The organism is Rhizobium sp. H4, assembly GCF_003013335.1.
In the GTDB taxonomy this organism is placed as follows: domain Bacteria; phylum Pseudomonadota; class Alphaproteobacteria; order Rhizobiales; family Rhizobiaceae; genus Rhizobium; species Rhizobium sophoriradicis.
The window spans coordinates 1-115,343 of the sequence record NZ_PSOW01000014.1; the positions used below are offsets into that span (position 1 = coordinate 1).

General features: G+C 61.7%; 99 protein-coding genes, 1 tRNA gene, 1 pseudogene and 1 riboswitch (1 of these 102 running past the window's edge). Of the genes and pseudogenes, 66 read left to right on the forward strand and 35 right to left on the reverse strand.

Going from position 1 to position 115,343, the window contains the following annotated elements; genetic code table 11:
- Positions 1 to 170: 170 nt before the first annotated feature.
- From C4N04_RS21185 to C4N04_RS21210, 6 genes are all read right to left on the reverse strand, one after another.
- Entirely contained in the window at positions 171 to 758 is a 588-nt protein-coding gene (locus tag C4N04_RS21185) for a DUF2585 domain-containing protein (RefSeq protein WP_106796961.1), read from the reverse strand.
- A complete protein-coding gene (locus tag C4N04_RS21190) occupies positions 755 to 1,399 on the reverse strand; it encodes a septation protein A (protein ID WP_106796962.1) in 645 nt (214 codons plus the stop codon). Before C4N04_RS21190 ends, C4N04_RS21185 begins: the two co-directional genes overlap by 4 nt.
- Before the next feature lie 78 nt (positions 1,400 to 1,477).
- The gene (gene ftsY, locus C4N04_RS21195; protein ID WP_106796963.1) at positions 1,478 to 3,055 is read right to left on the reverse strand and encodes a signal recognition particle-docking protein FtsY; all 1,578 of its coding nucleotides are present in this window, start codon (positions 3,053 to 3,055) and stop codon (positions 1,478 to 1,480) included.
- Between the two features lie 16 nt (positions 3,056 to 3,071).
- Positions 3,072 to 4,343 (reverse strand): tRNA (N(6)-L-threonylcarbamoyladenosine(37)-C(2))-methylthiotransferase MtaB, encoded by a 1,272-nt coding sequence (gene mtaB, locus C4N04_RS21200; protein ID WP_106796964.1) that lies wholly within the window; start codon positions 4,341 to 4,343, stop codon positions 3,072 to 3,074.
- Positions 4,340 to 5,245: a diaminopimelate epimerase gene (gene dapF, locus C4N04_RS21205; RefSeq protein ID WP_039622703.1), complete on the reverse strand. Its 906-nt coding sequence runs from the start codon at positions 5,243 to 5,245 to the stop codon at positions 4,340 to 4,342. Before dapF ends, mtaB begins: the two co-directional genes overlap by 4 nt.
- Positions 5,246 to 5,358: 113 nt before the next feature.
- Positions 5,359 to 5,562, reverse strand: coding sequence for a hypothetical protein (locus tag C4N04_RS21210; protein ID WP_009986234.1), 204 nt, complete (start codon positions 5,560 to 5,562; stop codon positions 5,359 to 5,361).
- Between the two features lie 420 nt (positions 5,563 to 5,982).
- On the opposite strand from C4N04_RS21210, the gene ffh reads away from it, so the two are divergent.
- The 9 genes from ffh to leuC all read left to right on the forward strand — a co-directional run bounded on the left by ffh (position 5,983) and on the right by leuC (position 13,880).
- Positions 5,983 to 7,566, forward strand: a complete 1,584-nt coding sequence (ffh, locus tag C4N04_RS21220; protein ID WP_106796965.1) for a signal recognition particle protein — start codon at positions 5,983 to 5,985, stop codon at positions 7,564 to 7,566.
- Between the two features lie 16 nt (positions 7,567 to 7,582).
- Positions 7,583 to 7,903 carry a chorismate mutase gene (locus tag C4N04_RS21225; RefSeq protein WP_106796966.1) on the forward strand — a complete coding sequence of 107 codons (321 nt, stop codon included), beginning with the start codon at positions 7,583 to 7,585 and terminating at the stop codon, positions 7,901 to 7,903.
- A 48-nt stretch (positions 7,904 to 7,951) separates the two neighbouring features.
- Complete coding sequence (rpsP, locus tag C4N04_RS21230) at positions 7,952 to 8,323, forward strand: 30S ribosomal protein S16 (protein WP_009994363.1); 372 nt, start codon at positions 7,952 to 7,954, stop codon at positions 8,321 to 8,323.
- Positions 8,324 to 8,438: 115 nt separating this feature from the next.
- On the forward strand, positions 8,439 to 9,008 hold the full coding sequence (rimM, locus tag C4N04_RS21235) for a ribosome maturation factor RimM (protein WP_096769813.1): 570 nt from the start codon (positions 8,439 to 8,441) through the stop codon (positions 9,006 to 9,008).
- Positions 9,008 to 9,709: a tRNA (guanosine(37)-N1)-methyltransferase TrmD gene (gene trmD / locus C4N04_RS21240; protein ID WP_106796967.1), complete on the forward strand. Its 702-nt coding sequence runs from the start codon at positions 9,008 to 9,010 to the stop codon at positions 9,707 to 9,709. Before rimM ends, trmD begins: the two co-directional genes overlap by 1 nt.
- Before the next feature lie 212 nt (positions 9,710 to 9,921).
- Complete coding sequence (rplS, locus tag C4N04_RS21245; protein WP_038691862.1) at positions 9,922 to 10,458, forward strand: 50S ribosomal protein L19; 537 nt, start codon at positions 9,922 to 9,924, stop codon at positions 10,456 to 10,458.
- A gap of 138 nt (positions 10,459 to 10,596) precedes the next feature.
- The gene (locus C4N04_RS21250) at positions 10,597 to 11,394 is read left to right on the forward strand and encodes a transporter substrate-binding domain-containing protein (RefSeq protein WP_038691865.1); all 798 of its coding nucleotides are present in this window, start codon (positions 10,597 to 10,599) and stop codon (positions 11,392 to 11,394) included.
- Between the two features lie 16 nt (positions 11,395 to 11,410).
- On the forward strand, positions 11,411 to 12,226 hold the full coding sequence (locus C4N04_RS21255) for an amino acid ABC transporter permease (protein WP_106796968.1): 816 nt from the start codon (positions 11,411 to 11,413) through the stop codon (positions 12,224 to 12,226).
- 244 nt (positions 12,227 to 12,470) lie between these two features.
- A complete protein-coding gene (gene leuC / locus C4N04_RS21265; protein ID WP_096762063.1) occupies positions 12,471 to 13,880 on the forward strand; it encodes a 3-isopropylmalate dehydratase large subunit in 1,410 nt (469 codons plus the stop codon).
- A gap of 105 nt (positions 13,881 to 13,985) precedes the next feature.
- Here leuC and C4N04_RS21270 read toward each other — a convergent pair whose 3' ends face one another.
- Positions 13,986 to 14,816, reverse strand: a complete 831-nt coding sequence (locus C4N04_RS21270) for an aldo/keto reductase (RefSeq protein ID WP_096762064.1) — start codon at positions 14,814 to 14,816, stop codon at positions 13,986 to 13,988.
- Between the two features lie 142 nt (positions 14,817 to 14,958).
- Positions 14,959 to 15,507 (reverse strand): L,D-transpeptidase family protein, encoded by a 549-nt coding sequence (locus tag C4N04_RS21275; protein WP_096762065.1) that lies wholly within the window; start codon positions 15,505 to 15,507, stop codon positions 14,959 to 14,961.
- A 140-nt stretch (positions 15,508 to 15,647) separates the two neighbouring features.
- On the opposite strand from C4N04_RS21275, the gene C4N04_RS21280 reads away from it, so the two are divergent.
- A complete protein-coding gene (locus tag C4N04_RS21280; RefSeq protein ID WP_011427159.1) occupies positions 15,648 to 16,331 on the forward strand; it encodes a response regulator transcription factor in 684 nt (227 codons plus the stop codon).
- Positions 16,332 to 16,557: 226 nt separating this feature from the next.
- Entirely contained in the window at positions 16,558 to 17,013 is a 456-nt protein-coding gene (locus C4N04_RS21285; protein WP_039622722.1) for a cyclic nucleotide-binding domain-containing protein, read from the forward strand.
- 4 nt (positions 17,014 to 17,017) lie between these two features.
- Here C4N04_RS21285 and C4N04_RS21290 read toward each other — a convergent pair whose 3' ends face one another.
- The 6 genes from C4N04_RS21290 to tesB form a co-directional block, all read right to left on the reverse strand.
- Positions 17,018 to 17,821 (reverse strand): exodeoxyribonuclease III, encoded by an 804-nt coding sequence (locus C4N04_RS21290; RefSeq protein ID WP_106796969.1) that lies wholly within the window; start codon positions 17,819 to 17,821, stop codon positions 17,018 to 17,020.
- Between the two features lie 232 nt (positions 17,822 to 18,053).
- Entirely contained in the window at positions 18,054 to 18,722 is a 669-nt protein-coding gene (locus C4N04_RS21295; RefSeq protein WP_106796970.1) for an outer membrane lipoprotein carrier protein LolA, read from the reverse strand.
- Positions 18,723 to 18,862: 140 nt separating this feature from the next.
- Positions 18,863 to 21,547 carry a DNA translocase FtsK gene (locus C4N04_RS21300; RefSeq protein WP_106796971.1) on the reverse strand — a complete coding sequence of 895 codons (2,685 nt, stop codon included), beginning with the start codon at positions 21,545 to 21,547 and terminating at the stop codon, positions 18,863 to 18,865.
- A gap of 250 nt (positions 21,548 to 21,797) precedes the next feature.
- A complete protein-coding gene (locus C4N04_RS21305) occupies positions 21,798 to 23,231 on the reverse strand; it encodes an ammonium transporter (RefSeq protein WP_077992238.1) in 1,434 nt (477 codons plus the stop codon).
- 25 nt (positions 23,232 to 23,256) lie between these two features.
- Positions 23,257 to 23,607: a P-II family nitrogen regulator gene (locus tag C4N04_RS21310; protein WP_003543684.1), complete on the reverse strand. Its 351-nt coding sequence runs from the start codon at positions 23,605 to 23,607 to the stop codon at positions 23,257 to 23,259.
- A gap of 210 nt (positions 23,608 to 23,817) precedes the next feature.
- On the reverse strand, positions 23,818 to 24,702 hold the full coding sequence (gene tesB / locus C4N04_RS21315; protein WP_096762067.1) for an acyl-CoA thioesterase II: 885 nt from the start codon (positions 24,700 to 24,702) through the stop codon (positions 23,818 to 23,820).
- 84 nt (positions 24,703 to 24,786) lie between these two features.
- Between tesB and C4N04_RS21320 the strand changes: the two genes are divergently transcribed.
- Positions 24,787 to 26,001, forward strand: a complete 1,215-nt coding sequence (locus C4N04_RS21320; RefSeq protein ID WP_106796972.1) for a ubiquinone biosynthesis hydroxylase — start codon at positions 24,787 to 24,789, stop codon at positions 25,999 to 26,001.
- A gap of 18 nt (positions 26,002 to 26,019) precedes the next feature.
- Here the strand turns inward: C4N04_RS21320 and C4N04_RS21325 are convergent, their stop codons facing one another.
- The 4 genes from C4N04_RS21325 to C4N04_RS21340 all read right to left on the reverse strand — a co-directional run bounded on the left by C4N04_RS21325 (position 26,020) and on the right by C4N04_RS21340 (position 28,519).
- Positions 26,020 to 26,208: a Trm112 family protein gene (locus C4N04_RS21325; protein WP_009993761.1), complete on the reverse strand. Its 189-nt coding sequence runs from the start codon at positions 26,206 to 26,208 to the stop codon at positions 26,020 to 26,022.
- Between the two features lie 9 nt (positions 26,209 to 26,217).
- Positions 26,218 to 26,904 (reverse strand): LON peptidase substrate-binding domain-containing protein, encoded by a 687-nt coding sequence (locus C4N04_RS21330; RefSeq protein ID WP_009993760.1) that lies wholly within the window; start codon positions 26,902 to 26,904, stop codon positions 26,218 to 26,220.
- Between the two features lie 76 nt (positions 26,905 to 26,980).
- Positions 26,981 to 27,955 (reverse strand): thioredoxin, encoded by a 975-nt coding sequence (trxA, locus tag C4N04_RS21335; protein WP_077992244.1) that lies wholly within the window; start codon positions 27,953 to 27,955, stop codon positions 26,981 to 26,983.
- 54 nt (positions 27,956 to 28,009) lie between these two features.
- The gene (locus tag C4N04_RS21340) at positions 28,010 to 28,519 is read right to left on the reverse strand and encodes a prolyl-tRNA synthetase associated domain-containing protein (RefSeq protein ID WP_106796973.1); all 510 of its coding nucleotides are present in this window, start codon (positions 28,517 to 28,519) and stop codon (positions 28,010 to 28,012) included.
- A gap of 254 nt (positions 28,520 to 28,773) precedes the next feature.
- Here C4N04_RS21340 and C4N04_RS21345 point away from each other — a divergent pair.
- Positions 28,774 to 28,848 (forward strand) — tRNA-Gly (locus tag C4N04_RS21345).
- A gap of 172 nt (positions 28,849 to 29,020) precedes the next feature.
- Here the strand turns inward: C4N04_RS21345 and C4N04_RS21350 are convergent.
- Positions 29,021 to 30,442, reverse strand: a complete 1,422-nt coding sequence (locus C4N04_RS21350) for a DUF6880 family protein (protein ID WP_077992251.1) — start codon at positions 30,440 to 30,442, stop codon at positions 29,021 to 29,023.
- Between the two features lie 238 nt (positions 30,443 to 30,680).
- On the opposite strand from C4N04_RS21350, the gene C4N04_RS21355 reads away from it, so the two are divergent.
- Complete coding sequence (locus C4N04_RS21355) at positions 30,681 to 30,932, forward strand: DUF2934 domain-containing protein (RefSeq protein WP_096762071.1); 252 nt, start codon at positions 30,681 to 30,683, stop codon at positions 30,930 to 30,932.
- Between the two features lie 82 nt (positions 30,933 to 31,014).
- Here C4N04_RS21355 and C4N04_RS21360 read toward each other — a convergent pair whose 3' ends face one another.
- Positions 31,015 to 31,659, reverse strand: coding sequence for a ThuA domain-containing protein (locus tag C4N04_RS21360; RefSeq protein WP_096762072.1), 645 nt, complete (start codon positions 31,657 to 31,659; stop codon positions 31,015 to 31,017).
- A 234-nt stretch (positions 31,660 to 31,893) separates the two neighbouring features.
- Here C4N04_RS21360 and galE point away from each other — a divergent pair, with 234 nt between their 5' ends.
- Together galE and C4N04_RS21370 are read left to right on the forward strand one after the other, a co-directional pair.
- On the forward strand, positions 31,894 to 32,877 hold the full coding sequence (galE, locus tag C4N04_RS21365) for a UDP-glucose 4-epimerase GalE (RefSeq protein WP_096762073.1): 984 nt from the start codon (positions 31,894 to 31,896) through the stop codon (positions 32,875 to 32,877).
- Entirely contained in the window at positions 32,855 to 34,399 is a 1,545-nt protein-coding gene (locus C4N04_RS21370; RefSeq protein WP_106796974.1) for an alkaline phosphatase family protein, read from the forward strand. The genes galE and C4N04_RS21370 overlap by 23 nt, the downstream gene beginning before the upstream one ends.
- A gap of 6 nt (positions 34,400 to 34,405) precedes the next feature.
- Here the strand turns inward: C4N04_RS21370 and C4N04_RS21375 are convergent, their stop codons facing one another.
- Complete coding sequence (locus tag C4N04_RS21375) at positions 34,406 to 34,903, reverse strand: DUF1993 domain-containing protein (RefSeq protein WP_106796975.1); 498 nt, start codon at positions 34,901 to 34,903, stop codon at positions 34,406 to 34,408.
- Between the two features lie 372 nt (positions 34,904 to 35,275).
- On the opposite strand from C4N04_RS21375, the gene C4N04_RS21380 reads away from it, so the two are divergent.
- From C4N04_RS21380 to opgC, 13 genes are all read left to right on the forward strand, one after another.
- Positions 35,276 to 36,205 carry a sugar ABC transporter substrate-binding protein gene (locus C4N04_RS21380; RefSeq protein WP_106796976.1) on the forward strand — a complete coding sequence of 310 codons (930 nt, stop codon included), beginning with the start codon at positions 35,276 to 35,278 and terminating at the stop codon, positions 36,203 to 36,205.
- Positions 36,206 to 36,274: 69 nt separating this feature from the next.
- Positions 36,275 to 37,816: a sugar ABC transporter ATP-binding protein gene (locus C4N04_RS21385; RefSeq protein WP_106796977.1), complete on the forward strand. Its 1,542-nt coding sequence runs from the start codon at positions 36,275 to 36,277 to the stop codon at positions 37,814 to 37,816.
- 34 nt (positions 37,817 to 37,850) lie between these two features.
- Positions 37,851 to 38,876, forward strand: coding sequence for an ABC transporter permease (locus tag C4N04_RS21390; protein ID WP_038691903.1), 1,026 nt, complete (start codon positions 37,851 to 37,853; stop codon positions 38,874 to 38,876).
- A 257-nt stretch (positions 38,877 to 39,133) separates the two neighbouring features.
- On the forward strand, positions 39,134 to 40,192 hold the full coding sequence (locus tag C4N04_RS21395) for a dipeptidase (protein WP_038691905.1): 1,059 nt from the start codon (positions 39,134 to 39,136) through the stop codon (positions 40,190 to 40,192).
- Positions 40,193 to 40,291: 99 nt separating this feature from the next.
- Positions 40,292 to 41,935, forward strand: a complete 1,644-nt coding sequence (locus C4N04_RS21400) for an ABC transporter substrate-binding protein (protein ID WP_106796978.1) — start codon at positions 40,292 to 40,294, stop codon at positions 41,933 to 41,935.
- A gap of 18 nt (positions 41,936 to 41,953) precedes the next feature.
- Positions 41,954 to 43,024, forward strand: coding sequence for an ABC transporter permease (locus tag C4N04_RS21405; RefSeq protein WP_199852494.1), 1,071 nt, complete (start codon positions 41,954 to 41,956; stop codon positions 43,022 to 43,024).
- Positions 43,021 to 43,956, forward strand: coding sequence for an ABC transporter permease (locus tag C4N04_RS21410; RefSeq protein ID WP_077992281.1), 936 nt, complete (start codon positions 43,021 to 43,023; stop codon positions 43,954 to 43,956). Before C4N04_RS21405 ends, C4N04_RS21410 begins: the two co-directional genes overlap by 4 nt.
- On the forward strand, positions 43,953 to 44,786 hold the full coding sequence (locus C4N04_RS21415; RefSeq protein ID WP_077992282.1) for an ABC transporter ATP-binding protein: 834 nt from the start codon (positions 43,953 to 43,955) through the stop codon (positions 44,784 to 44,786). Before C4N04_RS21410 ends, C4N04_RS21415 begins: the two co-directional genes overlap by 4 nt.
- Positions 44,783 to 45,532 (forward strand): ABC transporter ATP-binding protein, encoded by a 750-nt coding sequence (locus C4N04_RS21420; RefSeq protein ID WP_077992283.1) that lies wholly within the window; start codon positions 44,783 to 44,785, stop codon positions 45,530 to 45,532. The genes C4N04_RS21415 and C4N04_RS21420 overlap by 4 nt, the downstream gene beginning before the upstream one ends.
- Positions 45,533 to 45,692: 160 nt before the next feature.
- Positions 45,693 to 45,878 carry a hypothetical protein gene (locus C4N04_RS21425; RefSeq protein WP_009993386.1) on the forward strand — a complete coding sequence of 62 codons (186 nt, stop codon included), beginning with the start codon at positions 45,693 to 45,695 and terminating at the stop codon, positions 45,876 to 45,878.
- 124 nt (positions 45,879 to 46,002) lie between these two features.
- On the forward strand, positions 46,003 to 46,167 hold the full coding sequence (locus C4N04_RS31905; RefSeq protein WP_009993387.1) for a hypothetical protein: 165 nt from the start codon (positions 46,003 to 46,005) through the stop codon (positions 46,165 to 46,167).
- Positions 46,168 to 46,659: 492 nt separating this feature from the next.
- On the forward strand, positions 46,660 to 55,179 hold the full coding sequence (locus C4N04_RS21430) for a glucoamylase family protein (RefSeq protein ID WP_106796979.1): 8,520 nt from the start codon (positions 46,660 to 46,662) through the stop codon (positions 55,177 to 55,179).
- A gap of 101 nt (positions 55,180 to 55,280) precedes the next feature.
- Positions 55,281 to 56,519 (forward strand): OpgC domain-containing protein, encoded by a 1,239-nt coding sequence (gene opgC / locus C4N04_RS21435; protein ID WP_106796980.1) that lies wholly within the window; start codon positions 55,281 to 55,283, stop codon positions 56,517 to 56,519.
- 57 nt (positions 56,520 to 56,576) lie between these two features.
- Here opgC and C4N04_RS21440 read toward each other — a convergent pair.
- Together C4N04_RS21440 and C4N04_RS21445 are read right to left on the reverse strand one after the other, a co-directional pair.
- Positions 56,577 to 56,930, reverse strand: a pseudogene (locus C4N04_RS21440) (VOC family protein).
- Positions 56,931 to 57,180: 250 nt separating this feature from the next.
- The gene (locus tag C4N04_RS21445) at positions 57,181 to 58,944 is read right to left on the reverse strand and encodes a glucan ABC transporter ATP-binding protein/ permease (RefSeq protein WP_096762081.1); all 1,764 of its coding nucleotides are present in this window, start codon (positions 58,942 to 58,944) and stop codon (positions 57,181 to 57,183) included.
- 383 nt (positions 58,945 to 59,327) lie between these two features.
- On the opposite strand from C4N04_RS21445, the gene C4N04_RS21450 reads away from it, so the two are divergent.
- The 3 genes from C4N04_RS21450 to C4N04_RS21460 all read left to right on the forward strand — a co-directional run bounded on the left by C4N04_RS21450 (position 59,328) and on the right by C4N04_RS21460 (position 64,480).
- On the forward strand, positions 59,328 to 60,083 hold the full coding sequence (locus tag C4N04_RS21450) for a LuxR family transcriptional regulator (RefSeq protein WP_077992294.1): 756 nt from the start codon (positions 59,328 to 59,330) through the stop codon (positions 60,081 to 60,083).
- A gap of 174 nt (positions 60,084 to 60,257) precedes the next feature.
- The gene (pyc, locus tag C4N04_RS21455; RefSeq protein ID WP_106796981.1) at positions 60,258 to 63,722 is read left to right on the forward strand and encodes a pyruvate carboxylase; all 3,465 of its coding nucleotides are present in this window, start codon (positions 60,258 to 60,260) and stop codon (positions 63,720 to 63,722) included.
- A 185-nt stretch (positions 63,723 to 63,907) separates the two neighbouring features.
- A complete protein-coding gene (locus tag C4N04_RS21460) occupies positions 63,908 to 64,480 on the forward strand; it encodes an NAD(P)H-dependent oxidoreductase (protein ID WP_038691928.1) in 573 nt (190 codons plus the stop codon).
- Positions 64,481 to 64,520: 40 nt separating this feature from the next.
- Here C4N04_RS21460 and C4N04_RS21465 read toward each other — a convergent pair whose 3' ends face one another.
- The 3 genes from C4N04_RS21465 to C4N04_RS21475 form a co-directional block, all read right to left on the reverse strand.
- Entirely contained in the window at positions 64,521 to 65,282 is a 762-nt protein-coding gene (locus tag C4N04_RS21465; protein WP_039622777.1) for an amino acid ABC transporter ATP-binding protein, read from the reverse strand.
- Positions 65,279 to 65,959, reverse strand: coding sequence for an amino acid ABC transporter permease (locus C4N04_RS21470; protein ID WP_038691932.1), 681 nt, complete (start codon positions 65,957 to 65,959; stop codon positions 65,279 to 65,281). Before C4N04_RS21470 ends, C4N04_RS21465 begins: the two co-directional genes overlap by 4 nt.
- Before the next feature lie 206 nt (positions 65,960 to 66,165).
- Positions 66,166 to 66,939 carry an amino acid ABC transporter substrate-binding protein gene (locus tag C4N04_RS21475; RefSeq protein ID WP_106796982.1) on the reverse strand — a complete coding sequence of 258 codons (774 nt, stop codon included), beginning with the start codon at positions 66,937 to 66,939 and terminating at the stop codon, positions 66,166 to 66,168.
- Positions 66,940 to 67,219: 280 nt separating this feature from the next.
- On the opposite strand from C4N04_RS21475, the gene C4N04_RS21480 reads away from it, so the two are divergent.
- From C4N04_RS21480 to hisC, 4 genes are all read left to right on the forward strand, one after another.
- Entirely contained in the window at positions 67,220 to 67,996 is a 777-nt protein-coding gene (locus C4N04_RS21480; RefSeq protein WP_077992301.1) for a DeoR/GlpR family DNA-binding transcription regulator, read from the forward strand.
- Between the two features lie 64 nt (positions 67,997 to 68,060).
- The gene (locus C4N04_RS21485) at positions 68,061 to 69,254 is read left to right on the forward strand and encodes an MFS transporter (protein ID WP_106796983.1); all 1,194 of its coding nucleotides are present in this window, start codon (positions 68,061 to 68,063) and stop codon (positions 69,252 to 69,254) included.
- A gap of 199 nt (positions 69,255 to 69,453) precedes the next feature.
- Positions 69,454 to 70,704, forward strand: a complete 1,251-nt coding sequence (gene ispG, locus C4N04_RS21490) for a flavodoxin-dependent (E)-4-hydroxy-3-methylbut-2-enyl-diphosphate synthase (RefSeq protein WP_106796984.1) — start codon at positions 69,454 to 69,456, stop codon at positions 70,702 to 70,704.
- A gap of 16 nt (positions 70,705 to 70,720) precedes the next feature.
- Entirely contained in the window at positions 70,721 to 71,782 is a 1,062-nt protein-coding gene (gene hisC, locus C4N04_RS21495; RefSeq protein ID WP_106796985.1) for a histidinol-phosphate transaminase, read from the forward strand.
- Between the two features lie 8 nt (positions 71,783 to 71,790).
- On the opposite strand, the gene C4N04_RS21500 is transcribed toward hisC, so the two are convergent.
- Positions 71,791 to 72,705, reverse strand: a complete 915-nt coding sequence (locus tag C4N04_RS21500; protein WP_106796986.1) for a polyprenyl synthetase family protein — start codon at positions 72,703 to 72,705, stop codon at positions 71,791 to 71,793.
- 136 nt (positions 72,706 to 72,841) lie between these two features.
- Here C4N04_RS21500 and mtgA point away from each other — a divergent pair, with 136 nt between their 5' ends.
- The 5 genes from mtgA to C4N04_RS21525 all read left to right on the forward strand — a co-directional run bounded on the left by mtgA (position 72,842) and on the right by C4N04_RS21525 (position 76,006).
- Positions 72,842 to 73,579 (forward strand): monofunctional biosynthetic peptidoglycan transglycosylase, encoded by a 738-nt coding sequence (mtgA, locus tag C4N04_RS21505; RefSeq protein WP_038691942.1) that lies wholly within the window; start codon positions 72,842 to 72,844, stop codon positions 73,577 to 73,579.
- 132 nt (positions 73,580 to 73,711) lie between these two features.
- Positions 73,712 to 74,434, forward strand: a complete 723-nt coding sequence (locus C4N04_RS21510; RefSeq protein WP_106796987.1) for a DUF1868 domain-containing protein — start codon at positions 73,712 to 73,714, stop codon at positions 74,432 to 74,434.
- Positions 74,435 to 74,447: 13 nt separating this feature from the next.
- On the forward strand, positions 74,448 to 75,095 hold the full coding sequence (locus tag C4N04_RS21515) for a glutathione S-transferase family protein (protein ID WP_038691946.1): 648 nt from the start codon (positions 74,448 to 74,450) through the stop codon (positions 75,093 to 75,095).
- Positions 75,096 to 75,250: 155 nt separating this feature from the next.
- Positions 75,251 to 75,436, forward strand: coding sequence for a 50S ribosomal protein L32 (rpmF, locus tag C4N04_RS21520; RefSeq protein ID WP_003543812.1), 186 nt, complete (start codon positions 75,251 to 75,253; stop codon positions 75,434 to 75,436).
- A gap of 162 nt (positions 75,437 to 75,598) precedes the next feature.
- The gene (locus tag C4N04_RS21525; RefSeq protein WP_038691948.1) at positions 75,599 to 76,006 is read left to right on the forward strand and encodes a hypothetical protein; all 408 of its coding nucleotides are present in this window, start codon (positions 75,599 to 75,601) and stop codon (positions 76,004 to 76,006) included.
- Here C4N04_RS21525 and phaR read toward each other — a convergent pair.
- Entirely contained in the window at positions 76,001 to 76,576 is a 576-nt protein-coding gene (phaR, locus tag C4N04_RS21530; protein ID WP_009993948.1) for a polyhydroxyalkanoate synthesis repressor PhaR, read from the reverse strand. The genes C4N04_RS21525 and phaR overlap by 6 nt on opposite strands.
- A gap of 239 nt (positions 76,577 to 76,815) precedes the next feature.
- Here phaR and C4N04_RS21535 point away from each other — a divergent pair, with 239 nt between their 5' ends.
- Both C4N04_RS21535 and C4N04_RS21540 read left to right on the forward strand, forming a co-directional pair.
- Positions 76,816 to 77,997: an acetyl-CoA C-acetyltransferase gene (locus C4N04_RS21535; RefSeq protein WP_038691950.1), complete on the forward strand. Its 1,182-nt coding sequence runs from the start codon at positions 76,816 to 76,818 to the stop codon at positions 77,995 to 77,997.
- Positions 77,998 to 78,067: 70 nt separating this feature from the next.
- Positions 78,068 to 78,793 (forward strand): beta-ketoacyl-ACP reductase, encoded by a 726-nt coding sequence (locus tag C4N04_RS21540; RefSeq protein ID WP_038691952.1) that lies wholly within the window; start codon positions 78,068 to 78,070, stop codon positions 78,791 to 78,793.
- Between the two features lie 177 nt (positions 78,794 to 78,970).
- Here C4N04_RS21540 and C4N04_RS21545 read toward each other — a convergent pair whose 3' ends face one another.
- Both C4N04_RS21545 and C4N04_RS21550 read right to left on the reverse strand, forming a co-directional pair.
- A complete protein-coding gene (locus tag C4N04_RS21545) occupies positions 78,971 to 79,231 on the reverse strand; it encodes a glycine zipper domain-containing protein (protein ID WP_009991900.1) in 261 nt (86 codons plus the stop codon).
- Between the two features lie 26 nt (positions 79,232 to 79,257).
- Positions 79,258 to 79,413 carry a DUF3309 family protein gene (locus C4N04_RS21550; RefSeq protein WP_009991901.1) on the reverse strand — a complete coding sequence of 52 codons (156 nt, stop codon included), beginning with the start codon at positions 79,411 to 79,413 and terminating at the stop codon, positions 79,258 to 79,260.
- A gap of 806 nt (positions 79,414 to 80,219) precedes the next feature.
- Between C4N04_RS21550 and C4N04_RS21555 the strand changes: the two genes are divergently transcribed.
- The 5 genes from C4N04_RS21555 (at position 80,220) to C4N04_RS21575 (ending at position 86,550) form a co-directional block, all read left to right on the forward strand.
- Positions 80,220 to 83,405: a helicase-related protein gene (locus C4N04_RS21555; protein WP_106796988.1), complete on the forward strand. Its 3,186-nt coding sequence runs from the start codon at positions 80,220 to 80,222 to the stop codon at positions 83,403 to 83,405.
- A 2-nt stretch (positions 83,406 to 83,407) separates the two neighbouring features.
- Positions 83,408 to 83,812 carry an RNA-binding S4 domain-containing protein gene (locus tag C4N04_RS21560; protein ID WP_106796989.1) on the forward strand — a complete coding sequence of 135 codons (405 nt, stop codon included), beginning with the start codon at positions 83,408 to 83,410 and terminating at the stop codon, positions 83,810 to 83,812.
- 192 nt (positions 83,813 to 84,004) lie between these two features.
- Positions 84,005 to 84,343 carry a ferredoxin FdxA gene (gene fdxA / locus C4N04_RS21565; protein WP_038692796.1) on the forward strand — a complete coding sequence of 113 codons (339 nt, stop codon included), beginning with the start codon at positions 84,005 to 84,007 and terminating at the stop codon, positions 84,341 to 84,343.
- A gap of 393 nt (positions 84,344 to 84,736) precedes the next feature.
- Positions 84,737 to 85,309, forward strand: coding sequence for a CarD family transcriptional regulator (locus C4N04_RS21570; protein WP_011427211.1), 573 nt, complete (start codon positions 84,737 to 84,739; stop codon positions 85,307 to 85,309).
- 377 nt (positions 85,310 to 85,686) lie between these two features.
- Positions 85,687 to 86,550 carry an RNA polymerase factor sigma-32 gene (locus tag C4N04_RS21575; protein ID WP_038692797.1) on the forward strand — a complete coding sequence of 288 codons (864 nt, stop codon included), beginning with the start codon at positions 85,687 to 85,689 and terminating at the stop codon, positions 86,548 to 86,550.
- A 101-nt stretch (positions 86,551 to 86,651) separates the two neighbouring features.
- Here the strand turns inward: C4N04_RS21575 and C4N04_RS21580 are convergent, their stop codons facing one another.
- Together C4N04_RS21580 and C4N04_RS21585 are read right to left on the reverse strand one after the other, a co-directional pair.
- Complete coding sequence (locus C4N04_RS21580) at positions 86,652 to 88,196, reverse strand: M48 family metalloprotease (protein ID WP_038691959.1); 1,545 nt, start codon at positions 88,194 to 88,196, stop codon at positions 86,652 to 86,654.
- A 384-nt stretch (positions 88,197 to 88,580) separates the two neighbouring features.
- Entirely contained in the window at positions 88,581 to 90,119 is a 1,539-nt protein-coding gene (locus C4N04_RS21585; RefSeq protein WP_106796990.1) for an MDR family MFS transporter, read from the reverse strand.
- Between the two features lie 115 nt (positions 90,120 to 90,234).
- On the opposite strand from C4N04_RS21585, the gene C4N04_RS21590 reads away from it, so the two are divergent.
- The 3 genes from C4N04_RS21590 to C4N04_RS21600 are packed head-to-tail and all read left to right on the forward strand — an operon-like array spanning position 90,235 to position 93,299.
- Positions 90,235 to 90,762: a MarR family winged helix-turn-helix transcriptional regulator gene (locus tag C4N04_RS21590; protein ID WP_106796991.1), complete on the forward strand. Its 528-nt coding sequence runs from the start codon at positions 90,235 to 90,237 to the stop codon at positions 90,760 to 90,762.
- A gap of 56 nt (positions 90,763 to 90,818) precedes the next feature.
- Complete coding sequence (locus tag C4N04_RS21595) at positions 90,819 to 91,475, forward strand: thiamine diphosphokinase (protein ID WP_183597839.1); 657 nt, start codon at positions 90,819 to 90,821, stop codon at positions 91,473 to 91,475.
- Between the two features lie 3 nt (positions 91,476 to 91,478).
- Positions 91,479 to 93,299, forward strand: coding sequence for an ABC-F family ATP-binding cassette domain-containing protein (locus C4N04_RS21600; protein ID WP_106796992.1), 1,821 nt, complete (start codon positions 91,479 to 91,481; stop codon positions 93,297 to 93,299).
- A 48-nt stretch (positions 93,300 to 93,347) separates the two neighbouring features.
- On the opposite strand, the gene C4N04_RS21605 is transcribed toward C4N04_RS21600, so the two are convergent.
- On the reverse strand, positions 93,348 to 95,216 hold the full coding sequence (locus tag C4N04_RS21605) for an ABC transporter ATP-binding protein/permease (RefSeq protein WP_106796993.1): 1,869 nt from the start codon (positions 95,214 to 95,216) through the stop codon (positions 93,348 to 93,350).
- Positions 95,217 to 95,371: 155 nt separating this feature from the next.
- Positions 95,372 to 95,449, forward strand: a riboswitch (SAM riboswitch).
- 48 nt (positions 95,450 to 95,497) lie between these two features.
- On the opposite strand from C4N04_RS21605, the gene metA reads away from it, so the two are divergent.
- The 6 genes from metA (at position 95,498) to C4N04_RS21635 (ending at position 101,391) form a co-directional block, all read left to right on the forward strand.
- Entirely contained in the window at positions 95,498 to 96,421 is a 924-nt protein-coding gene (metA, locus tag C4N04_RS21610; protein WP_077992325.1) for a homoserine O-succinyltransferase, read from the forward strand.
- 114 nt (positions 96,422 to 96,535) lie between these two features.
- Entirely contained in the window at positions 96,536 to 97,558 is a 1,023-nt protein-coding gene (locus C4N04_RS21615; protein ID WP_077992457.1) for an aldose epimerase family protein, read from the forward strand.
- Between the two features lie 134 nt (positions 97,559 to 97,692).
- Positions 97,693 to 98,466, forward strand: coding sequence for a GntR family transcriptional regulator (locus tag C4N04_RS21620; RefSeq protein WP_077992328.1), 774 nt, complete (start codon positions 97,693 to 97,695; stop codon positions 98,464 to 98,466).
- Positions 98,463 to 99,494, forward strand: a complete 1,032-nt coding sequence (locus C4N04_RS21625; protein WP_077992334.1) for an SIS domain-containing protein — start codon at positions 98,463 to 98,465, stop codon at positions 99,492 to 99,494. The genes C4N04_RS21620 and C4N04_RS21625 overlap by 4 nt, the downstream gene beginning before the upstream one ends.
- Positions 99,494 to 100,645 (forward strand): N-acetylglucosamine-6-phosphate deacetylase, encoded by a 1,152-nt coding sequence (gene nagA / locus C4N04_RS21630; RefSeq protein ID WP_009992956.1) that lies wholly within the window; start codon positions 99,494 to 99,496, stop codon positions 100,643 to 100,645. The genes C4N04_RS21625 and nagA overlap by 1 nt, the downstream gene beginning before the upstream one ends.
- A 17-nt stretch (positions 100,646 to 100,662) precedes the next feature.
- Complete coding sequence (locus C4N04_RS21635; protein ID WP_038691979.1) at positions 100,663 to 101,391, forward strand: SIS domain-containing protein; 729 nt, start codon at positions 100,663 to 100,665, stop codon at positions 101,389 to 101,391.
- Between the two features lie 59 nt (positions 101,392 to 101,450).
- Here C4N04_RS21635 and efp read toward each other — a convergent pair whose 3' ends face one another.
- Complete coding sequence (gene efp, locus C4N04_RS21640; protein ID WP_010031711.1) at positions 101,451 to 102,020, reverse strand: elongation factor P; 570 nt, start codon at positions 102,018 to 102,020, stop codon at positions 101,451 to 101,453.
- 148 nt (positions 102,021 to 102,168) lie between these two features.
- Here efp and epmA point away from each other — a divergent pair, with 148 nt between their 5' ends.
- The 9 genes from epmA (at position 102,169) to C4N04_RS21685 (ending at position 114,975) form a co-directional block, all read left to right on the forward strand.
- Positions 102,169 to 103,230, forward strand: a complete 1,062-nt coding sequence (gene epmA / locus C4N04_RS21645; protein WP_106796994.1) for an EF-P lysine aminoacylase EpmA — start codon at positions 102,169 to 102,171, stop codon at positions 103,228 to 103,230.
- Positions 103,227 to 104,279, forward strand: a complete 1,053-nt coding sequence (locus C4N04_RS21650; protein WP_106796995.1) for a lysine-2,3-aminomutase-like protein — start codon at positions 103,227 to 103,229, stop codon at positions 104,277 to 104,279. Before epmA ends, C4N04_RS21650 begins: the two co-directional genes overlap by 4 nt.
- Before the next feature lie 262 nt (positions 104,280 to 104,541).
- Entirely contained in the window at positions 104,542 to 104,793 is a 252-nt protein-coding gene (locus tag C4N04_RS21655) for an acyl carrier protein (protein WP_009992865.1), read from the forward strand.
- The gene (locus C4N04_RS21660; protein WP_106796996.1) at positions 104,793 to 105,974 is read left to right on the forward strand and encodes an acyl-CoA dehydrogenase family protein; all 1,182 of its coding nucleotides are present in this window, start codon (positions 104,793 to 104,795) and stop codon (positions 105,972 to 105,974) included. The genes C4N04_RS21655 and C4N04_RS21660 overlap by 1 nt, the downstream gene beginning before the upstream one ends.
- Positions 105,975 to 105,979: 5 nt before the next feature.
- Positions 105,980 to 106,888, forward strand: coding sequence for an amino acid--[acyl-carrier-protein] ligase (locus C4N04_RS21665; protein WP_009994187.1), 909 nt, complete (start codon positions 105,980 to 105,982; stop codon positions 106,886 to 106,888).
- On the forward strand, positions 106,879 to 107,859 hold the full coding sequence (locus C4N04_RS21670) for a DUF1839 family protein (protein ID WP_183738755.1): 981 nt from the start codon (positions 106,879 to 106,881) through the stop codon (positions 107,857 to 107,859). Before C4N04_RS21665 ends, C4N04_RS21670 begins: the two co-directional genes overlap by 10 nt.
- A gap of 16 nt (positions 107,860 to 107,875) precedes the next feature.
- Positions 107,876 to 110,356 carry a glycoside hydrolase family 2 protein gene (locus tag C4N04_RS21675; protein ID WP_096762097.1) on the forward strand — a complete coding sequence of 827 codons (2,481 nt, stop codon included), beginning with the start codon at positions 107,876 to 107,878 and terminating at the stop codon, positions 110,354 to 110,356.
- Positions 110,357 to 110,403: 47 nt separating this feature from the next.
- Positions 110,404 to 111,582: a glycosyltransferase family 4 protein gene (locus C4N04_RS21680; RefSeq protein WP_077992344.1), complete on the forward strand. Its 1,179-nt coding sequence runs from the start codon at positions 110,404 to 110,406 to the stop codon at positions 111,580 to 111,582.
- 81 nt (positions 111,583 to 111,663) lie between these two features.
- Positions 111,664 to 114,975, forward strand: coding sequence for an alpha/beta fold hydrolase (locus C4N04_RS21685; protein ID WP_086156398.1), 3,312 nt, complete (start codon positions 111,664 to 111,666; stop codon positions 114,973 to 114,975).
- Between the two features lie 21 nt (positions 114,976 to 114,996).
- Here C4N04_RS21685 and C4N04_RS21690 read toward each other — a convergent pair whose 3' ends face one another.
- Positions 114,997 to 115,343: the 3' end of a glycosyltransferase family 4 protein gene (locus C4N04_RS21690; protein WP_077992349.1), read on the reverse strand. Its footprint extends 832 nt past the window's final position; only the last 347 of its 1,179 coding nucleotides appear in the window; its start codon lies beyond the right edge, outside the window — the gene reads right to left on this strand; it ends in the stop codon at positions 114,997 to 114,999.

A 115,343-nucleotide genomic window follows, 5' to 3' on the forward strand; every position in this document is an offset into this window, starting at 1 on the left:
CCGCTGCCGCCTGCCTGCGGCAACAACGCATCAACAAAGCTGAATTGACCCGTCTGCTTCACCGCCATCCAAATCATCTCCGTTCAAAAACAACGGAATCATATTCTCAGCATTTTGCAACAGTCCCTTGTGGGGAGGGGTTGGGGAGGGGTTTTCTTGCCAAATGCGGATTAAACCCCACCCTGCCAGACTTTGATCGCCTCCACCGGCCAGATCAGCATCACCACGTTGAGCGTCAGATTATCGCGGATCACATAACCGGTGAAAATCTCGAAGAAGAGGGCGATCGCCACCGTCAGCGCCACCGGCGCACGCGAGGCAAAGAAGAAGCCGATGCACATGAAAACGGTATCCATCGCCGAATTCAGGATGCTGTCGCCGTAATAATCCAGCGCGATCGTCGCCGTGCGGTAGCGGTCGATGATCAGAGGCGAATTCTCCAGCAGTTCCCAGCCGGATTCAATGACAAGCGCCAGCAGCAGCTTTGCCGCCAGCGGCTTGCGGCGCAAGATCAGGTGGCTGAGCCCGTAGAACAGGAAGCCGTGGATAATATGCGACGGTGTGTACCAGTCGGACAGATGCTGTGAATTGCCGCTGGTGTTGACCCCGCCCTCCCACAGCTTGACATAACCGCAGGCGCAGATCGGCACGCGGCCCATCAGATATTCGGCGACGATCTGCGCGACCAGCACCGCAAGGCAGGCGACGAACCAGAAGCTCTGATGCCTGACACGATATTCGGCGCCTGCAGCACTCACTTCTCGCCGCCCGTTTCCAGGTTGATACTGTGTTTCAGCACCAGCGGCATTTGCGCTAGCGTGAAGATGATGGTGATCGGCATCGTGCCCCATACTTTGAAGGCGACCCAGGTATCGTCGGAAAAATTGCGCCAGACGACTTCGTTCAACACGGCGAGGAACAGAAAGAAGATGCCCCAGCGGATGGTGAGCTTGCGCCAGCCTTCGGCATCGAGCTGGAAGGCGGCGTTGAAGACGTAGCCGAGCAGCGAGCGGCCGAAGGCGAGCCCGCCGAGCAGCGCGACGCCGAAGAGCGCGTTGACGATGGTCGGCTTCATCTTGATGAAGGTCTCGTTCTGCAGCCAGATCGACAGCGAGCCGAAGATGACGACGACGATGCCTGAGACGAAGGGCATGATCGGCAGATGGCCGAGCACGACCTTGGAAACGGACAGCGAAATGACCGTCGCGGCCATGAAGAGCGCGGTTGCGACGAACAGCGGGCCGCCCAGTTCGGCCAGGGCCGGAAATTTCTCCACCAGCCACTGACCGCGCAGATTGGCGAAGAAGAAGATCATCAGCGGCCCGAGTTCCAGCGCCATTTTCAGCATCGGATGATGGCGGTCGGCCGCGCTCGGCGTGATATCGCTTTCGGTGGTCATGCGTTCTTCGAACCTGCTATTTCTGAAAATTCGTTTCCCGACCGTCCCTTGCAGGCTTTCGGCGGCTTATCTGTGGCATCATTGGGGAAGCCCGGCAATGGCATGGGCGAAATCCTCGGCCTCGAACGGCTCCAGATCGTCGACCCCCTCGCCGACGCCGATGAAATAGACCGGCAGCTTGTGCTTGGCGGAAATGGCGACGAGAATGCCGCCTCGCGCCGTGCCGTCGAGCTTGGTCATGATCAGCCCGTTGACGCCGGCGACATTGCGGAAGATCTCGACCTGGCTCAGCGCATTCTGGCCCGTCGTGGCGTCGAGCGTCTGCAGCACGGTATGCGGCGCGTCGGGATCGAGTTTGCCGAGCACGCGCACGATCTTCTCGAGCTCGGCCATCAGCTCGGCCTTGTTCTGCAGACGACCGGCAGTGTCGACGATCAGCACGTCGCATTTCTTCGCCTTCGCCTGCTCGAAGGCATCATAGGCAAGGCCGGCGGCATCGGCGCCGAGCTTGGTGCCGACGAATTCGGATTTGGTCCGCTCGGCCCAGATCTTCAACTGCTCGATCGCCGCCGCGCGGAACGTATCGCCGGCCGCCAGCATCACCTTCAGCCCGGCGCCCGAAAGCTTCGCCGCGAGCTTGCCGATCGTCGTCGTCTTGCCGGTGCCGTTGACGCCGACGACGAGAATGACATGCGGTTTGTGCGAGAGGTCGAGCTGCAGCGGCTTGGCGACCGGCTTCAGGACTTTGGCGATTTCGGACGCCATAATCCGGCTGACATCCTCACCGGTGACGTCCTTGCCGTAGCGCTCAGAAGCGAGCGTATCGGTGACGCGCAGCGCCGTCTCGACACCGAGATCGGCCTGGATCAGCAGGTCTTCGAGATCCTGCAGCGTCTCGTCGTCGAGCTTGCGCTTGGTGAAGAGCGCGGTGATCTGGTTGGTGAGCTGCGAAGAGGTGCGCGCAAGGCCGTTGCGCAGTCGCTGGAACCAGCTGAGTTTCGCCTGCGGAGCGATGGGCTGCGGTTCGACAATCTTCGGGCCGGTGGCGAATCCTTTGGGGAGGATGGGCTCAAGGACCGGCGCCGTCTCTATCGGCTCCGATGATGGCAAGGGTGTTTCGACCGATAGCTCGCGATCGGCGGCTTCCCCCCCTACCCTGCCGGGCATCCCCCCCACAGGTGGGGGGAAACTCGCGGCGATGTCTTCCGCCACATCGGTTGATTTATCCGAAGCAGCGGGCTCACTCTCCACATCTGCAGGCGCACTCTCCACATCTATTGACTGGCGAGCGGCATCCAACTGCTCAGTCCCCCCACCTGTGGGGGGGACGCCCGGCAGGGTAGGGGGGGTACCTTGCTCGGCTTCCGCCTCGGCCTCCAGCAGCGACAACGGCACGACGCCCATGTCGCCCAGATGATCGGCCGGCGGCAGAACTTCCGTTTCGGCTTCGACAGGTTCCGGCTCTACTGACGCTTCATCAATATCCGCCGCCGGTCCACCCGCCGTATCCATCTCCTCGGGAAGAACGGGATCGTTGGCGACCGGAAGATCTTCGTCGCGCGAACGCGGCTCGAGCTCTTTTTCCACGGCGTCAGGCACGGGCTCTTCAGCCGGCTTGCCGAAGGTGAAGACCTTTTTGATGAAACTGAGCGCCATGAGAATTCCGTGAAAGTCAGGCCGCGGCGGCCGTCAATTGCATGTCGAGATGCTTGCCATTGTGGCCGGTGATGGTGGCCGGCACAAGTTCGCCAGGGCGAAGGCCGGCGGCAGCGACCAGCGTGAAGTTCTCCGTATGCGCCAGGCCGTTGTTTTCGACAAGCAGCCATTGCCGGGTTCCGACCATGCCGTCGAGATGGGACTGATAGAGCTTATGTCCAGTGGCGCGCAGCCGGGCAGCGCGATCCTTGACCAGCGCCCGGTCGAGCTGCGGCATGCGGGCGGCCGGCGTGCCGGGACGCGGGCTGTAGGGGAAAACATGCAGATGCGCGATGCCGGCCTCTTCGGCGAGCCGCACGGCATTGCCGAACATCTCTTCCGTCTCCGTCGGGAAACCGGCGATCATATCGGCGCCGAAGGTCATCTCGGGGCGGACACGGCGCACATCCTCGATGAAACGCAGCGCACCGGCGCGCGAATGGCGGCGCTTCATCCGCTTCAGGATCATGTCGTCGCCATGCTGCAGCGACAGATGCAGATGCGGCATGAAACGCGGCTCGTCGGCTATGAGATCCATGAGATGGGCATCGGCCTCGATGCTGTCGATCGAGGAAAGCCTGAGACGGCGAATATCCGGGAGCTGTTTCAGCAGCGTCTTCGCCAGAAGACCGAGGGTCGGCGCGCCCGGCAGATCGCCGCCATAGCTGGTGGCGTCGACCCCGGTCAGGACGATCTCGCGATAGCCGCTGTCGGCGAGCTTGCGGGCCTGATCGACGACCGCTCCCATCGGCACGGAGCGGGAATTGCCGCGGCCATAGGGGATGATGCAGAAGGTGCAGCGGTGGTCGCAGCCGTTCTGCACCTGGATGAAGGCACGCACGTGGCCGTCGATGTGCCTGACCATCTGCGGCGCCGTCGCCTTGACGCTCATGATATCGTTGACGCGCAGCTTCTCCTGAGCCGAAACGCCGAAATCCGGCAGGCTGCGATAGGAAGCGCTCGAAAGCTTCTCCTCGTTACCCAGAACGGCATCGACCTCCGGCATGGCGGCGAAGGTCTCTTTTTCCGTCTGCGCGGCGCAGCCGGTGACGATGATGCGGGCATGCGGATTGTCGCGCCGCGCCCGGCGGATGGCCTGGCGGGCCTGGCGCACGGCCTCGCCGGTCACGGCACAGGTATTGACCAGGACGGCGTTGTTGAGCCCGGCCTTCTCGGCCTGCGCCTTCATCACTTCGGATTCATATGTGTTGAGGCGGCAGCCGAAGGTAAGGACCTCGATGCCGCTCACTGCGCCTCGGCTCCCCGGTCCGCATCGCCCGACCAGAGGCCGGTCGCAGGATCGAGCCTGCCCGACCACTCCCATTCGGCCGGACCGGTCATGATGACATGATCGTCGCGCTCGCGCCATTCGATCGAAAGCGTGCCCGGCGGCTTGGCGCTCGCCACGTTGATCATCACCCTGCGGCCGGTGCGGCCGGTGCGCGCGGCGCTGACGGCGGCGGAACAGGCGGCCGAACCGCAGGCGAGCGTCAGACCCGCGCCGCGCTCCCAGGTGCGCGTCGTCATCGATGTCGGCGAGGTCACCTGCGCCAGAGTGATGTTGGCGCGCTCGGGAAACATCGGATGGTTTTCCAGCAGCGGCCCGAAGCGGGCGAGATCATAGGACATCACGTCCTTGTCCACCCAGAAGATCGCATGCGGGTTGCCCATCGACATGGCAGACGGTGAATGCAGCACCGGATTGTCGATCGGGCCGATCTGCAGTTCGATGCGGCTGGTATCGTGGAATTCTTCGGCCAGCGGGATCCTGTCCCAATCGAACACCGGCTTGCCCATATCGACGGAGATCGTCCCGTCCTCGTGTTCGACGGCGTTGAGGATGCCCGCGACCGTCTGGAAGGTGAAGGCCTTCCGGCCGGTCTCGGCGGCAAGCGCCTGCACGACGCAGCGCGTGCCGTTACCGCAGGCCTGCGCCTTCGAGCCGTCGGAATTCAGGATATCGATGAAAGCATCGGTGCCGTCGGCCTTCGGATCATGGATTGCCATGATCTGATCGAACTCGGTCTCAGGATCAGCATTGAGCGCGACGGCCGCCGCAGGCGTCACTTTATCCGGCCGTCCGCGCATGTCGACGACCAGGATCTTGTTGCCAAGCCCGTTCATCCTCGCGAATTCGACCGTCGTGCTCATGGTATCATTCCGTCCGTGTTTCCGCTGTATATGGCGGAAATGCGAAGGAATTACCAGTGGGTGAGTGCCGGGCAGCCATTGCCGCCGGCCGCCCTGGCGAGGCAGTCCGGCTTTTACCGCTCAGCACCGTTGGAATTAAAAGACGCCGCATGTGCTTCGACGATGGCGGCGGTGATGACCTTTCTCAGCTCGTAGACCAGCGAGCGGGATCGCTTGCGATCCAGATCCTGTGCCGCCTTTGCAAGACTAAGGCCTTCGTTCAGAACAATATGATGAGCCCGCGCCAGTGCCCAGCTCTCAATATCAGGATTGATCATCGATATCTCCGCCGGATCATCCGGCATCAAGGATATTCACGAATCATTTTACAGGATGCACTTAAGTCGAAAGTAGAATCACAAGTGGAATATTTTGCAACTGAGCTCTATCGCAAATTGGGGCCGCCAGCCGGATTTTTTACTGTGACATATACGCGAAAGGGCATCCGAAACCTCCGCCAGGCGGTCATCCCATGCATTCGCCTTGACTTTCGCGCAGCTTTCCTGTTTATCGCGCCCAATCCGCGACGAGCCGCATGACTCCGAGCCGCCGACCGGGACCTGAGATCCCGGAGGTCAACACCCGACAGCGCGATGCGCCCTCGGGTGCTTTTTGGCTTTGCGTCTTGTTTTCGTCACGGAAAAGCACGACGTTTCCGGGCATATCGAACCCGCCCGAAACGTATCAAGGAAGAGCCGATGTTTGAAAACCTCCAGGACCGTCTTGGATCCATTCTGAATGGACTGACAGGCCGTGGCGCGCTTTCGGAAGCCGATGTTTCCGCAGCGCTGCGCGAGGTTCGCCGTGCGCTGCTGGAGGCCGACGTCGCACTCGACGTCGTGCGTTCCTTCACCGACCGCGTGCGTGAAAAGGCTGTCGGCGCCGAGATTCTGAAGTCGATCAAGCCCGGCCAGATGGTCGTCAAGATCGTCCATGACGAACTGATCGAGATGCTGGGCGGCGAAGGCGTCGGCATCGACCTGCATGCCGCTGCCCCGGTCGTCGTCATGATGGTCGGCCTGCAGGGATCCGGCAAGACCACGACAACAGCCAAGATCGCCCATCGCCTGTCGACGCGCGAGAAGAAGAAGGTGCTGATGGCGTCGCTCGACACGCGCCGTCCGGCAGCCCAGGAGCAGCTTCGCCAGCTCGGCGCCCAGGCCAGCATCGACACGCTGCCTGTTATATCAGGCCAGTCGCCGACCGATATCGCCGCCCGTGCGGTGCAGGCGGCCAAGCTCGGCGGCCATGATGTCGTCATCCTCGACACCGCCGGCCGCACCCATATCGACGAGCCCTTGATGGTCGAGATGGCCGACATCAAGAAGCGTTCGAACCCGCACGAAATCCTGCTGGTCGCCGACTCTTTGACCGGTCAGGACGCCGTCAACCTCGCCCGCAATTTCGACGACCGCGTCGGCATCACCGGCCTCGTACTGACCCGCATGGACGGCGACGGCCGCGGCGGTGCCGCGCTTTCGATGCGCGCCGTCACCGGCAAGCCGATCAAGCTGATCGGCGTCGGCGAGAAGATGAGCGAGCTCGAGGAATTTCATCCCCGCCGCATCGCCGACCGCATCCTTGGCATGGGCGACATCGTTTCGCTCGTCGAGCGTGCGGCCGAGAATATCGACGCCGAGAAGGCGGCCGCCATGGCCGCCAAGATGGCCAAGGGCAAGTTCGACCTCGACGATCTCGCCGATCAGCTGCGCCAGATGCAGAAGATGGGCGGCATGGGCGGCATCATGGGCATGATGCCCGGCATGGCGGGTATGAAGGACAAGATGGCCGCCGCCGGCCTCGACGACAGGCTTTTCGGCCGCCAGATCGCCATCATCCAGTCGATGACCAAGGCGGAGCGCGCCAATCCCGACCTGCTCAAGCATTCGCGCAAGAAGCGCATCGCCGCCGGCTCCGGCACCGATGCCGCCGCCATCAACAAGCTTCTGAAGATGCACCGCCAGATGGCGGACATGATGAAGATGATGGGCGGCAAGGGCAAAGGCGGCATGATGAAGCAGATGATGGGCGGCCTTGCCGGCAAGATGGGGCTTGGCGGCTTAGGCGGTATGGGCGGCGGCATGCCCGATCTCTCGAATATCGACCCGAAGCAGCTCGAGGCCCTGCAGAAGCAGGCCGAAGCGGCGGGGCTTGGAAAGCCGGGTGGGGGTATGCCCGGTTTCGGCGGTCTTCCGGGTGGTTTGCCGGGCCTCGGCGGCGCCAAGCTGCCGGGCCTTGGCGGTGGTTTCCCGGGTTTGCCCGGATTGCCGAAGAAGAAGTGAAAGGATCGCTTGCCCCATGATTGATCCAAACGTCAAAACCCAGCTCGCGAGCTATCGTCAGTCGATCGACAATATCGACGCCGCTCTCGTGCACATGCTGGCCGAACGCTTCCGCTGCACCAAAGAAGTCGGCGTGCTGAAGGCCAAATACAACCTGCCGCCGGCCGATCCGGCGCGCGAGGAATACCAGATCGAACGCCTTCGCCAGCTGGCGAAAGCGGCCAATCTGGATCCGGATTTCGCTGAGAAGTTCCTGAACTTCGTCATCAAGGAAGTCATCCGGCATCATGAGCAGATCGCTGCGGATCACGCTGAACAGAGCGCCACAGCCCGATAACCAAACCGCTTAACGAAGCGGCCAAGAAAAGCCTAAGGAGTAAAGAACATGGCACTGAAAATTCGTCTCGCCCGCGGTGGCTCCAAGAAGCGCCCGTATTACCACGTCGTTCTCGCCGATGCGCGCAGCCCGCGTGACGGCCGCTTCCTCGAAAACCTCGGTTCCTGGAACCCGATGCTCGCCAAGGACGACGAGAAGCGCGTTCAGCTGAACGCCGAGCGCATCAAGCACTGGATCGAAAACGGCGCGCAGCCGACCGACCGCGTCCTGCGCTTCCTCGATGAAGCAGGCGTTGCCAAGCGCGAAGCCAAGAACAACCCGGTCAAGGCAAAGCCCGGCAAGCGCGCCCAGGAACGCGCCGCCGAAAAGGCCCAGAAGGCCGCTGATGCAGCCGCTGCTGCTGCCGACGCCGCGGAATAATCGGGACCTTCCCTAATCGAACGGGCGGCATGGCGACATGCCGCCCGTTTTCATTTCCAATTACCCGCACTTCGTTTATGAGAAGCCTGTCTTCCGGCTTCACATGAAGGAACCCATGACAAAGCTTGAAAACCCCGTTCTGATGGCGACGATCGGCGGCGCACAGGGCCTGCGCGGTGAAGTGCGCGCCAAGGCCTATACGGCCGATCCGGCCGCGCTCGGCGACTACGGCCATCTGCACAGCATGGACGGACGCAGCTTCGAAATCCTCGAAATCCGCGAAATGAAGAACGTCGTCGTGGTCCGGTTCCGCGGCATCAACGACCGCAACGCCGCCGAGGCGCTGAACGGCCTGGAACTCTACATCGAGCGCGACAATCTGCCCGACGAGGAGCTGGAGGACGACGAGTTCTACTATGCCGATCTCGAAGGACTCGAGGCACGGGATGACCAGGGCGTCAGCTACGGCACGGTCACCGGCGTCTTCGATTTCGGCGCCGGCGATCTCCTGGAACTCAAGGGTCCAGGCAAGCGCCCGGTGCTGATCCCCTTCTCGGAAGCCTCGGTGTTGGAGATCGACCTCGAGGCCGGTACATTGCTGATCGATCCGCTGGCGGCGGGGCTGGTCGACGATCCCGAAGAACTCTCGAAATTCGTTCCCGACAAGCCGAAAAAGAAGAAGTGATGGCTTTCCGGGCAAGCGTGCTGACACTCTATCCGGAAATGTTTCCCGGACATCTGGGCTTTTCGCTTGCCGGCAAGGCGATGCAGCGCGGGCAATGGTCCCTGGACGCCGTGCAGATCCGCGATTTCGCTACCGATAAACACCGCACCGTCGACGACACGCCCGCCGGCGGCGGTGCCGGCATGGTGCTCAAGCCCGATGTGCTCGCCCGTGCCATCGACAGCACCGGTGAAGACGATACCCGCCCGCGCCTGCTGATGAGCCCGCGCGGACGGCCGCTGACACAGCAGCGCGTGCGCGAACTGGCGGCGGGCGACGGCGTCATCATCGTCTGTGGCCGCTTCGAGGGCGTCGACCAGCGGGTGATCGAAGCGCGGGGGCTGGAAGAGGTCTCGATCGGCGACTACGTGCTGTCGGGCGGTGAGCCGGCCGCACTGATCGTGCTCGATGCGATCATCCGCATCCTGCCCGGCGTCATGGGCAATAATCTTTCCGGCCTGCACGAAAGCTTCGAAGGCGGATTGCTGGAACATCCGCATTATACCAGGCCGCAGGAGTGGGAAGGCCGGGAAATTCCCTCCGTCCTGACGTCCGGCAACCACGGCGCCATCGAAAAATGGCGCCACGAGGAGGCGGTGCGGCTGACGCGGGAGCGGCGGCCGGATCTCTTCGAAAAGGTTGAACCTAAGAAAAACGGCTGATTCTCCCCTCCCCTTCACAAAAATGCCGTGCGAGGGATGACAAGCTCCGGCCTTTCGTGTATTGGCGCACGCGGAAATGGGGTTAGCCCCGTCTGCCAGCAAACAAAGAATGGCGAATCCGCTCCCGCCCCGAATGGGCAAAATCCCGAGGCTCGCCCAAGGGATCAGTGCCGAGCGCTCTGGCTGTTTCAGAAGAACCAAAGGTTAAGACGATGAACATCATTCAGCAGCTCGAGGCCGAACAGGCCGCCAAGATCGAAGCCAAGCGCACCCTTCCCGAATTCTCCCCGGGCGACACCGTCCGCGTCAACGTGAAGGTCACGGAAGGCAACCGTACCCGCGTTCAGGCCTATGAAGGCGTCTGCATCGCCCGCTCCGGCGGCGGCCTGCAGGAAAACTTCACCGTTCGCAAGATCTCCTACGGCGAAGGCGTCGAGCGCGTATTCCCGGTCTATTCGCCGCTGATCGAAAGCGTCGACGTCGTTCGCCGCGGTAAGGTCCGTCGCGCCAAGCTCTATTACCTCAGAGACCGTCGCGGCAAGTCTGCCCGTATCGTTGAAGACACCGGCGTCCGCGCCCGCAAGCTCAACGACGCCGAGCGCGCCGCCGTTGCCGAGGAAAAGGCACGCATCGAAGCTGAAAAGGTTGCAGCCGCTCAGGCGCTTGCCGCCGAGAAGGCAGCAGCAGAAGCCGCCGAAGCCAAGGCCGCTGCTGAAGCAGCAGCCGCAGCGGAAGCTGCAGCAGAATAAGATCTGCGCAAAATTCTATTTCTGAAAAGGCGGTCTTCGGATCGCCTTTTCTATTTTTTACGCGCCCGCGCAGCCGGCGGCCTTGCCTTCCGCAGGTCATCCATGACAGTTTTTGCCGTTCAATTTTGGAGCCGTCTCATGCTGTTTCGCCGCACCGTTCTTGCGGGCTTTGCCGCCCTTGCCCTACTGCCGCTGTCCGCATCGGCTGCCGAACTGCCTGATCTCGGCGGCAAGAGCGTCGTCGTCGTTACCGAGAATGCCTATCCGCCGCTGCAGTTCGTCGATCCGAAATCCGGCAAGGCGATCGGCTGGGAATATGATGCGATGAACGAGATCGCCAAGCGGCTGAACTTCAAGGTCGAATACCAGAACACCAGCTGGGACGCCATGATCCAGGCTGTTTCCGACGGCCAGTACAATATCGGCATGACCGGCATCACCATCAAGGACGACCGCAAGCAGAAGGTCGATTTCTCCGATCCCTATATGCGCTCGCAGCAATTCATGCTGGTGCGCGGCGACGAGAAGCGATTCACCGACGCCAAGAGCTTTGCCGCCTTCAACGACGGCCTGATTGGCGCCCAACCCGGCACCTCGCCTTTCTATACCGCCGTCTATGAAATCCTCGACGGCAACGAACAGAACCCGCGCATCAAGCTTTTCGAAACCTTCGGCGCCACCGTGCAGGCGCTGAAGACCGGCGACGTCGACCTCGTGCTGACCGACAGCGTCGCGGCCAAGGGCTATGTCGATTCCTCGAACGGCGGGCTGAAGGTGGTCGGCGAAGCGCTCGGCACCGAGGATTTCGGCTTCATCTTCCCGAAGGGCTCAGATCTCGTCGCTCCGGTCAATGCCGCTATCGCAGCGCTGAAGGCGGACGGCACTTTCGATGCGCTGAATAAGAAGTGGTTCCTCGACTACAAGATGGGCGAATAGTCACGAGCGATCGCAGATGGCGCCACAACCATCCCTGCGACACGAGAAGGACGACCGTCCCTGGTGGCTGGCCGTCCTTGTTCTGATCGGTCTCGTTCTCGCCGTCGTTATCATCACCAATGACATTTACGCCCAGGTCTTCCGGGCCGTGGTGAATGGCGCCGGCATCACCGTGTTCGTGACACTCGTCGCCTTCATGCTGGCGACGGTGCTTGGTCTCGGCATCGCGCTGCTCGGCCTCGCCGACAGCATCGTGCTGCGCCAGATCGCCCGCTTCTATATCGAGATCATCCGCGGCATCCCGATCCTGGTGCTGCTCTTCTACATCGCTTTCGTCGGCGCGCCGGGTCTTGTCGCGACCTATAACTTCATCATCACGCCACTGGTGAAGAGCGGCGTCGCCGAACCGATCCTCGTGCGCGACCTGTCGCTGATGTGGCGGGCCATCATCGCGCTGATGATCGGCTATTCCTCCTTCATTGCCGAAATCTTCCGCGCCGGTTTCCAGTCGGTCGATATCGGCCAGATCGAGGCGGCCAAATCGCTCGGCCTGTCGCGCTACCGCCGCTTCCGGCTCGTCGTCTTCCCGCAGGCGATCCGGGTCATCTTCCCGCCGCTCTCCAACGACTTCGTCTCGATGGTGAAGGATTCGTCTCTCGTCTCGGTTCTCGGCGTGGCCGACATTACCCAGATGGGCAAGGTCTACGCCTCCGGCTCCTTCCGCTTCTTCGAGACCTATTCGATCGTCACCTATATCTACCTGATCCTGACGATCGGCCTGTCGCTGGCGCTGCGGCGCATTGAAAAGAAGATGAAGCAGAAGCCGCGCTGAGCCACAGCACGATTCGAATTGCCGTTTCGTCCAAAAATCGCTATATGCGGGCGATGGAATCCAAGTTCAGATGCACTGGCGCGCATATTTTCGTGCTGCAGGACCATTATCGCCTGCCGGCGCGGTTCTTTGCATGCGTCTCCGGTGCGCTCAACAGCCGACTTCGTTGATCGAATGACGGCCGGCGGAGCCTGATCCGCTTTTTCCCGATTTTCCGAAAGCATCCAAAAACGGACTTACCGCCATGAGCGCACCGCGTACCCTCTACGACAAGATCTGGGACGACCACCTGGTCGACGAACAGGCCGACGGAACCTGTCTTCTCTACATCGACCGCCACCTGGTCCACGAGGTCACCTCGCCGCAGGCCTTCGAAGGCCTGCGCATGAGCGGCCGCAAGGTCCGTGCGCCGGAAAAGACGCTCGCCGTCGTCGACCACAACGTTCCGACATCGGCCGACCGCCATCTCGGCATCAAGAACGAGGAAAGCCGCATCCAGGTCGAGCAGCTCGCCAAGAATGCCGCCGAGTTCAACGTCGAATATTATTCCGAGAACGACAAGCGCCAGGGCATCGTACACATCATCGGGCCGGAACAGGGCTTCACCCTGCCGGGCATGACGATCGTCTGCGGCGACAGCCACACCTCAACCCATGGCGCCTTCGGCTCGCTCGCCCATGGTATCGGCACGTCTGAGGTCGAGCACGTTCTTGCCACCCAGACGCTGATCCAGAAGAAAGCTAAGAATATGCTGGTGCAGGTCGATGGCCAGCTGCCGGCAGGCGTCACCGCCAAGGATATCGTTCTCGCCATCATCGGCGAGATCGGCACGGCGGGCGGCACCGGCTACGTCATCGAATATGCCGGCGAAGCGATCCGTGCGCTGTCGATGGAAGGCCGCATGACGATCTGCAACATGTCGATCGAAGGCGGCGCCCGCGCCGGCCTGATCGCGCCTGATGAGATCACCTTCGAATATATCAGGGGCAAGCCGCGCGCGCCGAAGGGCGAAGCGCTGGAACAGGCGATCGCCTACTGGAAGACGCTGCAATCGGATGAAGGCGCCCATTTCGACCGCGTCGTCAAACTGAACGCCGCCGAATTGCCACCGATCGTTTCCTGGGGTTCTTCGCCTGAAGACGTCGTCTCGGTCCAGGGCATCGTACCGAACCCCGACGAAATCCAGGACGAGACGAAGCGTGCCTCCAAGTGGCGCGCGCTCGAGTACATGGGCCTGAAGCCGGGCACGCCGATGACCGACATCAGCATTGACCGGGTCTTCATCGGCTCCTGCACCAACGGCCGCATCGAAGACCTGCGCGCCGTCGCCAAGGTCGTCGAGGGCAAGACCGTTGCTTCGACCGTCAACGCCATGATCGTTCCCGGCTCCGGCCTTGTGAAGGAACAGGCGGAAGCCGAGGGGCTCGACAAGATCTTCAAGGCCGCCGGTTTCGACTGGCGCGAGCCGGGCTGCTCGATGTGTCTTGCCATGAACGACGACCGGCTGAAGCCGGGCGAACGTTGTGCCTCGACCTCGAACCGCAACTTCGAAGGCCGCCAGGGCTTCAAGGGCCGCACGCACCTCGTCTCGCCGGCCATGGCCGCCGCAGCGGCGATTGCCGGTCACTTCGTCGATATCCGCGAGTGGAACTGATCCGTCCGGCGGAATGAAAGATTAAAGCCGCCCGTTGCGCCTCAGCGCATCGGGCGGCCTTTTTTATTGCGGCTTCGAGATCGGCGGTATTGATCGCACCGGCAATCAAAAAGCCGCCGTCATCGGGTCCGGTCCCATGCGGGCGCTTGCGCTGTCGAGCCTGGCGATCGCCGCCATGTCATCGGCATCGAGCTTGAAGTCGAACACCTGGAAATTCTCCTCGATGCGCGACGGCGTCACCGACTTCGGGATGACGACGAGGCCGCTGTCGATGTGCCAGCGGATAATGACCTGAGCCGGCGTCTTCCGATGTTTCCTGGCGATCTCGCCGATGACAGGGTTCGAGATGAACTGCCCTTGGCCAAGCGGGCTCCAGGATTCAGTAGCGATGTTCAGCTTTTTATGTGCCTCCTGTGCCGCCTTCTGCTGGAAATCGGGATGCAGTTCGATCTGATTGATGACAGGAACGACGCCGGTTTCGCCGATGATCCGCTCCAGATGCTCGGGATAAAAATTCGACACACCGATCGAGCGGGCGCGCCCCTCTTCCCTTATGCGCACGAACGCCTTCCAGGTTTCGGTGTAGAGGCCGCGATGCGGCGACGGCCAGTGAACGAGGTAGAGGTCAACATAGTCGGAGCCGAGCTTCTTCAGGCTGCCATCGAACGCACGCAGCGTATTGTCGTAGCCCTGATCGGTATTCCTGAGCTTGGTGGTGACGAAGATGTCCTTGCGGTCGAGGCCGGAAGAGCGGATGCCTTCGCCGACACCCTCCTCATTATCGTAACCGGACGCCGTATCGATATGGCGATAGCCGGCGGCAATGGCAGTGCGCACCGTCGGGGCGGCAATCTCTTGCGGCGTCTGCCAGACGCCGAGCCCGACCTGCGGAATGGAATGTCCGTCATGGAAAGTGATGATGGGTTGAGCGGTCACAATATATCTCCGGGAGTTTGAAGAATTGGACGAGGCTTGATTTGCGCCCGCCTACAGCGCATGGCTGCGGGCGTCCCAGAACGCATCTCAGCCTGAGCGTTCGGTCACCGGAAGGATATAGGCAGCCGCATCCGGAAGACAATCAGACCACCCGGACAATCGTTCCCTTGCGGAGATGCGGCAGAAGGCGGCGCATGGCGCCGAGGCTCACCGCCACGCAGCCGGCCGTCGGCTCGTAACCCGGCCGGATGAGATGGAAGAAAATCGCCGACCCGCGGTTGCGCGCCCGGCAGGAGATGTTCCAGTCCATCACCAGGCAGATATCGTAGAGCCCGTCGCTGCGCCGCATCTCCTCGTGACCGGCGCCGAACGGCGCCCTGACCAGGCGGTTGTAGTTGGCATTGCCGGACTGATCGCACCAGAGCATATCGGCGCGGATCCGGCGAAGCGGAAGCGAAGTTACAAGCCGGCCGTTCCGCTCGCCGCGGCGGAAGCCTGACAGCAGCTTCATCGATGTGATCGGCGTGGCGCCGTCGCCCTCGCGTTTCAGGACGGTGCGGCCGGAGCGGCCGATCGCGGCGGGCACGATGATCGCGCCGAGGCGGACGATCGCGCGGCTCTTTTTCCCCGGTGCCGGGCGCACCACGACCGTCGACGGACTAACTCTCGGCTTTCGCCTTGCTTTTTCCATTTTTCTCGCATGTCTTGCATTGCCTGAGGCTTTGATTGAAATCATATGCAAACATGCCCGGCAACAGCCCCGCCGGCCGATCCTTGCCAAAGCTGCAATTTGGCGTAGGACTAGGAGACCTAACATGAGGACGCAACGGCATGACCGCACGCACCATTCTTCTGGTGGATGACGACGAAGACCTTCGACAGACGCTGACGGAGCAATTGTCGCTTTATGAGGAATTCACGGTTCTGCAGGAAGCCAACGCCGGCAAGGGTGTTGCAACCGCCCGTTCGACGCCGGTCGATCTGTTGATCATGGATGTCGGCCTCCCTGACATGGATGGCCGCGAAGCGGTGAAGCTCCTGCGCAAAGGCGGCTTCAAGGCGCCGATCATCATGCTCACCGGCCATGATACGGATTCCGATACGATCCTCGGCCTCGAAGCCGGCGCCAACGATTATGTCACCAAACCCTTTCGTTTCGCCGTGCTGCTCGCGCGCATCCGCGTGCAGCTGCGCCAACACGAGCAGAGCGAGGACGCAACCTTTACCGTCGGCCCTTATCTCTTTAAGCCGAGCCAGAAGCTGCTGACCACCGACAACGGCCAGAAAATCCGTCTGACGGAAAAGGAAGCGGCAATCATCCGCTATCTCTACCGCGCTGAACAGAAGGTCGTCACCCGCGACGTGCTTCTCGAAGAGGTCTGGGGCTATAATTCCGGCGTCACCACCCATACGCTGGAAACCCATGTCTACCGGCTGCGCCAGAAGATCGAGCGCGACCCCTCAAACGCGGAAATCCTGGTGACGGAAAACGGCGGCTACAAGATCATACCCTAGAACAGGATGATTTTAGGCCGGGCCGGCCTAAATCTGAATCCTGTTCTCGATTAAGAGTCAGAGCATGATGTTGCCCGAAAACCGCTCACACTTTTCGGCATCATGCTCTAGAGTATTTTGGTTTCCTCCGAATCACGGGAAATCCTCTATCTCTTTGTTTCCACGCAATTCCGCACGCAAACCGCTCCGCCGTTTTGTTGGAATTGCTCCAAGGCGAAAAGCCCGCATGGCGCTGACGGACGACATTCACCTGCTCTCGCAGCTTCCGCTGTTCAAGGACATGAGCGAGGACCAGCTGCGACTGATCGCTTTCGGCGCCGACCGGCGCATGATCGCCGCCGGCCAGATGCTGTTTCGCCAGGGCGCGCCGGCCGAGAGCGCCTATGTCGTCTTGAGCGGCAGCCTGGCACTCAGCACGATGAGCAGCGACGGCATGCAGCGGGCCGATGCCGTTGCCGGACCCGGCACGCTGATTTCCGAGCTGGCGCTGGTGACGTTGGTAGAGCGCAAGTTCACCGCGATCGCGCGTGAGGACACGAGCATCATCCGCATCACCCGCGCCCTCTTCCATCGGCTGCTCGAGGAATATCCGGACGCGGCCCGTCTGATTGAAAATCGCATCCGCGACAATCTTGCTGAACTTGCGGCCAAGGCCGCAAGCCAGTTTCACCGGTTCAGCTGACTTGTCACAGATCGAAATGCGCGGTCACCGGCACATGGTCCGAGGGCCGGTCCCAGCCGCGCGCTTCCTTCAGGATTTCGATACGCTTGAGATGCGGCCCGAGATCCGATGAGGACCAGATGTGGTCGAGCCGGCGGCCGCGATCGGCCGCTTCCCAGTCCTGGGCGCGGTAGCTCCACCAGGTGTAGAGCTTCTCGCTGGCCGGCACGTGCTGGCGCATGAGATCGAGCCAGGCACCGCGCTTCATCACCTCGAGCAGCCCGTCGGTTTCGACGGGCGTATGGCTGACGATCTTGAGCAGCTGCTTATGCGACCAGACGTCGTGTTCCAGCGGCGCGATGTTGAGGTCTCCCACCAGGATGGCCGAGGTATTGGCCTCGCCATTGGCCTTCAGCAGCTTCATTTCCTCGATGAAATCGAGTTTGTGGCCGAATTTCGGATTGATCGTCCGGTCCGGCTCGTCGCCGCCGGCCGGGACGTAAAAATTATGCAGCCGGATGCGGCGATTGCCGCGTTCGAAGATCGCCGATATGTGGCGGGCGTCGCCGACGCCGCAATAATCCTGCCGGTGATCTTCGGTCAGCGGAATGCGCGAGGCGATCGCCACGCCGTGATAACCCTTCTGACCGTGGATGATGATGTGATCATAGCCCATGGCCCGCAAGGGCGCGGCGGGAAAGAGCTCGTTCGGCACCTTGGTTTCCTGCAGGCATAGGATATCCGGCCTGTGCTTGAGAACGAGCTGCTCGACGATCGGCATGCGCAACCGTACCGAATTGATATTCCAGGTGGTAATTGAAAAGCCCATGCAGCAAGCCCTTTCCCGCACGCCGGGAAACGGCGTGCTATCATGAAAGGGCTTTAGAACAAAGGCGGACCGGAGGGAACCGGGCCGCGTGCAAAAACGTCAGGAGATCAACCGAAAAGGCTCAGAGCATGATGCCGAAAAGTGTAAGCAGTTTTCGGGCGACATCATGCTCTAACTCTTTAATTTACAACAGGATTCAGATTTTGGGCCACAAGCCTAAAATCATCCTGTTCTAGTCGCGCGATTGCGGCGTGCCGGGAATGCTCTCATAGGGAACCCGGAAGACGCGATCGTCGAACTGCACGCCGGTTTTGACGTTGAAGATCATCACCGAGGTGTCCTTGCCCTGATTGTCGGTGATCGTCCACTGACGCAGGTCATAGGTTTTCGGGTCGAACATCATGGTGATGGTCGAGTTTCCGAACACCGTATTGTTGCCGAGCGCGATCGTCGTCAGGTCTGACTCTTCCTTGACGCCCTTCACCATGCCGGCCGACAGGTCGATACGCTGCGCCAGCAGCAGGCTGAGCGGCGTCTTGGAGAGCGGATAGAGATCCCAGGTCTTGAGCTTGGTATTGCCGATGGCGACATTCTTGCCGTCGGCGATCACCCGCATCGGCGACGGGTCGTCATAGTTGAAACGCAGCTTGCCGGGGCGCTGGATGAAAAATTTGCCGCCGGTCTGCTCGCCGCGCGGGCCGAACTGCACGAATTCGCCCTGCATCGTCGTGACGCCGGAGAAATGGTCGGCAATCGCCTGCGCCGTGCCGGAGGCGGGCGCCGCCGCCTGCGCGCGAGCACCGAAGGGAATGGCGCTTGCCATCGCAGCCACGGCGAAAGCGCCGAGAAGATCGCGCCGCGTCATCGTCAGGCCGGAGAGGAAGGGATCGGAGTTACGCATCTAAATCTCCTTTATGCGATCTGCATGCTGCCGAAAGGCGGCGTCTTCAAGGCGTTGCGATCGGCCCGCGAGAGGAAACGGCTTTACTGCGATCGGGTTTCCGCAAAAGCAGGCCGTATCTGAAATATATGGCTGTTATCTCAGCGGTCGAGGATGTCGTCTTCTGTGGGAACGAGGATTTCGCGTTTGCCGGCATGGTTGGCCGGCCCGATGATGCCCTCCTTCTCCATGCGCTCGATCAGCGAGGCGGCGCGGTTATAGCCGATGCCGAGACGGCGCTGCACATAGGAGGTCGAGGCCTTGCCGTCACGGAGCACGACGGCGACGGCCTGATCATAGGGATCTTCCGAATCCGAAAGGTTCGACGTGCCGGCCGGTCCGCCGCCACCTCCATAATCGCCATCCTCGTCCTCATCGGCGGTAATCGCATCGAGATATTGCGGCGAGCCCTGCGTCTTCAGGTAGGAGACGATCTCTTCGACCTCGACATCCGAGACGAATGGGCCATGCACGCGCTGGATGCGCCCGCCGCCGGCCATGTAGAGCATGTCGCCCATGCCGAGCAGCTGCTCGGCACCCTGTTCGCCGAGGATGGTGCGGCTGTCGATCTTCGAGGTGACCTGGAAGGAGATGCGGGTCGGGAAGTTCGCCTTGATCGTGCCGGTGATGACGTCGACGGAAGGGCGCTGCGTCGCCATGATCACATGTATGCCGGCCGCACGCGCCATCTGCGCCAGGCGCTGGACGGCGCCTTCGATGTCCTTGCCGGCGACCATCATCAGGTCGGCCATCTCGTCGATGATGACGACGATATAGGGCATCGGCCTCAGGTCGAACTCTTCGGTCTCGTACATCGCCTCGCCGGTATGGCGGTCGAAGCCGGTCTGCACCGTGCGCGAGATCACCTCGCCCTTCGACAAGGCCTGTTCGACACGGGTATTGAAGCCGTCGATATTGCGCACGCCGATCTTCGACATCTTCTTGTAGCGCTCTTCCATCTCGCGGACGGTCCATTTCAGCGCGACGACGGCCTTCTTCGGATCGGTGACGACAGGCGAAAGCAGGTGCGGAATGCCGTCATAGACGGAGAGTTCGAGCATCTTCGGATCGATCATGATCAGCCGGCACTGTTCCGGCGTCATGCGGTAGAGCAGCGACAGGATCATCGTGTTGATGGCGACTGACTTGCCCGAGCCGGTGGTGCCGGCGACGAGCAGATGCGGCATCTTGGCGAGATCGGCAATGACGGCTTCGCCGCCGATCGTCTTACCGAGCGCCATGGCGAGCTTGGCCTTGCTGCCGTCGAAATCGCGGGAGGCGATCAACTCGCGCAGGAATACGGTCTCGCGCGTCTGGTTCGGCAGTTCGATGCCGATCGCATTGCGGCCAGGAACGACGGCGACGCGGGCGGCAATGGCGCTCATCGACCGGGCGATGTCGTCGGCAAGGCCGATGACCCGCGACGACTTGATGCCGGGCGCCGGCTCCAGTTCGTAAAGCGTGACGACGGGGCCGGGACGGACGTGAATGATCTCACCCTTGACGCCGAAATCTTCGAGCACGCCCTCAAGCATGCGGGCATTCTGCTCCAGCGCGTCGGCCGACAACGTCGAATCGCGGACCACGTTCCTCGGTTCGGCGAGCAGGTGCATCGAGGGCAGCTGAAAACCCTCAGGACGAATGAACGAACCCTGCGCCTCGCGCTCGATGCGAGCGCCGGGTTTTGGACGCGAGATCGCGGGCACGACGCGAGGTTCCGGCTTGCCGACGGCTTTCGCCGGCGCGCGGATCATCCAGTCGTCGTCATCGTCGTCGGGCAGGATATCGGCCGGGCGCGGCGGCATGTCGGTATCGAAGGGCGGATCGTCGTCCTCATCCTCGTCGTCGATGGAAAGCGACGGCGCGGCGACGACGCGCCGCGGCGAAGCCGCCCTCGCCCCCATCGATGGCTCCATCGACGGTTCCATGCGCTCGCCGCGCACGGCCGGCGCCTTGGCGCGCACCGGTTCGTTCAGCGTGCCGAATTCATCATCGTTGAAATCATAGGGTGATTCGAAATCGCCCTGGCGCCGCTTGCGCGGTCCCATGCCGAGGAGCCGACGCAGCCGCCCCTGGCTCATATACCAGGCATGTGTCATCGCGCCGCTGAAAGCGACCCAGCGCGACTCCTCTTCCTCATCTTCGTCTCCGACGACCCGCGCCTTGCTTGTCGTCTCGACGTAATCGTCCTCGATTTCGTCATCAGCTTCGCTGCGGCCGACGAGGCCCGATGCAAACAGCATCATCCAGGCAGTCGGTACGGCAAAGATGCAGCCGACGACCATGGCGAAGGTGCCGGTGGGATAGGCGCCGACGAAGAGCGCGGGAAAACGCAGGATCATATCGCCGACGACGCCGCCGATGCCGTTCGGGATCGGCCAAGTGAGCGGCGGCGGAAAACAGCCGATGACGGCGGAGGAAAGCACCGAACCGGCAAACCAGGCGCCGATGCGGGCGGGAATGCGGCTGAAGCTGCGGCCCGAGATCATCGTCAGCGCCCAGGCGACGATCGGCAGCATCGAAACGACGCTGGCAAGCCCGAGGAACTGCATGACGATATCGGCAAAGGCAGCGCCGCTGTAGCCGAGGATATTCGTCGGCAGGTTGGCGGTGGCATAGGAATAGCTCGGATCCGCGACGTTCCATGTCGCCAGCGCCGCGACGCAGAACGCCAGCAGCAGAAAGATCGCAAAGCCGATGAGCGCCTGGATCTGCCGCAGCATGAATGCCGAGAAGGAGAACCGATCCGGACGGCCATCCATCGCCGGCGACGTGCTTCTTGCCATGTGTCTAACCCGTCCACTGCCTGAGGGCATGCGAATCACCGAAGCTTCGCCATGCCAAAATGCGTCCGCTCTACCTAACCAGAACGGGGTTAAAGCGATATTAACCATGCATGGCTGGACGTGCATTCCGAACAGGGAAATAAAAAAGGCCCGAACCTTGAAAGGTCCGGGCCGAATGCGGTCTATGGTTAGATAGGCCGCGACGGGCCGTGAAGCGGCGCCCTTCTGCCGGGCGCCGCAAACCCTTTGATCAAGACGAGTGGTAGGCGGCTTCGCCGTGGGTCGAAAGGTCGAGACCTTCGCGCTCGGCCTCGACGCTGACGCGCAGGCCGACGACGACGTCGACGATCTTGTAAAGGATCGCCGAACCGATGCCCGACCACAGTAGCGTCGTCAGCACGCCCTTGGCCTGAGCCCAGACCTGGGTTGCCGTGCCGGCATAGGAGGCGGCGAAATCGGCTGTCGAATAATCGACGATGCCTGCACCGCCCAGCGCCGGGTTGACGAGGATACCGGTGCCGAGAGCGCCGATGATGCCGCCGACGCAATGCACGCCGAAGACATCGAGGCTGTCGTCGTAGTTGAACTTGTTCTTCACGACGTCGACGAAGAAGTAGCAGACCGGCGAAACGATCAGGCCGAGAACGATCGAGCCCATTGGGCCGGCAAAGCCGGCCGCAGGGGTGATGGCGACGAGACCGGCGACGGCACCCGAAGCACCGCCGAGCATCGAAGCCTTGCCGCGGGTGAGGCTTTCGATGATGCACCAGGACACGGCGGCGGCTGCCGTCGCAACGAAGGTGTTGATCATGGCGAGCGAGGCATAGCCATTGGCTTCGAGGTTGGAGCCGGCGTTGAAGCCGAACCAGCCGACCCAGAGCAGCGAGGCGCCGACCATGGTCAGCGTCATCGAGTGCGGAGCCATGATTTCCTTCTTATAACCGGTGCGCTTGCCGAGCATGATGGCGCCGACGAGGCCGGCAATACCCGCATTGATGTGAACGACCGTGCCGCCGGCGAAATCGATTGCGCCGTAGGAGAAGATCAGACCGGACGGCGAGGTGTAGGAGCTCGGACCGCCCCAGAACCAGACCATGTGCGCCATCGGGAAGTAGATGAAGGTAACCCAGAGCACGACGAAGAGCATGACGGCCGAGAACTTGATGCGCTCGGCGAAGGCGCCGACGATCAGGCCGGGCGTGATGCAGGCGAAGGTCATCTGGAAGACGATGAAGGTGTATTCGGGAATGGCGACACCCTTCGAGAAGGTTTCGACGAGCGACGAGGTGTTGACGCCGGCAAGGAACGCCTTTGAGAAGCCGCCGACGAAGCTGTTCAGCGAGCCGCCGTCGGTGAAGGCGAGGGAATAGCCGTAGGTCACCCAGAGCAGCGCCACGACGGCGGTGATCATGAAGACCTGCATCAGCACGGAGAGCATGTTCTTGGCGCGGACGAGACCGCCGTAGAACAGCGCCAGGCCGGGGATGGTCATCAGCAGGACGAGCGCCGAGGAGATGAGCATCCAGGCATTGTCACCCTTGTCCATGGTGAAGGCCGGGGCGGCGGCAGCGGCCGTGGTGGCGGCGGGCGCAGCCTCCTGCGCGAAAGCGACAACCGGCGCCAGAAGCGCAGCTGTTGCTGCGCAGATCAGCGCAAAGGGGGAAGAAAACTTCGAAGTCGACATTGAAAAAAGCTCCTTGATCTGCCGCTTACAGCGCTTCTGAATCGGTTTCGCCCGTACGGATGCGCACGGCATGATCGATCGAATAGACGAAAATCTTGCCGTCGCCGATCTGGCCGGTCTTGGCCGACGCCGCGATGGCTTCGACCGCCCGGTCGACGAGTTCCGATGCAACGGCGATTTCGATCTTGAGCTTCGGCAGGAAGCTGACCGCATATTCGGTGCCGCGATAGATTTCGGTATGCCCCTTCTGGCGGCCGTAACCCTTCACTTCGGTCACGGTCAGGCCCTGAATGCCGATCGCCGTAAGGGCTTCGCGGACCTCATCGAGCTTGAACGGCTTGATAATAGCCATCACAATTTTCATCTGGTTTCCCATCCTTCGTTATCCTCGGCACGGAGCCGACTCTCCTTGCCGCTGACGTTCCTGAACAGCGACCGGCGTTATACATTCAAAGGACGTGCCAGATTCGTGGCTCGATATAAGGTATTGAAATACATAGATTAAATTAAATGGCGCCAATAAACAGGCAGATGATTGAGCAATAAGCGCACAAATAATGCCCAAAATTCGAAATATGCCTATTATTTATTCATTTGCCTTTTTACGAATCAAACCTTCCTGGGCGACCGAGGCGACGAGCAGTCCCGACCGGGTAAACAGGCTCCCGCGTGTCAGCCCTCTGGCGCCGGAAGCCGATGGGCTATCCTGCGTATAGAGCAGCCAGTCGTCGAGCTTGCAGGGCCGATGGAACCACATGGAGTGATCGAGGCTCGCCACCTGCAGGCTCTGATCGAAGATCGACGTACCATGCGCATAAAGCGACGTGTCGAGCAGCGTCATGTCGGAGAGATAGGCAAGCACCGCCGCCTGGTAGCGCCGATCGTCGGGAACCGGGCCGGTGGCGCGCACCCAGACGTCCTGTTTGGGGTCGAGCTTCTTGTCGGAAAAATAGTGCGTCAGCGAGACCGGACGGATTTCGATCGGCCGCTCGCGCTGCCAGTATTTTCGGATCGCCTCCGGCGCATGCGCGAGATATTGTTCCTTGATCTGCTGCTCGCCGAGCAGCGCCTCCGGCATCTGCACCTCGGGCATGACGATCTGGTGGTCGAAGCCGAGCTCTTCCAGCTGGAAAGAGGCCGACAACGCGAAGATCGCCCTGCCGTGCTGGATCGCGACGACACGCCTGGTATTGAAGCTCGATCCGTCGCGGATGCGCTCCACCTGATAGATGATCGGCACCGAGGGATCTCCGGGCCGCATGAAATAGGCGTGCAGCGAATGGACGAAACGCTCAGCCTCGATGGTGCGCTGCGCCGCCATCAGCGCCTGGCCGATCACCTGCCCGCCGAAGACCCGCTGCCATCCCGCCTGAGGGCTGCGGCCACGGAAGATGTCGACCTCGATCGGCTCCAGATCGAGCGTCGCAAGCAGCCTCTCCATCGCCGAAGGCCCTGATGTCTCGCGCGTCATTTTGTATGCCTCCCGGCGGTAGGAAGTGAGGTTGCGATGATCTATATAGATCACATCTGAGGCACAAGGTACGGGAGCGGCGCGATGCTTGATATGCTGGTTGTGGGCGGGGGCTATGTCGGCCTTTCCGCGGCCGTCGCGGTCAAGCAGGCAGCGCCGCATCTGAAAGTCTCGGTGGTCGAGGCCGCCCCCGAACATGTCTGGAGAAACGATACGCGGGCTTCTGCCATCATCGCCGCGGCGGCGAAGATGCTTCAGGTCTTCGGCGTCTGGGACGAGATCGAGCCGGAGGCCCAGCCGATCACCAAGATGATCGTCACCGATTCCAGGACCTCGGATCCGGTGCGACCGGTGTTTCTGACCTTCGACGGTGAAGTGGCCGAAGGCCGGCCCTTCGCCCACATGATCCCCAACGTCGCCATGGTCGCGGCACTGCGCGGCGTCTGCGAACGACTCGGCATCGACATCCGCCACGGACTTGGTGCGACGGAGCTCAAAACTGGGGACAGTCATGCCACCGTCATGCTTTCGGACGGCAGCACGCTGGAATCCCGGCTGGTGGTGGCCTGCGACGGCGTGCGCTCGAAGCTGCGTGATCTCGCCGGCATCAGGACCGTCACCTGGGACTACGGCCAGTCCGGCATTGTCGCGACCGTCGAACATGAGCGGCCGCATGAGGGTTGCGCCGAGGAGCATTTCCTGCCGGCCGGCCCCTTCGCCATCCTGCCGCTCAGGAACAACCGTTCTTCGCTGGTCTGGACCGAGCGCACGCATGATGCCGATCGGCTGGTGGCCGCCGACGAGCTGGTCTTCGAGGAGGAACTGGAACGCCGCTTCGGGCACAAACTCGGGGCGCTGAAGGTCATTGGCGACAAGCGCGCCTTTCCGCTCGGCCTGACGCTGGCCCGCGCCTTCGTCGCTCCGCGTTTCGCGCTCGCCGGCGACGCCGCCCACGGCATCCATCCGATATCAGGACAAGGCTTAAACCTCGGCTTCAAGGATGTGGCGGCGCTGGCCGAAACCATCGTGGAAGCCGATCGTCTCGGCCTCGATATCGGTTCGATCAACATTCTCGAGCGCTACCAGACCTGGCGGCGCTTCGATACCTTCCGCATGGGCGTGACGACCGACGTGCTGAACCGGCTCTTCTCCAATGATGCAATGCCGATCCGCGTCGCCCGCGATGTCGGCCTCGGCATTGTCGACCGGCTGCCGCGCCTCAAATCCTTCTTCATCGGCCAGGCGGCCGGAACGACCGCGAAGGACAACCCGCGCCTGCTGACCGGCCAGACGATCTAAAGACAAGGATGAAAAGCGCTACTCGTCGAGGCGCCTCGCCTCGGACACCAGCATGATCGGGATACCGTCGCGGATCGGATAGGCAAGATGCGCCTTTTCCGAAACCAGCTCATTGTGTTCGCGATCATAGGACAGCCGGCCCTTGGAGAGCGGGCAGACCAGGAGCTCCAGCAGTTTCGGATCGACGCGGCTCAGTTTTTCGTCCATGGCCGAAGTTTACTGCAGAACCGTGTCGGAGTCACCGAAGACCCGCGCCAGCACGATTTCGGTAATGGCGATCAGCGTCTCGGCCCGCGTCTTGAGATCGGGCGCCTCCAGCAGAGCCTGTTTTTCGGCCGGTCCGAAGGGCGACATCATAGCGAGCGAATTGACCAGCGTCAGATTGCTCGCCCGCTCGACGCTCTCCCAGTCGGCCTCCAGCTTGTTGGCATCGAGATAGGCTTTGAAGGCGGTGAGCAGGGCGGTGCGATCGACCGCCTCCTCCTCGTTCTCCGCCGAGAGGTCGGCGATGAAAGGCGCGATCCGAAAGGTGCGGAACGGATTGCCGGTTACCTTCTCTTCGAGCAGCCGGAAGCGGCAGACGCCGGTCAGCGACACGATATAGCGCCCGTCGCCGGTCTCGGCGAAGGAGGTGATTCGCCCGAGGCAGCCGACGGTGGCAAGACTGGGCTCGTGCCCCTTGTCCTCATGGTCGCCGAGCGCCGGTTGCACCATGCCGATCAGCCGGTTTCCGGCAAGCGCTGCATCCAGCATCGTCAGATAACGCGGCTCGAAGATGTTGAGAGGAAGCTGTCCGGCCGGCAGGAGGAGGGCCCCGGGCAGCGGGAAGACGGCGATGGCATCGGGCAGATCGCCCGGCTTCAGGTATCTGGCATTACCGACTTGCATGAAACCGTCCCGCATTCTTGTAAACGGGCATGCCCGTTCTGACGAGAATGTGGTGCCCCCGCTTAAAAACGCAAGGGCCGATATTCTAATCTTAGGAGAACAGCATCGCCGAAAGCTTGCGGCGGGCGGCAACCGTCGCCGGATCCTTGAAACCCCAAACCTCGAAGAACTGCAGAAGCTGGCGGCGCGCGCCGTCATCGTCGAAGCTGCGGTCTTTGCGCATGATCTGAAGCAGATGTTCGGCCGCCTCGTCGCGCCGGCCTTCGACGTTGAGGATCTTGGCGAGCTTCAGCCGCGCTTCGTGATTGTCGGGATCGGCAGCCAGGTCACGTTCGAGGGCAACGGGGTCGCCGAGCTTGCGCGCCTCCTCGATCTGGTCGAGCTTCTTCAAGACAGCCTGGATGCCGGCATCTTTCGAGAGCTCCTCCGGCAGATCAGTCAGAGTTTCGCGCGCCCGCTCATGCTGGTTGGCAGCGATCATGCATTCGGCCATGCCGGCAAGCGCCTTGGCATTTTCGGGATCGGCCTGCATCACCGCGGCGTAAAGCTGAGCGGCCTCATTGATCTTGCCGGCGGCCAGCAGTTCTGCCGCTTCCACAAGCACGGCTTCGATCTCGGCGGCCTCGTCGGCGCCGGCCGGGCCGGCGATGCGGTCGATGAATTGCTGGACCTGGCTTTCCGGCACCGCCCCCATGAAGCCGTCGGCGGGACGGCCGTTGACGAAGGCGATGACGGCCGGAATCGATTGAATACCGAGCTGGCCGGCAATCGAGGGATGGTCGTCGATGTTCATTTTGACCAGCCGAACGCGGCCCTTGGCTTCGTTGACCACCTTCTCCAGGACCGGTGTCAGCTGCTTGCACGGGCCACACCAGGGCGCCCAGAAATCGACCAGCACCGGCTGTTTACGTGATTCCTCGATGACGTCCTTGCCGAAATTGGCGGTCGTCGTGTCGGTGATGTAGCTGCCGGCCGCAGCCGCGGGTGCAGGCTGAGCGCCGAAGCTTGTCGTCGCCGTCATCTGATTTCCGAAGGAACCGTTATAGGGGTTGTCGCTGCCGCTCATAGGTATCTCCCGCCGCCGATCCTGCCGGCATCATTGTAGCGCTAAAATCGTATGTCAGGACGTCACTTTCAAGACAAGCGGCTTATGTCCCGTCGCTTCCATGAAACGGACGAGGTCGCCGCTTGCAATCGATGTCGTCGCGTCGTTGGAGAGCGGATGGCAGTTAACGGTCTCCTCAGCCATCAGATCGGCATCGAGCACGAAGGTGACATTTCCTGCCGTATCGTTGATTGCGCCGAAGGCGGTGACCGCGCCGGGAATGACACCGAGATATTCCATCAGCTTCTCCGCCCTACCGAAGGAAACCCGGCCGGATCCGCCGATAAGGGTGTGAACCTGCTTAAGGTCGACCTCGGCATTCTCCTCCACGGTCAGCAGAAAATACCTGTCCTTCTTGTCCTTGATGAAGAGATTCTTGGTGTGGCCGCCGGGGATCTCGTCGCGCAGCGCAACCGATTCTGCCACGGTGAAAACAGGCGCGTGATCGACCGTCTTATGGGCGATGCCGAGCCCGTCGAGGAAGGCAAACAGATCGTCTTTCGTCTTGGGCGTGTTTTCGGGCATCGGGCAATCCGTTGGTGGCGAGGAAAAAGTAAGGCGTCCTGATTAAGTCCGTCCAGATCATTTGGCAATCTTCGCCACCGACGCCCTACCCCCACATTTGCGGCCTTTCCTCCGGGCTCATGCGACCGCACGAATTTTTCTTCGTCTCTTCGTCATTTCCCTGTTGCATTTGAAAATCCGTTAGGCCATATAGCGCCCGTCGCCACGAGGCGGCGCCCACGGTCCAACGACTACCCCGGACCGATGCGGATTGAGCGGGTGTAGCTCAGGGGTAGAGCACAACCTTGCCAAGGTTGGGGTCGAGGGTTCGAATCCCTTCGCCCGCTCCAGTTTTCCCAGCATCATATAGAAGACGCGGCAGCAGACTGTCCTTGTGACATCGATGACAACCTCGTTGCGAACGGGTCTTATGCAAACGCTTGTCGCTGCCTGCTCTCGGCATAGGTGGCGTCAGTCACCTCATAGCGATGTCCTTTCCGTTGGTGAAATCGGCTATGCGGCCTAACCCATCAAGCTCCAGAAGCCATGCTTCTTTCCATGCTGACGGATCAGTTCGTTGACATAAGCGTCGTGGGGTTGGGCCTTGCCGAAATCGTCGATATGAGGCGCAAGCGAAGCGCATTCCGCCAGATGACGCGCGGCATGCCTGTAACGGCTGGATCGGCCGCAATCGAGGGCGAAGCCGATCATCGAGCGCAGCACGATGGTTGCTGCGAGTGGGTGTTTCTCCTGCAGCATTTCAGCGGCCGGCGTCATCAGTTCATAAAGCTCGCCGTCCAGTTCCGCCTGGCGCCTGGAGACAAGTTTGGCTGCCTCGGCAGGGGCGGGCCAGGTGAGGAAGAAGGCAAGGGCTCGATGAACATCGGGAAAGCCGTGTGCGAAGGTGAATGCTTTCTCCTCGGCCTCGAGGTCGTCGAAGTCGGCGAGCTTTCGCAGGAAAGTCCGAAGGTGCTCCCCGTTCAGCGACTGCTCGAAGCATTGCCATCGATAGGCCTGCGCTTCCTCCACTCGTCCGAGCGCTTCGAGCGTTTCGGCGCGGGCTTCCTGCCATTCAAAAGGCATTTCGAACCGGTGATCGACGCCGTCCAAAATCCTCAATGCTTCCTCGGCGCGTCCAGCCAGGAGCAAGCGGTCGGAAATCGCGATCGCGACCATCGGCGCCCTTAAGGTCTCTTCCGGCTGCTGGGCGATGAAGGCATCGGCATCATCCTGGGCATCGGCAATGTCCTGCAGAGCGATGCGCGCCGCTTGTTGCCGATGCTTGGCATAGATCTCGTTCAGTCCGCTGCCGCCCCAGTCGAGAATTTTCCTGTCGGCGTCAGCAGGCTCTTCCTCCGCTTCGTTCAACCATTGCACCAGGAGGCCCTTCAAATGTTCGAGGCCGTCCTTGCCCAGCGCCGGAACCATCTCGGCGATCAGCGGGTCATATTGGCCGTAGTCGTTATCCTGCAACACCGTAAAGACCTTGTCGGCAAGGACATCGGTACCGATGCCCGCGGAGCTGGCGATGACGCCGGCATCGGCACATGCCTGATGGAACGTCTCGAGGAAGGCGATGTCGTTGCTGTTGGATCGGTGGAAAATCGAATCGGCAACGGCAAGGAATTGCCAGATGAGATCGAAGGCTTCCTTCGGATCGTCGGCGGCCACGACGGTGACGATCGCGGATCGCTGCGTTTCGAGGTCCGCATTGATGGCTTTTACTTTGTGCCATTCGATGACGCTCTGCGCTCGAGCGATGCTGCTAAGGCGCTTGCGGATCTCACGCGCGACCTCGCTGCTGCCCTGATTGCCGGCCAGTTCCATGCGAAGCCGCCGTTTATGGGCGGCGCTGCCGGTGCTGATTTCGATCAGCAGTTCGGCGAGACGTTGTGCACCGAGAGCTTCCAGGTTCTTCGCGTTGAGAGTGGTCTTTGCTGCCATGGATCACCGCTGTCGTTTCGCGCCGACCCTAACTCGGTATTCAAATCACTCCAAGTCCGAGGAGGAGGCGCAAGCGTGGTATCGCGAATTCGTATGACTTTATCGGCGGTTAGTCTCGCCGAAATCATGGCCGTTAGCCAAAAAATAACGCTGCCTCGTAACGACTCCTAAAGCCCGCTTTGGCACCTTGTCGCCCATCGATATTTTCTTCCAAAAATTGTTCGGCTGGGGTTGGTTTATGAGTCACACTAAGGACGCCTGGGTCAGCCAGCGCGCTTATTCGCTGTGGGAATCGGAAGGCCGGCCGGAGGGGCGCGAGGAAAGTCATTGGGCGCAGGCGCTCAAGGAGTTCGAGCAGCTGGAGCTGACGAAGGCTTCGCCCGACGGAAACGATCTCATCGCGAAGCTGAAGGCAGCCGGGCGGCTGATGCGGGTCTATGATGAGGCGCCTCCTGCCGAAGACGACCTGCAGCTGAAAGCGGCGCGTTAGGCGATTGCCAATTCCGCGTGTGTCAAAATGGTCAGCGGCAATCCAGGCGATGGTCGGCCTTGCCGGCAGTCGTCTTGCGACCCTACCGGCGAGCGGCCCACTTGAGGCCGCGCCGCAGGATGAGCGGCATGTAGGGGTGGTCGAATTCGGCCGCGACATGGCCGAGAGCGGAATAGAAGATGCGGCCGGCACCGAAATGGCGCTTGAACACGACCGGCATCACGACATTGCGGGCGGCCGGATCGTATGCGCCGGTGAAGGTAGTGGTTGCCAGGATTTCGACTGTGGGATCGAAGTGCAGGTAATACTGCTCCGAGCGGTAGTCGAAGTCGGGAATGCCCTCCATGACAGGATCGTCCTGGCGGGTCACGGCGACGCGGAAATCGATGATGTTGCCGGGATGGGCGACCCAGGTGACGCCTGAGACATAGCGGAAAGGCGCGCTTTCCTTGAAGGAGGTGGCGAGCGCGCCATGATGGCCGGCAAGCCCGAGCCCGCCGCGCACCGCTTCGACCAGGCCAAGGGCATGATCCTTCTCGAGCTTTTCGCCGGTGATGATCGGCACCAGCAGATCGGCTTTCGCCAGTGTCGGAGATCCGAATATGCCGAGATCGCCGGTCACCTCGACCGCAAAGCCGTCCTCGCGCAAGAGATCGGCGACGATACGGGCGCATTGCTCCGGCTCATGGCCCTGCCAGCCGCCCCAGACGACCAATGCCTTCCTCATTCACGCGCTCCCTGGCTGATTGCTGCGGACCGTTGCATCACATGAGCCCTTAAGACGGGCGGTTATGCAAATCACGCGAATAATTCACGAATCGCCGATTAGGCACAAATCGTACGGGCGTCGGGCGGTTCGGCATTTGAGCGATTGCCGTTCACGCTGTCGCAGTTCCTCCTTTTTATTGCCGTGTATCTCGTCTAGGTTTCTCCCGACTTTTAAGAACAACAAGGGTGGTGCATGGCAGGTGAAACGGTTCTTGTGGTCGGCGGCGCCGGTTATATCGGCTCGCATACGTGCCTCGACCTGGCGAACAAGGGCTACAAGCCTGTCGTCTTCGATAATTTTTCCAACGGCCACCGCGAGTTCGTCAAATGGGGGCCGGCCGAGGAAGGCGATATTCGCGATCGCGCCCGGCTGGACGAGGTGCTCGCCAAACACAAGCCGGCGGCGATCCTGCATTTCGCGGCGCTGATCGAGGTCGGCGAGTCGGTCAAGGATCCGGTTTCCTTCTATGAGAACAATGTGATCGGCACTTTGACGCTGCTTTCGGCAGCACAGGCCGCCAGCATCAACGCCTTCGTCTTCTCCTCCACCTGCGCCACCTATGGCCTGCCGCAGAGCGTGCCGCTCGACGAGACGCACCGGCAGGTGCCGATCAACCCCTATGGGCGAACGAAATATATCGTCGAACAGGCGCTTGCCGACTACGACCAGTATCAGAGCCTGCGCTCGGTGGTGCTGCGGTATTTCAACGCCGCCGGCGCCGATTTCGAAGGTCGGATCGGCGAATGGCACCAGCCGGAGACGCATGCGATCCCCTTGGCGATCGATGCCGCGCTTGGCCGCCGCCAGGGCTTCAAGGTGTTCGGCAGCGATTACGAGACGCGCGACGGCACCTGCGTGCGCGATTATATCCATGTGCTCGATCTTGCCGATGCGCATGTGCGCGCCGTCGAATATCTGTTGAAGGGCGGAGAGTCCGTCGCGCTCAACCTCGGCACCGGCACCGGCACGACGGTCAAGGAATTGCTCGGCGCTATCGAGGACGTGTCGAATCGGCCGTTCCCGGTCGAATATATCGGCCGTCGCGAGGGCGATTCGCATACGCTGGTCGCCAATAACGACAAGGCCCGCGACGTGCTCGGCTGGGTGCCGCAATATGATCTGTCCGCGATCATCCGCTCCGCCTGGAACTGGCATGCCAAAACCAACCAGCATTGAAAAGGGCGCTAGGCCGAATTTCCTGCTGATCACGGCGGACCAGTGGCGCGGCGATTGTCTGTCGGCCGCTGGTCATGCGTGTGTCAAAACGCCAAATATCGATGCGCTGGCGCGCGAAGGCACGCTGTTCCGGCAGCATTATGCCGGGACTGCCCCCTGCTCGCCGGCGCGGGCGACGCTCTATACCGGCCTCTACCAGATGAACCACCGCGTCTGCCGCAACGGCACGCCGCTCGACGCCCGTTTCGATAATCTGGCGCTGGCGGCCCGGCGGGCGGGGTACGACCCGACGCTGTTTGGCTATACCGATACGGCGCCCGATCCGCGCGGCATGGATGCCAATGATCCGCACCTGACGACCTATGAAGGTGTGCTGCCTGGCTTCACCGCCCGCCAGCTTATGCCCGAGCATGAGAGACAATGGCTCTCCTGGCTCAGATCCCGCGGCCACACCGATGCAATCAGCCGCGATATCCATATACCCGTCGGCGCAGAGCCGGGAGCAATCTCCGATGCGGCGCCGGCCTATTCCCGCGACGAAACCCAGACGGCCTTCCTGAGCGGCGAGTTCATCCGCTGGATGGGCGAACAGGACAGACCGTGGTTCGCGCATGTTTCTTTCCTGCGTCCGCACCCGCCATTCTCCGTGCCGGAACCGTTCAACCGGATGTTCGGGCCGGATGACAGACCGGCTTTTGCACGTGCGGCAAACGCCCAAGCGGAAGAGGGCAGTCACCCCTATCTCGCCTATGCCATGCCGCGCTCCGACAAAGGCAGCTTCGTCTATGGTGCAACCGGGCCGCTCAGCGGCTGGAACGCCGAGGACTTTGCGGCGATCCGGGCGATCTATTACGGCATGATAGCGGAGGTCGATGACCAGCTCGGCCGCATCTGGCAGGCGCTGAAGGATGCAGGCGCTTGGGAAAATACGCTTGTCGTCTTCACGTCCGATCACGCCGAGATGGCGGGTGATCACTGGACGCTCGGCAAGGGTGGCTTCTTCGACGGCAGCTATCATGTCCCGCTGGTCATTCGCGATCCCGCAAGCGGCGCCGCAGGGGGAAGCGTCGAACAATTCACCAGCGCTGCGGATATTTTTCCGACATTGTGCGAAAAGCTCGGTATCGAGGCGAAAAACGGACTCGACGGCCGGTCGCTCATGCCGTTCGTCAACGGCGGGAGCGAGCCGGGATGGCGGGATGCGGCATTCTGGGAGTTCGATTTCCGCGACATCGCCGCCGGCGAGGCGGAACGGCATTTCGGGCTCAGGTCCAACCAATGCAATCTCGCCGTGATCCGCGATGCGCGGTTCAAATATGTGCATTTTGCCGGCTTGCCGCCGCTGCTCTTCAATCTCAGCGACGATCCGATGGAGCTCAAAAATGTCGCGGCTGATCCGGCCTATGCGGCCACCCGGCTTGAATATGCCGAAAAGCTGCTGTCGCTGAGAGCGCGGCATCTGGATCAGACGCTTGCCTATACCGAATTGACGGAAAAAGGGCCGGTGACGCGCCGGCCCTGACCCCTTTTAGCCGAGATAATCACGCTTGCCGACGGGCACACCCTGATTGCGCAGGATGGCGTGGGCGGTCGCGACGTGGAAATAGAAGTTCGGCAGCGCGAAGGTGGTGACATATTCATCACCCGGAAGCACGATACCGCTATTGCCCGGCAGGGTGATCTGGCGGCCTTCCACGCCTTCCAGCGCCTGCGCCGAAAATGTACCGAGATAGGCTTCGGTCTTTGCCAGGCGCTCGCGCAACTCGTCGAACGTCTTCTCATTGTCTTCGAACTTCGGGGCGTCGGTGCCGGTCAGCCGAGCGAGGGTGAATTTGGCACTGTCGCTGGCGCGCTGATATTGGCCGGAAAGCGGCAGCATGTCGGGCGCAAGGCGCGCAGCAACCAATATGGCGGGATCGACCTTCTTTTCCCGCGCAAAGGCTTCGGCCTTGTCGAGATAGGTTTTCAGGCTGGCGAGGCCGCGCTGGAACATCGGAACGGTGAGGCGATAGATCGAAATGGACATTTGTCTGTCTCCAAAATCTTCAAATAATCAGGTCACAGCGAGAGATCGAATGCGCCTGCGGCGGTGCACCTGTCTTCGACCCCGCCATAGATGGAGGCTCCGTTGGCCTTCTGCAATGCGGCTCATGCAGGCGCCGGGTCATGAAGATCATGGCGTTGCGCGTCCGATCAACATCTCGTTGCCGCTAAAGAGGCTTGACGCCGTTCCCAGAAAATGGAATGAATATTCCGCAGAACAAATTTTACGGTTTGTTTGTTCCGTTTTGCGGACGCCGCGGGAGAGGCGGCGTAGCGAATTGCGGCTTCAGGGCAGATGCCCGGGGCTCCGGCGTGAGGAGGGTGCAGCCGGGCACCGCTTTGTGGAGGAAGTAAAATGAAAAAGTTTATCCTGGGCACTGCGATGGCGCTCGTCATGTCGGCGGCCGCTCACGCGGAAACGGTCGGCGTGTCGATGGCGAAGTTCGACGACAACTTTCTGACCGTGCTGCGCAACGGCATGACCGATTACGCCAAGACGCTGAGCGGGGTCACCCTGCAGGTCGAAGACGCGCAGAACGACGTTTCCAAGCAGCAGAGCCAGATCCAGAATTTCATCGCCTCCAAGGTCGATGCAATCATCGTCAACCCGGTTGACACCGACGCAACGACGGCGATGTCGAAGCTCGCCGCTGATGCCGGCATCCCGCTGGTCTATGTCAACCGCCAGCCGGTCAATGTCGACACGCTTCCTGAGAAGCAGGCTTTCGTGGCCTCCAACGAGCAGGAATCCGGCACGCTGGAAACCAAGGAAATCTGCCGCATTCTCGGTGGCATGGGCAAGGCCGTGGTCATCATGGGTGAGCTTTCCAACCAGGCTGCGCGCATGCGCACCCAGGACATCCATGACGTCATCAAGACCGACGAGTGCAAGGGCATCGAGATCGTCGAAGAGCAGACGGCCAACTGGGACCGCACCCAGGGCGCCGACCTGATGACCAACTGGCTCTCCAGCGGCATCGAATTCGACGCTGTCATCTCCAACAATGACGAAATGGCGATCGGCGCTATCCAGGCCCTGAAGGCAGCCGGCAAGGATATGAGCAAGGTCGTCATCGGCGGCGTCGACGCCACGCAGGACGCGCTGGCCGCCATGCAGGCAGGTGACCTCGACGTCACCGTCTTCCAGGACGCCGCCGGCCAGGGCAAGGGCGCGCTCGATACCGCCCTCAAGCTTGCCAAGGGCGAAAAGGTCGAGAAGAAGGTCTACATCCCCTTCCAGCTCGTCACGCCTGAAAACGTCAAGGACTTCGTCGCCAAGAACTGAGGCGAGTGCCAAGCAGGATGCGGGCTATGCCCGCATCCTTTCAGCCTGTCCGTATCCGGAGGAGATGATATGGCCGTCAGCCCGACCACCATGGCAGCCGTGCGCGCAAGCGGCGCCGTTCCGAATGCGGAATATCTGTTGAGCGCCGAGGGCGTCCGCAAGGAATTCCCCGGCGTCGTCGCCCTCGACGACGTGCAGTTCCGGCTAAAGCGCGCTTCTGTGCATGCGCTGATGGGCGAAAACGGCGCCGGCAAATCGACATTGATGAAGATCCTCGCTGGCATCTATACGCCCGACAAAGGCGATATCCGGCTGAAAGGCATCGAAATTCAGCTGAAATCTCCGCTCGACGCGCTGGAGAACGGCATTGCGATGATCCATCAGGAACTGAACCTGATGCCGTTCATGACCGTCGCCGAAAATATCTGGATTCGCCGGGAACCGAAGAACCGCTTCGGTCTTGTCGATCACGGCGTGATGCATCGCATGACCGAGGAGCTGTTTGCCCGGCTCAATATCGATATCGATCCCGATATCGAAGTCCGTTACCTCTCGGTCGCCAACCGCCAGATGGTCGAGATCGCCAAGGCGGTTTCCTATAATTCCGACGTGCTGATCATGGACGAGCCGACTTCGGCGCTGACGGAGCGCGAGGTCGAGCATCTTTTCCGCATTATCCGCGACCTCAGGGCGCAGGGAATCGGCATCGTCTACATCACCCACAAGATGAACGAGCTTTTCGAGATCGCCGACGAGTTTTCGGTGTTCCGCGACGGTCGCTATATCGGCACGCATGCGTCGACCGAGGTCACCCGCGACGACATCATCCGCATGATGGTCGGGCGCGAGATCACCCAGATGTTCCCCAAGGAAGAGGTGCCGATCGGCGAGGTCATGCTCTCCGTCAAGGATCTTTGCCTCAAGGGCGTCTTCAAGGACGTCTCCTTCGAGGTAAGGGCCGGTGAGATCCTCGGAGTGGCCGGCCTTGTCGGCTCCGGACGGTCGAATGTCGCCGAAACGCTCTTCGGCGTGACGCCGGCAAGCTCCGGCTCCATCGAGCTCTACGGAAAACCGGTGACGATTTCATCACCGACCGAGGCCATCCGCAACCAGATGGCGTTCCTGACCGAGGATCGCAAGGATACCGGCTGTCTGCTGATCCTCGATATTCTCGAGAACATGCAGATCGCCGTGCTCCAGGACAGATACGTCAAGGGCGGCTTCGTGCAGCAGGGCGCAATCGAGGCGACCTGCGAAGACATGGCAAAGAAGCTGCGGGTGAAGACGCCCAATCTCTACGAGCGGGTGGAAAATCTTTCCGGTGGCAATCAACAGAAGGTGCTGATCGGGCGCTGGCTGCTCACCAATCCGCGAATCCTGATCCTCGATGAGCCGACACGCGGCATCGATGTCGGCGCCAAGGCAGAAATCCACCGACTGGTCACCGAGATGGCGCGAAACGGCGTGGCGGTGATCATGATATCGTCGGAGATGCCCGAGGTTCTCGGGATGAGCGACCGCATCATGGTCATGCATGAGGGGCGTGTGACCGGTTTCCTCAATCGCGATGAAGCAACGCAGATCAAGGTGATGGAGCTGGCTGCGCAGTGATGCGCCGTCTGCAATCGTCCAAGGGAGGTTTGACATGAGTACCAAGGCAGCAGAGGGCGCGGCTCCGCTCGCAACCCGGCAAAGGCGGCGGCGCCTACCGACCGAGCTCAGCATTTTCCTCGTGCTCGTCGGCATCGCGCTCATCTATGAAGCGCTCGGCTGGATGTTCATCGGCCAAAGCTTCCTGATGAATTCGCAGCGCCTGACAATCATGATCCTGCAGGTTTCCGTCATCGGCATCATCGCTGTCGGCGTCACCCAGGTCATCATTACCGGTGGCATCGATCTTTCATCCGGCTCGGTGGTCGGCATGACGGCGATGATCGCAACAAGCTTCGCTCAGTCCTCCACCTGGGGACGGGCCGTCTTCCCCTCGCTGACCGACCTGCCGGCTTTCGTGCCGATCATGGTCGGCCTGCTGATCGGCGCGGCTGCGGGTTTGGCGAACGGCGCACTCATCGCCTACACGAAGATCCCGCCCTTCATCGCAACGCTCGGCATGTTCGTGTCGGCCCGCGGCGTGGCGAAGTGGTATACGAAGGGACAGCCGGTTTCCGGCATCACCGAGCAGTTTCACTTCATCGGAACCAAGGCCTGGCCGGTCGTCGTCTTCCTGGTCGTCGCGCTGATCTTTCACATTGCGCTGCGCTACACCCGCTACGGCAAGTTCACCTATGCCATAGGCGCCAACCCGCAGGCGGCGCGCGTTTCCGGCATCAATATCGAGGCGCATCTCGTCAAGGTCTATGTGATTGCCGGATTGCTCGCCGGCCTTGCCGGCATCGTCACGGCAGCACGTGCGGAAACCGCGCAGGCCAGCATGGGCGTCGGCTATGAGCTCGATGCGATCGCCGCGACCGTCATCGGCGGCACCTCGCTCACCGGCGGCGTCGGCCGCATCACCGGAACCGTCATCGGCACCATCATCCTCGGCGTCATGACATCGGGCTTCACCTTCCTCAGGATCGACGCCTATTACCAGGAGATCGTCAAAGGCTTCATCATCGTCGCGGCCGTCGTCATCGACGTCTACAGACAGAAGAAGCGCCGCAAGCACTGATCCCGGCCGACATCATTCATGATTTTACGGGGGCTTCGGCCCCCGTTTTTCGTTTTGGCGCCGATGACCGATTTTCAAAAAAAGAGATGGCGAATTCCACCAGCTTTTCTATTCTGGCTGCTTCATTCGCCCGCTACAGCGCCGCGCGTCTGAAAAGACGCGCAAAGGACGCTGTAGCACTTTGAATGCTGCATAATTTTATCCTTAAATCGATTCCGATTTAAGGAATTAGGCAGTAGGGCAGCGCAGGAAGACAGATGCAATTCGTATTTGACGGTCACAACGACGTTCTCCTTCGACTCTGGACACATTCAAAAGACGGCAGCGACCCTATCGCGGAATTTGCGGACGGCACGACGGTCGGCCATATCGATGCGCGCCGGGCGAAAGCGGGCGGTCTGTCCGGTGGTCTCTGCGCCATCTATATTCCCTCGGGCGATCTCGTCTTCGCCGATCCAGATGCCGACGGCCGCTATGTCACGCCGATGGCTGCCCCGCTTGATCCGCTTCCGTCCCTTGCTATCGCCACAGAAATGGCAGCGATCGCGCTGCGGCTAGACCAGGCCGGCGCCTGGCGTCTCTGCCGCACGGTCAAGGACATCCGCGGCGCTATGGCGGAGGAGATTTTCGCCGCCGTCATGCATATGGAGGGCTGTGAGGCGATCGGCGCCGACCTGTCGGCACTCGAGGTATTCTATGCTGCTGGCCTGCGCTCGCTCGGGCCGGTCTGGAGCCGGCACAACGTCTTCGGTCATGGTGTGCCCTTCGCCTTCCCGATGTCGCCGGACACCGGGCCAGGTCTCACCGATGCCGGTTTTGCGCTGGTGCGGGAATGCAATCGCCTCGGCATTCTGGTCGACCTTGCCCATATCACCGAGAAGGGCTTCTGGGACGTGGCGAAGACGACCGACCAGCCGCTGGTCGCCAGCCACTCCAATGCCCATGCGCTGACGCCGGTCGCGCGCAACCTGACGGACAGGCAGCTCGATGCGATCCGCGAAAGCCGCGGCCTGGTCGGCATCAACTATGCCACCGCCATGCTGCGTCCGGACGGCCGCTCGGACAGCGATACGCCGATTGCCGACATGATCCGTCACATCGACCATCTCGTGAACCGCATCGGCATCGATTGTGTGGCGCTCGGATCGGACTTCGACGGTGCTACCATTCCTGAAGAGATCGGCGATGCCGCCGGCAATCAGAAGCTGATTGCCGCTCTCCGGGAGGTTGGTTATGGTGAGGCCGATCTCACGAAACTTGCCCGCGAAAATTGGCTTCGTATTCTGGCACAAGCTTGGCGGGAGGATTGCGTCTAAAGCGCTGCGCGCCTCTGGACGCGCTGAAAACGGACAATAGTTTTAATGGGCACGACCGACAAAACGCTTCGTAATCAATCAAGAACAGGGGAACAGACCATGATGATCACCAAGCTCAGCCGTAATTTCCGCCTGCTTTCCGCCGGAGCCGCTCTTTCGCTCCTGATGATGACGGCACCTTCCGCCTTCGCCGAAACGCCCAAAGACACGTTGGTCGAAGGGCTTGCCATCGACGACATCATCACGATGGATCCCGGCGAGGCTTTCGAGCTTTCGACCGCAGAGATCACCAGCAACAGCTACAGCCTGCTCGTCCGTCTCGATCTCGCCGACACATCCAAGGTGAAAGGCGATCTTGCCGAAAGCTGGAGCGTTTCGGATGACGGCCTGACCTATACGTTCAAGCTGAAACCAGGCCTCAAATTTGCATCGGGAAATCCGATCACCGCCGAAGACGTTGCATGGTCGTTCGAGCGCGCCGTCAAGCTCGACAAGAGCCCGGCCTTCATCCTTACCCAGTTCGGCCTGACCGGCGACAATGTCACCGAAAAGGCCAAGGCGGCCGATGCCAATACTTTCGTCTTCACCGTCGACAAGCCCTATGCCCCGAGCTTCGTGCTCAACTGCCTGACGGCGACGGTTGCCTCCGTGGTCGATAAAAAGCTCGTGCTGGAGCATGTGAAGGCGATAACGCCGGATGCCGAGCACAAATACGACAATGATTTCGGCAATGAGTGGCTGAAAACAGGCTATGCCGGCTCCGGCGTCTTCAAGCTGCGCGAATGGCGGGCCAACGAAGTCGTCGTGCTGGAGCGCAACGACAATTATTACGGCGACAAGCCGAAGCTCAATCGTGTCATCTACCGCGCCATGAAGGAAAGCTCGGCCCAGCGGCTGGCGCTCGAAGCCGGCGATATCGACATTGCCCGCAATCTCGAGCCGGGCGACATCGACGCCGTTTCGAAGAATGCCGATCTGGCGACGACAAGCGCGCCGAAGGGCACGATCTATTATGTCAGCCTGAACAACAAGAACGAGAACCTGAAGAAGCCGGAAGTCCAGCAGGCCTTCAAATATCTGGTCGACTACGATGCGATCGGCGCGACGCTGATCAAGGGTATCGGCGAGATCCATCAGACCTTCCTGCCGGAGGGCCAACTCGGCGCGCTCGATGAGAATCCCTACAAGCTCGATGTCGCCAAGGCCAAGGAACTGCTGGCCAAGGCCGGCCTGCCCGACGGTTTCTCGGTGACGATGGACGTGCGCAACACCCAGCCGGTAACCGGGATTGCCGAATCGATGCAGCAGTCGCTGGCCCAGGCCGGCGTGAAGCTGGAGATCATCCCCGGCGACGGCAAGCAGACGCTGACCAAATATCGCGCCCGCACCCACGATATGTATATTGGCCAGTGGGGTTCGGACTATTTCGACCCGAATTCCAATGCCGACACCTTCACCAGCAATCCCGACAATTCCGATGCCGGCACGGTGAAGACCCTTGCGTGGCGCAACACCTGGGAGGCGCCGGAACTCGACAAGCAAGCCAAGGCGGCTTTGCTCGAGCGCGACGGTGAGAAGCGTGCTGCCATGTACGAGGACATTCAGAAGAAGTTCCTCGCCAGCAGCCCCTTCGTCATTATCTTCCAGCAGACCGAGGTGGCCGGCTATCGCAAGAACCTGAAGGACTTCAAGCTGGGTCCGAGCTTCGATACCAACTTCGTCGGGCCGATCGCCAAGGAATGACCCGGCAGGATTGATCGCTTGAGCACCATCGAAGCAACACAGGTGGCGGCGCGGCCAAAAAGGGGCCGTGCCAGCACCTTCGCCAAGGCGGTCGGGCGGTTCATGTTCGCCGCCGTCACCACCTATCTCGGCCTTCTGGCCGTCACCTTCTTCATCGGCCGCGTCGTGCCGATCGATCCCGTGCTCGCCATCCTCGGCGACCGCGCCCCCACCCATGTCGTCGAGCGGGTGCGCCGGGATATGGGCTTCAATCTGCCGCTCTATGAGCAGTTCTACATCTATGTCAAAGGCGTCCTGTCCGGCGATTTCGGCAATTCGGTGCTGACGACCAACCCCGTCATGGTCGATATCCGCCGCGTCATGCCGGCGACGATCGAGCTCGCGACGCTCGGAACGCTGATCGGCGCCTGCGTCGGCGTTCCGCTCGGCGTTCTCGCCGCCGTGCGCCGCGGCAGTATCGCCGACCAGGTGGTGCGCGTCATCGGCCTGATCGGTTATTCGGTGCCGATCTTCTGGCTGGCGCTGATCTCGCTCGTCATCTTCTATGCGCAGCTGCGCTGGGTGGCCTTTCCCGGCCGCATCGACATCGTCTTCGAATATACATTCACGCCGATCACCGGCTTCTATCTTCTCGACAGCGCCTGGCAGGGGCAGTGGGATGTTTTCTATGATGTGTTCCGCCACATCATCCTGCCCGCCTCGCTGCTCGGCTATTTCTCGCTTGCCTATATCAGCCGCATGACCCGCAGCTTCATGCTGAACGAGCTGTCGCAGGAATATATCGTTGCCGCGCGCGCCAAGGGGCTTTCGGAAACACGGGTGATCTGGGGGCATGCGCTCCGCAACGCCGCCGTGCCGCTCGTCACCGTCATCGCGCTTTCCTATGCCGGCCTGCTCGAAGGATCGGTACTGACCGAGACCGTCTTCTCCTGGCCGGGCATCGGGCTCTACATCACCAACTCGCTGCAGAATGCCGATATGAACGCCGTTCTCGGCGGCACGATCGTCATAGGCACGGTTTTCATCGGCATCAATCTTCTGTCCGATCTTCTCTACCGGACGCTCGACCCGAGGACGCGAAACCGATGACGGCTCCCGCCAGCCCATTGCCAACGATGAGCCGCCGCGACTGGCTGCTGTCCGACCGGCCGCAATCGCGCATGCAGGCGCGGCTCGGCCGCGCCTATGTCACCTGGCGGCAGTTCACCGCAAACCGGCTTGCCGTCGTCGGCCTGCTGATCATCGTGGCGCTGCTTTTCATCGCCGCCTTCGCCGATATCATCGCCACGCACAATCCCGTCGTCGGCGATCTGCGCAATGCCCGGCTGCTGCCGCCGGGAACGGGTGAATTCCTGCTCGGCACCGACGATCAGGGCCGTGATATCTTTTCGCGGCTGATTTACGGATCGCGTTTGACGCTGCTGGTCGTCGTGCTCGTTGCCGTCATCTCGGCACCGATCGGCCTGATCGTCGGTACCGTCTCCGGTTATGCCGGCGGCTGGGTGGATGCGACGCTGATGCGCATCACCGATATTTTCCTCGCCTTTCCGAAGCTGGTGCTGGCGCTCGCTTTCGTCGCAGCACTGGGGCCCGGCATCCAGAACGCGATCATCGCCATAGCCATCACCTCCTGGCCGCCCTATGCCCGTATCGCCCGCGCCGAAACGCTGACGGTGCGGCGGTCCGACTATATCTCGGCGGTGAGGCTGATGGGTGCCTCGCCGCTGCGCATCATTGTGCGCCATGTCATGCCGCTCTGCATTTCCTCGCTGATCGTGCGCGTGACACTCGATATGGCCGGCATCATCCTGACGGCCGCCGGCCTCGGCTTCCTCGGCTTGGGCGCGCAGCCGCCGCTGCCGGAATGGGGGGCGATGATTGCTTCGGGCCGGCGCTTCATCCTCGATCAATGGTGGGTGGCGGCGATGCCCGGCATCGCTATCCTCATCGTCAGCCTCGGCTTCAATCTGCTCGGCGACGGCCTGCGCGACGCACTCGATCCGAAGGAGAGCGGCCAGTGACGACGCTTCTGACGGTCGACACACTCAAGGTCAGCTACCCCACGCGCACCGGCTTGATCGAGGCCGTGCGCGGCGTCTCCTTCACACTCGGCAAGGAAAGGCTCGGCATCGTCGGCGAATCCGGCTCCGGCAAGTCGCAGACCGGCCGGGCGATCATGGGCCTGACGCCGAAACACGGCATCGTCACGGCCGACAGGCTGGATTTCAGCGGCATCGACCTCCTCAAGGCCTCGGCCGGGCAAAGGCGCAGGCTGCGCGGCAAACGCATCGCCATGATCCTGCAGGATCCGAAATATTCGCTCGATCCTGTCATGACGATCGGCCGGCAGATCTGCGAAACGCTGCGCACCCATGAAAAGGTCGGCAAGGCGGAGGCGCGCGAGCGAGCGCTCGCCATGCTGGAGGCCGTGCAGATCCGCGATCCGAAACGCGTCTTCGACCTGCACCCGCACGAAGTTTCGGGCGGCATGGGGCAGCGTGCGATGATCGCCATGATGCTGATCGCCGGGCCGGAACTGCTGATTGCCGACGAGCCGACCTCGGCGCTCGACGTGACGGTGCAGCTCGATGTGCTCAGAATCATGGACAGGCTGGTGTCGGAGCGCGGCATGGGATTGATCTTCATCTCCCATGATCTCCGGCTGGTTTCCACGTTCTGCGATCGCGTCATCGTCATGTATGCCGGAAAGATCGTCGAGGAGCTTGCGGCCGCCGATCTCAGACATGCGCAGCATCCCTATACGCAAGGACTGCTGAACTGCATGCCCGAAATCGGCGCCAGCCGTCATCCCCTGCCGGTGCTCGACCGCAAGCCGGAGTGGGCGGCATGAGCGCAGCACTCCATGTCGACAATCTCAGCGTCGTCTACGATGAATTTCACGCGCTGAAGGACGTCAGCATCGATGTCGAACGCGGTGAATCCTTCGGTCTCGTCGGCGAGTCCGGCTCGGGAAAATCCACCTTGCTGCGCGCCGTGGCCGGACTTGCGCCGATCAGCGGCGGCGCGATCCACGTCGACGACGAAGCATTGAAAGGCGCAAAGCGCAGCAAGGCCTTCTATCGGCGCGTGCAAATGGTCTTCCAGGATCCTTATGGCTCGCTGCATCCGCGCCAGACGATCGACCGGCTGCTGCTCGAACCGCTTGCGATCCACGGCATCGGGGACAACGACAGGCGCATTGCCCGTGCGCTCGACGAAGTCGGTCTCGGCAATGGTTTTCGTTTCCGCTACCCGCATCAGCTTTCCGGTGGCCAGCGGCAGCGCGTGGCGATCGCCAGGGCGCTGATCGTCGAGCCGTCGATTCTGCTGCTCGACGAGCCGACGTCGGCGCTTGATGCCTCGGTGCAGGCGGAGGTGCTGAACCTGCTCGAGCAGATCCGCAGCGACCGCAAACTCACCTTCATAATGGTGAGCCACGATCTCGGTGTGATCACCCATATGTGCGATAGGCTCGCCGTGATGCGCAACGGCGCCATTGTCGAACGATTGAGCTCGCAAGCGTTGGCAGAGGGCGCGGTTCAACAGGACTATACGAGAAATTTGATGATCGCGAGCAAGGGGTTCGTCAAAGCCTGAAAGGCAATCAATTCAAGCTTGAAAAGTAACGGCGGGCGGCGGCGTTATGGATAATGATTCCCTAAAAGACGACTAATCAACTAGACTATTGACAGCTGCCCCGCTTCTGTCATGATCCTGTTAACGACTGTTAGCTTTCGTGATCGATGGAGGTCAAGGCATGTTCTTTCTCGGCGGGATGACCATGGGCTACCTCGATCCTCCGGCTAGAGCCAACCGCAAAGAACAGATCACGGTGTCCATGCCTGCGGAAAAGGACCGGCGCCTGATCGAGACCTCCAACCCGCCTCAGGACGAGAACGCCATCGAGCGCTCGTTGATCTGGGCGTGGCGCACGCTCTGCTAAGAGCTGGTCGAATTTTCTCTTCCGCTCCCTCTGGACGGAAATTTATCTCTACCTACCTGATAGAGAATAAGAAATATAACAGCGAGCCGCACAACCGGCCGCACGCGAACAACGGAGGCGACATATGGCAGAACTGGGTATTTCGCATACTCACGTGAACCACTATGGTTCCGTACCGACCAAGAAGCCGCACGCCGCGCGTCACAGGCTTCAGACGGTGCTCCATGGGACAATTTTCACTGCGGCATTTCTGTTTGTGGTGGCGATGGTCTTCGGCGTCGTCGGTTAATTGGCGGATAACAAGCCTCGGCAGCGGCCGGGGCTTTGGCGGGTGCCGCAATTAGTGAATCCGGGCATCTTATCTGTCCCGGTATTCCGCCCTTGATCATTCTCTATCTTTTCCAATTGCAGATGCGCCGCATCCACCCAGATGCGGCGCATTTTTGATCTCGTTCTGTCGACGGCCGATTTTATGATTGCCATGCGACCTCTTTCGCCCCGCACCGGCAAGCGAGCGCTGCTCCGCTGGTCTGCACCCCTTGACTTGAATTGTTGCGATGGTGTCCAACTTTTCGACATGGTTTTGCGCAGAGGGTAACGATCGCCCTTTGGGGGCGATCCTGCTACAAAGCCTCGTCCGTTTGCATCGTCTGCCGACGTCATTCCCCCAGCTTCATCGATCTTCGACGAATCGGGGCCCGTTCATGTAGCAGTCATGATAAGCAGTGCAAAAGGCTGAGCAAAACCAGCCATAACTTTGTTTGGATCCAGAACCGAACCCATGTCTATTGCCATTCTTTCTCCGAGCCTTCCCCGCGAACCCGAGATGAAGCAGATCGATCACAATGATTCGATCCGCTCGACCTATCTTTCCATCGAGGACATTAAGGCGATGGGCGATGCCGTCGCCCGCAACGGCGTCGATAAGCTGCCGGCTTTCGCCCCTTTCGATTTCTTCGCGCGCCACAAGGAAAATCAGAAGGAAATCCTGCGCGTCTATCGCACGACGGCGACGGATGTGGAGGCCGGCGAGACGATCACGCCTGCGGCGGAATGGCTGCTGGACAATCACTACATCGTCGAGGAGGCGATCCAGGAGGTGCGGCGTGACTTCCCCCGCCGCTTCTACCGCGAATTGCCGACCATGCCTGTCGGCGGTGTCGAGATTCCCCGCACTCTGGTGCTTGCCTGGCTCTACGTCGCCCATACCCACAGCACGATCTCGCAGGAAAGCCTGACGGCGCTGGTCGACGGCTTCCAGGCCAACGAGACGCTGAGGATCGGCGAACTCTGGGCGCTGCCCTCGCTGGTGCGCTACGTGCTCGTCGAAAACCTTCGCCGTATTTCGAGCCGTGTGGAAGCCAGCCGCCGCCTGCGCCGCCGCGCCAACGAGGCCGCCGACGAGCTGGTGCGCCTGACCGATCCGGCCAAGGCAGCCGCCTATCTGAAGACGCTGGAACCGCTTGCCGAGGACAATACCTTCTCGACGCAGTTCCTCTACCGCCTGCGTGACGGCTCGCAGACCTCGAGCCTGGCGATCACCTGGCTCGACGAGCGGCTCGAAGAGCTTGGCCGGAACACCGAAGAGGCGACGACGGCGGAACACAGCCGTCTCTCCTCCGGCAATGTGACGATGGGCAACATCATCCGCAGCCTGCGCGAGATCGACGATACCGAATGGTCGGTTTGGGTCGAGCAGGTCAGCCATGTCGACAAACTGCTATGGGAACATTCGGACTACGGCATTCTCGATTCCGGCTCGCGCAACAAATATCGCAAGCAGATCGAAAAGCTGGCGAAGCGTTCGCCGCTGACTGAAATGGAAATCGCCCAGCTGGCGCTCGATATGACGGATGCCGCCAAGGCCTCCGGCGAACCGCAGCCGCATGAACCGAATGTCGGCGGCTTCCTATCCGGCGCGCAGCGACCGAAGCTCGAGGCACGGGCGAATTATCGCCCGACAGTCACCCAGCATTTCGTGCGCGCCGTGCGCCAGTTCAACTGGCTGGCAATTGCCGTACCGGTCATGCTGCTGACTGTTATCGCCATGGCTGTTGTCGGCAACTTCATGGCTAGTGCCGGCATGGGTGCACTCGAAATCGCCGTGCTGCTGATCATGTTCTCGCTGCCGGCATCGGAGGGGGCGACAGGCCTCTTCAACACGCTTCTTTCTTTCTTTGTGACGCCAGCGCGTCTCGTCGGCTACGAGTTCAAGGAAGGCATTCCGGAGGATGCGCGCACGCTGCTCGTCGTGCCCTGCCTGATCTCGAACCGCGACAGCGTCGACGACCACGTTCGCAATCTCGAGGTCCACTATCTCGCCAATCCGCGCGGCGAGATCTATTTCGCGCTGCTCAGCGACTGGCCGGACAGCGATGTCGAGGAGACGCCCGCCGATCTCGAGGTTCTTGACTATGCCAGGCGCGAGATCGCCAATCTTTCCGCCCGCTATGCCTATGACGGCAAGACGCGTTTCTACCTGTTGCACCGCCGCCGCCTCTACAACGCCTCGGAAGGCGTCTGGATGGGCTGGGAGCGCAAACGCGGCAAGCTGCACGAGCTGAACATGCTGCTGCGCGGCGACCGCGACACGACATATCTGCCGGGCGCCAATGCCGTGCCGGCCAATGTGCAATATGTCATGACGCTCGACGCCGACACGCGCCTGATGCGCGACGCCGTCACCAAGCTCGTCGGCAAACTCTATCATCCGATCAACCGTCCGGTCATCAATCCGAAAACCGGTCGTGTCGAAAGCGGCTACGGCGTGCTGCAGCCGCGTGTCACGCCGTCGTTGACGACGGGCAAGGACGCCTCGGTCTTCCAGCGCGTCTTTTCGATCAACCGCGGCCTCGATCCTTATGTCTTCACGGTTTCCGACGTCTATCAGGATCTCGCCGGCGAGGGCACTTTCACCGGCAAGGGGCTTTATCATGTCGATGCCTTCGAAGCCTCGCTGAAGGGCCGGATCGACGAGAATTCCGTGCTCAGCCACGACCTTCTCGAAGGTTCGATGGCGCGCTGCGCCCTCGTCACCGATCTCGAGCTGGTCGAAGATTTCCCGATCCGCTACGAGGTGGAGACCTCGCGCCAGCATCGCTGGGCGCGCGGCGACTGGCAGCTCCTGCCCTACATGTTCAATCCGAAATACGGCGTCACGGCCCTCGGCCGCTGGAAGATGTTCGACAATCTCCGCCGGTCGCTGACGCCGATCGCCTGGTTCTTCGCTTCCGTGCTCGGCTGGTATTTCATGGGTCCGCTCGGCGCGCTCGTCTGGCAGATTCTGCTGATCTTCTGCCTCTTCGTGGCGCCGACGCTGTCGCTGATCAACGGCATCATCCCGCGCACCAGCGACATCGTCGCCCGCGCCCATCTCTATACGGTCTGGTCGGATATCACCGCCGCCAATGCGCAGGTCGCATTGCGGATTGTCTTCATCGCCGACTCCGCCTGCATGATGGCGGATGCGATCGGCCGTTCGCTCTACCGCCTGTTCGTCAGCCGCAAGCTGATGCTGCAGTGGCGGACCGCCGCCAGCGTTCAGGCCGGCGGGCAAGGCACCCTCGCCTCTTATTACAAGCAGATGTGGCATGCGCCGGTGCTGGCGCTGCTGGCGCTTGGTTTCGCCGCTCTTCCCGGCGACAACGCTTTCCTCGTCGGCATTCCCTTCGCGCTGCTGTGGATTCTCTCGCCTGTCGTCGCCTGGTATGTCAGCCAGTCGGCGGAAACCGAGGACCGGCTCGAAGTCGCCGATTCCGTGTCGAGCGAGTTGCGCAAGATCGCCCGGCGCACTTGGCGCTATTTCGAGACCTTCACCACGGCCGAGCAGAATTATCTGCCGCCGGATAATATCCAGGAAACGCCGCATGTCATCGTCGCGGCCCGCACCTCGCCGACCAATATCGGCGTCTATCTGCTTTCCGTCGTCTCCGGCCGGCAATTCGGCTGGTTCTCCTTCGAGGAGACGCTCGAGCGGCTGGAGCAGACGATTGCCACAATCGATAAAATGGAGAAATTCCGCGGCCATCTGTTCAACTGGTATCACAGCGATACGCTGCAGACGCTTGGGCCGCGTTATGTCTCAGCCGTCGACAGCGGCAATCTCGCCGGCCACCTGATCGCCGTTTCTTCGGCCTGCCGCAACTGGGCCGAGGCGCCCTCTGCCCACATGCAGGGCAATCTCGACGGTGTCGGCGATACGGCAGGCATTTTGGGCGAAGTGCTGGCGGACCTGCCTGATGACCGCAAGACCGTGCGGCCGCTACGCCGGCGCCTGGAAGAGCGCATTGTCGGCTTCCAGAACGCGCTTGCCGCCGTCAAGCGCGAGCACGAATTCGCCTCGATCCGCATCATCAACCTCGCCGTTCTCGCCCGCGACATCGAAAAGCTCGCCGCCAATCTCGACCACGAGGTCAAGTCGAAGCAGAGCGAAGAAGTCACCCAATGGGCGGCGTCGCTGGTGAAGGTCTGCGAGGCGCATATATCAGACAGCACCTTCGATCTTTCCAAGGTCGATGCGCTCCGGCCGCGTCTGGTCGCGTTGCGCGACAAGGCCCGCGATCTCGCCTTCTCGATGGATTTCGGCTTCCTGTTCCGACCGGAACGTCGCCTGCTTTCGATCGGCTACCGCGTCGAAAGCGGCGAGCTCGACCAGGCCTGCTACGATCTGCTGGCTTCCGAATGCCGCCTGACCAGCCTGTTCGGCATCGCCAAGGGCGATTTGCCGACCGAACATTGGTACCGCCTCGGCCGTCAGGTCGTGCCGGTGGGATCGCGCGGCGCGCTGGTCTCCTGGTCCGGCTCGATGTTCGAATATCTGATGCCGCCGCTCGTCATGCAGGAGCGCGGCGGCGGTATTCTCAACCAGACCAACAATCTTGTTGTCGTCGAGCAGATGAATTACGCCCGCAAGCTCGGTATTCCGTGGGGTATTTCGGAAGCGGCCTTCAATGCCCGCGACCATAACCTCAACTATCAGTACACGAATTTCGGGGTGCCGACGCTCGGTCTCAAGCGCGGCCTCGGCCACAATGCCGTCATCGCGCCCTATGCTTCGCTGCTGGCCAGCCAGTACGACCCGCCGGGCGCACTTGAAAACCTGCAGCGGCTGCGCAAGGTCGGCGCGCTCGGCAAGTTCGGCTTCCACGACGCCGTCGACTTCACGCCGACGCGCGTGCCGGAAGGCAAGAAATGCGCGGTGGTCTACAATTATTATGCCCACCATCACGGCATGTCGATCGCCGCCGTCGCCAACGTCGCCTTCAACGGCCATCTGCGCGAGCTCTTCCATTCCGACCCGGTTATCGAGGCGGCGGAGCTTCTGCTGCAGGAAAAGGCGCCGCGCGACATTCCGGTCATGAGCGGCAAGCATGAATCCGACACGCCGGCGAGCATCCAGGACGATCTGCTGCGGCCGGAGATCCGGAAGATCAGCGATCCGGCTTCGCGCGACCGTGAACTCGTGTTCCTGTCGAACGGCCACTACTCGCTGATGCTGACGGCGACGGGCGCCGGTTATTCCCGCTGGAACGGCCTTTCCGTTTCCCGCTGGAAGGCCGATCCGACCGAAGACCGCTGGGGCACCTTCATCTTCCTGCGCGATACCGCCACCAACGAATGGTGGTCGGCGACGGCAGAGCCGAAGGGCGTCGAGGGTGAAAAGATCAAGGTCGAGTTCGCTGACGAAAAGGCGCAATTCATCAAGACGGTCGGTGATCTGACGAGCGAGGTGGAGTGCATCATCGCAACGGAGCATGATGCAGAGGCCCGCCGCGTCACCCTGCTCAACATGGGCACGGAAGACCGTTTCATCGAAGTCACTTCCTATCTCGAACCTGTCATCACCTCGGATGATACCGACAATGCGCATCCGGCATTCGCCCGCATGTTCGTCAAGACCGAAATCGGCAAGCGCGGCGACGTCATTCGCGCCGAACGCAACAAACGCGATCCGAATGAGCCGAACATCAGCATCGCGCATCTGATCGTCGACAATGCCGGCGACACCCGTCACACCGAATTCGAGACCGACCGGCGCAAGTTCATCGGCCGTGGCCGCAGCCTCGCCGATGCGGCGGCCTTCGATCCGGGTGCCACACTTTCCGGCAGCGACGGCTTCATGCTCGATCCCGTCATGTCGCTGCGCCGCACCGTGCGTGTGCCGGCCGGCAAAAAGGTCAGCGTGTTCTTCTGGACGATCGCCGCTCCAAACCGCGACGAGGTCGACAAGGCGGTCAACCGCTATCGTCACCCCGACGCCTTCAACCACGAACTCGTCCAGGCCTGGACGCGCACGCAGGTGCAGATGCGCCATGTCGGCGTCACCTCGCAGCAGGCGGCAGCCTTCCAGCATCTCGGGCGCTACCTCGTCTATCCCGACATGCAGTTGCGCAAGGATGAAGCGACGGTCGAGGCCGGCCTGCAGTCGCAATCGGCACTGTGGCCTTTGGCGATCTCCGGCGATTTTCCGATTTTCACGTTGCGCGTCAACGACGACATGGATCTCGATATCGCCCGCGAGGCGCTGCTGGCGCAGGAATATCTGCGCTCGCGCGGCGTCACCGCCGATCTCATCATCATGAACGAACGCGCCTCTTCCTACGCGCAGGACATGCAGCACGCGCTCGACGCCATGTGCGAGAACGTGCGCCGCATGGGCCAGGCCGACGGGTTACGTCAGCATATCTTCGCGGTTCGAAAGGACCTGATGGAGGAGAGCACCTATCATGCGGTGATCGCGGCTTCCCGCGTCACCCTGCATGCGAAGAACGGCAAGGTGGTCGACCAGATCAACCGCGCCGTCGCCCTCTTTGCACCCTCGAAAGATGAACTGCAGGAAATGGAGCGCGCCGAGCGCAACAAGGTTCCGGTCAAGCGCATCGCTCCGGTGCCGCCGCCTGTCGTGCCGGCCGTCGTCATCGAGGAGGGAGGCGATCTCGACTTCTGGAACGGCATCGGCGGCTTTGCCCGAGACGGCCGCGAATATGTCGTTCGCCTGCCCGGGGGCCATGCGACGCCCCAGCCCTGGATCAACGTCATTTCCAACGACAGGTTCGGCTTTCACGTGTCGGCCGAAGGCGCTGGCTTCACCTGGAGCGTCAATTCGCGCGATTACCAGCTGACCTCCTGGTCGAACGATGCGGTGGTCAACCGTTCGGGTGAGGCCTTCTATCTCGCCGATCTCGACAGCGGTGCGGTCATGACGCCGTTCGCAGCGCTGTCGCGCCGGCCGGACGTTCGTTTTGAGGCCCGCCACGGGCTCGGCTATTCGGTCTTCTCGAGCATCCAGCACGATATCGCACTGGAGCTGACGCAGACGGTCGCCCGCGACAAGCCGGTGAAGCTGCAGCGCCTGCGCCTGCGCAACACCGGCTCGACCGGCCGCAGGCTGCGGCTCTACGGTTACGTTGAATGGGTCCTCGGCAGCAATCCGGGACGCACCGCACCCTTCATCTTGTCGAGCCAAGATGAGGAGACGGGCGCGCTGTTTGCCACCAATCCCTACAGCATCGATTTTTCCAACCGAACCGCCTTCTTCGCGGCGAGCGAGACTCCTTCGAGCGTCTGCGCAAGCCGGCGCGAGTTCATCGGCAAGGCGGGAACGATCCAGGCGCCGCAGGCCGTTACGTCAGCGGCTGCTCTTTCGGGTGCGACCGAACTCGACGGCGATCCGGCCGCGGCTCTGGCGATCGACATCGAGCTTAACGCCGGCGAGGAGCGCGACTTCACCTTCTTCCTCGGCGATACGCCGACGGAAGAAGAAGCGCGCGCCGTCATCGCCGATATCCGCAAGGCTTCGTTCGATGATGCCGTCGAGGCAAACCGCAGCTTCTGGCGGGATTTCACCGGCAGGCTGCAGATCTCGACGCCGGATCGCGGGATGAACAATCTCGTCAACACCTGGCTGCCCTATCAGAGCCTCGGCTGCCGGATCATGGCCCGCACCGCCTTCTACCAGGCAAGCGGCGCCTTCGGCTTCCGCGATCAGCTGCAGGACACGCTGGCCTTCCTGCTGCACGAACCCTCGATCGCCCGCCGGCAGATCCTGAACGCCGCCTCGCGCCAATTCCGCGAGGGCGATGTCCAGCATTGGTGGTTGCCGGGAACGGGTGCCGGCGTCCGCACGATGATCTCGGACGACGTCGTCTGGCTGAGCTATGCGATCCACCACTATTGCAGCGTCACCGGCGACAAGAGCGTGCTCGACGAGGAAATCGCCTTCCTGGAAGGTCCGGCGCTTCTCGAGGGACAGCATGACTCCTTCTACAAGCCGGAGATTTCCGAGGATAAGGCGAGCGTCTACGAACATGCGGCGCTGGCACTCGATCTCGCCATCGCCCGCAAGGGGGCTAACGGCCTGCCGCTGTTCCTCGGCGGCGACTGGAACGACGGCATGAACCGCGTCGGCATCGCCGGCCGCGGCACCAGCGTCTGGCTCGGCTGGTTCCTGGCGGGTGCATTGCGCAACTTCATTCCCTATGCCGAAGAGCGCGGCGACACTGCGCGCGCAAAGCGCTGGTCTGCACATCTAAAGGACTTGAAGAAAGCGCTCGAAACCGCGGGATGGGACGGCGGCTACTATCGCCGCGGCACGTTCGACGATGGGGCGCTGCTCGGTTCCAAGGAAAGCCCGGAATGCCGGATCGATTCGATCGCGCAGTCCTGGAGCGTTCTATCAGGCGAGGGCGACCCGGCCCGCGCCGTCAAGGCCATGGACGCCGTGCTCGATCAACTGGTCGACGAGGAAGCCCGCATCGTCCGGCTGTTTACGCCGCCTTTCATCAATTCCGCCAGGGATCCCGGTTATATCAAGGCTTATCCGCCGGGCGTGCGCGAAAACGGCGGTCAATATACCCATGCCGCGACCTGGGTGGTGATGGCGCTGGCGGAGCTCAAGCGGGGCGATGATGCGTTGCGCTGCTTCCAGATCCTCAACCCGATCACCCATGCGCTCGACAAGGCCTCGGCCGAGCAATACCGCGTAGAACCCTATGTCGTCGCCGCCGACGTCTATGGACATGAGCCCTATGCGGCGCGCGGCGGCTGGACCTGGTATACCGGCTCGGCCGGCTGGCTCTACCGCGCTGCCGTCGAGGGCATTCTCGGTATCCGGTTGAAAGACGGCCGGCTTTATGTGCGTCCGTCGCTCCCGTCGGAATGGGACGGTTTTGCGGCAGAGGTGGAGCGGGGCGACGGCAAATACCGCATTTCGGTCTCAAAAGCGTCCAATGCCAGCGGCTACACTCTGTCGATCAACGGCAGCGAAATCGCCGATCCCGAAGAGGGATATCCGCTCGGATAAAAGCGTTTCTCCACGCAGACATCACGGCGATTCGCGAACGGCCAAAAGGGAACCCTTTTGGCCGTCGTCGCGTTTGCAAATCGGATAACAGGAGACACCCCATGGCAAGCACGCTGACCGAAGCCATCGGCGCCGAGCGCAGTTCCCTATCGCCAGCTGCGCCAGGGCGCGATACACGGCTTGACGTGCTGCGTGGCCTCGCCCTGATCATGATCTTCATCAATCATGTTCCCGGGCAGTTCTTCGAATATGCGACGACGAAGAATTTCGGCTTCTCCGATGCCGCCGAGGCCTTCGTGCTGATATCCGGCATTGCCGTCGGCCTTGCTTACGGGAGCCGCTTTCAGCCGGGCAACCGGCTCAGCATGGCGATCAAGGCGGCAAAGCGGGCCTTCACGCTCTACCTCGCCCATATGATCACGACATTCATGACGCTGGCGCTGTTCATCTGCGGCGCCTGGCTGTTCCACCGGCCCGGACTTCTTGTCGAAATCAATATTCTGGCGGTGCTGATGAACCTCAAGGACGGTATCCCGGCGCTGCTCCTGCTCGGCCACCAGATCGGCTACAACAATATCCTGCCCATGTACGGGGCGTTGCTGCTGATGGTGCCGATCCTCCTTCTCCTGAACGAGCGAAGCCCGCTGCTGGCGCTTGCCGTCTCGGGCACGGTCTGGCTGCTCGCCGGCATTTATCAGATGGCGCCGCACAACATGCTGATCGAAGGCTATTGGTTCCTCAATCCGCTCTCTTGGCAATTCCTATTTTCGATCGGCATCGTCTCGATCCTGCATATCAAGCGCGGCGGCCGGATCCCGCGGCATCCGCTATTGCTAGGCGTCGCCGCCGCTTACGTCATGCTGTCCTTCGTCTGGGTGACAGGTCATCTCTGGATTTTCGGCAACTCGCTGGCAGCGCTTGGCCTGCCGCCTGTTATCACCGGTTTCGACAAGACCTTCTTGTCGCTGCCGCGGCTGCTGCATGTGCTGGCGCTGACCTATCTGATTATCAGCATCCCCGCATTCTCCCGCATCCTGCGGCGTCCCGCGGACCACCCGCTGACGATCCTCGGCCGGCATTCGCTCAACATTTTTGTCGCCGGCACGATCCTCGCCATGGTCGGCCAGGTGGTGCTCTACATCACCAACAAGGATCCGCTGGTCGGCCCGATCTTCGTCATCGCCGGTATTGCGACGCAATTCAGCTATGCCTACTATCTCGAGCACAAGCGTCAGCAGGGCAAGGTCAAGAGCAAGCTCGTCAGCGAGGTTGCCGCCGTCCCGGTGCCCGTGCGGATCGGCGGGGCGGCAAACACCTATCGCCGGACCAATCGGAAATAGTAGCTGGCTTTGCCTGGAGAACGGATAGAAGTGAGCCGGCGGGCCATGCCCGCCGGCTCAGTTTTTGTGAACGAGGATGTTCACCAGCCTGCCCAGGGGATCGCGGACATAAAAGCGCCTGACACCCCAGGGCTCGTCCACCGGGCCTTATTCGATCGGAAAACCGGCGGCCGACATCGCCGCGAAAGCAGCATCGAGATCGTCGACTTCGATCGAGAGATCCGGCACCGGCGTGCCGGAGCCACCTTCGCTGGCGATGCTCACCTGAACGTTCATAGGCCTGGCGGCGCCGAAGGTGGTGATCCAGCCGTGATCCATGATCACGTCGAGGCCGAGGATATCCTGATAGAACCGCCGGGCCGGCGTGATGTGGGGTGCCGCAATATTGGCAACGATGCGCAGGACCTTCATGGGCTTTCCCCCCGATGCTTGGACAAGGCGGAAGGTAGGAAGATCGCCAGGGTGGTCAATCGCGGGAATGGCGACGTGGCGGCGTATGGCACCCCCTCTGCCCTGCCGGGCATCTCCCCACCTGTGGGGGAGATGCCCGGCAGGGCAGAGGGGGTGGCTCAGGGTACACGGAGAGTTGGACTGGCCTTACCCAGAAACAAAAAGGCCGGAAGGAGCTACCCTTCCGGCCTTTGTTTTGAAACCCGACCGATCAGGCCGCTTCCGTGGCGTGGGCCTTGCGGACTTCGTCGTCCGTCAGGATACCGCTTGCGCGCAGCAGGGCGGCGAAGCGACCGTTGCTCTGGCTGAGTTCGTCGAAGCTGCCCTGCTCGGCGACGCGGCCATTGTCCAGGAAGAGCACCATGTCGGCTTCGCGGACCGTCGACAGACGGTGGGCGATGATGAAGGTGGTGCGATTCTCACGCAGATTGTCGATCGCTGCCTTGACGCGGGCTTCAGTCTCGACGTCGAGCGCCGAGGTGGCCTCGTCGAGCACCAGGATCGGCGCGTCCTTGAGGATGGCGCGGGCGATCGCGATGCGCTGGCGCTCGCCGCCGGAGAGCTTGTTGCCGCGTTCGCCGACATGCGTATCGTAACGATCCTCGCGGGTTTCGATGAAGTCGGCGGCGGCGGCGGCTTCGGCCGCCCGGCGCATTTCCTCTTCGCTGGCACCCTCGCGGCCGAGGCGGATATTGTCGCTGATCGAGCGGTTCAGCAGGCCCGCATCCTGGAAGACGGTGGCGATATGGCGACGCAACGACTTGCGGGTCACCTTGGTGATATCGGTGCCGTCGACGAGGATGTGGCCGCCCTGCGGATCGTAGACGCGCTGCAGCAGGTTGACGAGCGTCGTCTTGCCGGCGCCGGTCGGGCCGACGATGGCAACCGTCTGGCCGGCCTTCACCGAGAAGGAGACATTGTGCAGACCCTGCGAGCTGTTGCCGAAGCCGAAGGAGACGTCGCGGAATTCGACTGCACCCTTGACGTTCTTGATCTCACCGCTGCCGGCCGGCTCTTCGCGTTCACGCACCGAATCCTCGAGCGTGTAGAAGTCCTGCAGCTTGGAACGGGCCTCGAAGATCTGCGTGGCGAATTGACGCATCAGATCGAGGCGGGCAATCAGCAGGTTGGCAAAGCCGATGAAGGCAATGACGTCACCGACGCGCAGCTCACCGGACTGGACGAGCATCGTGCCGATGATCAGGACGACCATCATCGCGATGGTTGAGGCCATGCGGTTCAGCGCGCTGGCGATCGCCCACCAGTCGAGCACCGGATACTGCGCTTCGAGCAGCCGGTTAGCGAAGGATTTCAGCGCCTTGGTCTCAGCTTCGATGCGGTTGTAGCTATGCAGCACGGACACGTTGCTGATCGAGTCGCTGACATGCGAGAAGACGGTATGGTAGTGGTTCTCGACCGAAGCCTGGCCGTCCTTGGTGCGACTCATGACGACGCGGCCGATCAGCCAGTAGGCGATGGCGAGCACCATGAGCACGGCGGAAAGGCGCAGGTCCATCGACATTGCGGTCGGTATCAGCAGAGCAAGCGCGATGACCGTCGACAGATGGTTGCGCATGAATTCCAGCCAGAGGCCGAACAGCGTCTCGCAGGCGCGCAGCAGCGTATGCAGCGCGTTGGAGGTGCCGCGCTGGTGGTGCCAGGCGAGCGGCATGGAAATGATCCGGCCGAAAGCCTCCGTCAGCAACGTAGCCCGCCGCCCGTGGGCAAGCCGGTCGGCCTCGCGCGATACCAGGACGAAGGCAACGGTGTTGAACACGGCGAAGCCCGCCCACATGAACAGGATGGGCTTGACTTCACCCTTGCCCGAGATCGCATCGATGATGCGACCGAACAGGATCGGTTCCGCAATGGTAATGGTCGCCAGAACAATATTGGCGATAACGACCAGGGATACGCGGAGCTTGTAGGCGCCAAGATAGCGCAGAGCTCTTGCATAGACCTTGAATAGCGACACGTCTAACCTCTTGTGCATCTGCGAAAACGGGAATGATGCGATGCTACAAAAGGCTACCTGAACCGGCGATTAACGGATCATTCAGAGCTCACCCCGCGGAAAGATCAAGCTGAACGCTCTATCGCCTGCTGCGACGAAATCGGAGCTGCATCAATAGCATAGAGCAGTGGATCGCGTGAAGATTGCTCACATTTTTCGGCATCAGGGTCTGGCAACCGAATTTCTGCGGGATTATATGCCAGACAATTTGCGCTTGCATTTTAATAAATGTTTAGCACAGCATTGAAATTAAAGACTGCATTTTTGAAAGACCGTTTCGCGATGAAATTGAAATGCCGCCAACGGCCTGGATGCGGACTTAAGGTCCGGACAAGGGGCGCTTTGTGAATATCAATTCCTTGATTCAAGTGCTTGTAATTCTGGAAGAGTGCCCAAATCCGGACGCCGTGGTCAACGAGCTCGAGCAGGTCCTCCATGGTTCCGGCTTCGAGTATTACGGTCTGCTACGCCATTTGCAGCAGACACCGGCGCAGCAGAATTCGGAATTGCGGGCCGCACCGCTGGCCGGCCGCTGGCCGGAACGATGGCTGCAGATATATGCCGCAAAAAAATATATCCGGATCGATCCGATGGTGCGCTATCTCGCCCATGCGCAACGGCCTTTCCGCTGGCGGGAGAGTATGGCGGCGTTCAACGGCAGCACGCATCGGCGCCGCATGGAGCAGATGATGGTCGATGCCTTCGGCCACGGATTGGAGGATGGCTATCTCTTTCCGATCCACGGGCGCAACGGCATTCTGGGCAGCCTCAGTCTCGGCGGCAAACCGATCGAATTGTCGCCGGTGGAGATCGCCTTGCTCGAGGCCGTCGCGCGCAAGACCTTCTGGCGGTTGCTCGAGCTGACAGGCGAGGCTGAGGCGTTGGAGACGGTGCTGCCCGCCGAGACGCCGCTGACGCGGCGCGAGATGGAAATCCTGCATTATCTCGCCGAAGGCATGACGTCGATGGAGATCAGCAAGATGCTGAAGATCTCGAACCACACCGTCGACTGGTATATGAACGGCCTGCAGAACAAGCTGAAAGCAAAGAACAGGCAGCAGGCGGTGGCGCTCGCTTTCCGCCATGGCCTGATAAGCTGAGCATTTCCTTATCCATTTCGCCAAAATCGCTGCATACTGCCAGTCGACATGTCTTCGCATGGCGAGAAAGTGCGTTTCGCAGTCGCAAGAGAAATTGAACTTCCTGTGACAAGAAGTTAAGAATTTTCTTCGCGGGTGCAGCATGCTCGCGTCTGAACGTCGGAGGAGACCGTTTTGCCCATTTCCAAGATACTCGTTGCCAATCGCTCTGAAATAGCCATTCGCGTGTTCCGCGCGGCCAACGAGCTTGGAATAAACACGGTGGCGATCTGGGCGGAAGAGGACAAGCTGGCGCTGCACCGCTTCAAGGCAGACGAAAGCTATCAGGTCGGCCGCGGCCCGCATCTTGCTCGCGACCTCGGACCGATCGAGAGCTATCTGTCGATCGATGAGGTGATCCGCGTCGCCAAGCTTTCCGGCGCCGACGCCATTCACCCCGGCTACGGCCTCTTGTCGGAAAGCCCGGAATTCGTCGATGCCTGCAACAAGGCCGGCATCATCTTCATCGGCCCGAAGGCTGATACGATGCGCCAGCTCGGCAACAAGGTGGCGGCGCGCAATCTGGCGATCTCGGTCGGCGTGCCCGTCGTGCCGGCAACCGAACCGTTGCCGGACGATATGGCCGAAGTGGCGAAGATGGCCGAAGAGATCGGTTATCCCGTCATGCTGAAGGCTTCCTGGGGCGGTGGCGGCCGCGGCATGCGCGCAATCCGCGATCCGAAGGATCTCGCCCGCGAGGTGACTGAGGCCAAGCGCGAGGCGATGGCGGCCTTCGGCAAGGACGAAGTCTATCTGGAAAAGCTGGTCGAGCGTGCCCGCCATGTCGAAAGCCAGGTCCTCGGCGACACACACGGCAATGTCGTGCATCTCTTCGAGCGTGACTGCTCCATCCAGCGCCGCAACCAGAAGGTCGTCGAGCGCGCGCCGGCGCCCTATCTTTCCGAGGCGCAGCGCCAGGAACTCGCCGCCTATTCGCTGAAGATCGCAGCGGCGACCAACTATATCGGCGCCGGCACCGTCGAATATCTGATGGATGCCGATACCGGAAAATTCTACTTCATCGAGGTCAATCCGCGCATCCAGGTCGAGCATACGGTGACCGAAGTGGTCACCGGCATCGATATCGTCAAGGCGCAGATCCATATCCTCGACGGGGCTGCGATCGGCACGCCGGAATCGGGCGTTCCCGCTCAGGCTGACATCCGTCTCAACGGCCATGCGCTGCAGTGCCGCATCACCACGGAAGATCCGGAGCACAACTTCATTCCGGATTACGGCCGCATCACCGCTTATCGCTCGGCTTCCGGCTTCGGCATCCGTCTCGACGGCGGCACCTCCTATTCCGGGGCGATCATCACCCGCTATTATGATCCGCTGCTCGTCAAGGTGACGGCCTGGGCGCCGAACCCGTCCGAAGCGATTTCCCGCATGGACCGTGCGCTGCGCGAATTCCGCATCCGCGGCGTCGCCACCAACCTGACCTTCCTCGAAGCGATCATCGGCCACCCGAAATTCCGCGACAACAGCTACACCACCCGCTTCATCGACACCACGCCGGAGCTGTTCCAGCAGGTCAAGCGCCAAGACCGCGCGACGAAGCTCTTGACCTATCTCGCCGACGTCACCGTCAACGGCCATCCCGAGGCCAAGGACCGGCCGAAGCCGATTGCCAACGCCGCCAAGCCGGTGGTGCCCTATGCCAACGGCAATGGCGTCAAGGACGGCACCAAGCAGCTGCTCGACACGCTCGGCCCGAAGAAATTCGGCGAATGGATGCGCAATGAGAAGCGCGTGCTTTTGACCGATACGACAATGCGCGACGGCCATCAGTCGCTGCTTGCCACCCGCATGCGCACCTATGACATCGCCAGGATCGCCGGCACCTATGCGCATGCGCTGCCGAACCTTCTGTCGCTCGAATGCTGGGGCGGCGCCACCTTCGACGTCTCCATGCGCTTCCTGACCGAAGATCCGTGGGAGCGGCTGGCGCTGATCCGCGAGGGCGCGCCGAACCTGCTCCTGCAGATGCTGCTGCGCGGCGCCAACGGCGTCGGCTACACCAACTATCCCGACAATGTCGTCAAATATTTCGTCCGCCAGGCGGCCAGAGGCGGCATCGATCTCTTCCGCGTCTTCGACTGCCTTAACTGGGTCGAGAACATGCGGGTATCGATGGATGCGATCGCCGAGGAGAACAAACTCTGCGAGGCGGCGATCTGCTATACCGGCGATATCCTCAATTCCGCCCGCCCGAAATACGACCTGAAATACTATACCGAGCTTGCGGTCGAGCTCGAAAAGGCCGGCGCCCATATCATCGCGGTCAAGGATATGGCGGGTCTGTTGAAGCCGGCGGCGGCGAAGGTGCTGTTCAAGGCGCTGCGCGAGGCGACCGGCCTGCCGATCCACTTCCACACCCATGACACCTCGGGCATTGCGGCCGCCACCGTTCTTGCCGCCGTCGAAGCCGGTGTCGATGCCGTCGATGCGGCGATGGATGCGCTTTCCGGCAGTACTTCGCAGCCCTGTCTCGGCTCGATCGTCGAGGCGCTCTCCGGCTCCGAGCGTGATCCCGGCCTCGATCCGGAATGGATCCGCCGCATCTCCTTCTATTGGGAAGCGGTGCGCAATCAGTATGCGGCCTTCGAAAGCGACCTCAAGGGGCCGGCCTCGGAAGTCTATCTGCACGAAATGCCGGGCGGCCAGTTCACCAACCTCAAGGAGCAGGCCCGTTCGCTGGGACTGGAAACCCGCTGGCACCAAGTGGCGCAGGCCTATGCCGACGCCAACCAGATGTTCGGTGATATCGTCAAGGTGACGCCCTCTTCCAAGGTGGTCGGCGACATGGCGCTGATGATGGTCAGCCAGGACCTGACGGTCGCCGACGTCGTCAGCCCAGAGCGCGAAGTCTCCTTCCCGGAATCGGTGGTCTCGATGCTGAAGGGCGATCTCGGCCAGCCGCCGTCGGGATGGCCGGCAGCGCTGCAGAAGAAGGCACTGAAGGGCGAAAAGCCCTATACGGTGCGTCCCGGCTCGCTGCTGAAGGAAGCCGATCTCGATGCCGAGCGCAAGGTCATCGAGACGAAGCTGGAACGCGAGGTCAGCGACTTCGAGTTCGCCTCATACCTGATGTATCCGAAGGTCTTCACCGACTTTGCGCTCGCCTCCGATACCTATGGGCCGGTCTCGGTGTTGCCGACGCCGGCTTATTTCTACGGGCTGGCCGATGGCGACGAGCTGTTTGCCGATATCGAAAAGGGCAAGACCCTCGTCATCGTCAATCAGGCGATGAGCGCCACCGACAGCCAGGGCATGGTCACCGTCTTCTTCGAGCTCAACGGCCAGCCGCGGCGCATCAAGGTGCCGGACCGGGCGCATGGGGCGACGGGGGCTGCCGTGCGCCGCAAGGCCGAGCCCGGCAATGGTGCCCATGTCGGCGCGCCGATGCCCGGCGTCATCAGCCGCGTCTTCGCCTCATCAGGCCAGGCCGTCAGCGCTGGTGACGTGCTCGTCTCCATCGAGGCGATGAAGATGGAAACCGCGATCCATGCGGAAAAGGACGGAACGATTGCGGAAATCCTCGTCAAGGCCGGCGACCAGATCGATGCCAAGGACCTGCTTGTCGTCTATGCCGGTTGAGCCTTGCCGAGAGGCTTGTTCAGCTGCCGGCGGCTTCGGCCAATCACCCGATTGTGTGTGATCAGGCTGTCGGAAAGCTGATTTTTCGGATCGTTTACGGCCTCCTCGCCTTGCCCGGTGAGGAGGCTTTCTCATAGACTTCAGGTCGTATTATCCGCCCCAAGACCAACCAGGAAATCCTCTCCATGAACAAGTTGAAGATTGCCGTCATCGTCGGCAGCACGCGTATTGGCCGTTTTGCAGAACATCCGGCCAAGTGGATCGCCGGGCTCGTCGGCCAGCGCTCCGATCTCGAAGTCGAGGTTCTCGATCTTCTCGACTATCCCATGCATTTCTTCGGCGAAGAGCGCGCAACGACGGCGGAAAGCGAAGCCGCCGAACGTTGGAAGAAGAAGCTGCGCGAATTCGACGGCTTCATTTTCACCGTCGCCGAGTACAATCATGCGCCGACGGGGGTTCTGAAAAACGCCATCGATCTCGGCGAGTTCATCCAGAAGCCGGTCGGCTTCGTCGGCTATGGCGGCGTTGGCGGTGCGCGCGCCGTCGAGCAGCTTCGCCTGATCTTCGTCGAAATGAGCGCGGCTTCGGTCAAGACCGGCGTTCACATTGCCTTTAGCGAATATCTTGCCGTTCTCAAGGAGGGCAAGCAGCTTGGGGACTACGCCCATCTCAACGAAGCCGCCAAGAACATGCTCGACCAGCTGACCTGGTGGGGCAACGCCTTGAAGGCCGCGCGCGCCGTCGTCACGGCGGCTTGATCGAAATGCCGGCGGTGCCGGGCGACAGCCCGGCACCGTTTTAAATATCGTAGGTATGCGCCGCGTTGATCGTCGAGATGAAGCGCTTGGTGCGTTCGCGCTCAGGCGCGGTGAAGATCGCTCTGGCGCTGCCCGTTTCCACCACGCTGCCGGCTTCCAGGAAGACGACGTCATTGGCGATCTTGGAGGCGAGGCGCAGATCATGGGTCGCCATCACCATGGTCGTGCCTTCCCGGGCCAGCTGGCCCAGCACATCGACCACTTCCGCCGAGAGTTCCGGATCGAGCGCCGAGGTCGGCTCGTCACACAGAAGCACGCGCGGCGACGGCGCCAGCGCCCGGGCGATCGCCACGCGCTGTTGCTGGCCGCCCGATAATGTCGAGGGCCAGGCATCGGCCTTGTGCGCCATGCCCACCTTGGTCAGGAGTTCCGTGGCACGTTCGTGGGCTTTCTCCTTCGGCCATTTCAGCACCGTGACCAGACCTTCCATGACATTTTCGATCGCGGTTTGATGCGGGAAGAGTTGGAAGTTCTGGAAGACCATGCCGGTCTGGCGGCGGATTTTCTGAATCGCCTGCCAGCCGACGCGTTTGCCGGGCGCGAAGGAAAGCTCTGCCTCGCCGAGACGGATTGCACCTGATGTCGGGATTTCGAGCAGGTTGATACAGCGCAGCAGCGTGCTTTTGCCGCCGCCTGAGGGCCCGACCAGCGCGGTGACGCTGCCTTCGGGAATGCGAATGCTGATGTCCTTCAGGATGATGGCGTCGCCGAAGCGCTTTTCGATGTTGGAAAGCTCGATCATGCATTTGCCTCCAGCATGCCGCCGTAACGCGCGAAGCGGCGTTCCAGCCGCACCTGCAGCTGCGAGAGGATGGAGCTCAGGACAAGATAGATCAGCGCCGCCTCGATATAGAGGATCAGTGGCTCATAGGTGGTGGCGACGATGCGCTGCGCGGCCTGGAAGAGCTCCGGCACGGTGATGGCGGCGGCAAGCGACGTGTCCTTCACCAGCGAGATGAAAGTGTTCGACAACGGCGGTACGGCGACGCGGCCAGCCTGCGGCAGGATAGTGCGGCTCATCGCCTGACGCCAGCTCATGCCGATCGAATAGGCCGCTTCCCACTGACCCTTGGGCACGGAGGAGATGACGGCGCGGATGATCTCGGAGCTGTAAGCGCCGATATTCAGGGTGAAGCCGATGAGGGCGGCGGGAAAGGCATCGAGCAGGATGCCGATGCTCGGCAGGCCGTAGAAGATGACGAAGAGTTGCACGAGCAGCGGTGTGCCACGGATAACCCAGACATAGAAGCGGGCGATCGCCGCAACCGGCGCTGGGCCGAAAAGCCGGGCAATCGCCGTGATAAGGCCGAGGATCAGGCCGAAGAAGAAGGAGAGCAGGGTCAGGGGAATGGTGAAGATCAATCCCGCCCAGAGGAGCGAGGGAAGCGATTCAGCCATCAGTTGGAGCCAGTGCGGCAAGGGATGTTCCCTCTCGTGGATTAGGGTGACATCTCGAATACCCCTCCCCAACCCCTCCCCACAAGGGGGAGGGACTTATCCAGTCTCTCGCCCCGCACGAAATAGCAGCTGAACTGCGGGCCGAAACGGTTGTTTTGAGATGAGGCGGTCCCCGCGGAGCCCCTCCCCCTTGTGGGGAGGGGCTGGGGAGGGGACTTTTCCCGAGCTTACTTCGATACGTCCTGGCCGAAATATTTGTCGGCGATCTTCTTGTACGTACCGTCCGCCTTGATGTCGGCGAGCGCCTTGTTGATTTCGGCGAGCAGTTCCGGCTCGCCCTTGCGGATGATGATGCCGGAGTAATCGGCATTTTCCTGCTCAGCGGCGATCTTCACCGGCGCGTCCGGCTTGTGCTTCTTGAAGTCGAGGAAGGAGAGGCTGTCGTTGATCGTCGCATCGGCGCGCTTGGTCAGCACGAGCTGGATCGACTGGTCGAAACCGTCGGTGCCGACGAGTTCGGCGCCGGCTTCGGTCGCGAGCTTGCCGAAGTTGCTGGTCAGCGACTGGGCGGATTTCTTGCCCTTCAGATCGGCGAAGGTCTTGATGCTGTCGTCGCCGTCGCGGACGATCAGCACGGCCTTGGAGGCGATATAAGGTTCGGAGAAATCATATTTCTGCTTGCGGGCTTCGGTGATGCCGACCTGGTTGATGACGGTGTCGTAGCGCTTGGCGTCGAGGCCGGCGATCAGGCCATCCCACTTGCCTTCGAGGAATTCGGCCTTGACGCCGAGCTTTGCGGCGATCGCTTCGCCGATCTCGACGTCGAAGCCGACGAGCTTGCCGCTTTCGTCATGATAGGTGAAGGGCGCATAGGTGCCTTCGGTGCCGATTTTGAAGACGCCCGCCGACTTGATGGCGGCAAGGTTTTCGCCGGCATGGGCGGGCAGGAGGGCAGCAGCCTGAATGAGGGCAGCGGCGGCGACGGTTTTCAACCAGTTCATTGTTTTATCCATCCTTGGGAGGGTTGTTAGCGGATGCGCCATAGTTCGCAGAAAACTAGGGCGTCGGAAGCGAAGGAAACTGCGAATAAAAGCAGCAAGTGCGAATATTTTTCTCAAGCGGCCGCTTGGGCCTCGAATTGCCTGCAGCCAGGCCATTTTGCCTCGTTGGCGGGCTGCTTTATTTCAACAGGTCAGAAAACGTGTGACCGTGCATGTTGCATGCACAGTCATAAACGTTTATGCACGTTTCATATCATTCAACCTTCAATCCGGTAAAAACATGCAGGATTTTCTGTTGCGAGAGCGCCAAGGTGTGATTTCCGAGAGGCTGCGGCTAAACGGCCGCGTGCTGGCGGCGGAACTTGCGATCGAATTCGGCGTCTCCGAAGATACGGTGCGGCGCGACCTTCGCGAGATGGCGGCGGCGGGACTCTGCGAGCGGGTCTATGGCGGCGCCTTGCCGGTCGCGCCGGCATATGGAAGCCTGACCCAGCGCATCGGCCTTGCCGCCGACCGGAAGCAGGCACTGGCGCAGGCCGCGGCAAATCAGATCGCCGCCGGTTTGACGGTGTTCTTCGATGCCGGCAGCACCAATCTGGCGATTGCCAATGCCTTGCCGGCCGAACTCGAACTGACGGCTGCGACCAATGCGCCGGCAATCGCCGCAGTGCTGATCGACAAGCCCGCTGTCAACGTCATCCTGATCGGCGGCATGGTGGACCGGCAGACCGGCGGGGCGCTCGGCGCCAAGGCGCTACGGGATATGGAACAGATATCGCCGGATCTCTGCATTCTCGGCGCCTGCGGCGTCGATCTCGAGGCCGGCATCACAGCGTTCGGCTTCGAGGATGCGGAGTTCAAACGGTTTGCGACGTCGAAAAGCAGAAAAGTTCTGGTGGCCGTGACCTCGGAGAAATTCGGTACCGCTGCGCCCCACGGCATCCTGCCGATGGCGCATTGCGAATGCCTGGTGGTCGAGCACGATGCCGACCCGGCCGTCCTTGCCGGCTATCGCGAGCGCGGCTGCAGGACCGTCATCGCCGAGCAAACGAACTGAACCGCTGCCATAGAGTTTAGAAAAACCGGGCTTGTTTAGACCGGCAACGAGGAAAGACCGAGAAATGGACAGTCATGTGAGTGCACCGCGGGGAGCCCGGAGCGGCTTCATCACCAGAAGCAGGGCGGCCGTTTCCCTGCTCTTTCTCATGAACGGCTTCGTCGTCGGCTGCTGGGCGCCGAAGATCCCGGATTTTGCCGAGCGTCTCGGGCTCTCCAAGTTCGAGCTCGGGCTTATGATCATCGTCTTCGGTGTCGGCTCGCTGGTCATGATGCCGATCGCCGGGGCGCAGATCGCCAAACTGGGCTCGCGTGTCGTCGTTCGGGCAACCGCCGTTTGCGTGCTGCCGCTGCTCCTGGCTTTGACGCTCGCCCCGAACGTGATCACCGCGGCCATCTCACTCTTCCTGTTCGGGGGCTTCATCGGCGCCATGGATGTGGCGATGAATGCCAACGCGGTCTCTGTCGAAAAATCCATGCGCCGCGCCATCATGTCCTCCTGCCACGCCTTCTGGAGCCTCGGTGGCCTGATCGGCTCCGGCCTCGGCGGCATCGTGATCGCCAAGCTCGGCATTCTCGGCCATGCCCAGCTGGCAACCGTGCTGGCGGCGATATTCGTAGCCGTCGCCTGGCCGATGATCCTTGCCGATCCGCCCCATCCCGATGCCAAGAAGGAGAAGACGCGGCTGCCGATGGTGCCGCTGCCGTGGCTGCTCGGCTTGATGGCGCTGTTCTCCATGGTGCCGGAAGGCGCGGTTCTGGATTGGGGAGCGCTCTATCTCCGGCAGGAAATGGATGCTTCTGTCGCCCTATCCGGTCTCGGTTTCGCAGCCTTTTCGGCGACCATGGCGACCATGCGCTTTGCCGGCGATCTGGTGCGCGATCGCCTCGGAGGCGTCAAAACGCTACGCATCTGCACGCTTTTTGCCATTGTCGGCATGTTGCTTGCTGGCCTTGCGCCGGATGCCGAGATCGCCATCCTGGGTTTTGCCCTTTGCGGCATCGGCATTTCCAACATGGTGCCGATCGCTTTCTCGGCGGCGGGCAATATTCCCGGCCTCAAACCCGGCATCGGCATCTCCGTCGTCACGACGATGGGTTATTCCGGCATGCTCGTCGCGCCGTCGCTGATCGGTTTCGTTGCTGAACATATCGGCTTTGCCGTGGTCTTTATGGCGCTGCCGGTGCTGCTGCTGTTCGTTCTCGCGTTTTCGAAGCTGGCCCATTATGCCGACGGAGTTTCCGGAGGCGGCCATTGAGCGGCCTCCAAACAAAAGTGATATTGGGGGCGGTTGACAAGAAAGCGGTCATGATCCACCTGAAAGGCACCATTTCTAAAGCGCGGCGCAATCTTTTCAGATTCGCTTGCCGCGCTTTAGATCTTTGTTTTACGCATGTCGTTATCGCAAAACCGCTGCGCACTTTTGCGCGACATGCTTAGGGGTGCAAGAGCTTTCAATGTTGTCAGCCGCCGATTTTGATCCGAAACCGCGCCGGGCTTCCGTTGCCGTCGATGTCGGCGGCGTCATCGTCGGCGGCGGCGCGCCGATCGTCGTGCAATCGATGACGAATACCGATACGGCCGATATCGATTCGACCGTCGCCCAGGTCGCGGCGCTCCACCGGGCAGGCTCGGAGCTGGTGCGCATCACCGTCGACCGCGACGAGAGTGCGGCCGCCGTGCCGAAGATCCGCGAGCGGCTGCTGCGGCTCGGCATGGACGTGCCGCTGATCGGCGACTTCCACTATATCGGCCACAAGCTGCTCGCCGATCATCCCGATTGTGCCGAAGCGCTGGCGAAATACCGCATCAATCCCGGCAATGTCGGCTTCAAGGACAAGAAGGACAAGCAGTTCGCCGAGATCATCGAGATGGCGATCCGCTACGACAAGCCGGTGCGCATCGGCGTCAACTGGGGTTCGCTCGATCAGGACCTGCTGACGGCGCTGATGGATGAGAATGCGGCCGCCGGCTCGCCGCTTTCGGCCCGGCAGGTAACGCGCGAGGCGATCGTGCAGTCGGCGCTGCTTTCGGCGGCCCTTGCCGAGGAAATCGGCCTGCCGCGCAACCGCATCATCCTCTCGGCCAAGGTCAGCCAGGTGCAGGATCTGATCGCCGTCAATTCCATGCTCGCCGAGCGCTCCAACCATGCGCTGCATCTCGGCCTCACCGAAGCCGGCATGGGCAGCAAGGGCATCGTCGCCTCGTCGGCGGCGATGGGCTTCGTGCTGCAGCATGGCATCGGCGATACGATCCGCGTGTCACTGACGCCGGAGCCGAACGGCGACCGTACGCGCGAAGTCCAGGTGGCGCAGGAAATCCTGCAGGTCATGGGCTTCCGCCAGTTCGTGCCGGTCGTCGCTGCCTGTCCCGGCTGCGGGCGCACGACCTCGACGGTGTTCCAGGAACTGGCCCAGAACATCCAGAACGATATCCGCAAGAACATGCCGGTCTGGCGCGACAAATATCCGGGCGTCGAGGCGCTGAATGTCGCCGTCATGGGCTGTATCGTCAACGGACCGGGTGAAAGCAAGCACGCCGATATCGGCATTTCGCTTCCCGGCACCGGCGAGACGCCGGCAGCACCCGTTTTCATCGACGGCAAGAAGGCGCTGACGCTGCGCGGCCCCAATATCGCCGCTGATTTCGAAGCACTTGTCGTCGATTATATCGAGAAGCGCTTCGGCCAGCGGACGGCGGCGGAATGAAGACCGGCGAGTCTAGATGAGCCGGTACTGGTCGCCCATCGTCAGTAAGCTTCGGCCCTATGTCGCAGGCGAGCAGCCCCGTATTCCCCGCCTGATCAAGCTTAACACCAACGAGAATCCCTACGGTCCGTCTCCCAGAGCGCTCGAGGCGATCGGGCAAGCGACGGACGATCGTCTTCGGCTCTATCCCGATCCCGCAGCCACGGAATTGCGCGAGGCGATCGCCGTCCGTCTCGGTCTGGGAGCAGATGAAGTCTTCGTCGGCAACGGCTCCGACGAGGTGCTCGCTCATACGTTTCAGGCGCTGCTGAAACACGAGCTGCCGCTTCTCTATCCGGATGTCAGTTATCCGTTCTATCCAGCCTATAGCCTGCTGTACGACGTCGAAACGATCGAAGTGCCTGTCGACGACAGGTTCCGGATACGGCTGGCGGATTACGACAGGCCGTGCGGCGCGATCCTCATCCCCAATCCGAATGCGCCGACCGGCATCGGCCTGCCGCTTGCCGATATAGAGGCGCTTGTCGCCGCCCATCCGGATGCGGTCGTGGCGATCGACGAGGCCTATGTCGATTTCGGCGGAGAGAGCGCCGTCCCGCTCATTTCCAAATACCCCAATCTGCTGGTCATTCAGACTCTGTCGAAATCCCGCTCGCTTGCGGGTCTGCGCGTCGGTTTTGCACTGGGGCAGCGGGAGCTGATCGAGGCGCTGGTGCGCGTCAAGGACAGCTTCAATTCCTATCCGCTCGATCGTCTGGCGCAGGTCGCCGCGACGGCGGCGATCAAGGACGAGGCGTGGTTCGAGACGTGCCGGAGCAAGCTTGTTGCCACCCGCCACGCTCTTGTCCTGGAACTCGAAGCACTGGATTTCCAAGTGCTGCCGTCTCAGGCGAATTTCGTTTTCGCAAGACACGCAAGCCGGCCGGGTGCCGCGCTTCAAGCCGCGCTGCGGGAGCGCGGTGTGCTCGTCCGGCATTTCGCCAAGCCGCGTATTTCGGAATTCCTGCGCATCAGCATCGGCACAGACGAGGAATGCGCCCGTCTGGTGTCCGCTCTCAAGGAAATATTGTCGGCCTGATCGGTCAGTTAGTTCTTCCGGTCGGCGATGAAATGCGCCGCGGCGATGAGGGTCGATGCGCGGGCGCTATAGGGAGCCAGCAGCGCCTCGGCGTCGGCGACATGCCGGCGGAGCTCGGTCTCTGCCCATCCCATGCCGTGCAGCGCCACGAGCGTTCCCTTGCCTCGGGCCGCATCCTTGCCGGTCGCCTTGCCCATGGTAGCGGCATCCGAGGTCAGGTCGAGAATGTCGTCGGCGAGCTGGAAGGCAAGGCCGATCTTTTCGCCGAAGGCGCGCAGGCGGCGGCGATCGTCCTGCGGGCTTCCCGCGATGATGGCGCCGGCCTCGCAGGCAAAGCGGATCAGCGCACCCGTTTTCATCGCCTGCAGGCGGATGATGCCGGCTTCGTCTTGAGCCTGTTTTTCCGCCGCCAGATCGAGCGCCTGGCCGCCGGCCATGCCGCCGAGACCGGCGGCGCGCGCAAGTGCCAGCACCAGCGATGCCTTGCTGGCATCGGGAAGCGCCGTTTCAGGTGCTGCGACAATGTCGAAGGCGTAGGTCAGCAGGCTATCGCCGGCGAGGATCGCGGTGGCTTCATCGAACTTGATGTGCACCGTCGGTTTGCCGCGGCGCATGTCGTCGTCGTCCATGGCCGGCAGATCGTCATGCACGAGGGAATAACAGTGCACGCATTCGAGCGCGGCGCCGATACGAAGGGCGGCCTGCGCATCACCGCCGAGAAGAGCGGCACTTTCGACGACCAGGAATGGACGCAGCCGCTTGCCGCCGTTCAGCACCGCATAGTGCATGGCGCTGCGCAGGGTCTCGGGCCTGGCGATTTCATCGGAAAGGGCGTTCGGCAACAGCAATGCGTCGAGCAGCGCCTCGATCTCGCGGGCGTTGTTCTTTAGCCTGGTCTCGAAAGTGTCCCGGTTCGCGTCCATCGGCGCTGTTTGGCATGGGGCAAGGGGGCTTGCAACGGAATTGTCGATGGCTACTGCAAGATTTCCCATGTGCTCTGGCATAAGCGCCTCACAGGCGTTATGAGAACGACAGGGAGCGAAGTGGACTGGGGACATTTTGGATATAGCGCCGGAGACAGAGGATATCGCCGACATGCCGGCCCGTCGGCGATGGTTCGAAAATCGGCCTGTGCTGAAGCGTATCGTTCTTGCCGTGCTGGCTCTGATCGTCCTTCCCTACGTCCTGATCTTTTTCTATCTGCTGCCCTTCATCCATCCGGTCTCGACCCTGATGCTGCGCGATCTCGTGCTGTTGCGCGGTTATGACCGCAGATGGGTGTCGCTGGACGAGATCTCTCCGGCCCTGGTGCAGTCGGTGATGATGTCCGAGGACGGGCAATATTGTTTTCACGGCGGCGTCGACTGGGCCGAGATGCGCATGCTGGTCGAGGATACGCTGAAAGGTCAGGCAACCCGCGGCGGCAGCACCATCCCGATGCAGACGGCCAAGAACCTCTTTCTCTGGAACAGCCGCTCCTTCGTGCGCAAAGCGATGGAGCTTCCTCTGGCCGTCTCCACGGATTTCGTTCTGTCGAAACGGCGGCTGATGGAAATCTATCTCAACATCGCAGAATGGGGTCCCGGTATCTACGGCGCCGAGGCGGCAGCCCAACATCATTTCAAGGTGCCGGCCTCGAAGCTGACGCGGCGGCAGGCATCGCTGCTTGCCGTCTCGCTCCCGAACCCGATCGACCGCAATGCCGGCAAGCCCGGACGAGGCCTTCGTCGGCTGGCCGGCGTGATCGAGAGGCGTGCGCAGGGTTCCGGCGATTACGTCAAATGCCTCTATGATTGAGATCATTGCGCTTAAGCCGGGAAAACCAAATCACATTTTTGCTGGAATGGCGGTAGAAGCCGCAAGCGTCATCTGACATTCTTGGTTCTGCCATATGGGCGGTGCAGTCCAATCGGAGTCCCTCAGTCGACCATGACGGCCACGACCTTTTTTCCCGAACTGCTCCTCTATTCGAAGACGCACAATCCGAGCCCGCCCGCTCACCTCGGCAGCCGTTATCGCAGGGTCGGCGGCTTTCTGCCCGAGGCCGGCAGTACCATCGTCTGTCATGTCGAGAAGGCGTCGCGGACGCAGACGGTGCTGATCGAAGCGCGCGAGAAATATCTGGCGATGCCCGAGGCCGAACAGTTCCTCTTCACGCCGATCTCCAGCCTTCACATGACGCTTTTCGAAGGTATCATCGAGACCAGACGCCGGCAGGATTACTGGCCGCGTGATCTCTCTCTCGATACGCCGATCGACGACATGACCGAGCTCCTTGCGGCACGGCTCGAAGGTTTTTCGATGGCCGAGCCCTTCAAGATCGCCGTCGTCGACGCTCAGCCGTCGGGACTGCTCGTCGATGGGGCAACCGAGCAGGACCGCAAGATCATGCGCGCCTGGCGCGACGCACTTGCCGATCTTCTCGGTTATCGCCAACCCAACCACATGGACTACAAGTTCCATATTACCTTCGCCTATCCAATCGAACGGCTGGAGGACGAAGCCTTGCCGCGCTGGCAGGCAATGCTTGACGGCGTGGCAGAGGATATCCGCCGCGAGGCTGCTGTTTTCGAGATGACGCCGCCGGCATTCTGCGTGTTCGAGGACATGAACCATTTCCACGAACTGCTGATCTTCGAATTCGACACCTGAACAGGACAAGCCCATGGACAGACCGACGCTCTACATCGCCAACAAGAATTATTCCTCCTGGTCCTTCCGGGCCTGGATAGCGCTGACCGGCACCGGTGTCGGTTTCGAGGAAGTCCTGATCCCCTTCGACTATCCCGGCGGCAATCCCGACATCAAGGCCATCTCGCCGAGCGGCAATGTGCCGGTGCTGCAGCACGGCGCATTGAAGATCTGGGAATCGCTGGCGATCATCGAATATGCCGCCGAGCTTTATCCCGAAGCCGGTCTTCTGCCGAGGGATCGCGCTGCGCGGGCGCTCGCCCGTTCGGTTTCGATGGAGATGCTGTCGGGCTTCCGGGCCCTGCGCGGCGCCTGCCCGATGAATATCCGCCGGCCGAGGGCCAGGATCGTCTTGCCGCATGGCGTCGACGCCGATATCCGCCGCATCGAGACGATCTGGCGCGACCTTCTGCAGAAGTCCGGCGGACCCTTTCTCTTCGGTGCCTTCAGCGGAGCGGATGCGATGTTTGCGCCTGTCGTCAACCGGTTCGACATCTATGATCTCGTCGATCGGGACGAGACGCTTGCCTATATGACGACGATGAAGGCGCATCCGGCCTGGCGCAAATGGGAAGAGGCGGCGCGCGCCGAGCGTTGGATCGTGGCGGAAGACGAAGTCTGAGCGAGGAATCAACGGCTCGCAAAAAATATTCATGGGGACTGGTCAAGGCCGCCCCTTGCATGTATAAGCGCGCAAAATTTCCGAAATCGCGACATGTCCGTTTCGGCCGCCAGTCTGGCCGTGGGAATGTTTTGCCCGCAAGTGGAGTAAGAGAAATGGCTGTACCGAAGAGAAAAACGAGCCCGTCCAAGCGCGGCATGCGCCGTTCGGCTGATGCGCTGAAGGCTCCGACCTATGTCGAAGACAAGAATTCCGGCGAACTGCGCCGCCCGCATCACATCGACCTGAAGACCGGCATGTATCGCGGCCGCCAGGTTCTGACGCCGAAGGAAAGCGCATAATTTCTCGATCCGGCTTGTCCGATCGAAGATTTTCAAGGCCGGCGTCATGCCGGCCTTTTGTATTTCTCCGCAGCGGGGTTATCGGCAAATATAATAGTTGCAGCGGCTTGAAGTGGGACGGCGGTTTAGCGCAGTATTCTCCTGGCGCCAGGAGATTTGCCGATGATAGCCGCAATGCCGCTGATGATTATCCCGTTTATTCTTTACAATCTGGCGATGCTCGGCCTGATGGGCGATGGCGGCATTGCAGTGCTGAAGCACGATATCATTGTGCTGTCGATGCTCTCGGGCGCGATCTGGAGCATGGCGCTTGGCGATCTCTTCATCGTCATAGCGCTCGTCGTGCTCTTCTTCGAAATCCTGAAGGCAACCAGAACCGGCCCCGGCAACCTCATCAACCACATATTGTCGATGCTGGTGTTCATCGCCTTCCTGGTCGAGTTTCTGCTCGTCCAGGACGCTGCGACACAGGTATTCTTCATTCTGATGACGATCGCTCTGATCGATGTGATCGGCGGGTTTGCCGTTTCGATCCGAAGCGCCGGGCGGGATGTCTCGATCGGCCTATAGGTTATCGAGCTTGTTCTGAAGGGCTCGGAGCTGTTCCTTCAGCTCGTCGATATCCTTGGCCTCGGCCTTGCGGCTTTCCTTGGCCGCCGGCGGCGTCATGAACGGCGAGAACATCTGCATGGCCTGCTGAAACAGTTCGGTATTGCGGCGAACCTGGTCCTCGACCATCTGCATTGGCAATTGCAGGTTCTTGCCGAGCGGCGTTTCGCCGAAGGCGCGGTTCACCTGCTCGCGCATCTGCGCCTGCTGTTCGGCAAAGGCGCGCATCGAATGTTCGAGAAAGCTCGGAACGACCATCTGCATCTGGTCGCCGTAATAGGTGATGAGCTGACGCAGGAAGGAGATCGGGAGCAGTGTGTTGCCGGTCTTCGATTCCTGTTCGAAGATGATCTGGGTCAGCACCGAATGGGTGATATCATCCCCGCTTTTTGCATCCTGGACGATAAAATCATCGCCCTTCTTCACCATCTCCGCCAAATCTTCCAGCGTCACATAGGTGCTGGTGCCTGTATTGTACAGGCGGCGATTGGCGTATTTCTTGATGACTATCTGACCCTCATTCTTCGCCATATCAGTCTCCTGAACCCCCGTCTGATTTATGGATGTTCCTCCACTTCAGACTGTAAACGCAAAAGAAGGCCGGTGACAATCTCTTTGTGCGATGCGGCAAACCTTTAACAGATCATACGAATTGGCTTTACGGGCCCGCCGCCGAAAAATGGCGGCGGCCGGTCTTCGCGTTTGACTTGTGCTCAAAGCTTTGCCAGTTTCCCCTTATGTTAGTGGGACGAAAAACGAGGAGCCTCCCCATGAGCAATTCATCCATCGTCATCGCCAGCGCAGGCCGGACCGCCGTCGGTTCGTTCAACGGCGCTTTCGCAACGGTCCCCGCGCACGAACTCGGCGCGGCGGTCATCAAGGGCGCGCTCGCACGCGCCGGCGTCGATGCCGGCGAAGTCGATGAGGTGATCCTCGGCCAGGTGCTGGCCGCGGGTGAAGGCCAGAACCCGGCCCGCCAGGCGGCGATCAAGGCCGGTATTCCGAAGGAAGCGACGGCTTGGGGCGTCAACCAACTGTGCGGCTCGGGCCTGCGCGCCGTCGCGCTCGGCATGCAGCAGATTGCCACCGGCGATGCCAAGATCATCGTTGCCGGCGGTCAGGAATCCATGTCGATGGCGCCGCATGCCGTGCATTTGCGCGGCGGCGTCAAGATGGGCGACACGAAGATGGTCGACACAATGATCAAGGACGGCCTGACCGATGCCTTCCATGGTTATCACATGGGCATCACGGCCGAGAATATTGCGCGTCAATGGCAGCTTTCGCGTGACGAACAGGATCAGTTCGCCGTCGCTTCGCAGAACAAGGCGGAGGCCGCCCAGAAAGCCGGCCGCTTTGCCGACGAGATCATCCCCTATGTCATCCAGACGCGTAAGGGCGACGTTACCGTCGATGCCGACGAATATATCCGCCACGGCGCGACGCTGGAGGCGATGGGCAAGCTGCGGCCGGCCTTCGACAAGGACGGCACGGTGACCGCTGCGAATGCCTCCGGCCTCAATGACGGCGCTGCCGCAGCGGTGTTGATGAGCGAAGCGGAAGCGGTCCGCCGCGGCATCCAGCCGCTCGCCCGCATCGTTTCCTGGGCAACGGCGGGCGTCGATCCTTCAATCATGGGCACCGGCCCGATCCCGGCGTCCCGCAAGGCGCTGGAAAAGGCCGGCTGGTCGGTCGGCGATCTCGATCTCGTCGAAGCCAACGAGGCTTTCGCGGCACAAGCCTGCGCCGTCACCAAGGATCTGGGTTGGGATCCTGCCATCGTCAACGTCAATGGCGGGGCGATTGCCATCGGTCATCCGATCGGCGCTTCCGGCGCGCGCGTTCTCAACACGCTGCTGTTCGAAATGAAGCGCCGCGGCGCCAAGAAGGGCCTGGCTACGCTTTGCATCGGCGGCGGCATGGGTGTCGCCATGTGCTTCGAGGCGTTTTAATAGCACACCATACGATCGTCATTGATTGAAACCCCGCCCCGCGCGGGCGAAAACACAAGGGGAGCGGAACATGAGCAGAGTGGCTCTGGTCACCGGAGGTACACGCGGCATCGGCGCAGCCATATCCATGGCGCTGAAAAACGCCGGCTACAGGGTTGCGGCGACTTATGCCGGCAATGACGAGAAGGCCAGAGCCTTCCACGAGGTCACCGGCGTCGCCGTATTCAAGTGGGACGTTTCGGACTATGCTGCCTGCGGTGAAGGGATCGCCACGGTTGAAAGCGAGATCGGCCCGGTCGAGATTCTCGTCAACAATGCCGGCATCACCCGCGATGCAATGTTCCACAAGATGACGCCGCAGCAGTGGCACGAGGTGATCAATACCAACCTCACCGGCCTGTTCAACATGACGCATCAGGTCTGGACGGGGATGCGCGACCGCAGCTTCGGGCGCATCGTCAACATCTCATCGATCAACGGCCAGAAGGGCCAGATGGGCCAGGCGAACTATTCGGCCGCCAAGGCCGGCGATCTCGGTTTCACCAAGGCGCTTGCCCAGGAAGGGGCAGCGAAAAACATCACGGTCAACGCCATCTGCCCCGGTTACATCGGAACGGAAATGGTGCTTGCCGTGCCGGAGAAAGTGCTGAACGAACGCATCATTCCCCAGATTCCCGTCGGCCGTCTCGGCGAGCCGGAAGAGATCGCCCGTTGCGTCACCTTCCTCGTCTCCGACGATGCCGGCTTCATCACCGGCTCGACGCTGACGGCCAATGGCGGACAGTTCTTCGTCTAGCTCATTATCCGAGATCGAAATCGATTTCGAAATGACCACGTGGATTGAAAAAGGAGCGCATCCGGCTGGATGCGCTCCTTTTCTGTCCGCATGCCACTGTTGGCGCTGACAGCTGCGGCCGGCAAAGAAAAACGGGCGCCGAGGCGCCCGTTGGGAAGTCCGATATGAGTTTGCCGGTCAGTAGCGGCAACGGGCCTCGTAGCGGCGGCCGTAGCGGTCGCGATAGATGCAGTAGCCGCGGCGTTCGACCGACTGGCCGATCAGGGCGCCGGTGAGGCCGCCGGCAACGGCGCCGACAGCAGCACCGCCCCAGCTGTTGGTAACGGCGCCGCCGATGACCGCGCCGGTGCCGGCGCCGATCGCCGTGCCCTGCTCGGTCGCCGTGCAGGATGCGAGAGCGCCTACGAGCGCGCCAATAAGAACAATCTTCTTCATCATGTCGTAACTCCCCAGGTTGTCGGGCTTTAGATGCGGCCCATTAGTACAAGGATAATGATAATGACGAGAACTAGCCCCAAACCGCCGGCAGGTCCATAGCCCCAGCCACGGCTATAACCCCAATTCGGCAAGGCTCCGATCAAGAGCAGAATGAGGATAACCAGAAGTATCGTGCCAAGCATGGTGTCTTTCCTTCATTTCATCCGCAATCTGAATGGACAAGAAACACGCATTGGCGATTTTTGTTCCCGGTTGCGCCCGCGAATTGTGATGCGTGCCGATTCATGGTTTGCGATCCGTCTTCCCTGGCAAATTGTTGGTATGGTTAAAAAGTCTTTTGCATACAATATGTTGCGGTGAACAAATCGAGAAGCTCGCAATGTCGCCGATTCGTCGGTGATTCGTTCCGTTTTCGATCGACCCGATCGCGGCAAGCGGTTCCGGCTTAACGCTGTGTAAATTTGGTCGTCGAAAGGTTAACGCCTGTCCGGAACGGTCGGATATGAGGATGTGTCGCTTGCCTAATCTAGCGACGGGTGACGGCGGCGCTACCGGATCTTGCCGTGAACGAAAGGTGAAAGCGGTCCGGTCGGCGATTCGTCTCCGATTCGTTCCGGATTTGGTCGAGAAATTAATTGGGGTGGAATTTCGCGCGGCAAAAAGCGGGGCGGCAGATCGCCGGCAGGCGAAACAAATGCGAACAGGGCAGAGTCTCGTGATTCAGCATTTAGTGGGAAAAAGTGATTCAAAATCAATACTTAGCCGTGAACAAAAGCTGAATCAGCGGGAGTCAGCGATTCGTCGCTGATTCGTTCTTAGGCTGTTCCGAATCGGAAATGCAGGCGTTCCCGATGACTCGCAAAGGTCGTAATCGCCGAAGCATTTTAAAATCTGCCCTTGCGTTTGCGGCGACAGCTGTCCATGTGTTCTGTGCCTCCGTCGAGAGGTGACAGTTTTCCTGGGGCCGCCTGCCTCGTTTGCATGGAATATGACTCTGACTTCGCAGCCGATGATTCTGAGCGGGCGCGGTGTGACCGCGATGCTCGGACCAACCAATACCGGCAAGACCCACTATGCCATCGAGCGCATGGTCGCACACGGGACCGGCGTGATCGGCCTGCCGCTGCGGCTGCTGGCGCGCGAGGTCTATACGCGGGTGGTGGAGAAGGTCGGTGTGCAGAACGTGGCGCTGGTCACCGGTGAGGAAAAGATTTCGCCGGCCAATGCACGTTTTTCGGTCTGTACCGTCGAAGCGATGCCGCGCGACACCAAGGCCGCCTTCGTCGCGATCGACGAGGTGCAGCTCGCCGGCGATCTCGAGCGCGGCCATATCTTCACCGACCGTATCCTGCACCTTCGCGGCCGCGAGGAAACGCTGCTGCTCGGCGCGGCAACGATGCGGCCGATCCTGCAGCAGCTGCTGCCCGGTATCACCATCGTCGAGCGGCCGCGGCTTTCGCATCTTTTCTATGCCGGGCAGAAGAAGATCACCCGGCTGCCGCAGCGCTCCGCCATCGTCGCTTTTTCGGCCGACGAGGTCTATGCCATCGCCGAGCTCATCCGCCGGCAGCGTGGCGGCGCGGCGGTCGTGCTGGGCGCGCTCAGCCCGCGCACTCGCAATGCGCAGGTCGCGCTTTATCAGGCGGGCGACGTCGAATATCTGGTGGCGACCGACGCAATCGGCATGGGCCTCAATCTCGATGTCGATCACGTCGCTTTCGCCCAGGACAGAAAATTCGACGGCTACCAGTTCCGCAACCTCAATCCGGGTGAACTCGGCCAGATCGCCGGCCGCGCCGGGCGGCACGTGCGCGACGGCACCTTCGGCGTCACCGGCCAGGTCTCACCCTTCGACGAGGAGCTGGTCCAGCGCATCGAAGGCCATGAATTCGACAATGTCAAAGTCCTGCAATGGCGCACGACCGAGATGGACTTCTCCTCAATCCAGTCGCTGCGCGCCAGCCTCGAAGCGGGGCCGCGCGTCGCCGGACTGACGCGGGCGCTGCCCGCGGTCGACCAGCAGGCGCTGGAGCAGCTGTCACGCTATCCCGAAGTCATCGATCTCGCCGACCGGCCGGCCCGCGTCGAAAAACTCTGGGAGGCTTGCGCACTTCCCGACTACAGGCGTATCACTCCGGCACAACATGCCGATCTGATCGCGACCCTCTTTTCCGATCTCGTCCGCTATGGCACGGTGAATGAGCAATTCCTTGCGGAGCAGGTTCATCGCTCCGATCGGACAGATGGGGAAATTGACACGCTTTCGGCGCGAATCGCGCAGATAAGAACCTGGACCTATGTGTCGAATCGGCCCGGCTGGCTGACCGATCCGACACATTGGCAGGAAAAGACGCGGGAAATCGAAGATCGATTGTCCGATGCGTTACATGAAAGGTTGACGAAACGCTTTGTTGATCGCAGGACATCTGTGCTCATGAAGCGCCTGAGAGAGAATGCGATGCTGGAAGCTGAAATCAGTGTGAATGGCGATGTCTTCGTTGAAGGACATCATGTAGGGCAGTTGAGCGGATTCCGTTTCACGCCGGTGGCGGGAACGGACGGACCGGATGCCAAGGCGGTTCAGGCTGCGTCGCAAAAAGCGCTCGCGCTCGAATTCGAAGCCAGAGCGGCGCGGATGCATGCCGCCGGCAATAGCGATCTGGCGATCGGCTCGGACGGGTTGATCCGCTGGCTCGGTGATCCGGTGGCGCGGCTTTCGGGCAGCGATCACGTCATGCGCCCGCGGGTGATCCTGCTGGCCGACGAGCAGTTGACGGGCAATGCCCGCGATCACGTCGCCGCCCGCATCGAGCGCTTCGTCAATCATCATATCAGCACGGTGCTGAAACCGCTCGACGATCTGTCGCGCGCCGAGGACCTGCAGGGTCTGGCCAAGGGGCTTGCCTTCCAGCTCGTCGAAAATCTCGGCGTGCTCTTCCGTCGTGACGTGACCGAGGAGGTGAAGTCGCTGGATCAGGAGGCCCGCGCCTCCATGCGCCGCTACGGCGTGCGTTTCGGCGCCTATCACATCTTCGTCCCGGCACTTCTGAAGCCGGCCCCGGCCGAACTGATCACGCTGCTCTGGGCGTTGAAGAACGACGGTCTGGACAAGCCGGGTTACGGTGACCTCATTCCCGTGTTGGCCGCCGGCCGTACTTCCGTCGTGACCGATCCGAGCTATGAGCGGATGTTCTACAAGCTCGCCGGTTTCCGCTTCCTCGGCAAGCGTGCGGTGCGCATCGACATTCTTGAGCGGCTTGCCGATATCATCCGTCCGCTGCTGCAATGGAAGCCCGGTCAGAACAATCGTCCGGAGGGCGCCTATGACGGCCGCCGCTTCACGACGACGACGGCGATGCTGTCAATCCTCGGCGCGACGCTCGAGGACATGGAAGAAATCCTCAAGGGTCTCGGCTATCGCGCCGATGCCGTGAAGGCGGAAGAGGCGTCGGCTCATCTTGCCGCGCAGGACGCCGCTTCGGCTCCCGCAGCCTCCGTGGAGGCATCTGCGGAAGAAACGGTGGAAAAGGCTGATCACGACGACGCCGACGCGGCGGCAGACGAGGCTGTTTCCGAGCCATCCCCAGCCGAGTCGGCCGCAACCGACGCCCCCGCGGCAGAGGCACTAAGCAACCCCGCGACCGAAGCCTCGGCAGAGGTTCCGGCCGCCGGGGAAACAGCCGCTGATTCCGGGGAGACCGGCGAACCGGCGGAACCGAAGCCGGTTCTTCTGTGGCGCCTCGGTGGCCGCAACGATAATCATCGCCAGGCGCGTGGCGGCCATGGCGAACGCCGCGGTGGCCAGGGCCACGATCGAGGCCAGAACCAGGATCGCGGCGAGCGCAATCGCCGCCCCGGCGGCGAAGGCGGCGAGGGCAATCGCGGCGGCGACGGACGCGACAACAACCGCAACAACCGTGGCAAGGACGGCGGTCGCGATGGCCGGCCGCAGCAGGCCAGGGGCGGCGAGCGCAAGGACCAGCCGCGCGGCGACCGGCAGGACCGTGGTGATCGCAAGGATCGCGGCGAACGCAATGACCGGAACGATCGCAACAACAATCGCGGCGCACAGCCGCTGCGCTTCGAGGCCAAGCCGCCACGCAAGGAGAAGCCGATCGATCCGGATTCGCCCTTCGCCAAGCTCGCCGCTCTCAAGGAACAGATGAAGAAGTAGTCATGGGCGGGGAGACACAGCCGGTAGGCGGTTCGCGCCAGCGCATCGACAAGTGGCTGTTCTTCACGCGCATGGTGAAGTCGCGTTCGCTGGCGCAGAGCCATGTCCAGTCGGGGCACGTGCGCATCAACGGCGAGCGCTGCAGCCAGCCGAGTCAGATGGTCAAGCCGGGCGACCGCATTGAGTTGACGCTGGAACGGCGTGACGTCGTGCTCATCGTGCGTCTCGCCGGCGAGCGGCGGGGCCCCTACGAGGAGGCGCGCCTGCTCTATGATGACCAATCGCCGCCGCCGGATGAGGCAAAACGCCTCACCCCCTACGAGCAAGCGATCCGGGCCACCGGGACCGGCCGTCCGACCAAAAAGGAAAGACGCGCGATCGACAGGCTGATGTCGGACGAGGATTAGAAAACTCTGTCTGCGGCGGCGGCTTTTGCAGATCGTTTATCCTTGAATTCCGGCGATAAAGCCGATACGTCACTGACAACCTGCCGGAAGCGTGCTTGCCTCCCAAGCCTGTCCACGCTTCGTCCGGCACGGGGATAGGCGCGACGTTCCAGGTTGCCCGGCCCCATCCGCATGGAAATCCTGGAGTTCTTCATGACCTATGTCGTGACCGACAATTGCATCAAGTGCAAATACACCGACTGCGTGGAAGTCTGCCCCGTCGACTGCTTCTATGAAGGCGAGAATTTCCTCGTCATCCATCCCGACGAATGCATCGATTGCGGCGTCTGCGAGCCCGAATGTCCCGCCGAGGCGATCAAGCCGGATACCGAGCCGGGCCTCGACAAGTGGCTGAAGATCAACACCGAATATGCCACCATCTGGCCGAATATCACGGTCAAGAAGGACCCGCTGCCGGAGGCCAAGGAGATGGATGGCCAGACCGGAAAGTTCGAGAAATATTTCTCCGAAAAACCCGGTTCCGGCGATTAACACGGCTGCCCGCCTCGACCGCCGGATTCGGGCGTTTACGCGATGAAACGTTTTAAATCCTGCGTGTCTGATATGGGTGATGTGTGTTGCCCGCATGACTCAGGCGAAGCAAATTATTGATTTCCTCATATTTTTATGATAGGTTTCGCCTACTGTTCCATTTGTGGCATAACGCATGCCCAAAACCATCACGAAAGCAAAACCAATCCGTACGCGGTTTCCGTGACATATCAACGCTTTGAGCGCCGGGTCCCAAGATCGCGCGCAAGAAGTCTTTGCTTTTGCCTGATGGGACCAGAGTGAAGTCACCCGACGGATACGACCGTCTCACCCGGGCCTGACTGACCCGGCTCCGGCCGCCGCCGGAAGCGTAACAGGGAGTTTTTGAATAGAATGACGACTCAGCAGAAAAAGCCTTCTACAGCACGTCACGGCTTCAAGACCGGTGAATCGATCGTCTACCCCGCACATGGCGTCGGTACCATCACCGCTATCGAAGAGCAAGAAGTTGCCGGCATGAAGCTCGAACTTTTCGTTATCGATTTCGAGAAGGACAAGATGCGCTTGAAGGTTCCGGTCGCGAAGGCGATGAGCATTGGCATGCGTAAGCTTTCGGAAACGGATTTCGTCGATCGTGCATTGAAGGTTGTGCAGGGCAAGGCGCGCGTCAAACGCACCATGTGGTCCCGCCGCGCTCAGGAATATGATGCCAAGATCAATTCCGGCGATCTGATTTCCATCGCTGAAGTCGTGCGTGATCTTTATCGTGCGGAAAACCAGCCCGAGCAGTCCTATTCCGAGCGCCAACTCTACGAGGCTGCGCTCGACCGCATGGCGCGCGAAATCGCCGCCGTCAACAAGATGTCGGAAACCGAAGCCGTCCGCCTTGTCGAGACCAACCTCAACAAGGGTCCGAAGCGCGGCAAGGCCATCGAAGAAGACGACTCGCAGGACGAAGCCGCATAAGGCGACCCTATTTTTCCTGTCAAAAAACCCGGCCTTCGTGCCGGGTTTTTTTATTGGAACTTTTTCCAGACTGCCGCGTTTATCAAACGTAATTGCGGACTGCTCGTCGAGCCTGGCTCGTCGGGCGAACTGCCATTCCGTCAATGTTCGGTGAGGAGCGGATCATGCCTTTTCAATATTGCCCGTTCGGCAACATGAAAAAACAGGTCCAACCCAGCCGTCTTAGCGGCCCATGATGAAAATTAGGGCCTCCCCCTGAAAAGTCCAGGGGTGAGGCCTTCATGCATTCGGAACCCCATTCAGTCGGGACAGCGATGTTCCGGAAGGTGAGTTGTTTTGTTCATTTTGAGGGCGAAGGCCTGTTTCGGGAGATCGAAATGAAGAACATGTCTGCAGATCGGCGCATGATCAAAATCGCGATGGCCGCCCCCTATCTCGCCCGCCAGGAAGAGCACGATCTCGCCACCCGCTGGAAGGATCATGACGATCGCGGCGCGCGCAACCAGATCGCCATGGCGCATATGCGCCTGGTGATCTCCATGGCCGGCAAGTTCCGCAATTTCGGTCTGCCGATGAGCGACCTCGTACAGGAGGGCTATGTCGGGCTGCTGGAGGCCGCCGCCCGCTTCGAGCCGGAACGCGACGTGCGCTTTTCGACCTATGCGAGCTGGTGGATCCGGGCGTCGATTCAAGACTATATCCTGCGCAACTGGTCGATCGTGCGCGGCGGCACAAGTTCGGCGCAGAAGGCGCTGTTCTTCAATCTGCGTCGCCTGCGCGCCAAACTCGCCAAGGGCGACACACAACTGACGCTCCAATCCATCCATCAGGAAATTGCCGCGGCGCTGGGCGTCAGCCTTGCCGACGTTCAGACTATGGATGCCAGGCTTTCCGGCAACGACGCTTCGCTGCAGGCGCCTTCCGTCTCCGGCGATGCTGAGAGCGCGGAGAAGATGGATTTTCTCGTCAGCGACGATCCGCTGCCCGACGAACAGGTTTCCAATATGATCGACGGCGAGCGCCGCCGGGTCTGGCTCGCCTCGGCGTTGAAACATCTCAACGAACGCGAAATGAAGATCATCAGCGCCCGGCGTCTGGCCGAAGACGGCGCCACGCTCGAAGAGCTCGGTGCCGATCTCGGCATTTCCAAGGAGCGTGTGCGCCAGATCGAAAGCCGGGCGATGGAAAAACTTCGTACCGCGCTGGTGAGCGCCGACCCGCATATGGCGGCCTACGCATAGACCGGCTGCTTACAGCATCCTTTGCGCGTCTGAAAAGACGCGCGCCGCAAACCTCATTCCCTCCAGCAGCACAGACTGGCCCGGCGCAAGCCGGGCTTTTTTTACTCGGCAATGATCTTGACGCGATCGCCGGGTGAAACGGCCGCGCCCATGGGCAGGGCATTGATGAGCTTGAACAGATCGAGCTTGCGGTCGGTGCCCATCATGCGGGCAGAGAGCGTCGAGATGTTCTCGCCCGGCCGCACCGTGACGACACGGATGCGCAGCGGCTTCAGCGAGGCCGTTTCCGCCGGCGTCATGCGCCGGAAACTCGCCCGCAGAACATTGGCCGTCGGCTCCAGGGCGTCGCTGCCTTTCGGCACGGCGGTGAGGAAACGGAAGATCTGCGTATTGTTGCGGATCACGGTGACATCGAAATCCCAGCGGTCGGCGCTGGCGCGCGCGGTGGCAGCTTCCATGCCGTTGATGGTGATCTGCTGGATGGTCGACGGGTCGAGACCGGTCACCCAGCCGCTGGAAATATAATTGGTGAGGCTCTGGTTCTGGTTGTCGGCGACGCCATCGAAGCGGACGGCGATGTCGTTCGGGCCGGTCGCCATCACCGCCTCGACCTTGTTGTCGATGTGAAATTCAGGTGGCACGTCGAAACGGATGCCGAGGCCGCCATGCAGGAAAGTCTGGCCGCGCACATAGCCTTCTTCCGGGCTGTCGCCGTACAGCAGGCCGTCTATGCCGTCGAGATAATAATCGCGGCCCTTATCGCCAACGGAACCCTCCTGGCCGAAGGCCCGCGCATGAGTGCGGGCAAGCTCGATACGCTGGGCGGAATTCGGGTGGCTCGAGAGAAAGTCGAGGCTCTGGTCGGCCTCCGGGTCGACCGACATGAAGCGGCTGTACGCCGCCATGGAATCGAGGAAGCGGGCGGCGGCATAGGGATCATAGCCTGCTTCGCCGAGCATGCGCACGCCGATGACATCGGCCTGCAGTTCCTGCTGGCGCGAAAAGGCGGCGAGCCGCAGCTTGCCGCGGGCCAGCGCCTGTTTGCCGGCGATATCGCTGGAGAGCACCTCGGCGACGACGCGGCTGGCGATGACCTCCGCCTCTTCGCGCTTCTGCCGCTCTATGCCGTGGTTGGCCGTCACGTGGCCCATTTCGTGCGACAGCACGGCGGCGACCTCGGAAGCATCGTTGGCAAGGGCGAGCAGGCCGCGGGTGACGTAGAGGTAACCGCCCGGCAGCGCAAAGGCGTTGATAGCAGGCGAGTTCAGGATGGTGATGCGGTAGGACTGGCTCGGATTTTCCGACACTGCCGTCAGCGCGCCGGCGATCCGGGCGACGAGACGCTCGGTCTTGGCATCCTTATATTCGCCGCCATAGCTTGCCACGATGCGCGGATGTTCACGGGCGCCCATCGCCGCACGCGGGTCGTTCTTCTGCACCTCGTCAACGATCTGCGGATTGGAGGACGGCGAGATGCTCGGCTGATAGGATTGTTCGATCAGCGATTGACACCCGTTCAGCGCCATTGCGATGGCTGAAAGCAGCATCAGGCGACGCACGAAACGGCGCGGCGCGCAGATGGCATCACTGGAAAGCGCGGGCGATTTCCACGTCGTCAAGCTGTCCAGTCTGGTTCTCCGCATCATGTCGCTGCTTTGCCGGTTTGCCGCAGATCGGGACCGGCCTTGGCAAGGGGAACTTAACAGGTGCGCACCCCTGATCTCGCGCTGCACGCTAGGCCGATACAAGTCGTTGCTGTAACTGATTTCCGCATCGGTTGCATAGCGAGACTCTGTTTAAATGTGGCGCCGTTGCATTTTGGCAATGCCTCAGTCGTCGAGGCCTCCTTCGCTCGGATGAAATTATGGCGAAAGTTCCGTCATAAGGCGCAGATATGCCGGCGGCGCGAAAAAAGAACGGGGTGATTGAGGCAATCACGGCGGAAACAGCCGCAGCACGCGAAACTCGCAACTATCGATAGTGATCTGAGGAGAGATCGTCTGATGTGGCGACTTCCATTTTGCGATCGGCTATTCCGCCGCTTCCGCCGTGGCAGGTTGCGGCTGCTTCATCTCGCCGGCGCGCGGCAGCTGCACGGGCTTCAGCATCACGGCGGCGGCAAGGCCGATCAGGGCAATGGCGCAGGAGGTCATGAACAGCGGCGAGAAGGCGGCGGCATAGAGATCGGCGACAGCCTGGCGGCTCGCTTCGGGAAGAGCGGCCATCATCTTCGGCGTCAGCTGTTCGATATCGGCAACACCGGCAATGGGAACGCCGGCCTTGCCGAGACCGGAGGCGATGACGGCGCCGTAGATGGAAATGGCGATCGAAGCGCCACCCATGCGCGATAGGGTCACCGAACCGGTTGCTGCGCCGACGTCGCGGGCGGGCGCGGCATTCTGCACGCCGATAACTGGAACCTGCTGGGCAAGGCCGATGCCGATTCCGTGCAGCAGCATGATCGCGCCGATGAAGGCGATCGGCGTTCCGGCCTGGATCTGCGACATCAGCGCGAAGGCGACGGCGCTGCAGGTGAGACTTGCGATGGCGAAAGGTTTGTAACGTCCCGTCCTGGAGATGATGCTGCCTGCCGACAGCGATCCGCAGACGAGGCCGCCTGTGAGGAGGATAAAGAAAAGGCCGGCGGCGGAGGGCGAAAGACCCGTCGTCGTCTGCAGGAAGAGAGCGAAGTAATTGACCATGCCGATGGCGATGGCGCCGCCCGTGATCGAGATGATCAGCAGCAGGCTGAAGGTCGAATTGCGGAAGAGCTGCAGCGGCACGATCGGCTCGGGTGCGCGACGTTCGACCAAAACCCAGGCGACGGCGCAAACGATGCCGAAGGCGACGACGCCGATACTCTCGGGCGAAATCAATGCGCCGAACAATTCGCTGCTATCGGTGGCTAGCACGACGCTCGTGGTCGTCAGCGCAAGCAGCAGCGCGCCGGCATAATCGATCTTGGGACGGCGATGCGGTTTGCGGTAGGGCAGCATGAAGGCCAAGCCGGTCAGCGCGATGAAGCCGATCGGCACGTTGACGAGGAAGATCGAGCGCCAGCCGAAGAGATCGCTCATCGTGCCGCCGAGCACCGGACCGATCGCGCCCGACGCCATCAGCACGAGGCTGGAATAGCTTTGATAGCGCGCCCGCTCGCGCGGCTCGAACAGATCGGCGTTAACGGCGAAGATCGATACCATGATGCCGCCGCCGCCGAGGCCCTGCAGCACGCGGGCAGCGATCAGCGTGTCCATCGAGACGGCGAGGCCGCAGACCGCCGAGCCGACGGTGAAGATTGCGATCGCCGTCATCATTACATATTTGCGGCCGAAGAGATCGCCGAGCTTGCCATAGAGCGGCATGACGGCGCTGAGCGCCAGAAGATAGGCCGAGCCGATCCAGCCGAAACGTTCGAGATGGCCGAATTCGCCGACGATCGTCGGCAGCGCCGTGGAGACGATCTGATTATCCAGCGTCGCCATGAACATGGCGGTCATCAGGAAGAAGAAGAGGATAAGCCGGCGACGAGGGTCCGTCACCAGCGGCGCAGGCGCGAGTTGCATGTCCATGGATGCGTCGTTCCGATTGGTCGGCTTTTTATGTGCTGTTAGCATATATTTGTCAATAGCACATTATTGACCTCGACATATTCAGTTTCCGCTGCCGCTCTGTTATGGTGTCGTCATGAATGAAACTCTGAGCAGCATCCTGTCCAACAGCCCGGCCGAGCCAGACGACGACAACGTGCCTCTCATCGGCCGGAGCATGGCGCGCATGCGGCTGCTGACAGGGCGGCGGCTGATCGGCCGGTTGGCCATCCAAAGCGCCGCACCGGGCCTCGAGCTTTCGCATCTCGATGTGCTCGATGCTGTGCGCAGGGCGCAACCTGCCGGCGAGGTCACGGTCGGCCTGATCGCGGAGATGCTGCGCATCGATCCCTCACGGGCAAGCAGGGTGGTCGCCGACATGGTCGGACGCAACGTGCTGCGCCGCGAGGCGTCGCAAGCCGATGCGCGGCGGATCGTTGTCGTCATGACGACGGCGGGCGAGGCCCTGCTTGCGGAGATCCGTGCGCAGAAATTCGCAATCATCTCTCAGATCGTCTCCGACTGGCCTGAAGAGGATGTCGAACGTTTCGCGACGCTGTTCGATCGTTTTATCGGCGGCTACGAGGCGATCTTCCTGTCGCGTGACAAGGATACGCCGGGTTGAGGTGATCCGCCGATCCTTCGGCCCTTCCCCTCGACCCCCCGTTTGCGCTAAGGGCAATGCCGATGAGCCAATCCAACTTCACCATTCTGCTCGGCGGCGAACTCAGCCTGACGGAGCGTCTGCGCCGTGCGATCGGCGGCAGCCGCTTCATCGCAGCCGATGGTGGCATGCGGCACGCGGCCGCACTCGGCGTGACGCCGGAGCTCTGGGTCGGCGATTTCGATTCGACGCCGGCCGATCTCGACGGGGCGTTTCCCAATGTGCCGAGACAGCCCTACCCGGCGGCAAAAGCGGCAACGGACGGCGAGATCGCGGTATCGGAAGCGATCGCCCGCGGTGCACGGCGGCTGATCCTCGCCGGCGCGCTCGGCGGCGAACGCTCCGATCATGCCCTTCAGCACCTGTTGTCGGCCGTCAGCCTGGCGGAAGAGGGTTTCGACATGCTGCTGACCTCGGGCAAGGAGGAGGCGGTGCCGCTGATTGCCGGCACGATCGAACTCGATCTCCCCAAAGGCAGCCTGTTTTCCGTGCCCGGATTCGGCCCGCTGACCGGCCTTTCGATTGAGAATGCGCGTTATCCGCTGACAGATTTCCATCTGCCTTTCGGCTCGTCGCGCACCATTTCCAACGTGGCGGAAGGCAAGGTTCGTTTTTCGCTCAGCAGCGGCCGGGCGATCGTGCTTGCCCGACCTTATGATCTTTCCGGAGTCTGATTTTTGGCCCCTCCCATTCTGAAACTCGACGACATCTTTTTGAGCTTCGGTGGCGCGCCGCTTCTGGCGGGTGCTTCGCTGCAGGTCGAGCCCGGCGACAAGATCTGTCTGGTCGGCCGCAACGGCTCGGGAAAATCGACGCTCCTGAAGATTGCCGCCGGCCTGGTCGAGGCGCAGTCCGGCGAGCTCTTCCGCCATCCCTCTTCGACGGTGCGTTATCTCGAACAGGCGCCGGATTTTGCGGAATTCAAGACGGTGCAGGCCTATGCCGAGGCCGGGCTCGGACCGGGTGACGACCCTTATCGCGTTACCTATCTGCTGTCGCATCTCGGACTGACCGGCGAGGAAGACCCGAAAACCCTCTCCGGCGGCGAATCGCGCCGGGCAGCCCTGGCGCGCGTACTGGCGCCGGAACCCGATATTCTCCTTCTCGACGAGCCGACCAACCATCTCGATCTGCCGACGATCGAATGGCTGGAAGGCGAGTTGCAGAAAAGCCGCAGCGCCCTGGTGCTGATCTCACACGACCGGCGTTTCCTGGAAAAGGTTTCGACCGCGACCGTCTGGCTTGACCGCGGCACCTCGCGCCGGCTCGACAGGGGGTTTGCGCATTTCGAGGCCTGGCGCGACCAGGTATTGGAGGCCGAGGAGTTGGAGCAGCACAAGCTCGGCAAGGCGATCGAGCGCGAGGAGCATTGGCTGCGCTACGGCGTGACGGCGCGGCGCAAGCGCAATATGCGCCGGCTCGGCGAGTTGCAGACGATGCGTTCGCAGTATCGCGGCCATAAGGGACCGCAGGGCACGGTGCAGGCGACGGCTGCAGACGCGCAGGAATCCGGCAAGCTGGTGATCGAGGCCGATAAGATCACCAAGAGTTTCGGCGAGCGCGCCATCGTTGCGCCCTTCTCCATCCGCGTGCATCGCGGCGATTGCATCGGCTTGGTCGGCCCGAACGGCGCCGGCAAGACGACGCTGTTGAAAATGCTGACGGGGCAGCTCTCTCCGGATAGCGGCACGATAAAGCTCGGCACCAATCTGGAGATTGCCACACTCGACCAGAAGCGAGAGGATCTCGATCCGGAGGATACGCTTGCAAACTACCTGACGGATGGGCGTGGCGAAAACCTGATCGTCAACGGCGAGCAGCGGCACGTCACCGGCTACATGAAGGAGTTCCTGTTTCAGCCGGAACAGGCGCGGACGCCGATCAGGAGTCTCTCTGGCGGTGAGCGCGCCCGGCTGATGCTGGCCCGCATACTGTCGCGCCCGGCAAATCTGCTGATCCTCGACGAACCCACAAACGATCTCGACATCGAGACGCTCGACCTCCTGCAGGAAATCGTCGCCGGCTTCCCCGGCACCGTCATTCTCGTCAGTCACGACCGCAATTTCCTCGACCGCACCGTGACCTCGACGATCGCACCCGCCGTGCCGGATGCGCCTGATGGCCGCTGGATCGAATATGCCGGCGGCTATTCGGATATGCTTGCCCAGCGCAAGGGCGCGCTCGAGGAGCGCAAGAAGGCCGAAAAGGCAGCGGAGAAGCCAAAGGTGCAGGAGACGGCGCCTGCCGCCGCAGGCGCGAAGGGCAAGCTCTCCTTCAAGCAGAAATTCGCGCTGGAAAACCTGCCGAAGGAGATGTCGAAAGCGGAAGCCGAGATCGCTAAGCGCGAGCTCGTCATGGCCGATCCCAATCTCTTCACGCGCGATCCGGCTGCCTTCAACCGGCTTGCGGCCGAGATGGAGAAACTGCGCGCCGGTCTGACTGCCATGGAAGAGGAGTGGCTGCAGCTCGAAATGCTGCGAGAAGAGCTGGAGGGCTGACTTTCACAACTCAATCGCTCGTGTAACCAGCGGTCCTGCCAGGGCGACCTAAAGCGCCGGGGAGGGGATGTCGGCGGGGACGGCGGCGGCGCCCGCACTGGCCCTGGCGCCCGTCTGGGCGACCTTCGGCTGCGGCTCTTCGGATTTTGAAGGCAGCGCCTGCAGATGCAGGACGCGCGGCTGCAGCGCCTCAAGATAGGCTTCGGAGCGTCCGATATAGATCATGCCGGTTTCGGGCATGGAGGTCAGCAGCTTTGCCATCGTTGCCTGCCACTCCGGCTCCATGCCTTCCAGCACTTCGTCGAAGACGATCCAGCGCGGGCGCACGAGCAGCAGGCGGGCGAAGCCGATCGCCTTCTGTTCGTCGCTGTCGAGCAGCTTGTCCCAGCGGGCGCGAGTATCGAGTCTTGTGATCAGCGAATGCAGGCCGGCTCTTTCGAGGGCGGCCTCGACGGCCGCCTTCTCGTAGGCATCGGCGCGTTCGGGGAAAGCCAGGGCTTCGCGCAGGGTGCCGCCCGGAACATAGGCGATCTGGGGCACGAACAGCATGTCGTCGACCGGCGGCAGCCCCATCGTGCCGCTGCCGCATGGCCAGAGGCCGGCCATGGCCTGAAACAGCAGCTTGCGGTTGACGCTGTGATCGCCGTTGATCATGATTTTCTCGCCGGCCTTGACCACGACATCGGTTTCGCGCAGGCGAAAACCGCCGCATTCCTCGATGTCTTCGCCGATTTTGGCGTTGATCACCACATCCTTCAGCGTCAGTGTGTCGGTCGCGGTGTTCTCATAGGCAATACTGTCCTTCGGGTCGTAGTCCTCGTCCATGTCGAGCAGCGCCTGGCGAAAATCGGTGACGCGCATCAGTGTAGCGCGCCATTCGGCGATCGGGCCGAAATTGGCGACGTACCAGCGCAGCGCCGTATTGACCTGGTTGAAGGCGCCGACCGACATCATCAGCTGGCCGAGGGTCAGGCCGCCGGAGAAATAGGCGGGTGCCGCGACGATGATCGGGATGACGATCACCAGCCAGCCGTAGCCGGCCGAAACCCAGGTGAGATTGGTATTGGCCATGGCGAGCCGCCTGACGACCCTCAGCACCGAGCTGATGTCGGTGTTGATGCGCCGGCGTTCATTCTCCTCGCCGCGGGCAACGGTGATCGCCGGCATGTTCTCATTGGCATGCATCAGCGTGAAACGAAGCTCGGCCTCCTTCGAGAAGCGGTCGGCATTGAGCTTGACCAGCTTGCGGCCGACGACCTGGCTCAGCACCGAGGCGGAAGCGGCATAGAAAATCGCCGCCCAGACCATGTAACCGGGAATGGAGAAGCTGTGGCCGCTGATATGGAAGATGAAGCCGCTCGAAAGCTGCCACAGCACGCCGATGAAGCTGACGAGAAGAATGGTCGACTGCAGCAGGCCGAGAACGAGCCCCGTCGTGCTTTCGGCAAGGTTGCGGGAATCCTCATGCAGACGCTGATCCGGATTCACACCGATCAGACCGCTGGAGGCGAGCCGCAGCGCCCGCTTGCGCTTCAGCCACTGGTCGACAAGATCGCGCGACAGGCCTTCTCGCATATAAAGCGCGGTCATCTGGTTCAGCCAGGCCTGCAACACATTGAGCAGCAGCAGCGTGCCGGCGATCATTGCGAAGATTTCAAGCTGATGGAAGAATTCGCCGAGATCGCGGCGCTCGAGCGAATCGTAGAAGGGAGCGTTCCATTCATTGAGAATGACTTGGCCATAGGCCGTCGCCAGGATGACAAGGATCAGCACGGTTGCCAGAAACAGCACCTTGCCACGCACTTCAGAATTCCAGAATGCAGAGAACATCACCCCGAGGCGATATGTCAGGCTGAAATCATACCCTACTCCATCCTGCCTCCGGATCCCCGGCCTCCCCTTGGTCTTATCTGCCATCACGCTTTTCCAACACCGCCCATGCTGTCATTATTAACATGCTGGCGTTATCGGTCTATCAACAGATTCTATCAGTCATTAAACTGTGATGAGGCTTGCCTGAGTCGCCGCCGCATGCATTCGGCAGTTGATTCGTCGCTCAACAGCGACTAATTAAGGCATTCCGTGGTGATTTGGCCGGCCGGCTTGCAGCCACGTTAAAAAAGTCGCTAAAGGGCCGCGTGCGGACCGGTAGCGATTTTTTGTCGCCGCCGGTTTTTTATTTTGATCGAGTGACCGCAATGCCCATCAAGATCCCCGATACGCTGCCCGCTTTCGAAACCCTCGTCCAGGAGGGTGTACGGGTAATGACCGAGACGGTGGCGATCCGTCAGGATATTCGCCCATTGCAGATCGGGCTGCTCAATCTCATGCCGAACAAGATCAAGACCGAACTGCAGATGGCCCGCCTGGTCGGCGCCTCGCCGCTGCAGGTGGAGCTGTCGCTGATCCGCATCGGCGGGCACAAGGCGAAGAACACCTCCGAAGATCACCTGCTTGCCTTCTACCAGACCTGGGAAGAGGTAAAGCAGCGCAAGTTCGACGGTTTCATCATCACCGGGGCGCCGATCGAGCTTCTGCCGTATGAGGACGTCACCTATTGGAAAGAGATGCAGGAGATCCTCGACTGGACGGAAACCAACGTCCATTCGACGATGAACGTCTGCTGGGGCGCGATGGCGGCGATCTATCATTTCCACGGCGTTCCGAAATACGAACTGAAGGAGAAGGCCTTCGGTGTCTACCGCCACCGGAACCTGAAGCCTTCCTCGATCTATCTCAACGGCTTTTCCGATAATTTCGAAGTGCCGGTGTCGCGCTGGACGGAGGTGCGGCGCGCCGACATCGAGAAATCCGAAAGCCTGGAAATCCTGATGGAATCGAGCGAGATGGGCGTCTGCCTCGTGCATGAGAAAAGGGGCCGGCGGCTCTACATGTTCAATCATGTCGAATATGATTCCACCTCGCTCTCTGACGAGTATTTCCGTGATGTCGAGGCCGGCGTGCCGATCAAGATGCCGCACAATTACTTCCCGCATAACGACCCGGCGCTTGCGCCGCAGAACCGCTGGCGCAGCCACGCCCATCTCCTGTTCGGCAACTGGATCAACGAAATCTACCAGACGACGCCCTATGACGTCGAAGAGATCGGCATGGATCTCTGAGCGGATGAGCGGATGCCGCGGCATTTCTTTCTGATCCGACCGGTTGCGGATTGAAGCAAATGCGGGCAGGTTCCGGTCCTGAACCCCAAGGATAGAACGGAACGGATGTCGATCATGTCGGAGAAGTTGGAGCGGGAAGTTTTCGGGCAGACGAAGGCGGGGGAAACCGTCTATCGTGTGGTCATCAAGGGCGGCGGGCTCACGGCCAAAATCATCAGCTGGGGCGCGGTCATCCAGGATCTGCGTCTTGAGGGACATGACGCGCCGCTCTCGCTCGGGTTTGAGGAATTCGACAGCTATCCGCTCTATTCCGCCTATTTTGGCGCCACACCCGGCCGCTGCGCCAACCGGATCGGCGGCGGCAAATTCACCCTCGACGGCAAGGCCTATCAGCTCGAGCCGAACGAAAACGGCGTCACGCATCTGCATGGTGGCAGCGACAATATCGCCAAACGCAACTGGACGATCGTCGAGCATGCCGTCGACCGCGTGGTGCTGAAAATCGTCGATCCCGATGGCCGCGCCGGCTATCCCGGCAATTGCACCATCCAGGCAACCTTCTGGGTGCACGGCAACGGCGAACTGTCGGTGACCTACGAATCGACCAGCGATCAGCCGACGCTCGCCAATGTCTGCCAGCACGCCTATTTCAATCTCGACGGCCGCGAGGATGCGCTGGGCCACGACATCATGATCGCCGCCGATCATTATCTGCCGACCGATGAGAGGCAGGTGCCGACCGGCGAGATCCGTTCCGTTGCCGGCACGGAATTCGACCTGCGCGAAATGACGCCGATGAAGCGTTTCGCCGGCAGCGAACAGGTGCTGTACGACCATAACTTCTGCCTGTCAGCCGAACGCACCGCCAAGCGCAGCGTCGCGCTCGCCCGCAGCCTTTATTCCGGTGTGTCGCTTGAAGTGCGCAGCACCGAGCCGGGCGTGCAGTTCTATGCCGGTTTCAAGCTGAATACCGGGGCGCCCGGCCTCGGTGGGCGCAAATACGGCCCCTTCGCCGGCTTCTGCCTGGAAACGCAGGTCTGGCCGGATGCCATCAATCACCAAGGTTTCCCGAATGCGGTGCTGCGCCCCGGCGAAGTGCTGCGCCAGGAGACGGATTATATCTTTACCAAGAGCTGAGCGTCCGCCGGACGAACGCCTGTCAAATTTGAGCGCTATGAAACCCTCTCCGGACACTCGCCGGGGAGGGTTTTTTCTATTGGCATCCGATTGCGTCTTGCCGATTGGTTCTAAATAGGTTCTATTGCCTGCCCATGGATAGAACCAGTCTGATAGGGGAACTGAATAGCCGCGGTCTGCGTGACGCGGGCCTGACCGGGCCGCTCTACAAGCGGCTGGCGCAGGCCCTGACCGGCCTTGTGCAGGAAGGCCTGCTGAAGCCCGGCACCGCGCTTCCGGGCGAGCGCGACCTTGCCGAGGCCTTGAAGCTCGGGCGCGTCACCGTGCGCACCGCCTATCGCGACCTGATGGCGTCGGGCGTACTGGAATCGCGCCACGGAAGCGGTACTTTCGTATCGAGCAGAGTGGAGCGCATGGAACAGTCGCTCTGGCGGCTTTCCTCCTTCTCCGCCGACATGCGCTCGCGCGGGCGGCTGCCGGCCGCACGAATCTTGTCGCGGTCGGTCAACACGCCGTCGCCGGAGGAATCCTTCCTGCTCGGCCTCGGTGGCGACGAGCCGGTTCTGCGGCTCGACCGCCTGCGTCTAGCCGACGGCCTGCCGCTGGCGATTGAGCGCGCCGTGGTGCCGATCAAGTTCCTGGGCGACGATGCCGGCGGCGAAGGATCGCTTTACGACGCGCTGGCGGCCAACGGCCACAGGCCGGTGCGGGCGCTGCAGCGGCTGACCGCGGTCACCCTCGACCCGTCCTCCGCCGCGATCCTGAACGTCAAGGCTGGCGCGCCGGCGCTTCTGATCGAACGTGTCTCGCGCCTGGAAGACCAGCGCGTCGTCGAATACACCCGCTCGCATTATCGCGGCGATGCCTATGATTTCGTTGCCGAATTGAGAATCGGAGATGACCTATGAGTGAGAACCAGTCGCTGATGCTGCAGGAAGCCGGCCAGTCGCCGGAGGTGGTGGCCACACTTCTCGAAAAGGAAAAGCCCATCTTTGCCGAGATCGCCCGGCTGTTTTCGTCCGCCCGCCCGAGCGTGGTGACGACGGCGGCGCGCGGCTCTTCGGATCACGCCGCCACCTTCTTCAAATATCTCTTCGAGATCACCTGCGGCGTTCCGGTCGCCTCGGTCGGTCCGTCGATCGCTTCCGTCTACGGCGCCGCGCTCCATCTGAAGGGCGGCGTGCATTTCACTGTCTCGCAATCGGGTGCCAGCCCCGATATCGTGGCGCTGCAAGAGGCGGCCAAGAAGGGCGGGGCGACGACGATCGCCGTCGTCAACGTCACCGACAGCCCGCTCGCAAAACAGGCCGATATCGTTCTCGGCCTTAATGCCGGCGCCGAAAGGAGCGTTGCGGCAACGAAGTCCTTCATCGCTTCCGTTGCCGCTCTTGCCGGCGTCACGGCTGCGATCGGCGGCGCGTTCGACCTGCAGACAGCGCTCGTCAAGCTGCCGGAGGCGCTTTCGGCCACCGCCGGGATCGATACGGCGGCAGCCGAAGAGGTGCTCTTCAACGCGACCTCGCTCTATACGGCCGGCCGCGGCCCGGCCTTCGCGATCGCGCTCGAAGCGGCTTTGAAGGCCAAGGAAACCGCCGGCCTGCATGCAGAAGCTTTCTCGCTGGCGGAACTGATGCACGGTCCGATGCGCCTGGTGCAGCCGGGTTTCCCGATCGTCGCCTTTGCGCCCGACGACGCGGCCTTCGCCAATAACGGCCAGGCGCTGGAGCGCCTGCAGAAACTCGGCGCCACCACCGTCGGTTTCTCCACGCAGCCGCTCTCTGGCCTCAATCTGCGGGTGCCGACGACGGGCAACGGTCTCGTCGATCCGCTGGTGTCGCTGCTCGTCTATTACCGGCTGATCGAGTCGGTAACACGCCGCAAGGGCTTCGATCCGGACAAGCCGGCAAACCTGCTCAAGGTGACGGAGACGGTCTGATGGCCCGCAAGATCTTCATCGGCGCCCGTATCTTCGACGGCGAGCGCTTTCATGACGACAAGGCGCTGATCGTTGCCGACGGCCGGGTCGAAGCGATCGCCGCTGGAAACGATCTGCCGGACGCCGAGACGGTGACGCTTGCCGGCGGCGTGCTTTCGGCCGGCTTCATCGATGCGCAGGTCAACGGCGGCGGCGGGCGGATGCTGAACGACGAACCATCAGTCGCCTCGATGGAGATCATCGCACAGGGGCATCGGCCCTATGGCACGACGTCGCTGCTGCCGACGCTGATCACGGATACGGCAGAGGCCTCCATTGCCGCGATCGAGGCCGCGATCGAGGCTGTCAGAGGGAACCGCGGCGTCGCCGGTTTGCATCTCGAAGGCCCGCATCTGGCGCCGGCGCGCAAGGGCGCGCATCTGGCCGAATTGATGCGGCCGGTGGAGGATCGCGACGTCAAGGCCTTCATCCGTGCGCGTGAGGCGATCGGCACGCTGCTCGTCACTATTGCCGCCGAACAGGTGACGGTCGCCCAGGTGCGTGAACTGGCCGAAGCCGGCGTCACCGTCAGCATCGGCCATTCCGATTGTTCGAGCGAGGCGGCGGCGGAACGTTTCGATGCCGGAGCGCGCGGCGTCACGCATCTCTTCAACGCGATGAGCCAGATGGGACATCGCGCCCCCGGCCTCGTCGGCGCGGCGATCGATCATCCCTCCACTTGGTGCGGCATCATTGCCGACGGTCATCACGTCGATCCGAAGGCCTTGCGCACCGCTTTGCGCGCCAAGCGGGGCGAAGGCAAACTGTTCTTCGTCACCGATGCGATGTCGCTCGTCGGATCTGAGAAGGATTCATTCACGCTGAACGGGCGCACCGTCCGGCGTGAAAGGGGCGGCTTCTGCTCGAAGCTGGTGCTGTCCGATGGCACGCTCGCCGGTTCCGACGTCGACATGATCTCGACGATCCGTTATGGCGTCACCTATCTCGATCTGACGCTCGCCGAGGCGTTGCGCATGGCGACCCTCTATCCCGCCCGCTTCCTCAGACTTGCCGATCGCGGCCATCTCTCGCCGGGCGCGCGCGCCGATCTCGTCCATCTCACCGATGCGCTGACTGTTACCGTCACCTGGCTTGCCGGCGAAGCGGCCTGACATCAAGGAGACTTGGCATGACTGATATCACCGATGCCTATTTCTCCAATCTGATCGGTCGGCTGGAGACGCTGAAGCAGGTACTTGCCGAGCCGATGGTGCAGGCAGCGTCGGTCATCCTCGATGCCGCCCGCGGCGACAAGCGCGTCTATGTCTTCGGCACCGGCCATTCACATATGCTGGCGGAAGAGGTGCACTATCGCGCCGGTGGGCTCGCTTTCACTGTACCGGTGCTTGTCGGGTCGGCCATGCTGCACGAGGGAGCGGTCATCAGCTCGGTCTATGAACGTACCCAAGGTCTGGTGCGGCCGATGTTGGAGCGTTACGGCATGCAGCCGGGCGACGTCATTATCATTGCCTCGAATTCCGGCGTGAACGCCGCGCCGATCGAGGCCGCCGATTATGCGCATGAAATCGGCGCCAAGGTGATCGCCATCACCTCGATCGCCTATTCCGCAGCGATCGCCAATGGCCGCCGCCGGCTCGCAGAAGTCGCCGATATCGTGCTCGACAACGGGCTGCCGCCGGGTGATGCCGTTCTCGACCTCGAAGGCACGGGGCTCCGGGTCGGGCCGGTGTCGACGGCGGTCGGGGTGACTGTTATCAATGCGATCTTTGCCGAAGTCGCCTCGGAGCTCTCCAAATCCGGCGATGCGCCGGTCTATCTCAGCGCCAACATGCCGGGGGCGGCCGAGATCAATCAGAAGCTGGTGAAGAAGTACAGGCCGCGCAATCCGCATCTCTGATATCGCGGATACAAAAAAGGCCGGTCTGAGCCGGCCCTTTGCGCGAGATGCAACCAGGATTAGTCCTTGGCGCGCTCGACGTAGGAATTGTCTTCGGTCGCGATGACGACGCGGGTGCCGGCATTGATGTGCGGCGGCACCATGGTGCGCACGCCGTTCGACAGCATGGCCGGCTTGTAGGAGGACGACGCCGTCTGGCCCTTGACGACCGGTTCGGTCTCGGTGATTTCGAGGGTCACGTGGCGCGGCAGTTCCAGCGCCAGCGGAATGCCTTCATGGATCGACAGGATGCAGGACATGCCTTCCTGCAGGAAGGCCTTTTGGTCGCCCATCGTTTCGACATCGACCACGACCTGGTCGTAGGTCGCCGGGTTCATGAAGTGGAAACCTTCGCCGTCTTCATAGAGATACTGGAAGGAGACGTCTTCGACGAAGGCGCGCTCGACCTGTTCGGTGGTGCGCCAGCGCTCGGAAACCTTCACGCCGTCGACGATGCGGCGCATGTCGACCTGGGTGACCGGCGTGCCCTTGCCCGGATGAAAGTTCTGGGCGGTGAGAACGACGTAGAGCTTGCCGTCGACATCGAGAACGTTGCCCTTGCGGACCGAAGAGGCGATGACCTTGACCATAAGACTTCCTTGTAACTCGGCTTTCGGCGTCGTAGAGGACTGTCGAAACGCCCTGCAGACGCAAATGTTTTTCTTTGGGGGCGCAACTAACCTAAAATCCGGGAAATAGCCACCCCCATACCGGCTTCTCCGGCGAAGAAAGCTTGGAATGAAATCTTCGGCCAAAGCGTCCCCCTGGTGGACCCCGTCCGTGCATGCCGATCGCCGCCCCTTCCTCATCGGGCGCAATGCGATCCAGGCTGTATTGCGCGGGTTTTTCGCGCGCGAGGATTTCATCGAGGTGGATACCGCGGTGCTGCAGATCTCGCCGGGCAACGAGGCGCACCTGCATGCCTTTGCGACGGAAGCGGTAACGACGGACGGGCAGAGAGCGCCGTTTTATCTGCACACCTCGCCGGAATTCGCCTGCAAGAAGCTGCTCGCCGCCGGCGAGCAACGCATTTCGTGTTTTGCCCATGTCTACCGCAACCGCGAGCGCGGGCCGCTGCATCACCCGGAATTCACCATGCTCGAATGGTATCGGGCCGGCGAAAGCTACGAGAGCCTGATGATGGATTGCGTGCGCATTCTGGCGCTTGCGGCCGAGACGGCGAAGACCGACAGGCTTGGCTATCGCGGCCGTGAGAGCGATCCTTTCGCCGGGCCGGAACGGGTGAGCGTCGCCGAAGCGTTCGAGCGCCACGCCGGCATCGATCTTCTCGCCTCCGTCGCCGCCGACGGTTCGACCGATCGCGAACATCTGGCCGCCGAGCTCAGGCGCGCCGGCATGCGTGTGGCCGAAGATGACGGCTGGGCCGATCTCTTCAGCCGGGTGCTGGTCGAAAAGATCGAGCCGCATCTCGGCTTCGGCCGCATCACCATTCTCGACGAATATCCGGTCTCGGAGGCGGCCCTTGCCCGCCCATCAGCCCGCGATCCGCGGGTTGCCGAGCGTTTCGAGCTCTATGCCTGCGGCGTCGAGCTCGCCAACGGCTTCGGCGAGCTCACCAACGCCGCCGAACAGAAGCGGCGGTTCGAGATCGAGATGGCCGAGAAGATGCGGGTCTATGGTGAGACCTACCCGATCGACGAGGATTTCCTCGCGGCACTTTCGTCAATGCCCGAGGCAAGCGGCATTGCGCTCGGTTTCGACCGGCTGGTCATGCTGGCGACGGGGGCTTCGCGCATCGATCAGGTGCTCTGGGCGCCGGTTGCGGAGTATGGGCGATGAACGCCGTCAAACCGCTCAAGAGCCTCGATGATCTTCTACAGGCAGGGCTGGCCTCGCCCGCCGATCGCGCAATGCTCGACGAAGTGGCCGCGCGTTATGCGATCGCCCTGACACCCGTTGTAACCAGGCTGATCGATCGCGCCGATCCTGATGATCCGATCGCGCGACAATTCGTGCCTGACGCAGCCGAACTGACGGTCGCGCCCGAGGAACGCGCCGATCCGATCGGCGACCATGCCCATAGCCCCGTCGAAGGCATCGTCCACCGCTATCCCGACCGTGTATTGCTCAAGGCCGTGCATATCTGCCCGGTCTATTGCCGCTTCTGCTTCCGCCGCGAAATGGTCGGACCTCAGGGTCTCGGTACGCTCGATCCGGCGGCGATGCAGAAAGCCTTCGATTACATAGCCGGCCACCAGGAGATCTGGGAGGTCATCCTAACCGGCGGCGATCCGCTGGTGCTTTCCGCACGCCGGCTCCGCGACATCATGGAGGCGCTGGCGGCAATCGCGCATGTCAAAATCGTACGCTTCCACACCCGCGTTCCGGTCGTCGATCCCGAAAAGATCGATGCGGCGCTGATCGCTGCGCTGAAGGCGAGCGGCAAGACGGTCTATGTGGCGCTGCACGCCAACCATCCGCGGGAACTGACAAGCGAAGCGCGCGCGGCTTGCGCCCGCATGGTCGACGCCGGCATCGCCATGGTCAGCCAGTCGGTGCTGTTGAAGGGCGTCAATGACGATCCCGACGTGCTTGCCGATCTGATGAAGGCCTTCGTCGAGATCCGCGTCAAACCCTATTATTTGCATCATCCGGATCTCGCGCCCGGCACTGGCCATTTCAGATTGACGATCGAGGAGGGGCAGCGGATCGTCGCGGCGCTGCGCGGACGGATTTCCGGGCTTTGTCAGCCGGCCTATATCCTCGATATCCCCGGCGGCCACGGCAAGGCCGTCATCAGCGAAAGCGCTATCCGGGCAACAGGTGACGGCTGTTACTCCGTCTCGGACTATCGCGGCGGCGAGCATTCCTATCCCCCCGTCGGTTGACGCAAAATGGCGCTTTGCGTGTCATTTCTGTACTCGTCGCGTCGAAGAGCGTCGCAAGTCTCGTTGCCGAAACTCTATTAAACTATTGATCAAGAATTGGTATTTTTACTCCAGCCGGGCCGATTGCTAAAATCCTAACTGTGAGTGCTAATCATATTTAACCCAACAAATTAGCGGAATGTTCTGTTTTCCGCACTAAAAGAACGCTCATGACAAGGCGATGAACGCCGGTTCGGGATCATGAGAATCTTGGAGTGATGGGATGAATAAGACAATCCGCGACCTCGTAGCCAAATTCGGCAAGCTTCCGACGTCGATCGACCAGATCGCCGACGATGCCGATCTTTATGCAGCAGGTCTGACGTCCTTCGCTTCGGTGCAGCTGATGCTCGGCATTGAAGAGGCGTTCGACATCGAATTTCCCGACAATCTGCTGAACCGCAAATCCTTCGCGAGCATCTCGGCGATCGCCAAAACCGTCGATCTCATCCAGGATGGCCGGAAGGTCGCCTGATGAACTTCCCCGTCAAGATCATGCAGGACGGTCTTGCCGCTAAGGTGGCTCGTGTCGCCGAAATCGCGGCCAAACATGCCGATGCCGTCGACGCCGAGGGCCGTTTCCCACAGGAAGCCGTGGATGCCATGAAGGCCGAGAGGCTGCTCGGCATCCAGGTGCCGCACCATCTCGGCGGTGAATCGGCCTCGATCACCGAGATCGCCGAATTGTGCTCGATGCTCGGCCAGGCCTGCGCGGCGAGCGCCATGGTCTTTGCCATGCACCACATCAAGCTGTCGAGCCTTGTCGAACACGGCGCCGACAGCCAATGGCATTGCCATTTCATGCGCCGCATTGCTGCCGAGCAGCTGCTGATCGCCTCCGCCACCACCGAGGGTGGGATCGGCGGAAACCTGCGCAACAGTATTTGCGCAGTTGAGGTCGATGGCGATAGCTGCCGCCTCGAAAAGGATGCCACCGTCATTTCCTACGGCTCGCATGCCGACGCCATTCTCATCACCTCGCGTGCGCATGTCCAGGCGGCTTCCTCCGATCAGGTGCTGACGGCCTTCCTCAAGGACCAGTACACGCTCGAGAAAACGCACGTCTGGAACACGCTCGGCATGCGCGGCACCTGCTCCGACGGCTTCCTGTTCAAGGGACAAGCGCCGGCAGAGCAGATCCTGCCGAAGCCTTTTGCCGAAATCGCGGCGCAGTCCATGCTCGCCTCCTCGCATCTGCTTTGGAGCGGTGTCTGGTACGGCATTGCGGTCGACGCCGTCGCTCGCGCCCAGGCCTTCGTGCGCGCCGCTGCCCGCAAGGCGCCGGATGCCCAGCCGCCGGGTGCGCTGCGCCTGGCCGAGGTGTCGAACCTGCTGCAGATGGTGAAATCCAACGTGGTTGCCGGCCTCAAGGCCTATGAACATGCCAAGGCCGATCCCGACAGGCTGTCGTCGATGGGCTTTGCCGTGGCGATGAACAACGTCAAGATCGCCTCGTCCGAGACGATCCTGGAGATCGTCAACCACGCCATGCTGATCTGCGGCATCATGGGCTACAAGAACGGCACGCCCTTCAGCCTGGGACGCCATCTGCGCGACGCCCATTCCGCACAGCTGATGATCTCGAACGACCGCATCCTCGGCAATACGTCGAGCATGCTTCTTGTCCACAAGCAGGACACTAGCCTACTGGGGTAACAGTCATGGATATGCAGACCTCGTTTCTCGACCGGCTTTTCGAATCCGGCCTGCTGATCGATACGGGTATCGACGGGCTCTATGGCCGCAGCGGCCAGTTCGAAGAGGTGATCGCCGCGTTTGAGCGCCTCATCGACAAGGTCGGCGGCGGCGACGGTGCGGAGGCCATGCGTTTTCCGCCCGGCATGAACCGCGCCTTTTTCGAAAAGAGCGGCTACATGAAGAGCTTCCCGCAGCTGGCCGGCACGGTGCACAGCTTCTGCGGCAGCGAACTCGACCATGTGAGCCTGTTGCAATGCATGGAAGTCGGCGAGGACTGGACCAAGGGACAGGAAGCGACCGATATCGTGTTGACGCCGGCTGCCTGCTATCCACTCTATCCGACGGTCGCCAAGCGCGGCAATCTGCCGAAGACCGGCGGCCTCTTCGACCTGCAATCCTATTGCTTCCGCCACGAGCCGTCGAAAGACCCGGCCCGCCAGCAGCTGTTCCGGATGCGCGAATATGTCTGCATGGGCACCGAAGAGCATGTCACCGATTTCCGCCAACGCTGGATGGATCGCGGCGTCGAGATGATGAAAGCCGTCGGCCTCGAGGTGACGATCGACATCGCCAACGATCCGTTCTTCGGCCGCGCCGGCAAGATGCTCGCCAACAATCAACGCGACCAGAACCTGAAGTTCGAACTGCTGATCCCGATCACCTCGTCCGCCAATCCCACCGCCTGCATGAGCTTCAACTATCATCAGGACGCCTTCGGCACGAAATGGGGCCTCAACCTCGAGGACGGGAGTGTCGCGCACACGGCCTGTGTCGGCTTCGGGCTGGAGCGCATCGCGCTTGCGCTGTTCCACCATCACGGGCTTGACGTGAAGCAATGGCCGGCCAGCGTCCGGAAAACGCTGTGGGGCTGATGGGAGCGATGACATCGGTATTTTCGGGGATCGACCCGGAAACCTACCGGGCGCATGCGCTGCATTCCAGCGAGCGCGCCTGGCCGGAAACCAATTGTTATGTCGATCTCTGGATCGAGGTGCTGGCGACGTCGGGCGTTGCGCCCGAGGCGATGCTCGGTTTCACCCTGATCCAGGATTTCGAGGGCGACCAGTTCACCTTCTTCAAGGTGCCGCTCGAAGATCTCGAAGCGCTCTACGGAATCCGCGCCACCGAGCTTGCCATTTACGACCGTGTCGAACGCCATGTCGAAGTGCAGATCGCGCGGGGCCGGCTCTGCCTGATCGAGATGGATTCCTTCTATATGCCGGATACGCGCGGCACCGCCTACCGGCAGGAGCACGGTAAAACGACGGTGGCGATCAACCGGCTGGACGTTGCGGCCAAGCGCGTCGATTATTTCCACAATGCCGGCTATTTCCGCCTTGAAGGCGAAGATTTCGACGGGCTGTTCCAGCTGCAGCTGACGGAAAACGACCCGCCATTCCTGCCTTACACGGAATTTGCACGATTCCCGGAAAAGCCCGCCGATGAAGTGCATCTGCGCGCGACCGCGCGGCGGCTGTTCGGGGCTCATTTCAACAGGCGACCCAGCGAAAATCCGATCCGCGCCTTTGCAAGCGTCTTTCCGCAACAGGTGGAAGCGGTGGCTGAGCGGCCGTTCGGCTTTTTTCACAAATATGCCTTCAATACGCTTCGCCAGGTCGGCGCCAATTTCGAGCTTGCGGCCGATCACTTGGCCTGGCTCTCCCCGGATGAATTCGCCGCCGCCGCCGAGCATGCCAGGCGCATTTCGGACGCAGCGAAATCGGTGCAGTTCCAACTCGCCCGCGCCGTCGCCCGCAGGAGGTTCGAGCCGCTGCAGGCAGCCCTTGATCCGGCCGCCGATGCATGGGATTTGATGATGGCATCGCTTGCAGAGCGAATCTGAGGCCGGAGATCAGACCATGCGGGGGCGTTTGGCAAGCATCGGAGCCGAGGAAAGCGTGCTTTCCGAAGGCTGGAACCTGGTCCTGACGGAACCGGATGCCTGTGCGGTGCCGCACGACATTCCGCTCTCTGCGCAGTTCATTCCAGCACCCGTTCCCGGAACAGTCGCCGCGGCACTCGAAAGGGCCGGGCTTTTCGACCGGGAAAATCCGGAACCGCTGAACACGAAAGACGCCTGGTATCTCTGCCGGCTCTTCGATGCTGAGCCCGGCGAAGCGATCTTGCGTTTCGCGGGGCTTGCGACGCTTTGCCATGTGTTCCTGAACGGCCAGGAAATCCTGTTTTCCGAAAGCATGTTTACGGCGCACGAAATTCCGGTGACGCTTTCGGGCGGCGACGAGCTGGCGCTCTGTTTCCGGGCGCTCGGACCGCGTCTGTCGGAGCCCGGTCCGCGCGCGCGCTGGCGGCCGCAGATGATCACGCCGGCGGGCTTGAAAAATTTCCGCACGACGTTGCTCGGGCATATGCCGGGCTGGTGCCCCGATATCCACGCGGTCGGCCCGTGGCGGCCGATTTCGCTGGTGCGGCGCGATCCCGTCTCGATCGACAATGTCTCGATCCGCACCGTATTGGACGAGAGCGGCGTCGGCCGGCTCAGCGTTTCCCTGCACAGTAGTGCCGACAACCCTTCGATGCTGCTCCGTTGCGGCGGAATGGAGCAGCCGTTCGAAAAGGTCGGCGAGAATCATTACTCGGCTATCCTCAAGCTTGCCGACATCGAACCCTGGTGGCCGCACACGCATGGCGCTCCACGTCTCTACAAACTGACGCTGGTTTCCGATGGCGCCGAGTATTTGCTCGGCAGCACCGGCTTCCGGCGTATCGAGGTCGAGCGCGGCGATGACGGCGATGACTTCGCGATTCTCGTCAATGGCGAGCGCGTCTTTTGCCGCGGCGCGGTGTGGACGACGGCGGATGTCGCGCGCTTGCCGGGCGGACGGGCGGACTACGAGCCGTTCCTGCGTCTTGCCACTGACGCCGGCATGAACATGATCCGTATCGGCGGCACCATGGCCTACGAGACGCCGGATTTCTTTGCGCTTTGCGACGAGCTCGGCCTGCTGGTCTGGCAGGACTTCATGTTCGCCAATTTCGACTATCCGCGCAACGACAAGACTTTTCTCGGCCATGTACATGCTGAGGTCGAGGAATTCCTGCACGGCGTCCAGGCCTCGCCTTCGCTCGCGGTGCTCTGTGGTGGCAGCGAGATCCACCAGCAAGCGGCGATGCTCGGCCTGCCGACGGAATTCTGGAGCGGACCGGTCACCGACGAAATCATCCCGGCCATCGTTGCCCGCATGCGTCCCGATGTGCCCTATGTTCCGAATTCGCCCTATGGCGGCGCGATGCCGTTCTCTCCCAATTCAGGCATCGCCCATTATTACGACGTCGGCGCCTATATGCGGCCGATTGCAGATGCGCGCCGCGCCGATGTGCGGTTTGCCTCGGAAAGCCTGGCCTTCGCGCATGTGCCGCAGCAACGGACGCTGCGACGTCATCTCGATGTGCCGGCCGTCCACAGCCCGCTCTGGAAGGCGCGTGTACCGCGCGACCGTAGCGCATCTTGGGATTTCGAAGACGTTCGCGATCATTATCTGGAGCTTCTCTACGGTCTCGATCCGGCCCAGTTGCGCCGCGAAGATCAGGAACGCTATCTCGATCTCTCCCGCGCCGTCACCGGCGAAGTGATCGAGGAAACCTTCGCCGAATGGCGGCGCGAGGGTTCCGCCTGCAATGGCGCGCTTGTCTGGACGCTGCAGGACCTCATGCCCGGCCCCGGCTGGGGCGTGATCGATTCCACCGGTGAACCGAAGCCGGTCTGGTATGCGATGCGCCGTGCGTTCCGGCCGGTCCAGGCAATCTTCACCGACGAGGGAACCAACGGACTCGATGTGCATGTCGTCAACGAGACGGATGCCGACCTCGACGTGGAGCTCGAGGTCTTCTGTCTGCGCGACGGCAAGCAGCAGGTCGTCAGCGGCAACATGGCCTTCAAGCTGGCGGCAAGGAGTGTAGAGCGGTTTGCATCTACCGCGTTGTTCGGCGCCTTCTTCGATACGACCTATGCTTTCCGGTTCGGCCCGCCGGCCCATGATGTTAGCGTCGCGCGACTGCGCTCGTTGTCGGACGCCGTGGTTCTGGCCGAAAGCTTCCATTTTCCTTGCGGACGGCGCAACGCGCTACGCGACGCGGGCATCGAAGCATCGCTCGTCAGAGACGGTGACGACTGGTTCGTCGATCTTCGCACCGACCGGCTGGCGCAGTCAGTGCATATCGACGTCGAAGGCTATCGGGCCGACGACGACTGGTTCCATCTCGCCCCCGGCGCGATGCGTCGCGTGAAACTCCACGCCCGCTCCGGCACCGAGAACGATCTTCCGCCTGCGGGCGAGATCAGAAGTCTGGGCAGCTCACATCGCGTCATGCTCCAGGGCTGATGCTTCCGCCAAGAATAAATACCGACGCATTGAGAAAGATCCGTGGTTTGAGAACGATATACCGCTTTCTGCGTGCCCATCTCCTGCAGCGGCTGATCCCGCGCTCGCGTCTTGCCTTCAATCCGCGCAAGCCGGTGGAAGTCGTCGGCTATCTCTCGATGGCCGTCGGCGTCGGCGAATCGGCAAGGCTCTGCGCCGGTGCTCTGTCGGAAGCGGGGCGGGCGATTTCGCTTTCCGACGTCAGCACCCATCCAGACGAGAAGTCCTTTGCCGGCTGGATGCCGGCAGGTCTCTCCACTGAGCCGCCGGGGAGCCGGATCTGGCATCTCAATCCGCCGATGCTGCCGCGCGCCATTTTGAAGAAGGGCGTCGCGAATTTCACCCGCGCCTTCAACATCGGCAATTTCGCTTGGGAGCTCGAAGTCGTGCCGGCGGAGTGGCGCAATGCGATGCATTATATGAACGCCGTCTTCGTGCCGTCGGAATTCACCCGGCGGGCAATCGCCCCGCTGACCAAGGCGCCGGTCATCGTCGTTCCGCATCCCGTCACCGAGGCGCCGGCGACCGAAGGCATGCGGGAGAAGTTCGGCATCGAGAAGGACGCCTTTCTCGTCAGCTTCATCTTCAGTGCCGGCTCGTCGATCAACCGGAAGAATCCGCAGGCCGTGATCAAGGCTTTCAGGATATTTGCCACCGAAGCCCCAAGTGCCTTTCTGCTGATGAAGGCCAGCGGCGATGTGAACAAGGACGAAGGCCTGCGCGAGCTGGTTGCCTCGGTTGAGGGCGACAGCCGGATCAGGATCGTCACCGACAGGCTGTCGAACGCCGAAATCAACGGTCTCATCCGCTGTTCAGACGCCTATCTTTCGCTGCATCGTTCCGAGGGTTTCGGGCTGACGGTCGCCGAGGCGATCATGCAGCGTACCCCGGTTATCTCAACCGCCTGGTCGGCCACGGCGGATTTCTGCGATCCGGACAATACATGGCTGGTCGACTCAGCCCTCATTCCGGTGGTCGACACCCATCCCGAATTTGCCGGGCTCGCGGGCGCGGTCTGGGCGGATCCCTCTCCTGATGCGGCGGCCGCGCACCTGCAAGACATCTTCCGCGCACCCGAGCGTGCACGCGAGAAGGCCGAGAAGGCGCGGGAGTTCCTGCTGCGTTACCTCGCGGAAAACAGCTACGAGAAGGCGCTTCAGACGCTGGCGGCGATGCAGGCCAGCTAGTGTCACTCCCGCTTTATTTTAACATTTTCGCATTAGAAATGGTGGGTATCAGGCCTTAGGCCGAGCCTGGCGGATGGACGGATGTCGAAGGGTATTATCGCAAATTCGGTGATGAATGCGGCGGCAGGCATGCTGCTGTTGCTGACGGGCTTCGTCTCCTCGATCATCACGGCGCGTCTGCTTGGGCCGGAGGCAAACGGCATCGTCGCCTTCTCGCTGTGGCTGGTGATGACAGGCGCCTCGATCGCGGAGCTCGGCTCCAGCATCACGCTCCTGAAGACCATGCCGCAGCTTTCGGCGGAAGGTTACGATGAGCGCCGCCGGCGAGGATTTGCCGCCATCCTCGTCAGCTTCATGATGTTTTCGACTGTCGCGCTGCTGGCGCTCTACGCCCTGTTCTTTCTGACCTCCGAGGAGATGCACTGGGCCGAGACCGCGCCGTCCGTCGCTCTGGTCACCGGCGCGCTGTTCTTCGTCCAGGCGATCGGATCCTTCGTCAAATTCTACCTGATCGGCGAAAAGAAGCTTGGCGCCTTCTTCAAGCTGACCGTCGGCGTCTCGATCGTGCAGCTTGCCGGCGTTGCCGCCGGCGCCGTTTTCTATGGCGTCGAGGGGGTTCTCGTCGGTTATGCGCTCGGCCAGCTCGTGCTGTTTTTCGCCACACTGCCGATCCTGCTTGCGCGGCGCGACTGGTGCGGGGTCTCGCTGAAGTATCTCGCCTCGTCCTCCGTCATCCTGTCGATCCAGTTCATCATCGATTCCATCTTCCTCAACCGGCTCGAGCTGCTCTTCCTGCAGCAGTTCTGGTCGGTGGAGATGGTCGGTTACTACGCCGTCGGCCTGTCGATCGCTAATATCGCGCTGCAACTGCCGATCCAGATGACCGGCAGCCTGCTGCCCTACTATTCCGAGCGGCGGCATAACAGCGACGATTCGACCTTGCCGGTCGAAGTCTTCGCCGCCGTCACCCGCAGCATGGCCTATATCGTATTGCCGATGAGCCTCGGGCTTGCGGCGATCTCCAGCGAACTGGTGTTCGTCGTGTTCGGCGAAGCGTTCCGCCGCAGCGGCACGGTGGTGGCGCTGCTGGCGCTGGTGGCGCCCGCCTATACCTTCATGCAGATCCTCAGCCTCTACCTCCTGTCGATGGACAGGGCCCGCTCCCGCCTGAACATCAGTGTGATAGGTGGCCTTCTGATGGTAGTCGGTTGTTTACTGATCATACCTAGGCTCGCCGCCGAGGGTGCCGCGCTCGTGCGCATCCTCGTCTTCGTTGCAATGTCGGTGATGATGATCAGACAGACAGGATTCGGATCTCAGCTTTCGGGCCTTTACACGAGCCTGACGAAGGTGACGCTCGCTGCCGTGCTTTGTGCCTGCGGGGCGATTTCGGCGCTGGAATTCATACAGGGTCCGGCCGGCCTCGTTGCTGCAATCCTTGCCGGCACATTCTGCTATTTCGCCGCACTCCGCGTGCTGCGCGCCGTGCCGGCCGAAGATGTCGACGTCATGCGCGCCATTCTGGATAAGATGCCGTCGTTGCTCAAGCGGCCTGTGGGACACGCGATCAATTTCATCGCGCCGCGGCTTCCCGGCGATCCCGATCGCGCCAAGGTCGCGCCCGGCGAATTCTCGCTCGAACCGGCCGAGGGTGCCGGACGCAGCGCTGCCCTGCCTGTCGTCTTCGACGGCACGATCGGGCTGTTCATGCCTGAGAATCCCGTGGCGAAGAAACGTTCGGCCGCCGTCCTCTTCGTCAGCCCCTGGGGGTTCGAGGAGATGTGCAGCCGCAAATTCTTCCGCGTCGCCGCCGAGCATTTCTCCGATATCGGCGTGCCGAGCCTGCGCTTTGATTATCGCGGCACCGGCGATGCGCTGGATTTCGGCGCATTGCCGGCAAGACTGGAAACCTGGGAAATTTCGATCCGGGCGGCCGCGGCCAAGCTGAAATCGCTCACCGGCTGCGACCGTATCGTCTTGATCGGACAGGGCCTCGGCGCAACGCTTGCCCAACGCATCGGCTCTTCGATCGACGGCGTCGACAGCCTCGTCATGCTGGCGCCGGTGCTGAGCGGCCGGGCCTATCTGCGCGAACTCACCATGTGGTCGAAGATCATCGATGCCGATCTCGGCCTCGGCAAGGAGCATGTCCAGACCGCCAAGGTGCAAATCGCCGGGCTGGTCATGCCCGAGGAGATCGCCGGCGAGCTCGCCAAGCTCAACATCGCCTCGCCACAGGGGTTGGCGGCGTCCCGCTATCTGATCCTCGAACGTCCCGCCAAGGCCGACGATACCGGCTTTGCCGATGCGTTGAAGGCGCTCGGCGCCGATGTCGAGCAGACGGTTTTCGAAGGCTATGACGAACTCGTCACCAATCCGCTCTTCGCCAAGACGCCGATGGCTGTGGTCGCGCTGCTGACGACCTGGCTGGAGGGCGCCACGGTGGAGACGTCCGCCGCCCCTTCGCCGGTAGAAATCGAGAACCCGCCGCTGGCCGGCGATGGTTTTGTCGAAATGCCGGTCCGTTTCGGAAGCCATGATCACCTGGTCGGCGTCGTCAGCCGGCCGCCCGGCGAGATCAAGGGCAGTGCCGTGCTCTTCCTGTCGACGGCCTATGACCGGCATGCCGGCTGGGGGCGGACGACGGTTGATATGGCGCGCGAGCTTGCGCGCCAGGGCGTGGTTTCGCTGCGCTTCGATTCCGCCAATGTCGGCGACAGTCCGCCACGGCCCGATGCACCGGAGCAGGTGCTCTATTCCGATACGCAGACCGCCGATGCGGTCGCCGCGCTCGATCTGCTCGAAGGCATAGCCGCCGGCCCGTTCATGGTGGCCGGCCGATGCAGTGGCGGCTATGTCGCCTTCCGCGCCGGCGTTGCCGACGAGCGGCTGAAGGCCGTCGTGTCGATCAATCCCTTCGTTTATTACTGGGATCCTGAGATACCTGTGCGTAAGGAACATGTTGTCTCCGTTCCCCGCAGCCTTGATGATTACGGCCAGCGCCTGGCGCGGCTCGATACGCTAAAGCGGCTGCTGCGCGGCCAGGTGGACGTCGTCTCTGCGCTGCAGAACATGGTCATCGCTGCCGGTCGTCGTCTGTCCCCATGGATCGCGCCGCTGCTCGAACTGCTCCCCGACCGGCGCCACATCGCCCGCGAAGTCCGGCATTCCTTCGCTGAGTTCGGTAAGCGTAAGGTGCCGTTGACGCTGATCTACAGCGAAGGTGATGTCGGCCTCGATCACGTCTATTTCCACTTTGGACCGCGCGGCGCCAAGCTTTCCCGCTATCCGAACGTGCGGCTGCTGATGCTGCCGGACGCCGATCACAATCTGACGCCGCCGCAATCACGCAGGTTCGTGCTCGATGAGATTATCCGTCTCGCCAAAGCGTGACGGAATTTCAGGCTGGCAGGATCAGACCCGGTCGGCCGCGGCGACGTTCAGCGATCGATAAAGATCGACATAACGTCCGGCGACAATATCCCAGGAATAGCCGCGCGCGGCGTCGAGGAGCCCGGAACGAACGACGTCCGGTTGACGTGAAAGGCCTTCATAGGCCGCTTCGATCACGGTCGCGGCGGCCTCGGGATTGGTGAAATCGGCAAGCCTGATGACGGGATGCCGGTCGGCAAGCGTTGTGAAGGCATCGTTGGCATTCAGCACCGGCAGAAGGCCGGCGCTCATCGCCTCCAGTGCCACTAGGCCGAAGCCTTCATATTCCGAGGCAGAGGCAAACAGCGAGGCCTCGGCAATGACGCGCC

Excerpts from the sequence above, each read along its gene's own strand:
- C4N04_RS21300 (WP_106796971.1), bottom strand. The coding sequence starts at position 21,547 with ATGGCAAGAAGCACGTCGCCGGCGATGGATGGCCGTCCGGATCGGTTC.
- C4N04_RS21510 (WP_106796987.1), top strand. The coding sequence starts at position 73,712 with ATGACGGCCACGACCTTTTTTCCCGAACTGCTCCTCTATTCGAAGACG.
- C4N04_RS21685 (WP_086156398.1), top strand. The coding sequence starts at position 111,664 with ATGTCGAAGGGTATTATCGCAAATTCGGTGATGAATGCGGCGGCAGGC.
- C4N04_RS21285 (WP_039622722.1), top strand. The coding sequence starts at position 16,558 with ATGGCGCTGACGGACGACATTCACCTGCTCTCGCAGCTTCCGCTGTTC.
- phaR (WP_009993948.1), bottom strand. The coding sequence starts at position 76,576 with ATGGCGAAGAATGAGGGTCAGATAGTCATCAAGAAATACGCCAATCGC.
- C4N04_RS21330 (WP_009993760.1), bottom strand. The coding sequence starts at position 26,904 with ATGCGGGACGGTTTCATGCAAGTCGGTAATGCCAGATACCTGAAGCCG.
- C4N04_RS21675 (WP_096762097.1), top strand. The coding sequence starts at position 107,876 with ATGCGGGGGCGTTTGGCAAGCATCGGAGCCGAGGAAAGCGTGCTTTCC.
- C4N04_RS21475 (WP_106796982.1), bottom strand. The coding sequence starts at position 66,939 with ATGAACTGGTTGAAAACCGTCGCCGCCGCTGCCCTCATTCAGGCTGCT.
- C4N04_RS21650 (WP_106796995.1), top strand. The coding sequence starts at position 103,227 with ATGAACGCCGTCAAACCGCTCAAGAGCCTCGATGATCTTCTACAGGCA.
- C4N04_RS21590 (WP_106796991.1), top strand. The coding sequence starts at position 90,235 with ATGAATGAAACTCTGAGCAGCATCCTGTCCAACAGCCCGGCCGAGCCA.
- ispG (WP_106796984.1), top strand. The coding sequence starts at position 69,454 with ATGTTGTCAGCCGCCGATTTTGATCCGAAACCGCGCCGGGCTTCCGTT.
- efp (WP_010031711.1), bottom strand. The coding sequence starts at position 102,020 with ATGGTCAAGGTCATCGCCTCTTCGGTCCGCAAGGGCAACGTTCTCGAT.
- C4N04_RS21615 (WP_077992457.1), top strand. The coding sequence starts at position 96,536 with ATGTCGGAGAAGTTGGAGCGGGAAGTTTTCGGGCAGACGAAGGCGGGG.
- C4N04_RS21280 (WP_011427159.1), top strand. The coding sequence starts at position 15,648 with ATGACCGCACGCACCATTCTTCTGGTGGATGACGACGAAGACCTTCGA.
- C4N04_RS21555 (WP_106796988.1), top strand. The coding sequence starts at position 80,220 with ATGACTCTGACTTCGCAGCCGATGATTCTGAGCGGGCGCGGTGTGACC.
- C4N04_RS31905 (WP_009993387.1), top strand. The coding sequence starts at position 46,003 with ATGGCAGAACTGGGTATTTCGCATACTCACGTGAACCACTATGGTTCC.
- leuC (WP_096762063.1), top strand. The coding sequence starts at position 12,471 with ATGAGCGCACCGCGTACCCTCTACGACAAGATCTGGGACGACCACCTG.
- C4N04_RS21210 (WP_009986234.1), bottom strand. The coding sequence starts at position 5,562 with ATGATCAATCCTGATATTGAGAGCTGGGCACTGGCGCGGGCTCATCAT.
- C4N04_RS21320 (WP_106796972.1), top strand. The coding sequence starts at position 24,787 with ATGCTTGATATGCTGGTTGTGGGCGGGGGCTATGTCGGCCTTTCCGCG.
- epmA (WP_106796994.1), top strand. The coding sequence starts at position 102,169 with ATGAAATCTTCGGCCAAAGCGTCCCCCTGGTGGACCCCGTCCGTGCAT.
- C4N04_RS21570 (WP_011427211.1), top strand. The coding sequence starts at position 84,737 with ATGACGACTCAGCAGAAAAAGCCTTCTACAGCACGTCACGGCTTCAAG.
- galE (WP_096762073.1), top strand. The coding sequence starts at position 31,894 with ATGGCAGGTGAAACGGTTCTTGTGGTCGGCGGCGCCGGTTATATCGGC.
- C4N04_RS21325 (WP_009993761.1), bottom strand. The coding sequence starts at position 26,208 with ATGGACGAAAAACTGAGCCGCGTCGATCCGAAACTGCTGGAGCTCCTG.
- rplS (WP_038691862.1), top strand. The coding sequence starts at position 9,922 with ATGAACATCATTCAGCAGCTCGAGGCCGAACAGGCCGCCAAGATCGAA.
- C4N04_RS21635 (WP_038691979.1), top strand. The coding sequence starts at position 100,663 with ATGACTGATATCACCGATGCCTATTTCTCCAATCTGATCGGTCGGCTG.
- ffh (WP_106796965.1), top strand. The coding sequence starts at position 5,983 with ATGTTTGAAAACCTCCAGGACCGTCTTGGATCCATTCTGAATGGACTG.
- metA (WP_077992325.1), top strand. The coding sequence starts at position 95,498 with ATGCCCATCAAGATCCCCGATACGCTGCCCGCTTTCGAAACCCTCGTC.
- C4N04_RS21310 (WP_003543684.1), bottom strand. The coding sequence starts at position 23,607 with ATGGGAAACCAGATGAAAATTGTGATGGCTATTATCAAGCCGTTCAAG.
- C4N04_RS21620 (WP_077992328.1), top strand. The coding sequence starts at position 97,693 with ATGGATAGAACCAGTCTGATAGGGGAACTGAATAGCCGCGGTCTGCGT.
- C4N04_RS21355 (WP_096762071.1), top strand. The coding sequence starts at position 30,681 with ATGAGTCACACTAAGGACGCCTGGGTCAGCCAGCGCGCTTATTCGCTG.
- C4N04_RS21560 (WP_106796989.1), top strand. The coding sequence starts at position 83,408 with ATGGGCGGGGAGACACAGCCGGTAGGCGGTTCGCGCCAGCGCATCGAC.
- C4N04_RS21500 (WP_106796986.1), bottom strand. The coding sequence starts at position 72,705 with ATGGACGCGAACCGGGACACTTTCGAGACCAGGCTAAAGAACAACGCC.
- C4N04_RS21250 (WP_038691865.1), top strand. The coding sequence starts at position 10,597 with ATGCTGTTTCGCCGCACCGTTCTTGCGGGCTTTGCCGCCCTTGCCCTA.
- C4N04_RS21535 (WP_038691950.1), top strand. The coding sequence starts at position 76,816 with ATGAGCAATTCATCCATCGTCATCGCCAGCGCAGGCCGGACCGCCGTC.
- C4N04_RS21655 (WP_009992865.1), top strand. The coding sequence starts at position 104,542 with ATGAATAAGACAATCCGCGACCTCGTAGCCAAATTCGGCAAGCTTCCG.
- C4N04_RS21360 (WP_096762072.1), bottom strand. The coding sequence starts at position 31,659 with ATGAGGAAGGCATTGGTCGTCTGGGGCGGCTGGCAGGGCCATGAGCCG.
- C4N04_RS21480 (WP_077992301.1), top strand. The coding sequence starts at position 67,220 with ATGCAGGATTTTCTGTTGCGAGAGCGCCAAGGTGTGATTTCCGAGAGG.
- C4N04_RS21625 (WP_077992334.1), top strand. The coding sequence starts at position 98,463 with ATGAGTGAGAACCAGTCGCTGATGCTGCAGGAAGCCGGCCAGTCGCCG.
- C4N04_RS21545 (WP_009991900.1), bottom strand. The coding sequence starts at position 79,231 with ATGATGAAGAAGATTGTTCTTATTGGCGCGCTCGTAGGCGCTCTCGCA.
- C4N04_RS21255 (WP_106796968.1), top strand. The coding sequence starts at position 11,411 with ATGGCGCCACAACCATCCCTGCGACACGAGAAGGACGACCGTCCCTGG.
- ftsY (WP_106796963.1), bottom strand. The coding sequence starts at position 3,055 with ATGGCGCTCAGTTTCATCAAAAAGGTCTTCACCTTCGGCAAGCCGGCT.
- C4N04_RS21580 (WP_038691959.1), bottom strand. The coding sequence starts at position 88,196 with ATGATGCGGAGAACCAGACTGGACAGCTTGACGACGTGGAAATCGCCC.
- C4N04_RS21550 (WP_009991901.1), bottom strand. The coding sequence starts at position 79,413 with ATGCTTGGCACGATACTTCTGGTTATCCTCATTCTGCTCTTGATCGGA.
- C4N04_RS21660 (WP_106796996.1), top strand. The coding sequence starts at position 104,793 with ATGAACTTCCCCGTCAAGATCATGCAGGACGGTCTTGCCGCTAAGGTG.
- C4N04_RS21370 (WP_106796974.1), top strand. The coding sequence starts at position 32,855 with ATGCCAAAACCAACCAGCATTGAAAAGGGCGCTAGGCCGAATTTCCTG.
- C4N04_RS21485 (WP_106796983.1), top strand. The coding sequence starts at position 68,061 with ATGGACAGTCATGTGAGTGCACCGCGGGGAGCCCGGAGCGGCTTCATC.
- C4N04_RS21585 (WP_106796990.1), bottom strand. The coding sequence starts at position 90,119 with ATGGACATGCAACTCGCGCCTGCGCCGCTGGTGACGGACCCTCGTCGC.
- C4N04_RS21595 (WP_183597839.1), top strand. The coding sequence starts at position 90,819 with ATGCCGATGAGCCAATCCAACTTCACCATTCTGCTCGGCGGCGAACTC.
- C4N04_RS21540 (WP_038691952.1), top strand. The coding sequence starts at position 78,068 with ATGAGCAGAGTGGCTCTGGTCACCGGAGGTACACGCGGCATCGGCGCA.
- C4N04_RS21420 (WP_077992283.1), top strand. The coding sequence starts at position 44,783 with ATGAGCGCAGCACTCCATGTCGACAATCTCAGCGTCGTCTACGATGAA.
- dapF (WP_039622703.1), bottom strand. The coding sequence starts at position 5,245 with ATGAGCACGACGGTCGAATTCGCGAGGATGAACGGGCTTGGCAACAAG.
- opgC (WP_106796980.1), top strand. The coding sequence starts at position 55,281 with ATGGCAAGCACGCTGACCGAAGCCATCGGCGCCGAGCGCAGTTCCCTA.
- trmD (WP_106796967.1), top strand. The coding sequence starts at position 9,008 with ATGGCTTTCCGGGCAAGCGTGCTGACACTCTATCCGGAAATGTTTCCC.
- C4N04_RS21350 (WP_077992251.1), bottom strand. The coding sequence starts at position 30,442 with ATGGCAGCAAAGACCACTCTCAACGCGAAGAACCTGGAAGCTCTCGGT.
- C4N04_RS21395 (WP_038691905.1), top strand. The coding sequence starts at position 39,134 with ATGCAATTCGTATTTGACGGTCACAACGACGTTCTCCTTCGACTCTGG.
- rimM (WP_096769813.1), top strand. The coding sequence starts at position 8,439 with ATGACAAAGCTTGAAAACCCCGTTCTGATGGCGACGATCGGCGGCGCA.
- C4N04_RS21515 (WP_038691946.1), top strand. The coding sequence starts at position 74,448 with ATGGACAGACCGACGCTCTACATCGCCAACAAGAATTATTCCTCCTGG.
- C4N04_RS21665 (WP_009994187.1), top strand. The coding sequence starts at position 105,980 with ATGGATATGCAGACCTCGTTTCTCGACCGGCTTTTCGAATCCGGCCTG.
- C4N04_RS21605 (WP_106796993.1), bottom strand. The coding sequence starts at position 95,216 with ATGGCAGATAAGACCAAGGGGAGGCCGGGGATCCGGAGGCAGGATGGA.
- C4N04_RS21225 (WP_106796966.1), top strand. The coding sequence starts at position 7,583 with ATGATTGATCCAAACGTCAAAACCCAGCTCGCGAGCTATCGTCAGTCG.
- rpmF (WP_003543812.1), top strand. The coding sequence starts at position 75,251 with ATGGCTGTACCGAAGAGAAAAACGAGCCCGTCCAAGCGCGGCATGCGC.
- C4N04_RS21410 (WP_077992281.1), top strand. The coding sequence starts at position 43,021 with ATGACGGCTCCCGCCAGCCCATTGCCAACGATGAGCCGCCGCGACTGG.
- C4N04_RS21290 (WP_106796969.1), bottom strand. The coding sequence starts at position 17,821 with ATGGGCTTTTCAATTACCACCTGGAATATCAATTCGGTACGGTTGCGC.
- fdxA (WP_038692796.1), top strand. The coding sequence starts at position 84,005 with ATGACCTATGTCGTGACCGACAATTGCATCAAGTGCAAATACACCGAC.
- tesB (WP_096762067.1), bottom strand. The coding sequence starts at position 24,702 with ATGACGCGCGAGACATCAGGGCCTTCGGCGATGGAGAGGCTGCTTGCG.
- C4N04_RS21190 (WP_106796962.1), bottom strand. The coding sequence starts at position 1,399 with ATGACCACCGAAAGCGATATCACGCCGAGCGCGGCCGACCGCCATCAT.
- C4N04_RS21380 (WP_106796976.1), top strand. The coding sequence starts at position 35,276 with ATGAAAAAGTTTATCCTGGGCACTGCGATGGCGCTCGTCATGTCGGCG.
- C4N04_RS21375 (WP_106796975.1), bottom strand. The coding sequence starts at position 34,903 with ATGTCCATTTCGATCTATCGCCTCACCGTTCCGATGTTCCAGCGCGGC.
- C4N04_RS21385 (WP_106796977.1), top strand. The coding sequence starts at position 36,275 with ATGGCCGTCAGCCCGACCACCATGGCAGCCGTGCGCGCAAGCGGCGCC.
- C4N04_RS21425 (WP_009993386.1), top strand. The coding sequence starts at position 45,693 with ATGTTCTTTCTCGGCGGGATGACCATGGGCTACCTCGATCCTCCGGCT.
- C4N04_RS21430 (WP_106796979.1), top strand. The coding sequence starts at position 46,660 with ATGTCTATTGCCATTCTTTCTCCGAGCCTTCCCCGCGAACCCGAGATG.
- trxA (WP_077992244.1), bottom strand. The coding sequence starts at position 27,955 with ATGAGCGGCAGCGACAACCCCTATAACGGTTCCTTCGGAAATCAGATG.
- C4N04_RS21400 (WP_106796978.1), top strand. The coding sequence starts at position 40,292 with ATGATGATCACCAAGCTCAGCCGTAATTTCCGCCTGCTTTCCGCCGGA.
- C4N04_RS21340 (WP_106796973.1), bottom strand. The coding sequence starts at position 28,519 with ATGCCCGAAAACACGCCCAAGACGAAAGACGATCTGTTTGCCTTCCTC.
- C4N04_RS21460 (WP_038691928.1), top strand. The coding sequence starts at position 63,908 with ATGAACAAGTTGAAGATTGCCGTCATCGTCGGCAGCACGCGTATTGGC.
- C4N04_RS21525 (WP_038691948.1), top strand. The coding sequence starts at position 75,599 with ATGATAGCCGCAATGCCGCTGATGATTATCCCGTTTATTCTTTACAAT.
- rpsP (WP_009994363.1), top strand. The coding sequence starts at position 7,952 with ATGGCACTGAAAATTCGTCTCGCCCGCGGTGGCTCCAAGAAGCGCCCG.
- C4N04_RS21305 (WP_077992238.1), bottom strand. The coding sequence starts at position 23,231 with ATGTCGACTTCGAAGTTTTCTTCCCCCTTTGCGCTGATCTGCGCAGCA.
- C4N04_RS21390 (WP_038691903.1), top strand. The coding sequence starts at position 37,851 with ATGAGTACCAAGGCAGCAGAGGGCGCGGCTCCGCTCGCAACCCGGCAA.
- nagA (WP_009992956.1), top strand. The coding sequence starts at position 99,494 with ATGGCCCGCAAGATCTTCATCGGCGCCCGTATCTTCGACGGCGAGCGC.
- C4N04_RS21295 (WP_106796970.1), bottom strand. The coding sequence starts at position 18,722 with ATGCGTAACTCCGATCCCTTCCTCTCCGGCCTGACGATGACGCGGCGC.
- C4N04_RS21575 (WP_038692797.1), top strand. The coding sequence starts at position 85,687 with ATGAAGAACATGTCTGCAGATCGGCGCATGATCAAAATCGCGATGGCC.
- C4N04_RS21275 (WP_096762065.1), bottom strand. The coding sequence starts at position 15,507 with ATGGAAAAAGCAAGGCGAAAGCCGAGAGTTAGTCCGTCGACGGTCGTG.
- hisC (WP_106796985.1), top strand. The coding sequence starts at position 70,721 with ATGAGCCGGTACTGGTCGCCCATCGTCAGTAAGCTTCGGCCCTATGTC.
- C4N04_RS21465 (WP_039622777.1), bottom strand. The coding sequence starts at position 65,282 with ATGATCGAGCTTTCCAACATCGAAAAGCGCTTCGGCGACGCCATCATC.